Consider the following 114,241-nt stretch of genomic DNA (forward strand, 5'->3'; position numbering starts at 1 on the left):
CTGTCTTCGCTCGTCCAGGAAGTCGTCAACCGTCCGGGGTGGGCACCGAACAACGACCTCGGGTTCACGATCACCGGCACAGGGCGGCGCGTCGCCGAGTCCTACAACGGCTCCCAGAGCGGCGCACCCCTCCTCCACGTCAAATACAGCACAGACACCGAACCGCCTCCTCCGCCACCGCCGGTCGGCACGGTGACGTTCGCGGTGATCGGCGACTTCGGGCAGGTCCGGGCGAGCACGGCGACGGTCGCTTCGACCGTGGCCCAGCTCGACCCTGATTTCGTGGTGACGGTCGGCGACAACAACTACACCTCGAGCAGCGATCTCGACAACGTGATCGGCCGGTACTACTCCGCCTACATCGGCGACTACCAGGGCTCTTTCGGACCCGGGTCCCCGACGAATCGATTCTTCCCTTCCCTGGGCAACCACGACTACTCGGACGGCGGGGGCTTGCCGGCCTACGAGGCCTACTTCACCCTGCCCGGCACGGGAGTGGTCACGAGCGGCACGTCCGGCAACGAGCGCTACTACGACTTCACGATGGGGCCGGTGCAGTTCTTCGTGGTCAACAGCAACAGCCAGGAGCCCGACGGCAACAATTCGACGTCCGATCAGGCGGATTGGCTGCAGGCGGGGTTGGCGGCGTCGACGGCTCCGTGGCAGATCGTCCTCTTCCACCACGCCCCGTACTCGTCTGGTGAGCACCACGGCTCGGACACCACCATGCAGTGGCCGTTCGCGGCGTGGGGAGCCGATGCGGTGCTCGCCGGCCACGAGCACATCTACGAGCGGCTGGCGGTCGACGGGATCCCGTACTTCATCAACGGCGTCGGCGGCGCCGACCTCCACGCCGCGAGTCCGCCGATCCCGGAAAGCCGCTTCGTCTACGACGACGACTTCGGAACGATGCTCGTCGAGGTGTGCGAGGGACGGCTGGCTTTTACCTTCCACTCCATCAGCGAGGGAGTCGTCGACGCCTTGGCGGTGGGCGCGGCGTCGTGCGCCGTCGGCTGACGCTCACTCTCCCACGAGGACGAGCGGGCAATGGCGGTACGGATGGTCGATGACGCGCATCGACTGGCCGTACACGGCCCGGAGCGTCTCGGAATCGAGCACCTGTGAGGGGGTGCCCGTGGCCACGGACCGTCCGTTCGACAGGAGGAGGAGCCTGTCCGAGTAGTACGCCGCCGCGTTGAGATCGTGCATGACTGCCACGACGAGCCTCCCCTCGGAGGCGAGCCGCCGCGCCTCGGTCAGCATCCGCTCCTGGCCTGCCATGTCGAGGGCGCCGGTCGGCTCGTCGAGCATCACGACGGGGGCTTGCTGCGCGATGACTCTCGCCAAAGCCACCCTGGCCCTCTCACCCCGCGAGAGCGTGGCGAACACCCGATCCGCCAGATCGAGAGTGTCGGTGCGGAGCATCGCCTCACGCACGGCTGTGGCGTCGGCCTCTCCGCTGTTCTCCGGCCGGCGTCGGTGCGGGTACCTGCCCATCTCGACGACGGCCCCGGCGCGGAAGGCGATGGCGTCGGGCTCCCGGTCCGCCAGGAATGACCGCACCACCGCCAACTCGGCCACGGACAAGCTGTCGACCGGTGCGCCGGCCAGGTGCACGCTCCCGGCAGTCGCCCGCATGTCGCCGGCCAACAGGCGGAGCAGAGTCGACTTTCCAGCACCGTTCGGTCCGATGATCGCCACGACCTCGCCCGCCTCCCCGGAGAGGTCGACCCCGTCGACGAGGGTGCCGGCTCCGATCCGGTACGTGACGCCGGCTGCTTCGAGGAGCGGCTCAGACATCTCGGGTCCTCGAGATCAGCCAGAGAAAGAGCGGGCCGCCGAGCGCCGACGTCACGAGGCCGACAGGGATCTCGACGGGCTCGAGCGTCAGCCGGGCCACCAGGTCGGACAGTACGAGCAGGACGGCTCCTCCGAGGGCCGACACGCCCATGAGCCTCCGATGCGCAGGGCCTACGAGCCGGCGGATCCAGTACGGAACCAGGAGCCCGACGAAGGCCACGACGCCGACGGCCCCGACGGTGGCGCCGACGACGATTCCCACCGCGATCAGCACGATCGTGGCGACGAGGTCGGTGTCCACGCCGAGGTGACGCGCCTCGGAGTGCCCGAGCGACATGAGGTCGAGCGATCGTGAAGTGCCGAGGAGCACGAGGGCGCCTGCCCCGATCATGACGGCTGCCGTCCCGAACGATCGCCACGTCGAGCCGGACAGGCTCCCGAGGAGCCAGAACTCGATGGGCGGGACCCTGCTGCGGTCTGCGGCGAATACCAAGAAGCCAACCCAGGCGCTCAGCGCCGCCCCGAGGGCGACCCCGGAGAGGATCAGCCTCGTCCTGTCGATCGTCACCCGACTGCCGAGCCGGCGCACGACGAAGCCGGTCACCACACCTGAGACGATCCCCCCGGCGATGGCGCCCTGGACCCCCCCTGCCGCCGACCCGATCACTGCCCCGATCCCTGCCCCCGGCCCTATGCCGAGCAGCTGGGGGTCTGCCATCTCGTTGCGCAACATGCCTTGGAGGACGGCGCCGGTCGCCGCCAGCCCTGCTCCGACCGTGCATGCGGTCAGCAGCCTCGGCATCCTGATCCCCCACACGACGGCTTCCGCCTGGCGGCCCGGCTCACCGAGTGCGCCGAGACCGGCCTTGCGCGCAACCACGGCGAGCGCCTCCAGCGGTGGCACGGCAACTGCGCCCGTCGTCAACGTCGCGATCGCGGCCGCGCCGAACAGGGCGGCGAGCACACCCGTCACCCACCCTCGCCTGCCCTGCTGCACGTCAGCCCGTGAGGCTGTAGAGGTCGCCGATGAACTCTGCGAGCGCCTGACCGACGCGTGGGCCGAGGTTGAAGAAATACGCCTCGTCGTAGACGAGGAACTCCTCGTTGGCGGCGGCCGGCGTGTCCGAGACACCTGGTATCGCCAGCAGAGCGTCGAGCCCACCGAGAGCCTGGAGTCCCAGCTCGGGCAGGACGATCACGTCGGGGGCTGCCGCGATCAAGGCTTCCGGCGTCAGCGGCGCCAACCCGCCCACTCCGGATCCGGCCCCCGCGTCGACCGCGCCCGCCCCCTCGATCATGGCTTGGGTCTGTGTGCCGGCACCGAACAGGAAGATCGTCTCCGGGCCCCTCACGTACACGTATGCAACGGAGGGCGACTCCGCCTCCTCCGGGATGAGCGCCCGAGCCGCCTCGACCTCGGCCGCCACGCGGCCGGCGAGCTCCGCCCCTTCATCCGGCACACCGAGGATCTCGGCGATCTGGCCGATCTTGGTGGCGGCACCGTCGAGCGTCACCTGGGTCTCGATGATGACGACGGGCACCCCGGCGTCGCGCAGCTGGTCGATCACCTCCTGCGGGGCGACCTGCTGGTCGCCGATCACGAGAGTCGGGTCGAATCGGAGCACCGCCTCAGGGGCGAGTTGCATGCTCAGTCCAACGGTGTCCCCCCGATCGATCAGCGCGGCTGCCTCTTCGGGATAGGTCGTCGTCACGTCGACGGCGACCACGCTCTCACCCAAGCCGAGCTCGTAGATCACCTCGGTGATGTCGCCGTTGAGCGAGACGATGCGTGAAGTGTCGTCGACGGCGGTCTCGACACCGTCGATGCCTGTGAACGTGCGGGCCGCCACCGTTGTCTCGACGACCGTCGTGGACGGCGCCCCTGTCGCTGTGGCGACAGGCGTCGTCGTGGCGACAGACGTCGTCGTGCCTTCCGTCGTTGTCGAAGCCGTGTCGCCGCCACACGCCGCGGCGACAACGACGAGCGCCGCAAGTGCGGGCAGGAGTCTCGCTCTTCTCATGTGATCATCTCCGGTGTCATCCCCGTCGTCTCTCTCTGTGCTCGATGGACCGATTCGCCCCGGTCGCCGACGATCAGCCTGTAGCCGGCCCAGATCAACGAGAGCCCGACGAGCTCCGTCACGTAGAGCACCCGCACCATGCCGAACCGCGCGAATCCGCCGCCGATCCCCGGCAAGATCGCGCCCGTCGCGATGACGGCGTTCCCCCAGACGCGCCACCGCGCCCCGGGCTGGCTGCGGTATCTCCAAGCGGACCAGATCGCTCCTCCCACGAGGAACGTCACCGCATACAGGTTGATCACCGGCGAGAGGAGCCGCACCCACTGCCACCCGAGGACGTCGCCGCTCAGGTGATGCTCCTCGACCGCTTCCCGCACGATCGGAGAGGCGACGACGAGGGAGGTCGCCATGGCAACGTAGGTGAAGAGCCAGACGGCGAGGCGGTCGGCCTTGCGACGCGGCAGCAGGAGGTAGACGGTGCCTTGGGCGAGAGGCGCCCCACCGAGCAGTGCGCCTGAGACGTACCAGGCGCGAAAGACGATCTCGTTCCATCCGAAGAGCGTCGTGAGCGCCTCGGTGGAGGTACCGACCCCGTAGAGGGCGACGCCGATCATCCACCACAACAGGTATCGGGCGTCCGGCTTGCTCCGCCAGTGGCGCCACAGCACCACCGTGAAGCTCGCGGCGACCACCGTCGAGGCGAGCGGCAAGTAGTCGATGGGGTTGGTGCTCACGGACCTCTCGCATTCGGGCCGGAGTGGAACCCAATCCGATCCGACAGCCGACAGCAAGTCGGGAGTGCGAGTCGGCCTACGCTGATCGGATGGCGTGGTACGACGTTCTCATCGTCGGAGGCGGCTTCGGAGGCGCCTTCTGCGCCCGCGAGCTCGAGCGGCGATTGGGAGGTCGCAGCGAGCGCGTCCTGCTCGTGGCGCCGGACAACTTCATGCTGTTCTCGCCGTTGCTGCCCGAGGCGGCCTCCGGGACGTTGGAGCCACGCCATGCGGTCATCCCGCTGCGAGAGCTCCTCTCGGAGACGGAGCTCCTCATCGGCACGGTCTCCGGCCTCGACGTCGCTGCGAGGCGCGCAACCGTCGAGGACATCAATGGCGGCATCCACGAGATCGAGTTTCGAGTGGCGGTCCTCTCGCCCGGATCGATCCCCACCGTCCTGCCGATCCCCGGCCTCCGCCAACACGCCGTCGGCTTCAAGACCCTTGCCGACGCCATCTGGCTCCGCAACAGGGTGCTGTACCAGCTCGATGCCGCTGAAGCAGCAAGGACGGTGGAGGAACGCCGCAAGCTGCTGACGTTCACCTTCATAGGTGGCGGATACGCCGGCGTCGAAGCGATCGCCGAACTGGAGTCGCTCGCCCGCGACGCCCTGAAGCGTTATCCGGGCCTCACCCGAACCGACATGCGGTGGGTGCTCGTCGAGGCACAGGGCTCGCTCCTCCCCGGGCTCCACGAGCGGCTCGCCCGGTTCACCGAACGGGTGCTTCGCAGGAGGGGCATCGAGGTGTACCTCGACACTCGACTCGAGTCGTGCGAGGGAAAGCTCGTGGTGCTGAGCGGCGACCGCACGACGCCGTTCCCCTCCGAGACGATCGTCTGGACTGCCGGGCAGCGTCCGAATCCCGTCGCCGGGACGTGGGACTTGGAGACGGATGAGCGGGGCTTCGTTCCCGTCGACGACCACATGCGGGTGGGCAACCGTCCCGACCTGTTCGCAGTCGGCGACCTCGCCGCCGTGCCCGACCCCGACGGGGGGATCAGCCCGAACACGGCACAGCATGCGCTTCGGGAGGCGAAGGTGGCGGCCGCCAACGCCGCAGCCTTCTTCGGAGCGGGCGACGCCGTCCCGTTCACCTATCGCAATCGTGGGCTCGCCGTCACCCTCGGCAAGTGGCAGGGGGCGGCGCAGGTGAAGCGCTGGACGTTCACCGGTCCGCTTGCGTGGTGGATGGGCCGCTCATACCACCTGCTGATGATGCCCGGCCTCGCCAGGAAGAGCAGGATCGTCGGCGACTGGACGTTCGCGTTGCTGTTCCCGCGCGACGTGTCCCAGCTCGGTCGGCTCGGCGAGCCGTCGCCGCTCGCCTGACGGGTACCCTCCGGCGCCATGTCGTTCGTCACCCACCTCGCGTCCGCCATCGACGGGACCGCCCTCGATCCGAATCGACTCCAAACGGTGCACGACGGCCGGCCCTTGTGGGTGAGGTACGACCTCGATGCCGTCGGTGCCGCGGTATCACGCGACGACATCGCCTCCCGGGCGCCGACGATGTGGCGCTATCGAGAGTTGCTGCCCGTCGACCGTGACGAGAACGTGGTCTCCCTCGGCGAGGGAATGACGCCGCTGCTTCGGTGCGAACGACTCGGGGCGTCGCTCGGGCTCGACGACCTGTGGATGAAGGACGATTCCCAGCTCCCGACAGGCTCGTTCAAGAGCCGCGGCCTCGCCATGGCCGTCAGCCGGGCGAAGGAGCTCGGCGCGACCAGGCTGGCGATCCCCACAGCCGGTAACGCAGGCGGGGCCCTCGCCGCATATTCGGCCCGAGCCGGCATCGAGGCGTGGGTCTTCATGCCGGCCGACACGCCGGAGGTCAACAAGGCGGAGGCCGTCAACCACGGCGCCCGAGCGTTCCTCGTCGACGGGCTGATCACCGACTGCGGCGCCATCGTGCGGGAAGGGACGGATCACATGGGCTGGTTCGACGTCTCGACCCTCAAGGAGCCATATCGGATCGAGGGCAAGAAGACGATGGGTCTCGAGCTCGCCGAGCAGCTCGATTGGATCCTTCCGGACGTCATCCTCTACCCGACGGGCGGCGGCACCGGCCTCATAGGGATGTGGAAGGCGTTCGACGAGCTTGCCTCGCTCGGGTGGCTCGACTCCCCCGATCGACCGCGGATGATCTCGTGCCAGGCGGCAGGATGCGCCCCGATAGCCACGGCGTGGGCGGCCGGAGAGCGGTTCGCCACGCCCTTCCCCGATCCCCGAACCGCGGCGAGCGGCCTGCGGGTCCCGACTGCGATCGGCGATTTCATGATCCTCGACGCGGTGCGAGAGTCGCATGGCGCCGCCCTCGCCGCCACCGAGGAGCGCCTCCTCGCGTGGGCGAGGCGGGCCGCCGAGCTCGAGGGAATCTCCGTGTGCCCCGAGGCGGGCGCGTGCCTCGCCGTCCTCGAGGACCTGGTGGCCGGGGGCGACATCGAGCGGTCCGAGAAGGTCGTCGTCTACAACACGGGGGCTGCTCAGAAGTACATCGAGTTGATCAGGGCCGACGTGCCTCTCGTGACCCCGCCGGTCGACTGGGAAGCCCTCACCGCCTGACGCGGCGTCGCAGAGGCGCCGCGGCGTCGCACGGCCGCCGACCGTTCCGCGAAGATGCACCGGATGGACGTCGCAGCCGGAGTCGTGCCGCAGGTCGCCGCCACTTGGTTGGTCGCCCCGTGACGGGGCCGCCGCGACGTCGCCCCCCTCTGAAAGCCCCGTGGCCGTTGCTCGCCCTGGCGATCATCGGCACCGCCCTCTTCGTCCTTCCCCTCGTCGGGCTGCTGGCGAGAACCCCGTGGAGCGGGCTCGGCTCCATACTCTCCCAACAGGTGGTGCTCGATGCGCTGCGACTCTCGATGATCACCTCGACGGCCGCCGCCGTGCTCGCCGTCCTGCTCGGTGTTCCCATCGCCTGGGTCTTGGCGCGTCTCGAGTTTCGGGGCAGATCGTTGCTCCGCGGGCTCGTCGTGCTCCCGATGGTGCTCCCTCCCGTCGTCGGCGGCGCCGCCCTACTGTTCGCCTTCGGGCGTCGCGGCTTCTTCGGGGAGGCCCTCTTCGAGGCGACGGGCATCCTCCTCCCATTCTCGATCGGAGGGGCCGTACTCGCGGCGACCTTCGTGGCGACCCCTTTCCTGGTCCTCACCGTCGAAGGAGCGCTGCGGTCCCTCGATCCGCGTTTCGAGGCGGCCGCCGCGACCCTCGGCGCCTCGAGGTGGACCGTGTTCCGCCGCGTGACCCTCCCGTTGCTCGGCCCGTCGCTGGCGGTCGGGGTCGTCATCGCATGGGCGAGGGCCCTCGGAGAGTTCGGAGCGACGATCACCTTCGCAGGCAACCTCCAGGGCAGGACCCAGACTATGCCGCTGGCGGTCTTCGTGGCCCTCGAGAGTGAGCGAGACACCGCCATCGCCCTCAGCCTGGTGCTCGTCGCCGTCTCGCTGGCGATCCTGCTGGTCCTGCGCGACCGCTGGTGGCCGGCACGGTGAGCGGGCTCGATGCGCGGCTCAAGCTCTCGAGGGGGGCGTTCGATCTCGACGTCTCTCTCGTGGTGGCCGCCGGCGAGACGCTCGCTCTGCTCGGGCCGAACGGGTCCGGGAAGACGAGCACCGTGCTGGCGCTCGCAGGCTTGGCTGCGATCGACGAGGGACACATCGAGCTCGAAGGGAACATCCTCGACGACCCCGGTCTCGGGGTGTTCGTGCCGCCGGACCGTCGCCGCATCGGTGTCGTCTTCCAGGACTACGCCCTGTTCCCACACCTGACCGTTGCCGCAAACGTGGGATTCGCCATCACCAGCGGGAACCGCCGGGCACCGGACGCGGCGGAGCGAACGGCGGCGTGGCTGCAGCGGCTCAGGCTCGAGGATCTCGCCGACCGCAAGCCCGGCCGGCTGTCCGGCGGTGAGTCGCAGCGCGTCGCACTCGCCAGGGCGCTGGCGAGCGAACCCTCGCTCCTCCTCCTCGACGAGCCATTGGCGGCGCTCGACGTCGCCATCAAGGCCGCACTGCGGCGAGAGCTCGCCGACCATCTCGCCGGGTTCGCAGGCCCCCGGATCTTGATCACCCACGATCCGACGGATGCCTTCCTGCTCGCAGACACGATCGCCATCATCGAAGCAGGAGGCGTCGTCCAGGTGGGACGGGCCGACGACCTGCGCCGTCATCCACGCTCGGCGTACGCCGCCGACTTGGCCGGGGTGAACCTGCTGGCAGGGACCGCCACACGCGGCGACGTGGTGATGGAGTCCGGACCGCCGATGCAGATCGCCGAGACGGGCGTGGGCGGGCGCGTTCTGCTGACGATCCACCCGAGGGCCATCTCGTTGCACGTCGAGCCCCCTTCCGGAAGTCCCAGGAACGCATGGCAGACGTCGATCGTGTGGATCGAGCCGATCGGAGACCGGGTCCGGGTCCAGCTCGGCACGCCTCACCCTCTCACTGCCGAGATCACTGAGGGCTCGATGACCCGCATGGGCCTCACGGTCGGGTCTGCGGTGTGGGTCGCCATCAAGGCGACCGAGATCGGAGTGCAGCCGGCCTGAGTTGTGGCCGATCAGCCGTTGGCGACCCTCACGGTGAGGCGCGCCCTGGCGGCAAGGTCGAGCCAGCACCCAGCCGAGCCGGCGTGAAGACCGGCGAGGCCCTCCCAACGTCGGGCGGCGTCCTCGTAGAGGCGAGCGACGAGCGGACCATCCCCTGCCAGGGCGGCATGAGGATCGGCCGAGCCGCCGGCGAGCTCGGCCGCTTCGCTCGCCGGGATCACCAGCCCTCCCCACAGCGAGCGGAGCCGGCTCACCAGATCACCGGGTTGCCCAGTGGGCCCATAGCCGTCGTCGCCGGCGACCCCCCAAGCTCCGAGGGCCGGGGCGACACGCAGCCGATCTCCGATGGCGAGCAGGGCGGCTTTGTCCGCATCGATCCGGGGGTCGGCCGACGACCGGGCGGCGGCATCGAGCCACGGCACGGCCCATGGGACGATCCTGTCCGCCGCGAGGAAGCGGCGGTCCGAGTAAGCCTTGGTCGCCGTCGGCCCGTCCCCCTCCGCCCAGGCGACCGCCTCGGCCGCGGCGAGGCCCGCCGCGAATCGACACAGGTCGGCGAGCCCCGCGTCGGCGATCAGGTACGACCACTGGCGGGCGCGTCTCGACAGATCGGCCAGCGGATCGACCTCGGGGATCACCTCCTGCTCGGTCGGGTCGGCTGCCTGACCACCGAGGGGGCCGGCTACCCGGTTGCGGGCGATCGCCATCCAGCGGTCGGCCTCGAGCCGCGCCGCCTCCTCAGACTCGGTAGGCATCGGGCGTCGGCCTCACGGGTCTCGCCAGCCACTCGGGTCTGCGCATACCTCCCGGCCCCGGACCAGGTCTGGTCATGGCGAGCCACTCCCGGTAGACGTCACGCGACCTGGCGGTGTCCACGAAGATGTCGCCGTAGCGGTCCTCGGGAGCGGCGGGGCCGAGGCGGACTCGTTGATGCCAGGCGTGCATGCCGGAGACCGGGTCTGGATGGACCGGGAAAGCGAGGTTCTGGTGGACCCCGGCGTCGCGCCACCACACCCGCTCCGTGTCCGGGTCGTCCGACTTCCACGGCTCGATCCCCGACTTCTGCCTGAGCATCCATCCGTCCTCCTTGCGCTCGATGTCGACGAGCGCCGTCGACCACCGTTCCCCGCCGCGCTCCTCGTCGAGGCGCCAGCGTCCCATGTGGTGCGATGCGGCGACCACGCCCGGTCGGATCCCCTCCGTGCGCCACACCCGCATGACGAAGTAGCCGATGTCCGTCGTGATGCGGACGAGGTCGGCCGTTTCGAGGCCGAGCTCGTCACCGTCGTATGGGTTGACCCAGAGCGGGTGGCCGTGCGAGATCTCGTACAGATACTTGGCGTTGCCCGATCGGGTGTGGATCAGCGTCGGCAGCCGGAAGATGGGCAGCAGGATCCGCTCGTTGCCCGCCAGGTCGAGGTGGCGCCGGTCGACGTGGCTTGGCAGGTAGGTGGGGATCGCCTCCTCGTCCCACCCCCAGGCGGCCATCGTTTCCGAGTACCACTCGAGCTTCCCGGATGGTGTCCCGAAGCCTTTGCGCCTCACGCCGTCCACGCTCACCCCGGACTCGTCGGGCCGTTCGTTCACCAGATACACGTCGGATGACACCTCGAAGGCGCCGTACTTGCGCATGAACCCGAGCGGCGTCAGCCCTTCGGACCCTGCGCGTTCCGGGAGCCCGGGGACGGAGTGCTCGAACATCCAGCCGTAGTACTCGTCCACGGAGACGGGTCGGCTCGGATCGCGCGGCGACTCGAACCACTTGCGGATGCCGAGGGCGCCGTCCTCGTCGATCTTCCAGGAGAGGTCGATCCAGAATTCGGTCTCCTCCCATACCTCTCCAGGGTTCGCTTCGTAGGTGCGCTCGATGCGCCTCCCTGCTCGCTCAGCGGCGACTCGCAAGACCGGCTGGCGGAACCCGATCCATTGGCCGGCGTGCGTCTCATAGCTGTGCGTGTCGTGGCGCTCGGATCCGAACCCCATCGGCAGCACGTAGTCGGCGAACCATGCCGTCTCCGACCAGGTGGGGGTGAGCGCGACGTGGAGCCCCACCTTGGTCTCGTCCGTGAGCATCTCGAGCCACGAGAACCCGTCCGGGTTCGTCCAGACCGGGTTGTACACCCTCGTGAAGTACACGTCGAGGCGGCCGCGCCCCTCGGCGAGGAAGTGCGGGAGGAGCATCGACAGCTCATGGTGGGCGAGCGGATACTCGGCAGGCCACAGCAGCTCGTTCCACCTGGAGTGCGGCGGGGGCATGTTCCAATGGGCCGGGCTCAGCTTGTCCCACGTATTTGGCGAGACTCCCCCCGGCGTGCCGACCGACCCCGTGAGCACGTGGAGGAAGAACAAGCAGCGAGCCACCTGCCAGCCCCCGAGGTTGCCGGACCCGGCGGCTCTCCAGGTGTGCGAAGAGAACCGTGGGCCGGCGTCGGCGATACCGCGGGCGATCGCCTCGATCCGGGAGGCAGGCACGCCCGCCTCTTCGGCTGCGAACTCGAGGGTGTAGGCGGCGTATGTCTCCGCCAGCAGCCCGACGAACGCCTCGTAGGTGCGCGGTCCCTCCGGGGCGAGGCTCTCGAGGGCTCCCTCCCAGTCGACCCAGCGCCGCATGAACTCGTGGTCGACAGCATCCCACTCGAGTAGCCGGCCGGCGATGGCCAGCAAGATCGCCGCCTCGGTGCCCGGCCACGGCGACAGCCAGTAGTCGGACATGGCAGCGGTGTTCGACAGCCGCGGGTCGATCGTGGCGAGCTGCGCTCCCGCCTGCTTTCCCTCCATGATGCGTTGGGCGTGCGGGTTGAAGTAGTGGCCGGTCTCGAGGTGGGCGGACAGCAGGAGGATGAAGCGGGCGTTGGCGAAATCGGCGGACGGGCGATCGCTGCCCATCCACATCGCGTAGCCGACCCGGGCGCTCGAGGAGCAGATGTTCGTGTGCGAGTTGTGGCCGTCGACGCCCCAAGCCTTCAGAGTGCGCTCCATGAACCCGTCCTCGCCCGGCCGGCCGACGTGGTACATGATCTCGTCGTGCCGTCCCTCCTCGATGGCGGCCCGGATCCTCGACGCGATGTCGTCGAGCGCCTCGTCCCACGACACCCTTTCCCAGCCGCCGGCTCCCCTGGCGCCGACGCGGCGCATCGGGTGCAGGATCCGCTCGGGGTCGTACATCTGGTTGAGGGTTGCCGGGCCCTTGGCACAGTTGCGGCCCCGCGACCCCGGGTGGGCGGGATTGCCCTCGAATCGGCGAACCTCGCCCGTCTCCTTGTCGACGTAGGCCAGGAGCCCGCAGGCAGACTCGCAGTTGAAACAGGTCGTCGGCACGAGCCGGAATCGGTTCTTCTTGCGTTCCGGCCAGGCTTGCGCGTCGTACTCCTCCCAGTCGTCCCACAGCTCGGGCGGCGGATAGCTGGTGAGCCCCGTTCCCGGGACGAGGCGCGGGATGTCGTCTCGGGTGCTCACGACAGCGGAACGCTCTGGCCGGCCCTCACGAAGGCGTCGTCGGCGCACCACACGCCGGCGGCGGCTGCGGCGCCACCGATCGCACCGTAGACGGCTGACCCCCCTGCGAGCGTGACGATCCCGAGCACGATCGGGACGGCGGCGCCGAGCACCATCCAGCCGAGCCACCACTCCAAGGCGTACCTCCCCTCCATGAGATGATGCGCCGCCTCGGCGGCGTTCCTCGTCGGATGCCGGGCCGCCAGGTCCGTGAGGGCAACCACGCCAACGGCCCCGCAACCGGCGACGAGGCACAGGGCGAACGGGCCCTCGAAGCCCTCGGCGTCGAATCCGAGCGTCGCCACGAGCCCGGCACCGCCTCCGACGGCCACTGCGGCCGCCACCATGTGCCACAGCAGCCTCGGACTCTGCCACAGGTCGCGCCCCTCGGCCTGCCCGAAGAGGAAGGCGGTGTACCCGGCGACCGCCAGGCCGATCACCGCTGCCAACCAGGCGACGACGGCCACGCCGACCTCGGATCCGACGACACCGAGAACCAGCCACACGACGAGGAGCAGCCCGTATCCGGCGAGGATCCACGCTCCCTTCACGAGCCACGATCCCCATCGCCCCTTGGTGAGGAGGTATACGAACCGCTCCGGCCGTTTCAAATCGGCGACGAGGAGGGCCCCCGTGGCAGCGAGGAAGACCGCCGCGACGGCCGGGATGCCGTGGCGCGCCAGTGAGGAAGACGTGCCTGCCCCGCCCAGCAGGGCGACGGCAGTTGCGATGGCGAGGCCGGCGGCGATGCCCTTGGTGAGGAAGTACGAAGAGACCCGCCAGCCCCAGGGCATCGGGTGATCGGTCGTGTACACGACCCGGGCGAGACCGCCGTGCTCGTAGACGACTCCCGGCCCGGCTGCGGCGGCGTCCGGGGACAGATCGACGCCGAGGTAGGACGGCTCCGGATCGCGCCACAGTCCTCCGTCCCCCGGATCGACGGCGCCGAGCGGATCGAGGTTGGATGCCTCGGCGCCCAGGTACCACAGGTTGGGACGCGTCCCCTGCTCGACGGAGCGCTGGGAGGTCTGCCGGGTCGCCACGATGCCGGCGATGCGGCTCGCAGGGTCGTCGAGGTCGCCTGCGATGATCGCCTGCTCAGGGCATACGACGACGCATGCGGGCTCGAGCCCGACCTCGACTCGATGCACGCAGTAGTTGCACTTCTGAGCCGTTTGGTCTCCGGGGTCGATGTAGAGGGCGTCGTACGGACAGGCTTGCAGGCAACTCTTGCACCCGATGCACCTTGAGGTGTCGAAGTCGACGATCCCGTCGGGTCGCCGGAACAGGGCCGTCGTCGGACATATGTCGACACACGGCGCGTCCGTGCAGTGGTTGCACCGCATGACCGAGAAGAAGCGCTTCGTGTCGGGCCAGGTGCCCTTCTCGACGTACTTCACCCAGGTCCGGTTCACCCCGAGGGCCACGCCGTGCTCCGTCTTGCAGGCGACCGTGCATGCGTGGCACCCGATGCACGTCGTCTGGTCGATGACAAACCCGTACCGGGTCAAGCGTGGTCTCCTCCCGATCGTGGCGAACCTAGTCGGGTCGCACCGCGGCGAGGAGGTTCCCGTCCTCGACGATCTCGCGAAAGGCGCCCCTCAGGTCGTCGGTGGTTCCGGGCCGCCACACCGCGCAGATCTCCCTCTCGCCGATGGCGTCGCTGCGGCGCTCGAGCGGGGTCGGCCCGGACTCGGCGATCGACTCGGGGAGGACCGACCACCCCATGCCGAGATGGACGAACTGCCTGAGCACGAGTGGATTCGAGCTCTCACCGACGACCGTGGGCACGATCCCCGCCGCGGCGAGGGCGGCGTCGACGGCCCCCCTCGTATGGGAGCCCTCCGGGTAGAGCACCCACTCGAGACCATCCAAAGAACCGGGGAGCGGCGGCCCGTAGACGTACAAGTCCTCGACGGCGACGACCTCGTGCTCCCCTGCCTTCACCGGCGCCACCACGTACACGAGGTCGTGATCGAACCCGAGGAGCTGGCGCGTCAGGCTCTCCGAGTCGTCGACGGAGATGCGCAGATCGACGGACGCCCTGCTGTCGCGAAATCGGGCGATCCCGGACTCGAGCAGGTAGAGAAACGCCGCGTCGATCATGCCCACCCGCAACGTCCCACCCAGACCCTCGCGACGCGCCCGCACGCCTGCCGCCAGCGCCCGGGTCTGGCCGAGGACGGAGGCGGCGTATCGGGCGACCTCGTGTCCCACCTCGGTGAGGCGTCTCCGCCTGCCGTCCGCCTCGAACAGCGGTGCCCCGACGATGTCCTCCAGCCGCGCCAGTCCCTGCGAGAGGGCGGGTTGCGATACACCCAGCAGGTCGGCGGCCTCGCCGAACGTTCCCGCACCGGCGACGGCATCGATGTACGTGAGCTGGCGAAGGTGGACGGCCTCGAGATCAAACATCCAGATATCCTATCAAATCATTTCATTCATTTGATTTGATCGATTGAAGGTCAAAGGGATACCGTTGACGCATCGCCCCCTCGGAGGAGGTCCGAACAACATGCCAGCCGAACTCGGCATCCTCACACCAGGCCTCGGCGCCGTGAGCACGACCCTGATCGCAGGTGTCGAGCTGGCCAAGCAAGGCGCCCCCGCCGTCGGATCGCTCTCTCAGCTCGGCCAGATCGACGGGAGACCGGTCAAGGACTTGGTACCCGTGCCGGCGCTCGCCGACGTCGCATTCGGCGCTTGGGACCCGTATCGAGACAACGGCTACGAAGCGGCGACGAAGGCTGAGGTCTTGAGCCCGGCCCACCTCGAAGCGGCTCGCGCCGCTCTCGAGTCGGTCGTGCCGATGACGGCGGTGTTCGACAGGGAGTGGGTGCGCAACCTCGAAGGCACCAACAACGCCAAGAGCGAGGCCACGAAGATGGAGCTCGCCGATGCGATCGCTGACGACATCGCCGCCTTCCAGGCGAAGCGCAAGGTGATGGTCTGGTGCGGAAGCACCGAGGTCTACCGCCCGGCCGGAGAGGTCCACGCCTCGCTCGCCGACTTCGAGCGGGGTCTCAAGGAGTCGCATCCCGACATCGCCCCCAGCCAGATCTATGCGTATGCCGCCCTGCGCAGCGGGGTGCCCTACGTGAACGGCGCACCGAATGTCACGGTCGACACCCCGGCGCTCCTCGAGCTCGCCCACCAGACCGGGACGCCTGTCGCCGGCAAGGACTACAAGACCGGCCAGACGCTCATGAAGACGATCATCGCCCCCGGCATCCGCGATCGGGTGCTCGGGCTGCGCGGCTGGTTCTCGAGCAACATCCTCGGCAACCGCGATGGCCTGGTGCTCGACGATCCGGAGAGCTTCCGCTCGAAGGAGGTGTCGAAGCTCGGCGTGCTCGATCAACTCCTCAAGCCAGACAGCCAGCCCGAGCTCTACGGCGACATCACGCACCAAGTGCGCATCAACTACTACCCGCCGGCGGGAGACGCCAAGGAGGGTTGGGACAACATCGACCTGTTCGGCTGGCTCGGTTACCCGATGCAGATCAAGGTCGACTTCTTGTGCCGCGACTCGATCCTGGCTGCGCCGCTCGCCCTCGATCTGGCGCTGTTCATGGATCTGGCTGCCAGAGCAGGCAAGAGCGGGGCACAGGAGTGGCTGAGCTTCTACTTCAAGAGCCCGCAAACCGAAGGCTCCGAGCCGATTCACGATCTCTTCGAGCAACGCCGCATGCTGGACGCCGCCTTGCTGGAGATCGCCGCAACTCTTTGACTCCGGAGGCGCGCAGCGGACGGGCTTCGCCCTCTGCTCGACCGTCTCCAGGAAGAGTGCAGCCGGACTGCGGACGCCCGGTGCGACCGTACTCCTCGGTGGCGTAACCTCGAGCCGGTGGATGCAGAACCGACCGGACTGGTGACAACCATCATGCACGACACGACGGACCTCGATGAGGCCGTCGGGTTCTGGACGCGCATCCTCGGCATGGATGTCGTGCACCGCGATGCGACGTACGCCTATCTGTCACGCTTCGACGAGGCCGGTCCTCGCCTGGCGTTCCAGCTGGTCCCCGAGTCGAAGGTCGGCAAGAACCGGCTCCACCTCGATGTCAAGGTCCCCGACCGCAAGGGCTTCGAGGGACTCGTCGTCGACCTCGGGGGGTCGGTCGTCCACGAGCAGGATGTTCCCGGCTATCCGACGTGGACGGTGATGCGCGACCCCCAGGGCAACGAGTTCTGCATCTACGAGGCCACGGAGATGCCATAGGCGGGTCGCCGCGCACCCGTCGTCATGTCAGTGCCGTGATCGCAACCCGCGAGCCGAGCCCTTCGTCTCCGACGACGATCCGGTAGCGCTCGCCGGCGTACGTGCCGGTGAACTCCCACCCTTCCTCGACGCGCTGCGGGACGTCGAACAGCGCGGTGTACGCGTCGACGAGGTCGTCGAGCTCTCCCAGCGAGCGCACCACCAGGCCGTTCGGCGTCGCCTGGTCGAACGTCGCCAGGTCGGGGAGGAGGACGCCCGGAAAGCGCGCCGCCTCTGGAACGTCGCCGATGTCCCGGCTGTCCGGATCGCAGTAGGCCGCCAGGAGCTCGTCGATCGGCACCACGGCGGGCCCGGTGAGGGCGACCCACCTGGGATCGTCGAGGTCGACGTCGTCGACGACGTAGTCGGCTTCAGTGATGAGGTCGAGGCCGGCGATCCTCGCCTGCGCCCACAGATCCATGGCGTCGACGAGCGGATCGGGCGCCAGCGAGCGGGCCTCCTCGACGAGGTCTCGGCTCGCCGCGACGACCGCCGAGACCCTGTCCTGGTTTCCTCCCGTGTCGAGGAGCAGCAACTTCTCGACCGTGGGGCACAGCCTGCGGCGCGACGCGTCGGCGACGCCTGCGACCGGAGCGACCGTGGTGCTCGCCGACGTGACGGTTCCGTCGACAGGGCCATAGGTGGGCAGCGTCTCACGCGGCTGGCCGGCGCACCCCGTGGCGGCCACGAGGAGCAGAAAGGCGGGGAACGCGGCTCGTCGCATCCACACGGTTGCACCAAGATAGCGAGCACTCCAGCCGAGGCTCTCTACGCTCGGCGCGATGCGCCTGGTCACCCCCAGCGTGATCGTCCTCGTCGGCCCGTCGGGTGCAGGCAAGTCGACATGGGCGCGTGCTCACTTCGAGCCGAACGAAGTCGTCTCGTCGGACGACCTGCGCGCCACGGTCGGGATCGACCGCGACGACCAGAGGGCCGGAACGGACGCCTTCTTCCTCCTCGACGAGATCGTCCGCCGACGGGTCGCCCGCAAGCTCACCACCGTGATCGACTCGACGGGCCTCGACGCCGACCGCCGCGCCGAGGTGATCGGGCTGGGGCGAGCCGGCGGGCTGCCCGTGTTCGCCGTCGGGTTCGACACCCCGCCGGACACCTGTCGTGCCCGCAACGCCGAACGACCCCGGCCGATACCGAAAGCCGTGCTGTCGCGCCAGCTGAGCGCTTGGAAGCGCACCCGCCCATTGCTCGACGACGAGGGGTTCGACGCAGTCGAGATCGTCACGGACACATCCGTCGCCACCGCCCACGTCGTGCCGCCTTCGATGGCCGAGGCGCCCCTGGCGGCAAGGGCCCAGCGGGAGGAGCCGGTCGCCATGCGATTCGGGCTCCAGCTGTCGTCATTCCCTTCGGACGCCCCGTTGCGCCGGCACGTCGCCTCCGTGGCCGAGGCAGCCGAATCAGCGGGATTCGACAGCATCTGGGTGATGGACCACTTCCGGCAGATCCCGCAGATCGGGCGGGAGTGGGAGCCGATGCCCGAGAGCTACACGACGTTGGCGTTCATGGCGGCGGTCACGAAGCGCGTCAAGCTCGGAACGCTCGTGACGGGCGTCGGATACCGCAACATCGCCCATCTCGGCAAGATCGTGGCGACGCTCGACGTGCTCAGCGCAGGCCGCGCCATCTGCGGCCTCGGCATCGGCTGGTTCGAGCGGGAAGCCAAGGCCTACGGGCTCGACTTCCCCCGAACGCCGAGGAGGTACGACCTGCTGGAGGACGCTCTGCGCCTCTTGCCCTTGCTGTGGGGCCCGGGCTCGCCGTTCTTCGAGGGCAAGGTGGTCAGCGTGCCGGAAGCCATGTGCTATCCACGTCCGATCCAGGACCGGATACCCATCCTGGTGGGCGGGGCCGGCGAGAGGCGCACCTTGCCGCTCGTGGCGCGCCACGCCCAGCTGTGCAACTTCTTCGGCGACGCCGACTCGGTCAGGCGCAAGAGCGAGGTCCTCGCCGGGCTCTGCGAGGAGATCGACCGCGATCCGGCCGAGATCACGGTTTCGCACCTCGGACCGGTTCTCGTCGGCGCCGATCAGCGGCAAGTCGCCGACGAGACGAAGCGCCTGCGGCCACGGGCGCAGAGCCCCGCGGAGTTTGCGGCCTCGGTCAACGCCGGATCGGTCGAAGACCACATCGGCCGGTTCCGCGGGCTCGCCGACGCCGGCGTGGGGCTCGCCATCGTCGCTCCTGCCGGAGGAGCGACCGTCGAGTCGGTGGAGGCGATGGCGCCGGTCATCGCTGCGTTCGGCTGAGTGGCGCGTCGGCACAACACGAAGGGCCGGCAGAACCGGCCCCCGTGTCCCACCGTTCCTGGCGGGATCTACAGCGTCTCACCATACTTCAGGCGGTGCTGCTCTGCCGCTCCCCCGATCCAGTCGTCGCGCTCGATGCGGTCGGGGAACGACTCCAGAGCGGCGGCAACCACCGCGATCTCGGCGGCATCGAGGCCGGCGATCTGCCGATAGCTGGTGATCCCCATGCCCTTGAGGCGGACCTCGATCTTGGGACCGATGCCTCGGATGAGCTTGAGGTCGTCTTCGGCATCCGGCCCCAGGCCCCTCGTGCGCTCGGCGATCGCCGCCATGGCGGCGACGGCGTCCTCTCTGCTCGGCTCGTCGGGAAAGAGTGAGGCGAGGCCGCTCGGAGCCCGATCGGGATCGTCATCCTCCCCCTCGGACGGCCCTCCCGTCGCCTCGCCCAGCACGCCCGCCCGCTCGCCACGTGCTCCAGACGCAGGCTCCGGCGCCGGGCCGTCGGCGATCCTCGATGAGAGACCTCCCGGCTGGTCGCGGGACGCCGCCTGAGACGACTCGAGCTCGGCGACACGGCCGCGCAGCCGTGTCACGGTGGCCACGTTCTCGGCGTCGCCGGAGTCCGCCCGCTCCCTCGCCGCCTTGAGCTCTGAGAGGAGTGCGGTCACTTCCGCGTCGCGGTCGGCAAGGGCGGTCTGGAAGCGCGCCGTGTTGGCCCTCTCTCCGGCGAGCCTCGTCTCGAACTCGCGCCGCAGCGTGTCGCGAAGGAACCAACGGCGCATCATCCAGCCGATCAGAAAGCCGATGAGGAGGGAAGCGAGGCACCACCAGATGATCTCGCCGATCGCATACGCCGTGCCTCGGAACACCTAACCGTCTCCTTCGTTCACCACGAACTCGATTCGCCGATTCTGGGCTCGTCCCTCTTCGGTCCCATTGTCGGCGATCGGATCCGTCTCTCCGAGCCCGATGGCGCTGAGCCTGCTCGCCTCCACCCCGCCCGCCACGAAGTAGTCGACGACGACCTGGGCGCGCGCCTCGCTCAGCGCCAGGTTGGCGGCATCGTCACCGACGTCATCCGTGTGGCCTGCGACGAGCAGCGTCGTCGAGGGGTTGGCGAGGAGGATGGCGATGGCCTGATCGAGAAGCGTGGTCGCCTCGGGCGCCAGGTCGGCGCTGCCAACCTGGAACGTCGTCGAGCCGCGCAGGAGCTCGGTGAGCTCCGCAGCCACCGACTCCGAGTCGATCTCCAGCTTGGTGACGACGTTGAGCGACGTCGTCTCGCCGATGGCGCCGAAGGCTGTCGACGCCGACCCGAGCGTCCCATCGTCGGGCCCGCGACCCTCCAGGGTCAGCACGTTGTTGGCGACATCGACGCTCCACGGATCGAGCCCGACCGTCGCCGGGAAGATCCCGGGCAGCGCCTCCAGCCAATCCGGTGATGCGACGTTGCCGACCGACACCGTGCTGACGACGCTGTCCTCCCCGTAGATCTCGACGGCTCGCCCGACGATGCGATCGACAGCCTCCTGGTCCGGCAGGGCGCCCGAGAGCGTGACGACTCCGTCGTCCGACTTGACCGCCCTGAAGACGACGGAGTCGAGCGGGACGACGTCGAGCCGGTTGTCGACGGGAAGTCCGGTGAGGTCGACGACCTGGCGACCGACGGCCTCTTTGGCTTCTTCCGACGGGACCGTGCCCGCAACCGACGCCCCCGTTTCCCTGAGGGCGATGATCCCTTCGGCGAGCTCGACCTCGGTGAGCAGGGTCGGGACCGCGACCAGCCAGTCGGGTGACGTCGACTGGGCGACGACGAGGGCATTCACGACGTTGGTCACGCCGAACCGCTCGACAGCGGCGGCGACGATCTGGTCGGCTGCCGCCTGGCTCGGCACGACGCCCGCGATCTCGATCGTCCCGTCGCGCAGCGCCATCGTCACCTCGGGTGGCCTACCGTCGGCCGGTCCGGGGGCGGACGGTGTCGCGGTGGTGCGCTGGATACGGTCGTCGACCACCCTGACACCCCTGATCGCCCGAACCAGAACGGCCACCCGGTCCGCCGAGACGGCATCCGTGCTGCCGATGAGAACGGCATCCCTGCCCTCGAGGCGCACTGTGATCCCGGAGTCCGCGGCGGCGGCTGCCGCCCGGAGCTCGAGGTCGCGCTCTTCCGTGGGGACACCCCACACCACGGCCAGCAACGTGAGCGCCACGAAGAGCGCCAGCAGCCACCAGACGGCGACAGGGATCCGCTCCTTCTTCATGGGGCTCCGCGGGGGTGGCGAGTGAGGGCCAGATGATGTCACGTCGACGGCTGCTCCGCACGTTCGGCCCGGTCGGAGCGTCTGCCGGCCGATTCATGTCAGGAATATGATAACGGTCGACTCAAGTTATACTGTCGCACTACACTAAGCGTTCACGACCTCTCACACCACAAGGAGCACTCATGGGAAGAGCCGTAGGGATCGACCTCGGCACCACGAATTCGGTGGTCGCCATCCTCGAGGGTAACGAACCCCGTGTCATCGCAAACGCAGAAGGCCACCGGACGACGCCATCCGTCGTCGCCTTCGCCAAGAACGGCGAGGTCCTCGTGGGCGACCAGGCGAAGCGCCAGGCCATCACGAACCCCGACAGGACCATCCGCTCCGTCAAGCGCCACATGGGCACCGATTGGTCCGTGGAGGTCGACGGCAAGAAGTACACCGCCCAGGAGATCTCGGCGCGCATCTTGATGAAGCTGAAGCGTGACGCCGAGGCGTTCCTCGGCGAGGAGGTCACCGAGGCGGTCATCACCGTTCCGGCGTACTTCGGGGACGCCCAGCGGCAGGCGACCAAGGAAGCCGGCCAGATCGCCGGCCTCGAGGTTCTCCGCATCGTCAACGAGCCGACGGCTGCATCCCTGGCATACGGCCTCGACAAGAAGAGCGATCACCAGATCCTCGTGTACGACCTCGGCGGCGGCACATTCGACGTCTCGGTGCTCGAGATCGGCGAGGGGGTCTTCGAGGTCAAGGCGACCAGTGGCGACACCGGCCTGGGAGGCGACGACTGGGACGAGCGGGTCATCGAGTGGCTCGTCAAGGAGTTCAAGAACGCCCACGGAGTCGACCTGTCGAAGGACCCGATGGCCCTCACCCGGCTCAAGGAAGCGGCCGAGAAGGCCAAGATCGAGCTCTCCTCGGTCTCGGAGACCGAGATCAACCTGCCGTTCATCACCGCGACCAATGAGGGCCCGATCCACCTTTTGGAGACGCTCACCCGATCCGAGTTCCAGCGCATGACCGAGGACCTCGTCGCCAGGACGCGTCACCCCTTCGAGCAGGCGCTCAAGGATGCGGGCACCGGCGTCGGCGACATCGAAGACGTCATCCTCGTCGGCGGCTCGACGAGGATGCCTTCGATCCAGGACCTCGTTCGCGACCTGGCAGGCAAGCAGCCTCATCAAGGCGTCAACCCGGACGAGGTGGTGGCGCTCGGGGCCGCCATCCAGGCCGGGGTCCTCAAGGGCGACGTCTCGGGCATCCTGCTGCTCGACGTGACGCCGCTCACCCTCGGCGTCGAGACAGAGGGCGGCGTGTTCACGAAGATGATCGAGCGCAACACGACCATCCCGACGCGACGGAGCGAGAAGTTCACCACCGCGGCCGACAACCAGCCGGAGGTCGAGATCCACGTTCTCCAAGGCGAGAGGGCGATGGCCGCCGACAACAAGTCCCTCGGCCGCTTCAAGCTGCCAGGCATCCCGCCGGCGCCGCGCGGCATCCCGCAGATCGAGGTGACCTTCGACATCGACGCCAACGGGATCGTGTCCGTCTCCGCCAAGGACCTGGGCACCGGCAAGTCGCAGCAGGTGACCATCACGGGCGGCACCGCCCTTTCACAGGACGACATCGATCGCATGGTGCGTGACGCCGAGACCCACGCCAACGACGACGAGGAGCGCCGCACCCATGCGGAGGCTCGCAACCACGCCGATCACACGGCCCACCAGATCGAGAGGCAGCTCGCCGAGCACGGCGACAAGCTCGCCGAGGACGAGAAGTCGGCGATCGAGGACAAGATCACCGCGGTGCGCAAGCTCCTGACGGAGGATCCGTCGACCGCTGAGCTCCAGAAGGCGACCGAGGAGCTGCTCACCTCGAGCCAGGTTCTCGGCCAGCGGATCTACGAGGCTTCCCAGGCGGCGTCCACCGAGACCGAGAGCGGCGCACCGGGTGACGGGGAAGGCGATGTCGTCGAGGCCGAGATAGTCGAGGATGAGACGGATGAGTCCTGATCGGTTCGACCAACCTGAGATCGTCGACGACCACGAGGACGCCGGGACTTCGGCGGATGACTTCGCCGCAGTCGACGGCGAGGTCATCGAGGCGACGCACATCGACCCGGCCTCGCTCGGGCTCGATCTGTCGGCAGACCCCGAAGCGGCGCGCCAGGAGCTCTTGGGCGCCCTCATCGAGGCTCGTCTCGAGGCAGCCGAGTACCTCGAGACGCTGCAGCGGGTAGCCGCCGACTTCGACAACTACCGCAAACGCGTCGAGCGAGACCAAGCCGACGTCGTGCACAGGGCGACCCGTCACCTCGTCGAGCGGCTGCTTCCCAGCCTCGAGAGCCTCGACGCAGCCCTGTCGTACGAGACACAGACCCCGACGGAGGAGAAGATCCTCGATGGGGTGCGCGGCACGCACACCCAGCTCATGGACATGCTCGCCAAGGAGGGGCTCCAGCCGATCGAGGCGGTGGGCACGACGTTCGACCCTGCGCTGCACGAGGCGGTCTCGGGGACGGCGGGTGATGGCGACCTCACCGTCACCCAAGAGCTGCGTCGTGGGTACACGCTCGGAGGCCGGGTCATCCGGCCGTCACTCGTCGTCGTGGAGAGCTCGGGGCAATGAGGCAGGAGTGGGTCGAGACCGACTACTACGCCGTTCTCGGCGTCCCCAAGGACGCCTCCGACAAGGACGTCAAGAAGGCGTACAGGAAGCTCGCCCAGCAGTACCACCCCGACGCCAATCGCGACGATCCGTCCGCCGAGGCTCGATTCAAGGAGATCAGCGAGGCGTACGACGTCCTCGGTGACGTCGAGACCCGTAAGGAATACGACAGCGTCAGGCAGATGGGGTACTTCGTCGGCGGCCCCGGCGGCGGCCAGCAGTACGTGCGTGTCGAGGACCTCTTCGGCCAGGGAGGCTCGGGTGGTTCGCCGTTCGACTTGTTCGGTGGGCTCGGTGACTTCTTCTCGGGCAGGACGGCATCGCGGCCCCGCCCAGGTCGCGACGTCGCCGCCGAGCTCACGCTCGGATTCGACGACGCCGTCTCGGGTGCGACGAAGCAGGTTTCGATCGACGGCCAGACCTTCAAGGTGAAGATCCCGAAGGGCGTAAGAGACGGCGCCAGGATCCGGCTCAGAGGCAAGGGCGCCCCGGGCGCCCTCGGCGGGCCGAGCGGGGACCTGTACGTCACCATCCACGTCGTCCCCCATCCGATATTGGAGCGCACCGACGACGACCTGAGGGTGGAGGTGCCCATCACGTTCACCGAGGCGGCGCTCGGCGCCGACATCGACGTCCCGACGCTCGACGGCAAGGTGAGGTTGCGCATCCCGCCGGGCACCCCGAGCGGCAAGACGTTCCGCGTCCGCGGCCGAGGGATCGAGACCGCCAAGGGCACCAAGGGTGACCTTCTCGTCACGGTGTCCGTGGTCGTCCCCGAGGAGTTGACGGACGAGCAGCGGGCGCTGCTCGAGAAGCTCAGGGACAACGGCCCGAGCGAGAATCCCCGTGCCCACCTGGGAGTGTGAGAAGTGACGAGGCGTGAATCGGCCGTGTACATCATCTCGGTAGCCGCCGAATTGGCAGGCGTCCACCCACAGACCCTTCGGATCTACGAGCGCAAGGGACTGATCGAGCCGTACCGAACCCCGGGCGGGACGAGGCGCTACTCCGACGAGGATCTGGAGCGCCTCGGGCTCATCCAGGAGCTGACGTCGGCGGGGGTCAACCTCGAGGGTGTTCGCAAGGTCCTCGAGCTCCAGGAGGAGAACAGGCGGCTCCGTTCCCAAGTCGACAGGCTGCGTCGCCTGCTCGGCGAAGCCGAGACCAGGTACGCCGGATCGCCGCCGGGTGAGGGCACTCGGGTGGGCCCGGGCGGCGAGGTGGGGCGCAATCTGCCCGATCTGCGGCGACCCGACCCCCTCCGATGATTCGCCGGGCCGCGTAAGCTCGACGGCATGGAGGCGCTCCGCAACCGGTGGATCCGGTTGCCCTTCCTGTTCGGCCTCGGACTCATCGTCGCGGCTCTGGCGGGCCGCTGGGCGAGCCCGCGCTGGGTCGACTACTGCACCCGGGTGAAGGACACCGGCGTCCGGTGCGAGCCGATCGACATCTGGACGATGACCGGCTACATCACGATCGGCCTCGGCATCGTCGTCATGATCATCGGGCCCATCGTCGCCTCCCTCATCCACCTGTTCGCCCACGGATACAACTGGGAGACATCGCGGGTCGAGACGCTCGTGTCGAACCTGCCGATCGCCGCCGGAATCGCATACTTCGTGCTCGGCTTCGTGATCGCCGCAGCGGCATGACGCGGGACGGCCGACCCAGCATCGACCACGGCGCTCCGCCGTAAGATCGCGCCCGTGATCCCGCTGCGACTCGTCGAGACCGAGCGCGAAGGCTTCGAAGAGCCCGTGGTCGAGCTGTGGCGCGACGACGAGTTCGTCGGCTTCGTCTTCTGGGACGAGGGTTCCATCGTGCAGATCTTCCACGACCGGGACGACGATGTGTTCGACCTCGACCTGCACGATCTGCTGCGGGTCCTGGATCTCGCCGACCGGATGGTGGCACCCGGGTTCGGGGACTTCGCCGTCCTGCAGGATGCCATCCGCAGCGGTGAAGCGGCCTACGAGGCCTCAGACGGCGAGGCCGAGGACGAGGACTGGGAAGACGAGGACCCTGCGGTGGTCGCTCTCGCCGAGGAGTTCGACGAGCAGGCGGCGCACCGCAATGACGACTCCGAGGGCTATTTCGACACCGCGACGGCCAGAAGGCTCATCGACGCCTGCGATCGTCTCGATCTCGCCATCGTCGAGATGGACGGATTCGACCTCGAAGGAGCCGCCCTCATCCCGAGGCCCAACCTCACCCTCGAGGTCGCCGACGGCGGGGGTGCCGAGTGGAGCGATTACCGCAGGCTGAGCAACGACGCCGCTCGGGGGACCCTGGTGGGCTGGCCGGGCCGGCCGTCGCTGGTGGTCGCCTTCGTGATCAAGCGCCACGACGGAGAGCGCATCGTCATGTGACGCCAGCCGCCGGGGCGCGCATGGTCGGCCGCATCGCTCGGCGCACCCAGCGGGGCGCCGGCTCGTCGCGATGTACCAGGGGCCGCGGCGCCCGTGCCAGCTCAGGCGAGCGGCCGCAGCCGAGGAGCCGTGACAAGGCTGAGCTCTGCGCTCCATCCATCCGGCCCTGCGAGGACGGATGCACCCGACACGCCGCTGACGATGACGCGCTGGGCAGGAACCTCGCCGATCGGAAGCCCGGCTGCCGAGCCCTGCACGCCGCCCTCCTCGAGTCGATCGACGACGAAGTAGGACCACACGAGCAGCTCGGAGGTGCTCCAGGCGACGAGCTCGGACACCCAGTTGGCGAGCAGGTCGTCGAGGGTGTCCCCGGGCGCCACGATCGGCCGCGAATACGTCGGAGGGACGTTGGACAGGTCGTAGCTGAGGTCGAAGACGGCGAACCCGGCGTTCTCCAGCAGCTCGGGCGCCGTTGTCCCGAACACCCTGACGCGGAGCTCACCTCTCGCCGGCTCGAGTCGCAGGTATCGCACGTGTGCCCAGGAAGGTACTCGCCGTGCGGCTTTCCCGGGCGGCGTACGAAGGTAGGGACAACCGTGATCTTGATATTGCCATTATCAAGTTTCTTGGCATAATGGACTCACGATCCGTGTTGGAGGACCCGTGGACATCAACGCATTCACGCAGAAGTCGCAGCAGGCCGTCCTGGCGGCGCGCACGTCGGCCGCCAGCAGGCAGCACCAGGTCGTCTCGCCACTGCACCTCCTCGAATCGCTTCTCTCGCTCCCCGACAGCATCGTCTACCCGCTTCTCGCCAAGCTCTCCGTGAACCCCGCCGAGCTCAAGGCGGCGACCGAGCGCGAGCTGGCACGTATCCCGTCCGTGTACGGCGATGCGGGAGAGGTCGGATTCTCGACCGAGGCGATCGCAGTGCTCGAGGCCGCCCAAGCGGAGATGGCCGCCATGAAGGACACATACGTGTCCATCGAGCACGTCCTGCTCGCCCTGGCTGCGTCTGCGGACGTCGCCGGCGAGCTGCTCCGATCGGCCGGCGTCACGAAGGACTCCACACTGACGGCTCTCGCCGAGGTGCGCGGTGCGCAGCGGGTGACGAGTCAGACGCCGGAGGACACCCTCGCCCCGCTCGACAAGTTCGGGCGCGACCTCGTGCAGCTCGCCCAGCAGGGCAAGCTCGATCCGGTGATCGGCCGCGACGACGAGATCCGCCGAGTCATCCAGGTGTTGAGCCGCAAGACCAAGAACAACCCGGTGCTCATCGGCGAGCCGGGTGTCGGCAAGACCGCCATCGCCGAGGGCCTCGCCCAGCGCATCGCCGATGGCGACGTGCCGGAGGGCCTCAAGAACAAGCGCCTCGTCGCCCTCGACCTCGGAGCGATGGTGGCCGGAGCCAAGTACCGGGGCGAGTTCGAGGAGCGCCTCAAGGCGACCCTCGACGAGATCAAGGCGGCCGAGGGCCGGATCATCACGTTCATCGACGAGATGCACACCATCGTCGGTGCCGGCGCCGCCGAAGGCTCGATGGACGCATCGAACATGCTCAAGCCGATGCTGGCCCGAGGCGAGCTGCGCATGATCGGAGCGACGACGCTCGACGAGTACCGCAAGTACGTCGAGAAGGACGCCGCCCTCGAGCGCCGATTCGCGCCAGTGTTCGTCGATGCCCCATCCGTCGAGGACACCATCGGCATCCTGCGCGGCCTCAAGGAGCGCTACGAGGTCCACCACGGTGTCCGCATCACCGACGGCGCCCTCATCGCCGCTGCCGTGCTCTCCGACCGCTACATCACGGGCAGGCACCTCCCCGACAAGGCGATCGACCTCATCGACGAGTCTGCGTCGCGCCTGCGCATCGAGATCGACTCGATGCCCGAGGAGATCGACGAGCTGGAGCGTCGCAAGCGCCAGCTCGAGATCGAGCAGAGCGCCCTCGTGAAGGAGAAGGACGAGGCGTCCAAGGGCAGGCGGGCCGTCATCGAGGAGGAGCTCGCCAACATCGGGGAAGAGCTCGACGCCTTGCACGCCCACTGGCGCCTCGAGAAGGAGCGGATCGACGAGATCCGCGGCGTGAAGCAGCAGATCGAGTCGGTCAGAGCCGACGCCGATCGGGCCGAGAAGGCGGGCGACCTGCAGCGGGCCGCCGAGCTGCGCTACGGCACGCTGCCGGAGCTCCAGAAGCGGCTGGCCGAGGAGCAGGACGAGCTCGCCAAGCTCCAGTCGACGCTCACGATGCTCAAGGAGGAGGTCGACGAAGAAGACGTCGCCGAGGTGGTCAGCCGCTGGACCGGCGTACCGGTCTCGCGCCTCATGGAAGGCGAGATGCAGAAGCTCGTTCGGCTGGAGGATCACCTCCACGAGCGGGTGGTCGGCCAGGACGAGCCGGTCTCGGCTGTCGCCAATGCCATCAGGCGAAGCCGGGCAGGGCTCTCGGATCCGAACCGGCCGATCGGATCGTTCGTGTTCCTCGGTCCGACCGGTGTCGGCAAGACCGAGCTGGCGCGAGCCCTCGCTCAGTTCCTCTTCGACGACGAGCGGGCGATGGTGCGCATCGACATGTCGGAGTACATGGAGAAGCACTCGGTGAGCAGGCTCATCGGCGCCCCTCCCGGGTACGTGGGCTACGACGAGGGAGGCCAGCTCACGGAAGCGGTGCGCCGCCGGCCGTACTCGGTGGTGCTCCTCGACGAGGTCGAGAAGGCGCACCCCGACGTGTTCAACGTCCTGCTGCAGCTCCTCGACGACGGTCGGCTGACGGACGGACAGGGTCGCACCGTCGACTTCACGAACGCCGTGCTCATCATGACGTCGAACCTCGGCTCGGAGTTCATCGAGGCGGACCTGCCGGAGGAAGTGGTCGAGTCGCGCGTCATGGAGATCGTGCGCAGCCACTTCCGGCCCGAGTTCCTCAACAGGGTCGACGACATCATCGTGTTCCACCGGTTGACGAGGGACGACCTGCGAACGATCGTCGCCATCCAGTTCGAACTCCTCCGCAGGCGCTTGGTGGAGCGGGGCCTCGACATCCGCATGTCGGAGGCGGCAGCCGATTGGCTCACCGAGCACGGCTACGACCCGATCTACGGGGCCCGACCCCTCAAGCGGCTCATCCAGCGCGAGATCGCAGACCCGCTCGCCCTGCAGATCCTCGACGGCCGGTTCGGAGAGGACGAAGCGATCGAGGTCGTCGCCGAGGGTGAGGCGCTCGGGTTCAGGGTCGCCTGAGCCCGGAGCCGGCCACCCGCGAGGGCTCGGCCCGCTTGGCGAATTGCGGGGGACAGCGGTACGGCGAGAAGGCTCAGTCGAAAGCGCCGTCGGCGTGATCGCCCGGGTCGTCGTCCGCCGCGCCGGCCGTGTCCGCCCTCCTGACCCACACGGTCCGCTGCGGGAAGGGGATCTCGATGCCCTCTCGATCGAAGGCGTCCTTGAGGCGCCGCCTGATCTCTCTGGCGACGGCGAACTGCTCCGCCGGCTCGACCTTCATGATCAGCCGGAACGAGATGGCGTCCGGGCCGAAGCTCTCCACGCCCATCACCTCCGGCTCCTCGAGCACCGTGGCGTGGGCCACGTCTTCGCCCCACAGACCGTCTGCCACTTCCTTGATGACCGCGGTCGCCTTGTCGAGGTCGGTGTCATAGGCGACGTCGATGTCGATCACGGCGCGGGCCCACGTCTGCGACTTGTTGCCGACCCGCCTGATCTCGCCGTTCGGGACGTGCCACAGGGTCCCGTTCAGATCGCGGATCCGCGTCGTGCGCAGGTTGACCGCCTCCACCACGCCGGTCGCCTCGCCCACGTCCACGATGTCGCCGACGCCGAACTGGTCCTCGATGAGCATGAAGATGCCGGACAGGAAGTCCTGGACGAGCTTCTGCGCCCCGAAGCCGATGGCGATCCCAGCGATGCCCGCGCTGGCGATCAACGGACCGAGGTTGAGGTCGAACTCGCTGAGCGACATCATGATCGCGGTGCCGTAGATGACGAGACCGGCGCCACTGCGGAGGACGGCTCCGAGGGTGTTCGCCCTCTGCTGGCCGCGTGCGACCTGGATGGCCGAGTGGTCGGTCAGGCCACGTCCCAGGTCGAGGAAGCGGGGCCGGCTCCTCGCCTCGGGCTGATCTTCCGAGACATCGGCATCCGACTGTTCGATGACGGCGTCGCGGCGATCCTGGAGGACGGCAGCGTGCTTCGCTTCCTGCCTCAGCACGATGCCGTCGACGATCCGGTTGACCGCTCTCACGACGACCCGGTGGACGACGAATGCCACCAGCAGGATGAGCACGACCTTGATCGGCCGTACCAGCAGGTTGGCGAAGGCGGCCAGATTCTCGCTACCCGTGTTGTCGTAGACGAGACGGCACAACAGGTTCGGCGTTGCACCGCACGCCGACAGAAGGTCGGCGAACACGAACGTGGGCTCCATCAGGCTTCGATCACCTCGCCTGCGACCTTAGAACAAGACACCGGTGGCCCTGCGGCAAGACCCCGGTTTCACGATCGCAGTGGATTGGCGTGAGCCTCACCCGGCAGCTCTCTGACGGCCGAGTTCCAGAGGCCACCGCGACACGCCGCATCGTTTGATGGATCCGCGTTCGAACCCTTCAGAAGCTGTCCTGACGCCGGAGAGCGCCATGTCGAAGATCATCGCCATCTGCTCAGACGGGACGAGCAACACGTTTGGGATGCCGAGCGATGAGCACGCCACGAACGTGACGCAATTGGTGCCCCATGAGCAAGCTCGATGCCGACGATCGCACCCGGATCCTCGACCAAGACATCAAGGAGGTCTGGTTCTGTGGATACCATTCCGATGTCGGTTCGGGCCGGATCCCGCTCCGGTGGGTCCTGGCCGAGGCTGTTGCCGTAACGCCCACCTTGCGGCTCTCCGAGGCCGGGGCAGCACTCCTCGATGACGACGATCCACACCCGAACGTTGGCGGCGATTCGACAGGGGCTTGGTGGCGGCTCGCTGAGTGGATACCTCGCTTGGAGATCCTCAACGACCGGAAGTATGCCCGGCGAGTGCTCAGATGGCCGAGCCGCGGTGATCGTGATCCCGCAGGCAAGACCCGAAAGGGACGTGTTCACATCCATGAGTGTTCCCGCCGGTGTGCGCCTTTCCCTCAGCTCGAAGTGTGGTCGACGCCATCGACCAGGCATTGATCATCGCCGTCCATGGGTGGCGGCAGTCCGCCGATCATGATGATCCCTTCAGCTGGCAGGGAGGACCGTCTCGACAGGTCGAAGCCGGCCGAAGAGATGTCATCGGATCGGTTGCCACTTCGCGCTCTCACGGCCGGCCGTCTCGAGAACTCGTGGCCCGGGGACGGGCGTTCGGATAGCCTCGGATCGAAGCACGCTCTGGGAGGCACGGTAATGACGACGGCGTTGGCGATTGGCACTCTGAAGGGGGCGTGGATCGCCCGCTCCGACGACGGCGGCGAATGGGATCTCGAGGGGCCGTTCCTCAAGGGATGGCAGGTCAACACGTTCGGGACGGCTCCCGGCGGGGCCCGCCTCCTCACGACGGGAAGCCAGTGGTATGGGGCCGCGGTGCATCGCAGCAAGGACCTCGCCGACTGGGAGCAGATCGTGGACGGCCCGGCGTACCCGGAAGAGTCGGGTCACAAGCTCGAGCAGATCTGGACGCTCACCACTACCGGCGGCGACCTGTACGCCGGGGTCGCAGAGGCCGGCCTCTTCAAGAGCTCCGACGACGGGTCGACGTGGAGCCCGGTGGCGGCCCTGAACGAGCACGAGACCCGCGCGGCATGGATGCCCGGCTTCGGCGGGTTGGCGGCACACCGGATCCTCGTCGACTCCGCCGACCCTGCCCGGATGTGGGTGGGAATCTCGGCGGTCGGGGTCTTCGCAACCGAGGACGCCGGAGCGAGCTGGGAGCTGCGCAACACGGGCGTGGTGGCTACCGGACCCGACGATGACTTCGACATCGGCTACTGCGTCCACGGCCTGGTCGCCGATCCCGATGACGCCGACACGATCTGGCGCCAGGACCACAAGGGTGTCTATCGCACCACGGACGGCGGCCGCTCATGGGAGCGCATCCAGAACGGGGTCCCGGGCGCCGGTTTCGGCTTCCCAATCGGCAGGGACGATGCCACCGGGAGCCTCTTCATCGTCCCCCTGGAGGCCGACGAGTTCCGCGCCCCCGTGGACGGCAGGTTCGCCGTGTATCGCTCCAAGGACGGCGGAGACTCGTGGGCGCCGTCGGGCGACTGGCCCGACGATCCGACATTCGACACGGTGCTGCGGGACTCGATGGCAACCGACGGCGACGGCGGCGTCTACGTGGGCACGTCCGGCGGCAGCGTCATCTCCACGGGAGACGCCGGGGACTCTTGGACCAAGCTCCCATGGACGTTCCCGCGCATCATCAGCGTCCACGCCTTCAACGAGTGATGCCACTCGTCGACGTCACCATCCCGAAGATGCTCGCCTCGCTCGTGAGGAGCGAGCGCCATCTCGCATTCGAGGCGTCGACCGTCGCCGGAGCCCTCGAAGCGCTCTGCTCCGCCCATCCCGAGCTGAGGGTCCACATCTTCGACGAAGCCGGCGCCGTCAGGCCACACGTCTCGTGCTTCCACAACGCCACCAGCGTCGCGGACACCGCGACGCCCCTGTCCGAAGGCGACGCAATCGTCGTTCTTCAGGCCGTGAGCGGCGGCTGACAAGAGACACGATCCGAGGAGCTTTGAGTACTCCTGCATTCCATGCTACTGTTCTAGGCAAGGTAGCTGACACAACAAGCTATCCTGCCAGGCAAGAGACAGGACAGGCCCGGGAGGGCCCCCGAGGACGGAGCACCGTGGAACACAGCTCCCAGCTACTCAAGGGCGTGCTCGACATGTGCCTGCTGGCGTTGATCTCGGAGGAGCCGAGCTATGGATACGAGATGGTGGACAAGCTCCAGCGGCGCGGCCTCGAGTTGGTCTCGGAGGGCAGCATCTACCCGCTCCTCAGTCGCCTCCAGAAGAAGGGCCTCATCGACGGCTACTTCGTCGAGTCCACCGGCGGGCCGCCCCGCAAGTACTACCGCATCGAAGAAGCGGGACGTGAGCAGTTGCGACACTGGATCGTCGAATGGGACAAGCTCAACACCGGAGTCCAGGAGGTGCTGAATGGAGGCGGTAGTGAGTGATTCGCGCTTCGATCGACTCGTCTCCGACTGTGAGTCCTACTGGAGACAGACCGGGGTTCCGCGCCATGCCGTTGCGGAGATGACCGCCGAGCTGCGTTCCCACCTCGCAGAGGCGACCGCAGCCGGCAAGTCCGTCGAGACGGTCATCGGCGGCTCGCTTCCCGCCTTCGCCGAGTCGTGGGCGGCGGAGCGCCGCTCACCCCGGATACCGTCTGCGGCAGTGGCGCGGAACACGAGGCCGAGGGACATCGGCTTGGCCGTGCTCGGGGTGGCGGTCGTGGTGGTGGCATTGATCTACGGAAGAAAGGAGGACACCGTGGACATCGAGGTCTGGCGTTGGATCTTCCTGGGCGCGGCGTTCCTGTTCACAGCAGGAGAGATGGTGACGGCGGGGTTCTTCCTGCTTCCGTTCGCCATCGGCGCGGGCGTGGCGACGGTGCTCGCCTTCGCCGGCGTCGACGTGCCCGTGCTCCTCGTCGTGTTCCTCGTCGTGTCGCTCGTGTCCCTGGTGGGACTGCAGCGATACGCCAGGACCGAGGACGATCAGGCTCACCCGGTCGGGGCCAAGAGATACGTCGGCAGGCAGGTCGTCGTCATCGAGCCGGTCAGCCGGATCGACGGAACCGGGAGGGTGAGGATGGACACCGAGGAGTGGCGAGCAACCACCGACCTGCCATTCACGATCGAAGTCGGCACGGAGTCGGTCGTCACGGAGGTCAGGGGCACCCGCCTCGTCATCGAGCCCGAGCTGGCCGCCGAGAGCTGAGTTCCAATGAGATCGAGCAACCAGAAAGGAGCATGAAATGGGCATCTGGCTAGCAGCCTTCCTGGCTGTCGTCGTCCTCATCTTCATCTACTTCGCCATGGCGGTGAAGATCGTGCAGCAGCACGAGCAGGGCCTCGTCGAGCGATTCGGACGGTATCGGAAGACGCTCGACCCGGGGTTGCACCTCATCGTGCCGCTCGTGGACGCCATCCGGAGGGTCGACATGCGAGAGCAGGTGGTCGACGTCCCGCCGCAGGAGGTCATCACGAAGGACAACGTGGTGGTCACCGTGGATGCCGTCGTCTACTACCAGGCGACCGACCCGGTCAAGCTCAAGTACAACGTCGCCAACTTCATCGTGGCGGCGACGAAGCTGGCCCAGACGAACCTCCGTAACGTCGTCGGCGACATGGACCTGGACGATGCCCTCACCTCGAGGGACACCATCAACGCCCAGCTCCGTGCGATCCTCGACGAGGCGACGGACGTCTGGGGAACCCGGGTCGTGCGCGTCGAGATCCAGCGGATCGATCCGCCGGCAGACGTCACGGACGCCATGCACCGCCAGATGAAGGCGGAACGGGACCGGCGCGCCCTGGTCACGGAGGCCGAGGGCGAGAAGCGCTCGCAGATCCTCAGGGCAGAGGGCATCAAGGAGTCGCGCATCCTCGAAGCCGAGGGCCAGGCGGAGGCGATCAAGCAGGTGGCCGAGGCCGAGAAGTTCCAGAAGCTCACCGTCGCCGAGGGCGAAGGCCAGGCCATCGAGCGAGTCTTCGCGGCGATCCACAACGGAGACCCGACGGCCGACCTCATCGCCATCCGCTACCTGACGGCGCTCACCGACGTGGCCAACGGGCAGGCGACGAAGATCTTCCTCCCGATGGAGTTGAGCGGGATCCTCGGATCCGTGGGCGCCATCGGCGAGATCTTCAACGGCGAGCGCGGGGACGCACAGCGCGGCTGAGCGCGGGAACGCGCGGTGCGGCTGAGCGCGCTCAGCCGCGCCCGCAGGGTTGACCACGGATGAGGGGGCGGCGACCGGCTGCCCCCTCGCCCGACGTTCGCCGGCGACAGGCCGGGTCGACTGCAGGCCGAGCAGGAGCCGAGGCTCAGTCGACCTCGTCGTCGAAGTCATCGTCGAGGTCGTCCCACGAGTCATCGGTGGCGGGAACCGGCACCGGGGCGGGCCGGAGGGCTTGGTAGGCGGCGTCCTGCTCGGGGCTCACGACTGGAGAGCGGGCGCGGTGCCATACGAAAAGTCCGACCCCGAGGAGCGCCGCCAGCAATGCACCCCATTGACTGCCGGTGAACGGTCCCATCACCGAGTCCGCCGTCGTCCCGGCCTCGGCGGCTTGCAGCCGAGTGAAGTCGATCAGGAAACGCTGCGTCCCGTACCAGATCACCCAGAGGGAGAACATGTGGCCGTAGTGGGGAGCCTTCCAGTTGCGCCGCAGCCACACGATGACGCCGAGCAGCACGGCCGCCCCGATCATGTCGTACAAGGCGGTGTGGTGGTAGGTGCCGCATATGCCGTCGATGGCGGCCTCGACGGTGCACTCGAGGGCGTCGTGCTGCGGTGAGATGTCGTAGCCGGCCTTGACCGTGTACCCGAGGAAGAAGGTCGTCGGGCTGCCGAGGTGCTCGACGATTGCGAGGTCGCCGATCCGGCCGATGACCGCTCCGACGGCGAGACCGGCTGCCGCGGTGTCGAGCAGCGGCCACACCGGCTGGCGCAGCATCCTCATGCGGAACACCCCGCCGAGGACCCCGCCGGCGTAGCCCCCGAGGATCGAATAGTCCCCTGCGATGGAGATGGCCGACCCGAGGTCGTAGCCGGGATCGCCCAGGTGGGCGGGGATCGTGAAGAAACGAGCCCCGAGGATCGAGGTGACGAGCGCCCACGTGAGCACCGACGACACCGCCTCGGCGTCGTAGCCCCTGCGCCGCACCTCACGGATCATGAGGAACGCACCCACGACGAAGCCGACTCCGGCGAACAGCCCGTGGAGGCTGAGGCTGATCGGACCAACGTCGAAGATGGGGATCGGCGGGTATGAGATCGACGCGAGCATCCTGGAGTCGAGGATACCGGCGCCCCGCGGCTGTCGTTTCGTCGCGGTTAGCCTTCCCGTCCTCCGATCGGCGAGGAGGACCTTTGGACGCCAAGCAGGCTGCCGCGCAGGCATTCGAGGCCGTGGAGGGAGACCTGAGGCAGATCTCCCGGTGGCTCTACGAGAACCCGGAGGTGGCGTACGAGGAGCACGAGTCCTCGCACCGCCTCGTCGAATTCATGACCGCCAACGGATTCGAGGTCGAGTACCCGGCTTACGGTCTGGCCACGTCCTTCGCCGCCAGGGCAGGCAGCGACGGCCCCGAGGTGATCATCTGCGCCGAGTACGACGCGCTGCCCGAGGTCGGGCATGCCTGCGGGCACAACATCATCGCAACGGCGGCGTGCGGTGCCGGGGTGGCACTGCGCGACGCTGCGGACCAGCTCGGGTTCCGGGTGACGGTGCTCGGCACGCCGGCCGAGGAGGCCTACGGCGGCAAGGTCGACCTGATCGAGGCGGGCGCCTTCTCGGGAGCGGCCGCGGCGATGATGGTGCACCCCTCCGTCCGTGACGAGGTCGATCCCGGAGTGCTCGCCGTCGCCCACGTCGACGTCGAGTTCCACGGAAAGGAGTCCCACGCCGCCTTCGCTCCCGAGAAAGGCATCAACGCCCTCGACGCGGCGGTGCAGGCGTACGTCAACGTCTCGACGCTGCGACAGACCCTGCTGGCGACGGACCGGGTTCACGGAGTCATCACGTACGGAGGAGGGGCGCCGAACGTCGTTCCCCCATTCACGTCGATGGCTTGGTACGTCCGCTCTGCGACCCGCAGCCGGCTCGACGAGCTCTATCCGAGGGTGCTGAGTTGCTTCGAAGCGGCGGCGATCGCCACCGGATGCAAGCACGAGGTGCACCAGCGAGGCCACCTCTACACCGACATGGTCTCCGACTCCCTGCTCGCCGACCTCTACGCGGCGAACTCGGAGGCGATGGGGAGACCGATGCACCGGCGGGGATCGGACCCGCCCCTCGGGGGCTCGACCGACATGGGCAACGTCAGCCACGAGGTGCCGACGATCCACCCGATGCTCGACATCCAATCCCTCCCCGCCGTCAACCATCAGCGTGAGTTCGCGGCGCACACGATCACCCCGGCCGGCGAGCGGGCCATCCGCGATGGAGCGCTCGGCATGGCGTACACGGTCATCGACGTGGCCGGGCCGGGGCGCTGGGACGAGCTGGGGTCCCCGGTCGCGGTGGGATGAGGAAGGCGAATGCGGTTCGCCTGCTCGATGCGGCAGGCGTCACGTACACCCTCCACGAGTACGACATCTCGATGGAGGAGTTCTCCGCAGAAGCCGTCGCCGACCTCATCGGGCTCCCGCGGGCTCACGTGTTCAAGACGCTGGTCGCCACAGGCCGGGACACGGGGCCCTGCTTCGCCGTCGTCCCGGCAGGCACCGGCGTCGACCTCGGAGCGCTCGCCACGGCTCGACGTGACAAGCGGATGGAGATGGTTCCACTGCGAGACGTCGAGCCACTCACCGGGTACCTGCGGGGAGGCGTGACGGCCCTCGGAGCGAGGAAGCGCTTCGCCGTCGTCCTCGACGCCTCGGCGGCCGACCTGGACGCGATCGCGGTCTCGGCGGGCGTCAAGGGGCTCCAGGTGAGCCTGGCGACCTCTGCATACGTGCAGATGACCGGGGCGACGCTCAGCCCGATCGCCGCTGAGCCGGCCGCAGCAGCCGGCGAATCGGGTCAGGGACTCACAGGATCTGGCTGAGGAACAGCTTCGTCCTGTCGTGCTGCGGGTTCGTGAAGAAGTGCTCGGGGGTGCCCTCCTCGACGATGTCGCCGTAGTCGAAGAACAGAACCCTGTCTGCGACCTCCTTGGCGAAGCCCATCTCGTGGGTCACCACGAGCATCGTCATGCCGGATAGCGCCAGCTCCTTCATCACGTCGAGCACTTCCTTGATCATCTCGGGGTCGAGGGCGGACGTCGGTTCGTCGAACAGCATGATCCTCGGTTCCATCGCCAGCGAGCGGGCGATGGCGACCCGCTGCTGCTGCCCGCCGGAGAGCTGGCCGGGGTACTTGTTCGCCTGCTCCGGGATGCCGACCCGCACGAGGAGGGACATGGCGAGGGCCTCCGCCTCCGCCTTGGGCCGCTTGCGCACCCAGATCGGAGCCAAAGTGATGTTGTCGAGGACCGTGAGGTGGGGGAACAGGTTGAATTGCTGGAACACCATCCCGACCTCGGAGCGGATCTTCTCGATGTTCTTCAGGTCGTTCGTGAGCTCGACCCCGTCGACGATGATCGAGCCCTCCTGGTGCGCCTCGAGGCGGTTGATGCACCGAATGAACGTCGATTTTCCGGAGCCGGACGGCCCGATGATGACGACGACCTCGCGCTCCTTCACCGTCGTGGTGATCCCGGTGAGCGCCTGGAAGTCGCCGTACCACTTCTTGACGCCTTCGCAGATGATCATGTTGCCGTTGTCGGACATGGTGCCTCCTATCGCTCGCCGACGCCGAGTTTGCGCTCGATGCGCTGGCTGATGCGCGAGAACGTGAACGTGAAGATCCAATAGAGCAGCGCCGCCGCCACCAGGTCCTCCTTGAGCGAACCCAAGAAGTTGAAAGGCTGCGACTGGTTGGGAATGACGTTGCGAGCGATCCTGAGGAGGTCGAAGAGGCCGACGATGGCGACCAGCGAGGTGTCCTTGAAGATGGCGATGACCTGGCCTACGAGGGCCGGGATCACGGCCCGCAGGGCCTGCGGGAGCGTGATGAACACGGTGCGCTGCAGCGTCGTCATCCCGAGGGCGTTGGCAGCCTCGGTCTGTCCGTTCGGAATCGCCTGGAGCCCCCCGCGGACGTTCTCGGCCAGGTAAGCGGCCGAGAAGAACGTGATGAAGGCGATCACCTCGATCACGTTGGGGAAGTTCGTGTCGAGCGGGAAGAAGATCGGGAAGACCACGACGCTGATCAGCAGCCACGTGATGAGCGGGACGCCGCGCACCAACTCGATGTAGACCGTCGAGATGAGCCTGAAGATCGGCATCGTCGAGGTCCTTCCGAGCGCCAGCAGGACGCCGAGCGGAAACGCCAGGCCGATCCCTGCGATAGCGAGGATCCAGGTGAGCAGGAAGCCCCCGAACGGGGTCTCGTTCGGAGTGTCGACCGCAGTGACGGCGACCGCCAGCAGCATCAGGTAGGTGATGACCCCGGCGGCGGCGACCCAGATGACGAGATACCTCGTCGTCACCTTGCCCCGACCCCCTCCGAACGTCGGCGCTGCGAGAGCGAACAGTGCCAGCGCCAGCAGCATGAGGCGCACGAGGATCAGCGCCGAGAGCGCCCACGAGGCCACCGCCAGGACGAGCACGAGACCGGCGACGCCCCTCCCGAGCTCACCGACGTCGCCGGCCAGGAACCACAACAGCGCGGCACCGGCGATGGCGAATCCGAGACCGATGGTCAGGTAGGAGCCGACCTCCTGGAACTGGGCGCTCCTCGTCAGGTGGAGCACGATGAAGGGGAACGAGGCCGTCCACGAGAGGGCGAGGGTCCGCTTGGCCACCGCTTCCGGCAGTCGGTCGCGAACGACCCGGCCGACGAGCCACGACACCACGAGCACGACGAAGAGGATGCTCCACGGCACGGTTGTCGTGCCGGCGATCCCCTCGAACCTCGAGACCCTGATCCCGGCTTCCGGGTCGGGCACGGGGACCTCGATCACCCACACCGAGGCGACGATGACGCCCAGTGCGACGAAGGCGACGACGACCGAGTCGAGGCTGCGGCTTTTTGATCGCCCGCCCAGGCCACGCTCGATGCCGGTGGCGACCGCGACCAGGAGGAGGCCGGCCACCGTCCACGACACGAACATGCTGGCGGAGAAGGGCTCGAGGGCGTCGAACGGCGCATCGCCCCCCGTTACGGCATCGATGATCCACGACACCACGTCGAAGGCGGCGCCTGCGATGAGGGTCGCGAACAGGAGGAAGGCGCCGATGCCGGCGACGACCCTGAGCAACCGGCGTGGAGCGACGCGCCCTCCCACCCTCCAGACGGCCAGCGACAGCCCGAGGAGCACCACGACGATCCCGATGGAAGCCCAGGTGCGCCACATGTGCTCCGGCGGGTACGCCTGCACCATGAGCAGACGCAGGTTGGTCGTGACGGCCTCCCACTGCCGTTCGGGCCCGAACACGAATCCCACGAGCCCGCGCACCACGAGAACCGCCAGCGCACCGCCGATGAAGGTGAGCACGGCGCTCATCGGCGTGCTGAACAGGTTGACCCGCATCCAGACGACCGGGCCGTGCGGCGGCGGCTCCGGCGCCCGCTGAGCCTCGGGCGTGTCGGGGAGCACGATGCTGTCCGCCATCAGCGTTCCACCAGTCTCAGCCTGCGGTTGTAGTAGTTCACGATGGAGGACAGGACCAAGCTCCCCGCCAGGTAGAACCCCATCCAGATGAGCACGATCGGGATGGTCTGGCCCGTCTGGTTGTAGAGCGTCTGTCCGGCGGTGACGATCTCGGGATAGGCGACGGCGATGCCCAGAGACGTGTTCTTGAAGAGGTTGAGGTACTGGTTGCCCATCGGGGGCAGGATGATCCTGAACGCCTGCGGCAGGATCACGAACCGCAGCAGCTGCGACCGCTTCAACCCCAGGGCCGCCCCTGCTTCGCTCTGCCCCTTGGCGACGGCCAGGATGCCGCCGCGAACGATCTCGGCGATGAACGAAGCCGTGTAGAGCGTGACTCCGAGCCACAACGCGGTGAAACCCGGAGTGAGCACGAGGCTCGACTGGGAGAGCTGCACAAACCCTGCGCCCGTCAGCTCGACTGCGGGCATCGCCCCGACGAGCGGCGCTCCGGTTCGCGCCGTGTCGTACTTCGACGACAACAGGTTGAAGAACGCCTCACCGGCGTTCACGAGCGACGATCCCACTCCCGACAGGACGATGAACAGGCCGGCGAACGCAACGCCGGCCAACGCCGCGAAGACGATGCGGAACCAGTCGTCGTCCGTCAGCTTGGCGAGACCGGCTGCGGAGCGCTTCGAAGCGAGGAACCTCCGGATCCACCACCCGGCGCCGGCGACGGATGCGACGGCCAAGATCGCCTGGATCAACCAACTGGGGATCGCCCCGATGACGTCCGCAAGTCCGCCCCAAACCGCGCCGAGCCACACCATGCTCGGGTGGGCGAACCACCCGACGACGGCGAACAGGACGAATACGGCGATGGCCCACGAGACGGCGTAGGTCTCCGCGCCCCGTTCCTCCTTGAGCCGCATCCGTCGCCGGTAGACGATGTAGGCGACGATCAAGCCGGCCACCAGGATCGCCAGCCACTGGTAGAAACCGTCGCCGGGGAACACCCACGGGATCGCCAGGCCGCGAGCCGAGCTGATGAAGAGCGCCGACCCGACGTCGTCTTCGGTGAGGACGTGCAGGCCCTGGACGATCGCAAGCCAGAAGATGATCTGGACCAACAGGGGAATGTTGCGGATCGTCTCGACGTACACCGTCGCCAGCCTCTTCACGATCCAGTTCGACGAGAGCCTGGCGACGCCGATGATCGTGCCGAGGACCGTCGTCGCCAATATCCCCGAGATGGCGACACGCAGAGTGTTGACCAGGCCGGCGTACAGCACCCGCCTCCCGGTGTCGGGCGTCGTGTCGATGCCCTCGCCGAGCTGGAAGCCGGGCGGATCGCTGAGGAACTTCGTGCTGAACGTGAGGTTCCTGTCGTCGATGTTCGACCCGGCCTGGGTGGCCAGCGCCCCGATGAACACGACGAGGAAGGCGACTGCGATGAGTTGGGCGGCCCACTTCAACACCGTGGAGTTGCGCCACAGGGGCGCCCGCTCGTGCTTCCTCACCTGGACCGCCACGCCCGGTTGCCTCCCTTCGCCTGCTCTGCCCCTGGCAACAAGCCAGACGAGGCTAGTGAACAGCCGACGACCGCTGCCACTGAGCCGAGCACAACGCCCCACGATCACCCGGGAACCGCGAAGACGGCCGGCCGCCGGCGCCCCTGGGTGCCGGCGAAGAAGAGGCGCCCCCCAGTCGCTCGGGGGCGCCTCTTCCCTCTCTGCTCAGATCACCGCGCCGGCGGTGAGTAGATGAGTCCACCGTTCAGGTAGCTGGCGTTCGGCGAGCCGTCCCTGAAGAGGCCGACGGGGTTCAGGTTGCGTGTGAAGATCTCGTCGTAGTTGCCGACTTGTGAGATCACCTGCAAGAAGGCGTCCGCCGGCAGGCCCATGGCGGTCTGGAACTCGCCTTCGCCTCCGAACAGCCGGACGGCCTCAGGATCGGCTTCCCATGCGTTGTCGCCGACGTTGGCGGACGTGATGCCCTTCTCGTCGGCGATGATCGTGGCGTAGACGACCCAGTTGATCACGTCGGCCCACTCGGAGTCGCCTTCACGGTAAGCGGGGCCGAGCGGCTCCTTGGAGAGCGGTGCCGGTGGGAAGATCACCCACGTGTCAGCCCCGGCGGTGCCGGCTGCCACCTCGGCTGCCTTGTTGCCTGCCAGCCCCGACCCATCGGTCGTCACTGCGTCGCACGACCCGCTCTTGAAGGCTTCCATCACAGCCGGGAAGTCCTCGAACGTGGTCACGGTGATCGACGCCCCGCCGAGCTGGGCCCACTCTGAGATGTTCTTCTCGGTCGTCGTGCCGGCGTTGGTGCACACCGTGGCGCCGTCGAGATCCGGCGCCGTGGAGGCCTCGCTGAACGTGTCGGAGGGCCCCATCACCTGCTGGCCGTCGTAGTAGGTCGTCGGACCGAAGTCGATGGAGACGGTGCCCGCATCGCGGTCCTGGGTGAACGTCGTGTTGCGGATGAGCACGTCGATGTCGCCCGACTTCAACACGTCGAAGCGCTCTGCGGCCGTGAGCGCCCTGAACTGGACTGCCTCGGGATCGCCGAGCACCGCGGCGGCAACCGCCCGGCAGTAGTCGGCATCGAAACCGGTCGCCGAGCCGTCGGGCTGGGTCTCCGAGAAGGCGACGGCGGCTCCACTCACGCCGCAGTTGAGCTCACCGCGGGCGATCACCGCTGCCAGCGTCCCCTCCCCCGTCTGCCCGGCGTCCCCGTCGGCGACCGTCGTCGTGGTCTCCCCGTCGGCGACGGTTGTAGTCGTCTCCTCGTCCTCGGCACTACCTCCGCAGGCTGCCACGACGAGGGTGAGCACCGCTACCAGTGCTAGAAGTCTCTTGACCATCCTCGCTACCTCACTTCTCTGCTTCTCCTCCAGCGCGCAGAAAGGCGCGCAGCACGTAGCGCGAACCTAGTCAACTGGGTCACCCGACCGCCAACCGTTCAAGAGAAGGCCCAGGTCAGACGCCTTGAGCGTGGATGAAGACCCTGCGTTCCCTCGCCTGGTCGAGCTCCACGAAGAGAACCCGCTGCCACTGGCCGATGAGCACCTCTCCGTCGACGACCGGGATCGTCACGGAGGGCTGGCCAACGATGAGCTGCCTGCAATGGGCATGCCCGTTGATGAACTCGTCTTCCTGGAGGTTCTCGGTTCGCCGCGAGTGGTCGTCGTGCTCGTAGTACACGGCCTCCGGTACCACCCGCTCGATGAGGCTTCGGAAGTCGTTGAGGAAGCCGGTCTCGGACTCGTTGATGACGACCGACGTGGTGGTGTGCGGTGAGTACACCGTGACCTGCCCGTGGCGCACCCCGGAGCGGCCGACGACGTCGCGAACCATGTCGGTGAGATCCCAGAACTCGTTCGACCCGCTCGTCGCGAAGTGGATGGCCTCCGTCCTGATCGGGGGCGCCGTCGACTCCGACAGGACGGTGAGTGCCCCTTCGGGGGGCCGCGTCGCCCTACGTATCATCGAACGGTCTTCCAAGTCGGTCTCCTGGCGATGCTCTGAGCGACCGCACCATACTCGGCCGCACGGGATATTCGGAGCGACGAGGCCCCAGGACGGTCTCGAAATGTGCCCCCGGGTTGCTCACGAGAAATGCATCACCTGGAGCAGATTCGAGTAGTCGTCCGTCCACAGGGGCCCTTCCCCTCCATTGAGTGCGACCCAACCCCGATCGGCCAGGAGCTCGGCGACGCTTGCCCGATCGGCCGAGATCACGACCCAGGTCGACTCCCACTTGCCGTCCTCGACCTGCTCGGGGGTCGTGCCGTCCGCCTTGCCGACGATGGTGAGCCCCAGCTCGTCGGCCTGGCGAGCCAGGACCGGAGCCAGGTCGAGGTATCGGTTCGAGACGTGATAGGCGATCAGCCCGCCATCTGCGAGGTGGCGCTCGTAGGCGTCCATCGCCTCCAGCGTGAGCAGGTGAACCGGGATGGCGTCCGACGTGAAGGCGTCGAGCACGACGAGGTCGTACCGCTCGTCGGCCGCCTCGAGGAGGAGCCTGCCGTCCCCGAGCCGGATCTCGGTGCTCGCCTCCGACTCGGACAGGAACGTGAAGTACCGGGGATCCGAGGCGACCTCGGCCACCAGGGGATCGATCTCGAGGTACACCTGCGTGTCTCCCGGCCTCCCATAGGCGGCGACCGCGCCGGCGCCGAGCCCGATCACGGCGGTGGAGTGCGCCGAATCGTCTCGCAGTGAGAAGACGTCGCCGATCGGACCGCTCCTGTGGTAATAGGTGCGCGGCTCACCCGCGAGGGCGGGATCCAGGGCCTGGGCTCCGTGCACCGTCGAGCCGCTGACGATCTGGCGCTCCGATCCTGTGTCCTCGACCCGGAGGGTGCCGAAGAAGCTCCGATCGAACAGCTCGGCGCTCGCAAGCGGGATGACCGTCGCCAGCACCAGGGCGACTCCGATGGCGGCGGCGTAGTGCCAGGGCCGGCGCGCCAGCACATAGCCGGCAACCCCTACCGCGGTGAGCAGGACGAGCGAGCCGGAGGCTTCGTCCGATGCCCGGAGCGCAACGATCACCCCGACGAGCACGACGGAGCCGAGGACGATGACGATGCCGAGCGACTGCCTGTGGCCGGGGGTGCTCCCGAAGAGCGCCGCCGGAAGGAACACGAGAGCCGCTGCGAGGGCGAGCGGGTACTCGAGCACCACCGGGAACACGACGGGCGCGACCAGTGCGACGAGCATGCCACCCACTGCACCGCCCACCGAGACGAGCATGTAGAACTCGGTCAGCCGGGCCGTGTGGGGCCGGGAGGCAGCCAGCTCGCCGTGGGCGACGAGCGCCGCCGCCGTGAACACCACCAGGCTCAGTGCGACGTCGAAGACGAGGGGTACGAATGCGACCAGGCTCACCGCCAGCGGGACGACGAGCAGCTTGAGGACCCGCGCCGAGAGGTCACGCAGCCAGGACGGGTTCGGACCGAAGGCCACCACGAACGTGGCGAGGTAGAGGGTGAGCGGGATCACCCACAAGAGCGGGATGGCGGCGATGTCCGTGGAGAGGAAGTGGGTGACCCCGAGCAGCAAGGCCGATGGAACGGCGGCCAGCGCGATCCAGCGCAACCTGAGGCGAGGCGCGATGGGAGGCACGTCGGCGTCCTCGGCTGCGCCGGCTCCGGAGTCCGATGCGCGCCTCCTGGCGACGGCGGTGACTCCGCACAGTGCGACGAGGCAGACGAGCACGATGAAGGCGCCGGTCCACACCGTGGCTTGCTCGTCGAGCGTCAGGGTGGGCTCGACGACGAGTGGATAGCCGAGCAGGCCGATGAGACTGCCGACGTTGCTCGCCGCGTACAGGAAGTAGGGGTCGTCTGCCTTGCGCTGATCCGTCTTCGAGTACCACCGCTGCAGGATTGGGCTCGCCGTCGAGAGGGCGAAGAACGGCAGTCCGACGGCGACGCCGAGCGCCACGAGAGCCCAGCGCACGGGGGCGGTCGTCGACGGCACCCACATCTCGGGTATGCCGACGGGCAGGAGGGCGGCCGCCACGATGAACAGCCCGACCTGGGCGACGACCAGCCGGCGCAGACCGAGCCTGGTCGAGGTGAGGTGCGCCCAGGCGTACCCGGCGAGCAGGAGGATCTGGAAGAACACGAGGGCGGTGTTCCACACCGCCGGCACGCCGCCGAGCCGAGGCAGCAGCATCTTGGCAACCATCGGCTCGACGAGGAAGAGCATCGCCGAGCCGAGGAGGATCGTCCCTCCGAAGACTGCCGTGACCCACCGGCGCGAGCGGGAGGGCTCATGCGTGGCGAAGGCCACCTCCCGCGGCACAGTCTGCGTCATCGGCTCTCCTCAGGACGGCACGTCATGGTGGTCCATCGGCGCCGCCGAGGTCGCATTTGAGCAAACCTGTGCGGGCGTTGGGAGGCGAAGGCCGTCGGGCGAACCCCTCCTACACTCGAACGTCCGGAGTCGCGGAGGAGCGCATGCCCGCCACAGTCATCGTCGGATCGCAGTGGGGCGACGAGGGGAAGGGCAAGATCACCGACCAGATGTCGGAGTTCGCCGATGTGGTCGTCCGGTACCAGGGCGGCAACAACGCCGGGCACACGATCGTCGTCGGCGACGAGCGGTTCGCCCTCACCCTCATCCCCAGCGGGGTTCTCTACCCCCAGGTCACACCGGTCATCGGGAACGGTTGCGTCGTCGATCCGGCCGTGCTCCTCGAGGAGATGGAGACGCTGCGCAATCGGGGCATCGACCCGGGCAAGCTGCGCCTCTCCGCCAACGCCCACCTCATCATGCCGTATCACCGCAAGCTGGATGCCGTGATGGAGCGCTACCTCGGCAGTCAGAACATCGGGACGACGAAGCGCGGGATCGGTCCGGCGTACATGGACAAGTACGCCAGGTCGGGTATCCGGGTCCAGGACCTCTTCGACCCGAAGATCTTCAGACAGAAGCTCGACGCCGCCCTCACCCACAAGAACAAGATCCTCACGAAGGTCTACAACCAGCTCCCCATGGACGACGAGCCGATCGCCGAGGAGTACCTACGGTACGCCGACCGTCTCCAGGAGCACGTGACGGATACCTCGCTCCTCGTTTGGGAGGCGATCCACGAAGGCAAGAACGTGCTCTTCGAGGGCGCCCAGGGAACCCTGCTCGACATCGATCACGGGACGTACCCCTTCGTCACGTCGTCGAACCCGACTGCGGGAGGCGCCCCGGTCGGCGCAGGGGTGGGCCCCCGCGACATCGATCGGGTCGTCGGGGTGGCCAAGGCGTACATCTCCCGGGTCGGCACCGGGCCGTTCCCGACCGAGCTCGAGGACGAGATCGGCGAGAAGATGGTCGAGATCGGCGGCGAGTACGGGACCGTGACCGGCAGGAGGAGGCGGTGTGGCTGGCTCGACGCCGTGGCGCTGCGCTACTCGGTTCGGGTCAACGGGATCAGCGAGATCGCCCTGACGAAGCTCGACGTGCTCTCGCACTTCGAGTCGCTGAAGATCGCCGTCGCCTACGACTCGCTCGACCAGCGATACAGCGAGTTCCCTCGCCAGCAACGCGTGCTCTACAACTGCCATCCGGTGTACGAGGACATGGAGGGCTGGAGCTCCGACATCTCGTCCGTCACGTCCTTCGAGCAGCTTCCGGCTCCCGCCCGCGCCTACGTCGAGCACGTCGAGGAGCTGGCAGGAGTGCCGATCACCACCGTGTCCGTCGGCCCGAGTCGGGCGGCGACCATCCGGCGCGCATGAAGGTCCTCCTCCTCGGCGGCGGGGGCCGCGAGCACGCCCTCGGGTGGAAGCTCGCTCAGAGCCCGGTGCTCACCGCGCTCGTGAGCGCCCCTGGGAACCCCGGCCTGGCGGAGCTCGGTCGGTGCATCACCTCGATCGACATCACCGATGCGGCCGCCGTGACCGACCTTGCTGCGACCGAGGCTGCCGACCTGGTGGTGATCGGGCCCGAGGCCCCACTGGCGGCCGGCGTCGCCGATGCGCTCGGCGCGGCGGGAGTGCCGGTGTTCGGCCCGGGGGCGGCCGCCGCCCGCCTCGAGTCGTCGAAGGCGTTCGCCAAAGAGGTCATGCGAACGGCAGGTGTGGCGACCGCGGCGGCGGAGGTGTTCACCGATCCGGCAGGCGCAGCCGCCCACCTCGCAGGCCGAAGCGGGCCGTACGTGGTGAAGGCGGACGGTCTGGCCGCCGGCAAGGGGGTTCTCGTAACCGAGGACTTGGAGGCCGCCACGGCGTGGGCCGCCGCATGCCTGACGGGGAGGTTCGGCGAGGCGGGCTCTGCGGTCGTCATCGAGGACCACCTCGACGGCGACGAGGTCTCGGTTCTCGCCGTCTGTCACGGCGAAACCGCCCTGACGCTCGAGGCGGCCCGCGACTACAAGCGCATCGGAGACGGCGACACGGGACCGAACACGGGCGGGATGGGCTGCTACAGCCCGCCGCGCCACCTGCCGGAGGGCCTCGTGGCGGCGACGAGGGACGACGTGATCCAGCCGGTGCTGCGTGAGTTGAGCAGGCGGGGCATCCCGTACACCGGATTCCTGTACGCCGGTCTCGTCCTCACGGCCGACGGACCGCGTGTGCTCGAGTTCAACTGCCGCCTCGGCGACCCGGAGACCCAGGTACTCATGCCGCGCCTGGCGAGCGACCTGCTCACCGTCTTGGCGGCGGCGGCTGCCGGCGAGCCGATCGACTCCCCGCTCGAGTGGCATGAGGACGCCGCAGTCGACGTCGTGCTGGCGTCTCCCGGTTACCCGGTCGGTTCGGTGTCGGGGCTGCCGATCTCCGGCGACCTGTCGGCAGGCGGCGACGTGCTGGTCTTCCATGCCGGCACGCGATACGGGGACGGCGGGCTCGAGACGAGCGGCGGCCGGGTGCTCAACGTCGTCGGGGTCGGCCCCGACGTGGCGACGGCCCGGAAGCGGGCGTACGAGCGGGCCGGCCAGATCGACTTCGAAGGCAAGCAGATGAGGAGCGACATTGGGAACTGAGAGCGCCAAGGTGGCCATCCTCATGGGATCCGGCAAGGACGCAGACAAGATGGAGCCTGCCCGCGAGGTGCTCGACGGCCTCGGGATCGCCAGTGAGGTACACGTCATGTCGGCACACCGGACCCCGGACACGGTCGCGGCGTTCGCCGCCGCCGCCCGCGAGAACGGCTACGCCGCCATCATCTGCGGCGCAGGCAAGGCTGCCCACCTGGCGGGCGCCGTCGCCGCCCACACGACGCTGCCCGTGATCGGTGTCCCCATCGCAGCAGGCAGCCTCGGTGGCCTCGACGCCTTGCTGGCGACCGTGCAGATGCCGACGGGCATCCCGGTTGCGACCGTTGCGGTCGACGGGGCGGCCAACGCCGCCTACCTGGCGGCCGCCATGATCTCCGTCACGGACGATGGCGTCGCCGCCGCCCTCGAGAAGTACCGGGAGTCGCTCCGGTCGTGATCCCCCGCTACTCCCTCCCCGAGATGTCGGCCATCTGGAGCGAGGCCCGCAAGCTCGCCGTCTGGAAGGAGGTCGAGACTCTGGTCGTCGAGGCCTGGGTGGCGGCCGGGGTGGCGCCTGCCGACGCTGCGCTTGCGCTGCGGGCCGCCCCCGAGGTGGACCCGATGGCGTGGAAGGACCGAGAGGAGGTCACCAACCACGATCTGGCGGCGTTCGTCGACGTGCTCTCGGCGACGGTCGCTGACGGAGGCGAGTGGGTTCATTACGGCCTGACGTCGTCCGACGTGCTCGACACCGCCCAGGGGGCCATCTTGAAGGAGGCGGGTGATCTGCTGACCGGCCGGGTGGAGGCGCTGCTCGGCGTGGTGCGGGCGCGGGCCGGCGAGCATCGCGACACCTTCATGGTCGGCAGGACCCATGGGATCTGGGCCGAGCCGACGACGTTCGGGTTGAAGCTGGCGACCTGGGCATTCGAGCTGAGCCGCGACCTCGATCGAATGCGCCGGGCCACCGCCGCGGTGGCTGTCGGCAAGATCTCCGGCGCAGTCGGCACGTACGCCCACACGCCGCACTCGATCGAGGCGTACGTGTGCGGCAGGCTCGGGGTCGGGATCGAGCCAGCCTCGTCACAGGTGACCCATCGCGACCGTCACGCCGAGTTCTTGTCTGCGATCGCGCTCGTGGGATCGTCGCTGGAGCGCTTCGCGACGGAGCTGCGGCAGCTGCAGCGCAGCGAGGTCGGCGAGGTGCGTGAGGCGTTCCGGTCGGCGCAGAAGGGCTCGTCCTCGATGCCCCACAAGCGCAACCCGATCACAGCCGAGAACATCACGGGGATCTCCCGCCTGCTCCGCGGTTATGCGGGCGCCGGCCTCGAGGACGTGGCGCTGTGGCACGAGCGCGACATCTCCCACTCGTCGGTGGAGCGGGTGGCGTTGCCCGACGCCTGCCTGCTGCTCGACTTCGCTCTCGTCAGGATGACGAAGCTCGTGGCCGAGCTCGTGGTCGACGCCGAGCGCATGGCCGCCAACCTGGAGGGCACGAGGGGGCTCGTCTACTCGCAGGCGGTCCTGCTGCGCCTCGTCGAGACGGGGACGGGGCGCGACGAGGCGTATCGCATCGTGCAGCGCAACGCCATGGCGGCTTGGGAAGGTGGCGGGCAGCTCCGGGATCTCCTGGCGGCCGACCCCGAGGTCGCCCTGAGTGACGCCGACCTCGCCGAGTGCTTCTCCCCGGAGCGCTTCCTCCGCAACGCCGGCGTCGTCTTCGATCGCCTCGATGCGCTCGAGGTCTGACACACGGACGTTCCCCTTCCGTTCTGGCGTCCCCGCATCGCACATGTGCGATGCGGGGACGCCAGAACGCAGAGAGCGGCGGGACCTCGGCTCGTCCCGGCTAGCTTGCGGCGATGGTCATCGGGTGTGCAACCGCGTCGCGCCTCGCGGGGTTCTCCTCAGCATGACCTCGACGACGACAACGGCAACCATCCGCGACGACAGGGCCCCGTTCTCAAGCATCGATTGGGCGCTCTTCGCAACAGTCGGTCTCATCTGGGGTGCGTCGTTCCTGCTCATCAAGGTTGGCCTGGAGGCCTTCCACCCCGCCCTCATCACGTGGGGCAGGGTGGCGCTCGGCGCAGCAACGCTCGCCGTCATGCCCCGGCCTCCTGTCGAGATCGCCAGAGAGGACCGCAAGACGATCCTGCTCCTCTCGTTCACATGGGTGGCGATCCCGTTCACCTTGTTCCCCCTCGCCGAGGAGCACATCAACTCGGCGGTGACCGGGATCCTCAACGGGGCGACGCCGATCTTCGCCGGGATCCTCGGCGCCGTCTTGTTCGACCGCGCTCCCCGCGGACCGCAACGGGTCGGCATTGCAGTCGGATTCGCGGGAGTCGTCCTCATGAGCGCAGGCTCGAGTGCGGAAGGTGGCACGGCGATCGTGGGCGTGCTCATGGTACTGGCTGCAACCGTCTTCTACGGGTTGTCGATCAATCTCGCCGGCAGGGTGCAACAGCGCTACGGCTCGATAGCCGTGATGTCGCGCATGCTGGCGCTCGCCACCGTCTGGACGGCGCCCTTCGGTCTGTGGGGCCTGCCTCGATCGACGTTCGCCATCGACGCGGCCGCCGCAGTCGCAGTGCTCGGGATCGCAGGCTCCGGGATCGCCTTCGTGTTCATGGCGACCCTGGCGGGGCGGGTTGGGGGGCCGCGCGCATCGCTGGCCACATACATGATCCCCGCCGTGTCGCTCGTGCTCGGCGTCGTGTTCCTCTCGGAGACGGTCGCTTTGGCAGCGCTCGCCGGCATCGTGCTCGTCATCGGCGGTGCCGTGCTCGCGTCGCGGAGGGAGCGGTGAACACCTGACGCTTGCCGAGGCCGCAGCCATCGGGCTCGCCGGATTTGCGGCGGGAGCAGTCAACGGCGCCGCCGGAGGCGGCTCGATCGTCTCGTTCCCCGTTCTCTTGTGGACGGGGTTCCCGGCAGTCACCGCCAACGTGACGTCGACCGTCGGCATCTGGGCCGGATACCTGGGAGGCGTCGCCGGCTACCGACGGGAAGTGCGTGCCCAGCGCGATCGGATACGTCGATTCGCGCCGGCCGCCGTCACCGGAGCGGTCGCCGGCGTGGTCGTCCTGCTGACGACCCCGGAGCGGCTGTTTCGATCGATGGCGCCGTGGCTCATCCTGGCGGCGTCCGTCCTCTTCCTCGTCCAACCGATCGTGGCGAGGGCGGTGGCGGCCACCTCGATCGGCGGCGAGAAGGCTCCCCTGCTGCACGCCGGGGTGTTCCTCGCCTCGGTCTACGGTGCGTACTTCGGCGCAGGCTTCGGCGTGATCCTGCTCGCCCTCCTCGGGGTGTTCCTCGCCGACGACCTGCAACGCCTCAACGGCCTGCGCGGGGTGATCGCGCTCACGGTGAACTGCGTGGCACTGATCCTCTTCGCCGTGACGGCGCCCGTGGCGTGGGACGCCGTAGCCCTGATGGCACCGGCAAGTTTCGTAGGAGGGTTCATGGGCGCGGTGCTCGCCAGACGGTTGCGGCCGGTGTGGTTTCGCGCCGTCGTGATCGGCTTCGGCGTCGTCGCCGGGACGCGCCTGCTCATCGTTTGAGCAGTCAGGCTCCCGACGATACGTCGAACAGCAGGACGAAGCGCGCCGTCAGCGTGTCGCCCTCGACGACGGTCGAGCCGCCGATGCCTCTCACCGCTTGGAACGGGGCGCCTTGCCGCACAACGGCGGGATCGTCGAGCAGGAAGGCATCCACCGCCGCCTCGACGTCGACGTACAGGTCCACCCCGTCGCCGGGGAGAAGGGCATCGAGGTCCCGGTAGAGGGCGCTCGTCGTCAGTCCCTCGCCTCCTCCTGACAGCACGGGACCGAGCGTGGCGGCGCTCGTGCCGATGGCGAGCGCCTCCTCGGTGATCGAGAACGCCAGCACCTCGGCGCCGTCGGCGAAGACCCGCATCATCTCGCCATCCTCGACGACTTCGACACCGTCTACCGCGAAGCTTGGGATGACTCCCTCGAGGAACCCCCGCATGCCGGCGGGGTCGTCGATACCGATCCCGCCGACGATGCCGACATCGGCGCCCAGCATGGACGAGATCAGGCCGCTGTCTGCGGGAACGACGGCGAGCGTGAACCGCCCGTCGAGGTACCCGAGGACGTCGCCGTATGGTCCGAGCGGCACCCCGGCGCTCTCCAGCGAAGCACGCAGCGCGTCCATCGCATCGGCGAAGGTCTCCTCGGCGGCTGCGACGCCGAGGTAGAAGTACGTCCCCGCCGGCAGCCCCGACACGAGCGGCGGCTCTTCCGAGCCGATCAAGGCAGGGGCGTCGCCGTCGTAGAGGAGCTTGGTCTCGGCCCAGAAGCCATCGTCGACGAGGCCGGCTGCGCCTGCGACAGCCACGAGGTTCTCATACAGCGACGAGTCGATCTCAGGGACCGCGCCTGCCCCGGCGACGCCCTCGATTGAACGGATGAGGTCCGGGATCGTGTTGCGCATGTAGAAGCTCACTCCACGGTCGGGGTCGAGGGCCGCCATCGCTCTCTGGAAGGCCGGCGTGTCGGCAATTGCGCTGCCGGACTCTGCGTCGAAGGCGCTGCGCAGGGTGGCGTCGTCGGAGGCGACGAGGAAGGTGTCTTCAGTCAGCGAGTAGTAGCCAAGGCCCGAATCGGCAACGTAGACGGTGTGTCCGTCCACGACCTCCGTACCGATCGAGCCGCCATGGTCTTCGACGGTCGACACGAGCTTCGTGACGAATTGCTCCGCCGTGGCGTGATCGCGCACGTCGATCGCGACGAGCAACCCGCTCGGGAGGCGTGAGGCGGCAGTCTGGGAGACGCCCGCCAGGTCGACCACCGCCAGCGCGGCTGAACGGCCGACCCACGGCACGACGTCCTCGGTGAGGGAGATGCCCGTCTCGCCGAGCACCTCGTCGCTGAGCGCCTCGACGATGCTGGCGAGGTCGCCTCTCTCGATCGTGCCGACGTCGAGCATCGGCCGGGTGACGGCGTCGATGATCGTGTCGAGCCGGCCGTCCTGTGTGAAGTGCAGGAAGTCGACGGTGACGACCAAGTCGGCGTCCTGCGGGATCGAATCGGCTGCGCCGAGCGGAGATCCCATCTCGTTGCGCAGCCAGGCGGCACCTGCAACCCCGGCGACGACCAGGGCACCGGCGACTCCGGTAGCGACCACCATGCTACGGCGCGATCGTTTCCGGGGCCTCGGCGCGGTCCCGCCTTCGGGCGCGTACGGGTCGAGCGGGCGCACGCCCGGCTGATCGGCAGTCGGCTGCTCGTCGCCTGAGTCCATCATCTTCCTTTCGGCTTGCCACGACTATCGGAAACACAACGAAGGCCCTTGAATCACGCCCTGCCCGCCTCGATGTCCGCCACGAGGGCGTCACCTTCCTCGCCGCAGACGACACGCAGCTCCGGGGGTCCGGCGGCCAGCCGGGCGACAACCGCCTTCCGCAGGGTGCCGTCCTCGATCGTCGAGTACAAGCTCGAGCCGGGGCATGTGGTCGCGGCGTGGTCGCGGTGGCCGGTGATCGCGTCGGCGCCGACGCCGAAACGGGCCGCAGCCCACGCCAGCACGTCGACGAGCGCACCGAGCTGCGCCTCCGGGACGCTCTGGTCGTCGAAGTTGCCCTCACAGCAGACGAGGAAGTGGCCGGCAGGGTCGTAGCGGGTTGCGGTGTCGCCCGCCTTCGTGGTGTCACGGCCTTCGTAGGCGTACCCCTTGGCGTCGATGATGTAGTGGTAGGCCAGGTCCGGCCACCCGCGGTCGTCGATGTGGAAGCGCTGGTGGCCCCGCACCATCGCCGGCGCCCGCCCGTTGTCTCCCAGGAAGGCGGCGGTGTGGTGCACGGTGAGCCGCTCGATCGTGTGGTCCTGCATCCCGTCCTCGGCGGCTCTGGCACCCCAGGACTCGCGGCAGATCACCGTCACGACGCCGTCCCCGCCAGGCGGCGAGGTGGGAGGAGGCTCGGTGGTCTCGGGGGCCGCATTCGACGTCGTCGTCTCCGGGGGCGGTTCTGTCGTCGTGGAGGCCGTCGTCGACGTGGGGGGTTCGGTGGTCGTGGGGGCGGCGCTCGTCGTCGCAGATGGGACCGTCGACGTCTCCCGGACCGTGCCGGCGGTCGTCGTCGGGCCGGCACCCCGGATCGCATCGGCGGGCGCGGCGCCGGCGGGCTCCGCGGCGCTCTCTCCCGACCGGGCGAGTCGCACACCGAACGCCGATATGCCTGCCACGCCGAGGGCGCCGCCGAGCCAGGTGAGGAACCTGCGGCGAGCGGGATCTCGTTCCGTCATGACGGGCACCGTAGGCCATGGCGAATGCAACGGGAAGCAACACCCTCGAGGCCATCCGCTGGGGCGGAACGACGCATGGCTACCATCGCCGGCGATGCTGGCGCTGAAGCATCTCGGATCGGGCAAGGTCAGGGAGATCTACGAGATCGACGAAGAGCGGCTGCTCATCGTCGCCACCGACAGGATCTCGGCTTTCGACGTCGTGCTCGAGCCGGAGATACCCGACAAGGGCAGGGTGCTCACCGGGCTCTCGAAGCACTGGTTCGACATCCTCGCCGTCCCGTGCCATCTCCTGTCGACCGACGTGACGACGCTTCCGGGGCTCGACGGTGAGTCCGCCGCCTACCTGCAGGGCCGTTCGATGGTAGTGAGACGCGCCAACGTGATCCCTATGGAGTGCGTCGTCCGCGGCTACCTGTACGGATCTTCGTGGAACGAGTATTCCAGGGGAGGCGGACCGACCACCGAGCACCTCGGCGCGGGCCTGCGGATGGCAGACCGGCTCGAGGAGCCGATCTTCACCCCGGCGACGAAGGCCGAGTCCGGCCACGACGAGAACCTCGAGGAGTCCGAGGCGCGGGCCCTCGTCGGGAGCGACGTCTACGAAGAGCTGCGCCATCGGTCGGTCGCCGTCTATCTGGAGGCGGCCGCGCTGGCGGCGGCACGCGGGATCCTGCTCGCAGACACCAAGTTCGAGTACGGGTTCGTCGACGGCGAGATCATCCTCATCGACGAGGTCCTCACGCCGGACAGCTCGCGCTACTGGCCGGAGGACGAGTGGCGGCCGGGGCATATCATGCCGTCGTTCGACAAGCAGCCGGTACGAGATTGGCTCGAGGCGCAAGGCTGGGACAAGGTCCCTCCGGCGCCCCGGCTGCCGGAGGGCGTCGTCTTCGACACGCGCACTCGCTACATCGACGTGTACGAGCGCCTCACCGGCAGCCGATTCGTGCGATGACGAAGTACCGGATCGACATCCGCCGCAAGCATGGCCTCGCCGACCCCGAAGGGGCGACGACGGCGAGAGCGCTCCACGACCTCGGGTACTCCGGGGTGGTCGACGTCAGCTTCGGACGGGTGATCTTCGTCGACACGGACGACGGCGACGCCTCCGACGTGGCTGCGATGTGCGAGCAGCTGCTCGCCAACCCTGTGATCGAGGAATACGCCATCGAGGTGGTCGAATGAAGGCAGCCGTCGTCGTGTTCCCCGGCAGCAATTGTGAACGAGACGTCGTCCATGCTCTCTCGACGCTCGGAGTCGACGCTCGCACGGTCTGGCATCGCGAGACGTCCCTCGAGGGCTTCGACGGCGTCGTGATCCCCGGCGGCTTCGCCCACGGCGACTACCTGCGCACCGGGGCCATCGCCCGTTTCTCTCCCGTGATGCGCGAAGTGGAGCGATTCGCAGACGAGGGTCGACCGGTAGTCGGGATATGCAACGGGTTCCAGGTGCTCTGCGAAGCGCGACTCCTGCCGGGCGCCCTGGTTGCCAACCGCGACCTGCGCTTCATCTGCCGTCCGGTCGACATGCGGGTCGAGAGCACAGGTTCCGTGCTCACCGGCGAAGCGTCGGTGGGAGACGTCCTGCGGCTCCCACTCAACTCGTACGAGGGGAACTTCGTGGCGCCGGCCGCCGAGCTCGAGCGGATCGAGGCGCACGGCCAGGTGCTGCTGAGGTACTGCGATCCCGACGGTGACGTCACCGACGAGGCCAACCCGAACGGTTCGTCGAACTCGATCGCCGGGATCCGCAACGAGAGCGGCAACGTCGCAGGGCTCATGCCGCATCCCGAGCGGGCGAGCGACCCGGTACTCGGTTCGACCGGAGGCGTCCCGCTCCTCGCCTCGTTGGCGACCGCACTCGTGCCCGCCTCCGCATGACGCTGGCAGAGCCGACGCACCGGACGCTGGGCATGACGGATGCCGAATACGGCTCGGTCGTCGAGATCCTCGGCAGGGAGCCCCGCCCGGCGGAGCTCGCCATGTACTCGGTGATGTGGTCGGAGCACTGTTCGTACAAGTCGTCGCGCCTCCACCTGACGCGCTTTCCGACGGAGGCGCCATGGGTGGTCGTCGGGCCAGGCGAGAACGCCGGGGTGGTCGACGTCGGCGACGGCTGGCTGGTGGCGCTCCGCATCGAGAGCCACAACCACCCCTCGTTCGTCGAGCCGTATCAGGGAGCTGCGACCGGCGTGGGTGGCATCTTGCGCGACATCTTCACGATGGGAGCGCGCCCCATCGCGGTGCTGGATCCGCTGCGGTTCGGCCGGTTGCACGACCCCCGGAGCCGCTACCTGCTCGCGGGCGTCGTCGCCGGCATCGCCGGGTACGGCAACGCCGTCGGTGTCCCCACCCTCGGTGGCGAGCTCGAGCTCGCCGACGAGTACGCCGCGAACCCGCTCGTCAACGTGATGGCGCTCGGACTGCTCCGCCGCGAGCAGCTCGTCACGCGGGCGGCCTCCGGGGTGGGCAACGTGGCCGTCCTCCTCGGTGCGGCGACGGGGCGAGACGGCATCGGGGGAGCATCGATCCTGGCGTCCGCAGCCTTCGACGAGGCGTCCGGCGCCAAACGGCCGTCCGTCCAGATCGGCGACCCGTTCGAGGAGAAGAAGCTCATCGAGGCGTGCCTCGAGCTCTACGAGGCCTCCCTCGTGGTCGGCATCCAGGACCTCGGTGCCGCCGGCATCTCGTGCGCCACGTCGGAGTGCGCAGCCGCCGGCGGCATGGGGATGGACGTCGACCTCGACGCCGTGCCGCTCAGGGAGGCGGACATGACGGCAGGGGAGATCCTCATGTCGGAGTCCCAGGAGAGGATGCTCGCCATCGTCGAGCCGTCCCGCCTGTCCGAGGTGCTCGCCGTCGCCGGCAAGTGGGAGATCAATGCCACCGAGATCGGCGTCGTGACGGCGGGAGGCATGCTGCGGGTCGTCCACGACGGCGAGCTCGTCGCCGAAGTCCCCGCCTCCTCACTGTCCGACGACGCCCCCCGCTACGAGCGGCCTGCTCTACGCCCCGACTGGCAGGACCGCCTCGCCGCCGACCGACCCGAGCTCCCCGCCGCGGTCGACGCCGGTGAGGCGCTGCTCGCCATGCTCGACGATCCCGCCCTCGGGGATCCGTCATGGATATACGAGCAGTACGACCACCTGCTCTTCCTCAACACGGTCGTGGCGCCCGGGAACGACGCAGCTCTACTGCGAATCAAGGGGACGGGCAAAGGTCTGGCCGTCTCGACAGACGGAAACGGACGCCTCTGCTACCTCGACCCGCGTGTCGGCGCGGCTCGAATCGTCTGGGAGGCCGCCCTCAACGTTGCCGTCACGGGCGCCCGACCGTACGCGGTCGTCGACAACCTCAACTTCGGAAACCCGGAGCGGCCCGAGGTGATGTGGCAGTTCGTCGAGACGGTCGCCGGCATGAGCGAGGCATGTGAGCAGCTCGGCGTGCCCGTCGTCGGGGGCAACGTGTCGTTCTACAACCAGACCGATGGCCGCGACATCTACCCGACTCCGGTGGTCGGGATGCTCGGCCTCGCCGATCCCATGCCTGCCCAGGCGCCACGCCTCGACGCAGCATCTCCCGGCATGGAGGTGTGGCTGGTCGGGCCGGCCGGCCGGAGCGACTTCGCGGCGAGCGCCTACGCCAGGGTCATCCTCGATCACCTCGGAGGGGAGCCGGCTGCGCCCGACCCAGAAGCAGGCCCGGCCGTCGTGGGGCGCGCCGTCGAGCTCGCCCACTCCTCACCGGTCCTCCACGACGTCTCGGCCGGCGGCCTCGCCGTCGCCGTGGCCGAGGTCGCCTTCCGTTCGGGCGTCGGCATCACCATCGACGTCGCAGACTGGCGCGAGCTTTTCGACGAGAGCCCCCACCGGTTCGTGGCGATCGCCCCGCCGGGGGGCGTCGCCGCAACGGAGGCCGTTCGAGCGGTTCGTCTCGGGGTCGTGACGGGCGACGATCGCATCGAGTTCGGTCGGCACGGCTCCGTCACCGCCTCCGTGGCCCGGCGGGTGTGGCGTGAGGCGCTGCCCCGGCGGCTCGGCTGAGGACGCCTTCCCTGCCCGCAATCGGTTGCCGCCCATGACGTTGCTACCGTGACCGACATGCAGCCAGACCCGCCGGTCATCGCGATCCTCGGGGCCCGGTGGCCCGATCTGGCCGTCGAAGAGCTCGTGCTCGACGGGTACCAGCTTCGCCGCTCGGACGGGTCGACATACGACGAGATCCTCGAAGCCGCCGCCGACGCCGTGGCGATCATCGCCGGGCCGAGGCCTCCTCTCGACGCCGCCGCATTGCAGGCGCTCCCCGCCAAGGCGATCGTGCGCTACGGCGTCGGAGTGGACAACGTCGACCTGGTGGCCGCCTCCGATCTCGGAAAGTGGGTCGCCAACGTGCCCGACTACGGGACGGAGGCGGTGGCGCTCCATGCGGTGGCGATGGCGCTGGCAGCCGTCCGCCGCCTGGCGCAGGCGGATCGGGCGCTGCGAACCGGCGACTGGGGCTTCAACAGCCTGCGACCCCTCCACTTGCCGTCTGCGATGACCGCCGGTGTGGTCGGTTTCGGCCGCATCGGGCGGACGGTGGCAACCCACTTCGGGGCGCTCGGGTTCTCGAAGGTATACGCCACCGACGCGCTGGCACCGATCGATCCGGACGTGGCCGAATCGGTCGTCCTCATGCGATTGCTCTCGAGCTCGACGGTCGTCAGCCTCCATGCTCCGGGAGCCGCCGACGGCACACCTCTGATCGGCCGCCCCGAGCTGGCCATGATGCGGCCGGGGAGCATCCTGGTGAACACGGCACGCGGGTCGCTCGTCGACACCGAGGCGCTCGTGGCCGGACTCGCCCGCGGCCGCCCCGCCTTCGCCGCCCTCGACGTGTTCGAGCGCGAGCCACCCGATCTGTCGGTGTTCGCCGACCTCGAAGATCGGGTCCTGCTGACACCACACATGGCGTGGTACACCGAGCAGAGCGAGCGCGACCTGCGTCGCAAAGCGGCAGAGGAGGCCCTCCGCATCCTGCGCGGTGAGCGCCCTCGATATCCGGTAGCAGAGCCGGGAGGAGCCGGATGACGAAGTCGATCTACCACATGACAAGCGGAGAGGTCGCCGCGGCACTGGCAGGCAACCAGACGGTCGTCGTCCCATTCGGCTCCGTCGAGCAGCACGGACCCCACCTGCCTTGCGGCACGGACACCATCGCCGCCAAGCTCGTCGCCGAGGAGGTGGCGGCACGCCTCGACGCGGTCGTGGTTCCGTTCGGTCCGTACGGAGTTACGCCCATCCACGCCGGCCACCCCGGCACGGTCAGCCTGCGCCGCACGACATTCGAGAGCCTGCTGGGTGACATCTGCGACGAGATGGTTGCGATGGGCGCCACGCGATTTGTCTTCGTGAACTGGCACGAGGGCAACATCGCCTCGATGGATGCCGTCGCCACCGAGCTGCAGGCGCGGCACGAAGGCGTCTACATCGCCGTGGCGCATGCCTGCTACACCGCCCAGCGCGTCTACGCCGCCGAGGGAGGCGAGCTCACCCACGGCGGCGGGATCGAGACGCTGGCGGTGATCGCCCACGATCCGTCGCTCGCCGCCGTCGAGGCCGCCGGCGAGGCGACCCGAAGCGAACACGCCGCCGCCATGGACGAGATGCGCCGCGACCGCGAAGTCCACGGCTACATCACGGACGTGACGGAGATCGACGACGACGGTTGGTACGGCAACCCGCGGTGGGCCACTGCCGAGGCGGCGGTCGGTTTTGCAGGCCGCATGGCCGACGAGATCGTGCCGGCCGTCGAGCGGATCTTTGCCTTGCGGGGTGGCGGGTGAACGTCGTCAAGGGCGCCGCCATGCGATTCGAGCAACTGCCCGGGCGCGCCTCGGCAGACCCGCTGGCAGGCATCGCCTCCGAGTCGAGCATGCGGATCGTCCGGCTGGTCGGCGGCATCGCACGCCGCGCACATCTCCATCCCCTCAGCGAGGAGGTCGTGGTCGTCGCCGCCGGCAACGGGGTCGTCTGGATCGAGGGTGAGCGGACCCCGGTTGCGCCCGGTGACGTGGTGCGCATCCCGCCCGGGGCCCGTCATGCGACGCTGCCGGCGCCGGGCACCGAGATGACGCTCCACTGCTTCTTCCCCCATCCCGACTTGGCGCACAACATCGAAGAGACGGACATCGCGTTGCACAGCGACGAGACGGACAGTGCGTTGCACGGCAAGGAGGAGGCGTGACGAGCGAGAAGGTACGGCTGGCACCGATCGGGCTCGGCAGGTGGGCGCGGGTCCTCGCCCGCGGGGCGCAGCGCGGCGACGTCATCGACCTCCACAGCTGCTTCAGTCGATCCGAGGAGAAGCGATCCGCCTTCCAAGAGGAGTTCGGCATCCCGAGGTCGGCCGAGACCCTCGAGGAGCTGCTGGCCGACGACGAGGTCGAAGGTGTCATCGTCACCACCCCGAACGACACCCACAAGCACGTGATCGTCCAGGCACTCGAGTCCGGCAAGGCGGTGTACACGGACAAGCCGATCGCCCACACGCTCGAGGACGCCCTCGCCATCAAACGTGTCGTCGAGGACACCGGAAACATCTTCGCCGTGGGCCACTCGGCGCGGCGCCTCTCCGGATGCCGAGTGATGAGACGTTGGATCGACGAGGGCAGGATGGGCCACATCTCGCTCGCCGAGGCGAACTTCTCCAACGAGCGGGGACTCGAGCTCACAACGGACACGTGGCGTTGGTATGCCGACAAGAGCCCCGGCGGGACGTTCATCCAGCTCGGGGTGCACCACGCAGACAACCTGCAGTACCTGCTCGGCCCGGTGGCGCAGGTGTCGGCCCACGCCCGGCGCCTGTACACGGCCTCCGAGGTGCCGGACGCCGTCATGGCGATCCTCGAGTTCGAGTCGGGCGCCCTCGGTTACATCGGATGCGGGTGGGCGTCGCCCGGCGTGTACCAGATCCGCCTGCAGGGAACCGAGGCGAACCTCATGTACGACCTCGACTTCACCCACTGGGACGAGTCCCACGAGGCGGACCGGTGGAGCACGCTCACCTCGCAGGCGTATCGCGACATGGTGCGACCCGCAGTAGAGCTCCCGCCGACAGACATGTTCCGCGAGCAACTCGACGAGTTCGCCCTGGCGATCCGCGGTGAGGCGACGGTCGAGGTCGGCGCAGACGAGGCGATCAGGGCCCTGGCGATCGTGCGAGCCGCCCTCGAGTCCTCGGATCGCAACGGGGAAGCCGTCGAGATTCGACCGATGCTCGAGTCGGTCGGCGCCGCCGTGTGAGAACTCAGTCCTTCGGTTCGAGCACGAACCACTCGATGAACCGCCGGCACCGGCCGGAGTCGTCGAATTCCAGCTCCCACAGGTTCCAGTAGACGTTCCCGTTCGAGTAGCTCGTCTTGCCGGTCGTGATCACCCGGTCGTCCGTGACGAGGTGCGGGTGGTACTCGGCCTCCCACGATCCGGGCTCGTCCTGGTTCGCCAGCCAGTCGTCGGCGATCGCCTGGGCACCGAAGATCGGCTCGTCGTAGGGGTGATAGCGGTGCGAGGCGTCCTCGGTGAACAGGGCCACGATGGCGTCGCGGTCGTAGGTGTGCCACGCCTCGACGTAGCGATCGAGCCAGGCCTGGATGTCGTCGGATGTCATCTCACTCCGTTCGTCCTCGAGGCGAAGACGCTACCCCCGGCCGCAGCTCGGTTCACCCTGTGAGCTTGTCGCGCAGCCATGCGAACGAGGCGGGAGCCCACTCCTGGTAGTGCTTGAAGGCGCAGTGACCGGCATCGGCGTAGACCCGGGCCTCCTTGCCGGTCACCGGGCCCGTCTCGAGCATGTAGTAGATGTTCCCGATCGGGGCGAGGTGGTCGTGCTTGCCGTTGATCATGAGCACCGGCATGGTGATCCGGTCGACCAGACCGAGCTCTGACAACGCCCATCGCGAGAAGCTCTCCAGCTCCTTCTCGGCGGTCGTCGGCGGGAACGACGGCGGCCCGTCGGGTTCGCCGTACCGGAACTCGGAGCGGCGGTTGCGTGCCTCGACGAACTCGGCGAGCTCGCCGTCGCTCATCCGGTACCCGAACGGATGGCCGGCGATGGCGACCACCGCCTTGACCATCTCGGGGTGCGTCCCTGCCAGCTGCATGACCGAGTACCCGCCCCTGCTGATCCCCAAGGCGCCGATCCGATCTGCGTCGACCTCGGGGCGGCCGGCGAGATGCTCGATGGCGGCGATCCACGCCTTGACAGACTCCGGCTCGTATGGGAACGGCGTCTCGCCGGTGCCCGGGCCGTCCATGACGAGCGTGGCAAGGCCCTCGGCCATTGCCATCTCACCCGCCCAACCACGGTCCTCCTTGAAGACGTCGGCACCGCACATGACGAGCACTGCGGCGACCGGGGCGTCGATGGAGCCGCGCGGGGCGCGGAAATGGGCGCGGATCGTCTTGCCCTCGCACGGGATCTCGACGACCTCGAGCGGGGGATCGAGGTACCGGGATGCCTTGCGGTACGCCCGGGCGCAGTCGTCCGAGATCGCCCGCTTCTCGGCGGTGATCTCGCCCGGAAAGCGACCGATGGCGTAGAACGTCTTCGCCTGGAGGTACTCGCGCCGGGCGTCGAGGTCCTCGCCCGCCTCTGCGAGGCGATCGCCCTCTGCCTCGTGGCGCCTGCCCGCCGCCGACCACACCGGGATCCACTTGTCCTGGGTGGTTCCCTCGAGTGAGGCGACGAGGGACCGCAGCTCGTCGACGTCTTCGATCATGGAGAGCCAGCGCCGGTAGAACCCGCCGTGCTTGACCACGAACGGGTCCTCGTCTGCGGTGAACTCCAGGGCCTGTGTCTCGGCGGTCATCGCTCGCCCTTCCTCGTCGGCTACCCACGTAGGGTACCGAGCCTCCCTGCAATCGTTTGGGGCCACCTCACCGCCCAATCCACCGGCGAGCCGGCAACCGGCTCCGCCGCCCGCTGAGCTCGACGACCTCGCCGAGATAGCCGTCTCTCGTCGGCTACGCCGCCGGGAGAGACATGCCGCCGTGCCGGTGACGTACCCTGCCGGGGATCAAGAGGTCTGGATGATCGATCGGGCGGAGCTGAGGGCGCGCTACGAGGAGTGGGTGGAGCGGATCGGGCGCGACCACGGCGCGGCGAACAACCGTGTCAACGGCCATGCTTGGTTCTCCCCCCTCGCCAAGCCGCTGGCGCAGTCGACGGTTGCTCTCGTGACGACCGCCGGAGCTCACCTGGACGACCAGGAGCCGTTCAACACGGCCACCTCGCATGGTGACCCCACCATTCGGACCATCCCAGCCGACGTCGACTCGGCGCGCTTGCGGTTTGCGCACACCCACTACGACACCGCCTCCGCCGAGGATGACCCGAACGTCGTGCTACCGATCGACCGGGTCCACGAGCTCGTCGCCGCCGGGCGCATCGGTGCCAGTGCCCCGTTTCACATCGGGATGATGGGGTTCAATCCCGACCCGTCGAGGGTCGCCGACGAGGCCGGGCCACTGGTGGCACGCCTGCTCATGGAGGCAGGCGTCGATGCCGTCGTCCTCGTTCCGGGCTGACCGATGTGCCACCGGTCGGTCGGGCTGGTCCAGGGCGAGATCGAGAGAGCAGGGATCCCGACGGTCAGCCTCACGATGCGCCCGGAGATCACCGCCAACATGAAGGTGTCGCGAGCGGCTTGGGTTCGCTTTCCACTCGGCAACCCACTCGGAGAGCCGCACCAGCCTGCCCAGCACCACCTCGTCCTCTCCGACTTGCTCCACTTGCTCGAGACCGCAACCGAGGCGGAGAGCCTCGTCGAGCTGCCGTACCGCTGGCGCCGCTGGGAGAGGTGGATTTGACCGAGCCGATCCACCAGCAGGTCAGGGGCGCCACCGAGCCGATGGAGGCGGCGGTCTATGCCCTGCTCGAGCGGCTCGACGGTTACCGATCGACGATGGAGAGGCTCATCGCCGAGCAGGAGGCGACCGGCGAGCCGAACGAGGCCCTGGTGCGAAGGCTCCGCCAGTTCATCGCCAAGGCGGAGAGGATGACTGCGATCGTCGAGGACGAGGTCATCACGGAGCTGCTCTTCTGCATCGACAGGCTCTTCTCGGTGAAGGACGCCGAGGAGGGCACCTTCATCTGACCTCCGAGACGGCGCCGGACGGCTGGGCCGTCCGGAGGATGGTCTCGGGCGTCGCCCCGGACGGCGCCGATCGGCCTACCACGCACTCGCTACGCTCGCTTCCAGTGTCAGGCCGTGCTTTGTCCGAGGCTCGTACGCTCACAGATCCCGTCGATGTCGGCATGGTCGGGAGCCGGCGGGATCGATGCGGCGATGGAGCCTGACGACGCCGGCGCTCCTCCGGTCGGATGCGGCGAGGCCGTGATCCACGAGCGGCTCGCCGACCTGCCGCGCCATCCGGACGACGCCACGGTCTACCCACGGCCGGTCGCGCTCGCCCGTGTCCATCAAGACGAGGCGACCGGCGCCGTGCACCACGTCATCCGCTATCCGGCCGGACTCGGGGCGTTGGCTCATACCCACCGCTCGGCGCACACCATCCCGGTTCTCGAGCGACGGCTCGTCGCCAACGGGGAGGTGATCGGCCGTGGGGGCTATGCACACTTTCCGGCCGGCCGGGTGATGCGGCACACAACTACCACCGAGGAGCCGTGCCTCTTCGTCACGATGTTCGACGGCCCCGTCACCACCGAGCTCGCCGAATGACGAAGGTCTTCATCGTCGACGCCTTCTCCGAGGGGCCCGGTACCGGCAATCCGGCAGCGGTCGTCCTTCTCGACCGGCGGCGGGACTCCGATTGGATGACCGCCGTGGCCGCCGAGCTGAACCAGCCGGCAACGGCGTTCGTCACGGATGCGGTCGACGAGCGGTACCCGCTGCGCTGGTTCTCCCCGGCCGTCGAGCTGCCACTGTGCGGCCACGGCACCCTGGCCGCGGCCCACGTGCTCCACCACGAACGAGGCGAGCGCTCCCCGCAGTTCGCCACGATGCGCGGGTCGATCTCGGCGTCGTCGTCGCCGCAAGGCGTCGAACTCGACTTTCCGGCGTCCTCGCCGCAGCCGTCCACGCCGCCACCCGGGCTGCTCGAGGCGCTCGGGCTCGGTGCAGCGAACATCGCCTCCTGCGACGACACGATGATCGTCGAGGTCGACTCGCCGGAGACGGTCGCCGCCTGCCGACCAGACCTCGAGGCGGAGGCCTTCGGCGTCCTGCGCAGCGTCGTCATCACCGCCGCGGGCGGGCACGACGTCGACATCACCTCGCGAGTGTTCGCTCCGAAGGCGGGCATCCCCGAAGACCATGCAACGGGCTCGGCTCATTGCCTGCTGACGTCGTTCTGGTCCGGTCGACTCGACAAGACCACCCTCGATGCCCGGCAGGCGTCACCGCGCGGCGGCAAGCTTCAGGTGGAGCTGCGCGGCGACCGGGTGGCGCTCCGCGGGAGAGCGCGGACCGTTCTCACAGGCCGGCTCCTCCTCTGACAGATATCGCTCGACGATGCAAGCCGCCGGGAGACGGCGGCGCCTCCGCGTCACCTCCCGGGAAAGGCGGGTGCCATCTCGCCAAGCAGTCTGGCGACATTGCCGCTCGTGATGAGCGCTCGCTGGTCGCTCGTCAGCCCGGCGACGCCATCGAGCGTGGCGAGCGGGTTCAGGTCACCTGCTTCGAACGGGTAATCGGTGCCGACGACGACGTGATCCGCCCCGACGAGGTCGATGAGGTAACGCAAGGGGGCTGGATCGTGCAGCACAGTGTCGAAGTAGAGCCGCCCGAGCGCCTCCTTCGGCGGGACGGCCGTGTCCTTCCCGACGAGATCGGGCCTCGTCTCCCATGCGTGCTGGATGCGCCCGATCTGGTACGGAAGGAAGCCGCCCCCGTGGACGAGGCAGATCCGCACGTCCGGGTGCCGATCGAGCACACCTGAGAGGACGAGCTTGGCGGTCGTGATCGTCGTCTCGGTTGGTCGTCCGACGCTGTTGTCGAGACCGTAGGAGCCGAGCTCGACGCCGGGGAGTGGATCCATGGGGTGGATCATCACGATGCAGCGCAGCTCGGCGGCGGTCTTCCAGAACGGTTCGAGATCGAAGGCGATGAGCTCTCGGCCGTCGATCGTCGTCGCGATCTCCACACCCACCATGCCGAGATCGCCGACACAGCGGCGCAACTCGTTTGCGGCAGCTTCGGGGGCCTGGAGAGGAGCGATGCCGAAGGCAAGGAGCCGGTCGGCGTGCCGGGCCGCCTCTGCGGCGAGGGCGTCGTTGACCCGCCCAGCCCACGTGACTCCGCGTTCCACGTCGAGGGCGTGCGCCGTCAGGTTCACCCAGCTCGAGATGATCTGCACGTCGATGCCGGCTCGATCCATCGCCTCGATGCGGGCGCTCATGTCCACCAGATCGCGACGGAGCGGGATCGTCCTGACCCGGTCGGCGATCACGATGCGCCGGTCCCCGTCGAACACGACGCCGAGCTCAGGCCCCTCCGACTCGATGAGGGTCACCACGGCCTCCGGCACCCCGTGGGCGTGAACGTCGTACGTCACCCAGCCGCCCCGTCCATCCGTGCCGCCAGGAGGACGTCCGGCTCGAGGATGTACGCACCCCCGTTGACCCGGTCCGTGGCGTAGACGAGCTTGTCGGCCGCCACCCACACGTCGTTGATCTGAGCCGCCTGCTGTCCCTCGGGACACTCCGGGATCCAATGGGCGATCTCGACGGGCGCGGCCGGGTCGGCGGTGTCGTACACACGCAGGCCGGCGTTGAAGTACGTGACGAACATCAGCTCCTCGCTGCGGTAGCTGCCCGGACGGTTCTCGTGGAGGGAATGGGCGCCGAAGCGAAGCCCCCTCTCGCAGAAGTCGCCCTCGGGGACGGGGCAGATCGAGAGCACCTGCGGATCCGTCTCATCCGACACGTCGACGATCCTCACCATGTGGCGCGGCCCGGTGCACCCATCCGTGATCGCCTCGTCGGTCACGACGACGAGGTCCCGTGACGGCAGCGGAAGAGCCGTGTGGGTATGGCCGCCCTCGTCCCAAGTGAGCCGCGACACCACCACCGGTCTCACCAACTCGGCGATGTCGAGGATCACCATTCCCGAGTCCCACAGGCCGAGGTAAGCCCTGTCTGCGTCGACCAGGCCGTGGTGCACGGACCGATCCTCGCCGTCGGGCCAATCGGGAACCTCGCCCTCGCCGGTCCGCATCCCCGGCCACCACCAGCGGCCCGCTTCCTGCGGCCGCTCCGGATCGGCGAGGTCGAGGATGCACCAGATCCGGCCGCCGTACCCATCCGGCGTGGCGGAGAGGTAGGCGTACCTGCCTCCCTCGTACACGATTCGGTGCACACCTGCGCCCGTCGAGTGCCAGAAGCCGATCTGTTTCGGGTCGAACGGGTCTTCGAGGTCGTACACCGCCAGCCCTGCCGACTCCCATGACTCGCTCCGGAACCGCTCGTGGTTCGTGAGGAGCAGCCCGTCAGCGACCTGCACCTTGTGGGTGTGGCCGCCCGCCGGAGCCGGCCACTGGCGTACGACGGTCGGGCTGGAAGGCTCGGAGACGTCGAGGATCGACGTGCCCATCCTGCTCGGCCCGAAATGGCCGACGTAGAGGGCGTCGCCCTGGCGCATGAGCTGCATCCCGTCGCCGTGTCCGTCGAGGTCGCTGTGACCGACGAGCGAGAACCCGGCCGCCGACCCCGGATGTCCCACGTCAGTCGCTCACCAGCGAGGGCATGGCGACCTCGGCTCCGCTCCCGGCGGCGTCGACTGCGGCCTGCAGCTGCCCTTGGCTCGTGCCGAGGGTGCGCAGCCACCGCTGACCGCCGAACGTGAAACCGATCCAGTAGCCGAGCTCGACGAGCTCGGGCTCGGTGAACTCCGCCAGCAGTTCGTCCCACATGACGTCGTCGGCGGTGGTCGGGTCCCACATGATGGCGTCGGCGTAGCGCATCGCCAGCTTCTGCCGCGGGGTGTAGTCGTCGGACGTCTGGTAGTGGAGGAGGGCATCGAGCTGCTCCCGGCGTCCCCTGATCTCCCTGGCGACCCCCTGATTCGAGCAGTAGGTGCACTCACCGGAGAGGGCGATGTATGCCCGCAGCAGTTCCTTCAGGCTGAACTCGACGACGCCATCGTGGTAGATCCACTCCCTGGTCTTCGTGAACGATCGCATCACGCCGGGTTGATGGGCTCTGATCGATTGGAACTCCGGCCCGGGCCTGCCGGCAGCCATCGCCTCTTGCAGCCAGCCCCGGCACTCCTCGTCCTCGATGTCGTCCGGCAGGTTGAACCCGATCCTCGCCATCTCGACCTCACCTCCCCGATCCGTTCTGGCGTCCCTCCGTCGCATTCTTGCGATGGGGGGACGCCAGAACGTCCACCGCAACCGATTGCGGTCGAGGGTAGTAGCGTGCCGGAGGTCACGCAGGAGGGAGGTTGCGATGGCGAAGGTGATGAAAGCGGCTGCGCTGCCTGCTCTGACGTCGACGAGAGACGGGCGCGACAGAGTCGATCTGGTCACCGAGGAGACGTTCGGGCTGACGGACCTGCGAGCCGACAGGATCACGTACCACCCCGGCGACACGGCCGCCGCCCACTACCACCGCGACGCCAAGCACTTCTTCTTCGTGCTCGAAGGACGAGGTCGACTCCATGCGGCAGGGGACCCGGTCGAGCTCGACGCCGGCGACGTCGCCCTCGTGGAGGAGGACGAGGTCCATTGGTTCGAGAACCCGACGAACGAGGTGTTCTCGTTCATCGAGCTGTGGGTGCCCGCCCCCTCGGAGACGGTCTGGGTGACGGACGACCGCTGCACCTGGGCGCCCTCACCGTCGGCAGCGGCGGTCTGAGACGATGCCTCGGATCCCGTACGCCGACGTCGACGGACTCGATCCGCACGACCGCGACATTCTCGAGCACGCCCGTTGGAACGGCACGCCCCGGCCGGAGAGCCAGGCAATCAGGGCGAACGTCCCGGCCGTCCTCCACGCCTTCACGAGGGCGTGGCGTGAGACCTTCATCGAGGGCGTCGTCGACCACTCGATCAAGGAGCTGTGTCGGGTCTTCGTGTCCCAATCGATCGCATGCCACTACTGAGGGGTGCAACGCTCCGTCCAGGCTGGACGGCAAGGCCTCACGGAAGCGGACTACGACGAGCTGCTCGACTTCGCGTCCTCGGATCGATTCACGGCGCGCCAGAAGGCGGCGCTCACGTATGCCCAGGCCATCGTGTGGGATGCGTCGTGGGCGGACGATGCAGCCTGGGAACGGCTCGGCGAGCACTTCACCGCGCCGGAGCTCGTCGAGCTCGGGTTCTTCATCGCGCTCACGCTCGGCCAGCAGAAGTGGATCAAGACGCTCCACATCGATCATCGCGAGGTGCTCGGCGACACGAGCGTCGGCCTGGCGGCACACGATCCCGAGAGCTGAGCGGCAGATGACGGCGGTGGCGTGACGGCTGCAGCGAGGTTGCAGCCGCGGCAGGCGAGGCTCGCCGTCGTCGGCATCGGGATCCTGGCCGTGACGGCGGCGGGCTTCGTACGCGCTCCCCTCCTGCCGGACATGGGGCGGGCCCTGGCATTGAGCGACACGGCTCTCGGAGCGATCGTCTCGTGTTTCGCCTTCGGGAGGATCCTCGCCGACATCCCGGCAGGCCGGCTCACCGACCGTGTTCCGTCCGGGCTGATGATGGCGACGGGTGCCGCCCTCGTCGGTGCCGGCAGCGTCGTGTCCGGCCTGGCGCCGGGACCGGCCGCCGCCTTTGCCGGTGCGTTCGTGCTCGGGATCGGCTCGGCCTGGACGAACACGACCGGTCTGGCGACGTTCGCGGCCGCTCCGCGCCACCGCCGAGGAGTGTCCATGTCGGGGTTCGCGGCATCCCTGATGGTCGGCCAGGCCTTCGGACCGACCCTGGGTGGAGCCGTCGCCTCCGTGTACGACTGGCGAGCGGGGTTCTTGTCCGGTGCGTTCGTGGCAGTGGCCGTCGCCCTCGTCTTCCTGGTGTTCTTCAGGCATTCGCCGCCGCGCCACCCCGCAACCGCGGCGCAGGACCCGCTCGGCGACGCCGGCGAGCCGAGACGCCTCGTGCTCGCCTCCCTCTACCTGCTCCCGGCCGCCCAGTTCGCCATCGGTGCATCTCTGCTGCAGACCCTCATTCCGATCGTCGGCGACGGCGAGCTCGACCTGACTCCGGGCGTGATCGGCCTGGCGATCGGTGGCGGAGGGCTCGCCCGCCTCGTCGGGGTGCTCGTGAGCGGAAAGATCTCCGACACCCACTCGAGACGCTGGGCCCTCATCCCGGGGCTGGCGATCCAGCTGGTGGGGCTGATCGTCTTCGCGCTGAACGGCTCGCTCGTGGGATGGATGATCACGATCCTGCTCACGTCGCTCGGCTCATCGGCGGTCAACGTCGGTGCGACCGTCCTCGCCGACCTCAGCGAGGGCAGCAAGCTCGGCCGCAGGCTCGGGCTCTTCCGGGTGACGGGCGACGTCGCGCTCCTCATCGCCCCGCTCGTCGCAGGTGCCCTCTACGACTCTGCCGGCAGGGCAGTCGCCATGGTCCCGCTCATCGTCTTCGTGGCCGTCATCCTCGGCTTCTCTATGCGGGTGGTCCCGGAGACCCTCCAGCGGGGACCGTCGCGGCCGACGTGAGCGGCACAATCGATTGCTGCCTACGATGCCGTCCCGAGAGGAGGAGCGCCACATGCCTCGGATCCCATACCCGGACCTCAGCTCGATCACGGACCCCGAGATCATCGCGGCTCTCGAGCGTGCCCGTGAGTTCGGGACGCCGCGGCCGGAGAGCCAGGCGATCAGAGCCCACGTCCCTGCCGTCCTCAAGTCCTTCACGCAGGCTTGGATGGACACGTTCGTCAACGGTGTCGTCGAGCACGAGCTCAAGGAGCTGTGCCGCGTCTACGTGACGAAGACCGTGCAATGCGGCTATTGCGCCGCGCAACGCTCGGTCGAAGCCGCCGTCGACGAGGACAAGTACGACGAGCTGCTCGAATACGCCAGGTCCGATCGTTACACGGAGAGGGAAAAGGCGGCGCTCGCCTACACGGACGCCATCGCCTGGGATGCCGACCTCGCCACAGACGAGGTCTGGGAGAGACTCCACCGCCACTTCACTGCTCCGGAACTGACCGAGCTCGGCTTCTTCGTGGCCCTCACGCTCGGCCAGCAGCGATGGTTGAAGACGCTCGACCTCGGTCACAGAGAGCTGCTCGCCGACACGGACGCTGGCTTGATGGCAACCCACGAGGCCTGACTCGTCGGCGCGTCGTCCCACTGCGGTCAATCGTTAGCCGGTCCACGCCCCCCGGCCGCGCTCACAGCTCGCAGTCGACGACGGTCGCACCGCTGACGCAGGTATCCGTCCCCGTCCCCCCGTCGAGGTCGTCCTCGCCGGAACCGCCGAGGAGCGTGTCGTCGCCCGCATTGCCTCTCAGCGCATCGTCGCCGCCGCGCCCGAGCAAGCGATCGTCGCCGCCCCGGCCGGCGAGCACGTTCGCCCCCGGCTCGCCGCCGATGGTGTCGTCGAATCGCGACCCGATGACGTTCTCGACGGAGAACAGCAGCGCACCCACCGATCCGGACGCCAGGCTCCCGCCGGAGCCGTTGTCCCTGAGATCGACGTCGACGGGCCCGGGCGATCCTGACGCGTCGACCGTGTCCCTTCCACCCCTGCCGAACACCTCGTGGTCGCCCACCAGGATGACGAACCGATCCGCACCCTTGCCCCCCACAGACCAGTTGAGGTTCTCCCTCGGCACGATGACATCGCGGCCCGCCCTGCCGTTGATGGCGTCGATGCCGCCGCCACCGATCAGCGAGTCGTCGCCCTTGCCGCCGTCGAGCTGGTTGTCTCCCCCGCCACCGCGGATCTCGTCGTTCCCGCCGCCTCCGCAGATGAGGTCGTCGCCGCCTCTGCCGTCGATGACGTCGTCGCCGGGGCCCCCCCAGATCACATCGGCACCGGCGGTGCCGATGAGGGCATCGCCTGTGCCGGTGCCTGCGATCGTCGCCACCTGGCCCATGCACTCGGGAGGGGCGCCCATGGCGCCCGCAGGCACTGCCAGCAGCGCCGCCGGGACCGTCGCGATGATGAGACGCATGCGCTTCATGACGACGTCACCAGTCGGCGGCGATGTACTTCGTCTCGAGGAACTCCATCATCCCCTCGTGGCCTCCTTCACGGCCGAGGCCGCTCTGCTTCACGCCGCCGAACGGGGCGGTCGGATCGGAGATCAGCCCGCGGTTGATGCCCACCATCCCGGTCTCGATGGCCTCGGCGGCCCGCATCGCTCGCGCCAGGTCCCCTGAGTAGACGTAACCTGCCAGTCCGAGGTCGGTGTCGTTCGCCAGCGCGATGGCCTCGTCGTCCGACTCGAACGTGACGATCGGGGCGACCGGGCCGAACACCTCCTCGGCCAGTATCGGGTCGCGCGACGTCACGTTGGTGAGGACGGTGGGCTCGAAGAAGAAGCCGGGACGGTCTGGAGCCCCTCCACCGGTGGCGACGGTCGCCCCGGCCCCGACCGAGGCGCCGACGAGCTCCCCCAGGTCCTTCTGGGCGGCGGCATTGATCACCGGTCCCAGCTCGACTCCGGGCTCCAACCCGGGACCGGTCTTCACGGCCGCCATGGCGGCGGCGAACCTCTCCGAGAAGTCGGCGGCGACGGCCGAATGCACGAAGAAGCGGTTGGCCGCGATACAGCTCTGGCCCCCGTTGCGCATCTTGGCGATCATGGCGCCTTCGACGGCGGCGCCGATGTCCGCGTCGTCGAAGATGACGAACGGGGCGTTACCGCCGAGCTCCATCGAGGCGTTGACGATGCGATCCGACGCCATGGCGAGCAGCTTGCGACCAACGGCCGTCGATCCGGTGAACGAGAGCTTCCGTACCCGCCGGTCGGCGAGCATCGCCGCGGCGACCTCTCCCGAGCGACGCGACGGGATCACGTTCACGACACCGGGCGGCACACCTGCCTCGGAGAGCAGCTCGGCGATCGCCAGCGCCGTGAGCGGCGTGTCGGATGCCGGCTTGAGGATCACGGTGCAGCCGGCCGCCAATGCCGGACCGATCTTTCTGGTAGCCATCGCCGCAGGGAAGTTCCACGGAGTGATCAGGAGCGACACGCCGACCGGCTGGTGGATCGAGATGATGCGCTTGTCCCCACCGGGCGCCAGTTGGATCTCGCCGACGTTGCGAATGGCCTCGCCCGAGTACCAGCGGAAGAACTCGGCCGAGTAGATCACCTCGGAACGAGCCTCCGGCAGCGCTTTGCCCATCTCGAGCACGATGAGCTCTGCGAGCTCGTCCGCCCGGGCGGTCATCATCTCGAAGGCGGTCCGCAGGGTCTCGCTGCGCCGGCGAGGCGACACCGCCGACCATGCCGGCAACGCCTCGTTGGCTGCGTCGACAGCGGCAATGGCGTCGTCCGTCGACGCCGACGCCACCGCGGCGATGGACTCGCCGGTGGAGGGGTCGAGGACGTCGATCTCCGCCCCGTCAGACGACGGCATCCACTTGCCGCCGATGTGGAGGCCTGTGTGGCCCGAGTCGATCAGTTCACGCAGCACGTGCGGCATCCTCTCCTCGTCGCTCGGTGCGGCCGTCCGAGCATCAGGACAGGCCGTCCGAGACCTCTCGATCTTCGGACTCAAGAGTACGCCCTGCGGCCGAGGCCTCCATCTCGAGAAGCGCCCCGAAGTCCTGGTCGCCGTATCCGCGCCCGATCCCCTCGATGATCATCTCGTGAACCAGGGCCGCCGTCGGGAGCGGCACGTCGAGCTCCCTGCCGGTCGCCAGACCGAGCTCGAAGTCCTTGCGAAGGAGGTGCCACGTGAACGTCGGTGTCCAGTCGAGGTTGACGAGAGCCGGTGACTTGTATCGGGTGAACGTCGAGCCCATGACGCTGTCGTTGAGGAAGTCCAAGAAGTCGTACCGCGAGACGCCGGCGGCCTCGGCGAGCATGGTGATCTCGGCGAGCGACTGGCTGACGACGCCGAGCATGAGGTTGTGGCACAGCTTGACGAGGCGGGCCTCGTCCGCCTCACCTACGTACGTGACCTTGCGGCCGAAAGCCTCGAGATAGGGCAGTGCCTCCTCGTAGGCGGCCGCCGGGCCGGAGACGACGGTCGTCAGCTTGCCGGCCCGCACCACCTTGGGGTTCCCGCTCACAGGAGCGGCGAGGACGCTCGTACCCAGCTTGACGCCCGACTCGCGCAACTCGGCCGCCGTCACCGGGTCGATCGTCGTCGCGTCCACCAGGATGCCGGGATGATCGTCGCCCGAGAGCACGCCTCCCGGGCCGAGGGTCACGTCGAGGACGTCCTGAGGACCGCCGACCATCGTGAAGACGATGTCCCGCCCGGCGAGGTCGGCGGGCGACCCGACCACGGTGGCGCCCAGCTCGGCGAGTGGCTCGGCCTTGGCCGCCGTCCTGTTGTAGACCCAGAGGTCATGGCCCGCTTCGAGGAGCCTCTCGCAGAGGGCCGAGCCCATGCGCCCGGTCCCGATCCAACCGAGGTCGTGTGCGGCATGATCCATAGAGAGGCCCTCCCTGATACTCCTGCAATCGATTGTAGTCACGGGCGATCGGAGCCTCGACCCGCGGTACACTCGCCACCCGTGACGGAGGCCACCCTGCGATGAGCCCAGAGACCGAGCGCACGCTGTACGACTACTCCACCAGGGAGACGAGACGGCCGGGCGAGCTGGCAGACGGCCTCGCCTTCGACATCGACAGGGACACGAGGCTCGAGCTCTACACCCGGCTCCAGGAGCTGCGACAGGTCGAGAAGAAGGCATACGACCTGTTCATGGAGAACCTCGTCAAGGGCACGAGCCACCTCTCGCTCGGGATGGAGGCGGTCTCCGCAGGCTTCGGTGCGGCGATGCGTGCCGACGACTACACGTTCGCCACGTACCGGGGGCACGCCCACACGCTGTCGAGGGGCGTCTCGTTCGAAGCAGTGCTCGCGGAGCTCCTCGGGAGGGCGAACGGCTTGCTCGGCGGCAAGGGGGGCTCGATGCACCTCACGGACGTCGGCAAGGGCATGATGGGCTCCTACGCCATCATCGGCGCCCACCTCACCATCGCCAACGGGGCGGCCTGGTCCGCCCAGATGCGTAACAGCGGGCAGGTGGCCGTGTGCTTCTTCGGTGACGGTACGACGAACATCGGGGCGTTCCACGAAGCCCTCAACCTGGCGGCGATCTGGGATCTCCCCGTCGTGTTCGTGTGCGAGAACAACCTCTACATGGAGTACACGCCGATCGACCTGATCACCGCCGTCGAGCACCCGGCCGCCGACAGAGCCGCGGCCTACGGGCTGGACCCGATCCTCATCGACGGCAACGACGTCGACGAGGTGTACACCACCGCCGTCGCGGTGCTCGACAGAGCGCGCCGAGGAGGGGGCCCATCGCTCGTCGAGGCCGTGACGTACCGCACAGGAGGCCACAGCAGGGCAGACCCGGGCAAGTACCGGCCGGCAGACGAGGTCGAGGCGTGGAAGCAACGCGACCCGGTCGTCGTGTACCACCAGCGCCTGCTTTCGATCGGGGTCGGTGAGGACGTGCTCGCATCGATCACCGCCGACGTCGCCGAACGTGTCGCCACCGCCACCGAGGCCGCCAAGGCCGGCCCGCTGCCGTCCGAGGACATCATCCACACCGAGGTGTGGGCCGACGGGGGTTCGGCGTGGCGGAACTGAGCTACCGCGAGGCCGTGGCGTACGGCATCGCCCAAGAGATGCGTCGCGACCCATCCCTCGTGATGCTCGGCGAGGACGTGGCAGCGGCCGGGGGCGTGTTCAAGACGACCGTCGGGCTGCTCGACGAGTTCGGCCCGAGCAGGATACGAGACACGCCCATCTCCGAGCAGGCCATCCTCGGCGCCGCCATGGGGGCCGCCATGACAGGCATCCCCGTGATCGCCGAGATCATGTTCAGCGACTTCCTGGCGGTTTGCTGGGACATCGTCGCCAACGAGATCGCCAAGACGCGCTACATGACAGACGGCCAGGTGACGCTGCCGATGGTGATCCGCACCCACAACGGAGGAGGATCACGATTCGGGGCCCAGCACTCCCAGAGCGTCGAGAACTGGTGCATGATGATCCCGGGGCTCAAGGTCGTCGCTCCGTCGACGGTGCACGATGTCGTCGGGTTGCTCGCCTCGTCTGTGAGGGATCCCGACCCGGTCGTCTTCTTCGAGCACAAGTCGCTGCTCGCCACGAAGGGCGAGATCCCGGACGGTGAGATCGTCGAAAACCTCGGGGTCGCCAAGGTGCTGCGGGCGGGCAGCGACCTCACGATCGCGGCACTGGCGCTCATGGTCCCGCGGGCCCTCGAGGCGGCGGAGCTCCTGGCGCTCGAAGGCATCTCCGCGGAAGTGGTCGACGTTCGCAGCCTCGTGCCGCTCGATACCAAGACGATCCTGGGCTCGGTCGAGAAGACCGGGAGGCTCGTGACCGTCGAGGAGAACCCGCGGCTCTGCGGCTGGGGCGCTGAGATCGCATCCTTGGCGGCCGATGAGGCGTTCTGGGCCCTCGACGCCCCGATCGTACGGATCACGACTCCCCACGTCCCGCTCCCGGCGGCCGACGTGCTCGAAGACGCCACGATCCCCTCGGTCGACCGGATCGTCGAGACCATCAGGAAGACATGGACCTGAGCGCCGGGGCCGCCGGGGATCCGGGCGGCCGCCCGAGCTCCTGTGGCGGCTGACGCATACTTCACGACCCGGGACGGCGTGTGGTTCGTGCCGAGCGACTTCGCCCGTGGGCCGTGGGACGCCGAGTCGTGCCACGCCGGGCCGCCGACCGCCCTCATCGTCAGGGCGCTGGAACGTCTCGTGTCCCACCAGGCGCTGGCGAGGCTGACGGTCGAGCTGAGGCGCCCGATCCCGATGAGCGGCTTCGCGATCGAGGCGGAGGTGCGGCGGACGGGCCGGTCGGCGACGTTCACCGCCGCCAGGTTGACGGACGATGACAGGGTTCTCGTCGAGGCGTCGGCCACGCACCTGCGGGCGCTCGAGCATCTCGACGTCGCCACGGCACCGTTCGACCTCCCCGATTTCTCGTCGGCCGTGCCGGGGCCCTTCCCGATAACGGACACGCGCCACGGGTTGCAGGCGTTCAGCTCGTCCATCGAGGTCCGTTACGACCCGTCGCAGTCGCAGGGCTCGGGAGGGCCGACGACGGTGTGGATGCGTACCATCCCGATCCTCGCGGACGAGGAGCCTTCACCCATACAGCGCCTCTGCCCGCTGGCGGACTCAGGCAACGGGATCAGCTACAACAACTACCTCGACAAGATCCTCTTCATGAACCCGGACCTCACGCTGGCGGTGCATCGGCAGCCGGCGAGCGAGTGGGTCGGGTCACGGGTGCGCTCTCACTGGCACACGGACGGGACGGGCCTCGCCGATGCCGAGCTGTTCGACACGATCGGTCCGGTCGGGCGCGCCACGCAGAGCCTCCTCCTCATGCCGGCGCCCTAACCGGTGGAAGCGGCGCCGCCGCCGGGGAACCTACAATCGATTGCAGTGTCTTCACCCGGCCGTTCGATGTTCGGAGCGCCACCATGAGTGGCGTCCTGTGGGCAGCCGGAGCCGGCATCGGCTTCGGCCTGTTCCAGGCTTTCCACCGGAGGGCGAATGCGTTGATCGACGCCTTCGGGGCGACATTCGTGCTGCTCGTCATCGCCTCGCTCACCGTGGGCACGGTCGCATCGCTGACCGAGGATGTCTCGATACTCGCATCGACGCCGGGTTGGGCATTCGGAGCGTTCGCCCTGGCAGGGCTGGTGCAGTTCTTCGGGGGATGGACGCTGCTCAGCCTCAGCCAGCGGCGTGATGGGGCAGCTCGCACGGGAGTCGCCATCGCAGCGACGCCGCTCATCGGGAGCGTCGCGGCGGCCATCTTCCTCGACGAGCCGCTCACTGCGATCGCCGCCGTCGGGGTGATCCTGGTCGTGGTCGGTGTCGTCCTCATCGCCAGGCGAGACGGCGTGACCGGCTCCGGGCTTTCCGCGGTGCCGTGGTACGGGCTCGGATCGGCGGCGTGCTGGGGTACGGCGCCGCTGTTCGTTCGCTGGGGCCTGCGCGGCCTCGACACGCCGCTCATCGGGGTGACGCTGGCCCTCGCCTCGGCGGCCGTCGTGTACGCGGTGGTCCTCCTGCTGCACGTCGGGGGCACCCGGCTGCGCGTCCCGCCCGCCGCATATCGCTGGATCCTCATCAGCTCCCTGCTGGCGGCGACGGCGATCACCGCCCAATGGCAGGCGTGGCACCTCATCGAGGTCACGGTGGCAATCACGCTGATGCAGCTCGCCACGCCGGTGGTCGTCGTGGTTGCGCCTCTGGTCGTCGGCGCCGACCTGGAGCGGCCGACCGCAACGCTCCTCACCGGCATGGCGGCCGTGCTCGGCGGGTCTCTGCTCGTACTGTGGGCGGCATGAGCGAGCACGACGTCGTCATCGCAGGAGCGGGGCACAACAGCCTCGTCACCGCGGCCTACCTCGCCAAGGCCGGATTCTCGGTCGTCGTCCTGGAAGCGCAGACCCACATCGGCGGCGACGCCGCCACCGCCGAGCTGACTCTGCCCGGCTACCTGCACGACTCGTGCTCGACGGCGCATACGCTGCTCCAAGGAAGCCCGCTCATCGCCAACGACGAGCTGCGGCTGGCCGACTACGGGCTCGAGTACATCCGGCCGGACCCGGTCGTGCACATCCCCTTCCCGGACGGTACGTCCATCACGATGTGGCGCGACATCGAGCGGACCATCTCCGAGTTCGCCGCCTTCTCGAGCTCGGACGCCGCCGCCTATCGAGCCATGATCGACGACTACGCATCCGTCGCCCCCGCCTTCGGAAAGTGGCGGAACACGCCGATCGGCCGAGGACCGTCCCTCGACGAGCACCTGGCGCTGATCGACGGCGGGCACCGCTGGCAGCGGATCCGCCAGTGGTCGGCCGCCGACATCGTCAACCGCCACTTCGAGCACCCGCACACCCGCGCCTTCATGATGTGGATGTCGCTCATGACGATGCAGCCGCCGCAGCGGGCGGGGACCGGCCAGCTGGCCTACTCGCTCGCCTTCGGCAGACAGCGCCACTCGTGGATCGTGCCAAGAGGCGGGTCCGGTCAGCTCCCGGCCGCCCTCGGCCGCATCATCGAAGAACACGGTGGAACGATCCTCACCGACCGCAAGATCTCATCCCTGATCATCGAGGGCGGCCGCTGTGTCGGCGTCGAGACCGAGAGCGGTGAGACGTTCCGCGGAGCCAAGGCGGTCATGTCGACCATCCACGTCAAGCACCTCGTCGACATGGCTCCGGCCGAGTTGTGGGGCGAGCAGTACAGCTACGGCGTCGCGACGTGGCGGGCCGGCATCTCGATGTGTGCCGCTCACTACGCCACCGAGGAGCCGCCCACGTTCGCGGACGGGCTGACGCCGCTCGCCTCCGGTACCCCGACAACGGCGGAGAACGTGCTGCGAATCGCCGGGCAGTTCGAGCGAGGAGAGGTCGTTCTCGAGGATCCTGTCCTGCTCGTGCTGTGCCCGACGGTGGTCGACGAGTCGCGAGCACCAGCCGGCAAGCACACGCTCAAGGTGGTCGGTGTGCAGCCGTACGAGCTGGCCGGCGGACCGGAGGCCTGGGACGACCTCATGCCGCGGGTCGCCGCCGCCAACCTCGACCACCTGAGGCGATATGCCCCCAACCTCACCGAGGAGAAGTTCCTGGCGACATGCCTCAAGAGCCCGCTCGACCTGGAGAGGATGAACCCGCACAACTGGCATGGCTCGTGCCACGGCGGCGACATGAGCGCCGACCAGTCCGGAACGCTGCGCCCTGCCGCCGGGTGGGCGGATCATCGCACGCCGATCCCCGGGCTCTACCAGACGGGCTCGACGACCCACCCCGGCGGGTCGGTGTCGGCGGGCCCGGGCCGCAACGCGGCGATGATCCTGCTGGAGGACCTCGGCTCGACGCTCGAGGCCGCGATCGGTTGACGCTCCATCGCGGCGGCGTGCCGCCTCGAGGCGGCACGCCGAACGCGAACCGGAGCCCGTACGGGCTCCGGTTCGAATCGCACCGCTCCCGACAGGAGCGAAGTGGTTTCGGCTAGAAGTTGTCGATCAGCTCCTGCCCGCTCGACAGGTCGGCAGCCGGGTTCGGGTCGAGGTCGAGCGCCTCCTGCGCCTGGTGCAGGTACGACACGTCCGTGTAGTCACGCCACGGGATGTCCTCCCTGACGTTGCCGAACGGTGCGACGAACCCCAGCCACTCGTCCATCTCGGCCGGGTCGAACCCGAGGTCCTGGCTGAGGATGGTGGCGTCCAGGTCGAACACCTCCCACGCGTTGTCGGGGAAGTCGATCTGGAACTCGTCGTTCAGGATGCTCCTGACCTCCTCCTTGTTGGCGAGGGTCTTCACGTACCTCTGTGCCTGCAGGTATGCATAGTTCCACGCCACCGGGAAGTTCGGGTCCTCGTCGATCTTGCTCTGGAGCATCCCGAAGCCGCCCTGTGGCGAGTTGAGGAAGTCCTGGTAGAGCGCCGATCCACCGACCTCCTCGGCGAGCGGAATGTGCCGCGGGAAGCCGATCGTGGCGTCGACTGCCCCTGAGAGCATGGTCGTGACCCAGTCATCCGATCCGCCCGTCAGGTTGCGGAAGTCGACGTCCGTCTCCCAGTTGTAGCCCATCTCCTGCAGCATGAACTTGGCGAGCGCCTCGTTCACCATCCCCTCGCGGCCGCCTCCGACGATCTTGCCTGCGAGGTTGTCGACGGTGATCCCTTCGTTGGCGACGAAGACGAGCGGCTGCGAGCCCAAGTTGATGCTGATCATCTTCAGCCCCTGCGGGTCGCCGCCCTGGACGGCTTTGTCCTCGAAGTCGTAGAGCACGTCCGAGTCGTACAGGGCCACGTGGTACGAGCCTGCCAAGGTGGGTGGGATCGGGTCGTCGGCGTCGTTGATCTCGACGCTCTCGATGCCGACGTCGGCGAAGAAGCCCTTCGTCTGCCCGACGTACAGCGGCGCCCGCAATACCCGGTTCGGGTTGTTGTAGCCGACCGTGATCGACGAGATCGACGTGCTCGGAACTGCGCCCGCCGCTCCCGTCGTACCCGTGCCGCCGGCCGTCGTCGTAGCTCCGTCTCCGTCCCCGCCGCAGGCCACCATGAGCAGTCCGCCGGCGACGCCGGAGCCGGCAACCGTGATGAACCTTCGCCTCGATAGCCCGTTGGGCACGCCGACACCTCTCTCTCTTGCAGTCATCAGCCCTTCCTTCTGTCTTGCCTCAGGTCTCGGTGACCTGCCTCCAGGGAGCGATCTTGGCCTCCATCGTCCTGGTCCCCTGGACGAGGACGAGAGCGAACACGGCCAAGCTGAACAGCGCGGCGTACGTGAGCGGCGAGTTGAAGGCGCTCGCCGACCTGAAGATCAGCCAGCCGAGCCCGCCGAGCGTGCTCGCTCCGGTGAGGAATTCGGCGAGCACGACCCCGATGAGTCCGCGGCTCAGGCTGAGTTGGACGCCCGAGACGACGAACGGCAATGTGTACGGGAGCACCACCTTGCGGTAGATCTGCGGGCGCGACGCCCCGAATACCCGGGCGGCGTTGATGAGCGACTGGTCGGTCGTCTTCACTCCTGCCCACGTGTTGATGATGACGGGGAAGATGGCGGTGAGGATGACGAGCACGTACTTGATCGAGCCGCTGATGCCCAGGAACATCACGAGGATCGGGTAGATGGCGATCCTCGGCAGCGACGACAGGGTCCACACGTAAGGGCTGAGGATGGCATCGAGCCACTTGCTCCCACCCATGACGAGCCCGATCGGGATCCCGACCCCGATGGCGATGAGCATGCTGATGCCGTACACCTTCAACGTCACGAGGAAGTTCTGGACGATCACGAAGTCCCGCAGCAGCTGCGTGTTGGTGCCTTCGATGGTCGAGCCCCCGAACCAGCCGATCCTCAAGGCCCGGAACATGTCGACGAACGACGGGAAGATGATCCGCGGGCCGATCAGCTCGGTCTGGGCGATGATCTCCCACAGGATGAAGAAGACGCTCAGGTTGATGGCGGTGATGATGGCGAAGCGGTGGCGCCGCCAGAGCCGCTCCGGAGTCTGGTCGGCGTCTCGCATCCTCGGCTGAGACACGATCGCCGTCGCGTCGACCTTCCTCGTCTTCTCCTGCGTCACGGCGTGCCACCCCCTGTGTCCATGTGAAGCGCTCCGGCGAAACCGCCGCCCTGGCCGGAGTTGTCGACCCGTTGTCCCTCCATCGCCTCGTCCTTGACGAGGCTCCAGAGGTGCTCCCGGAGCTCGCCGTACCTGGGATGCGACGTGATCTCACCTTCTGCGAGTCGCGGCCGCTCGATGTCGACGTCGACGATCTCGCGCACCGTGCCGGGCCGCTGTGAGATCACGACGATGCGATCGCCGAGTGAGATGGCTTCGTCGATCGAGTGGGTGATGAAGACGACGGTCTGCTTGGACTCCATCACGAGGGCCTCGAGTTGGCCCTGGAGCACTTCCCGGGTCATGGCGTCGAGGGCGCCGAACGGCTCGTCGGCGAGCAGGACCTTCGGGCTCGTGACGAGCGCCCTGGCGATGCCGACGCGCTGGCGCATGCCTCCCGAGAGCTCATGCGGGTACGACGACTCGAAGCCCGTGAGACCGACGGCGTCGATGACCCTCTGGACGCGCTCGCGCTGCTGGTCCCTCGTCACCCCGAACTCCCGGAACTCGAACGGCAGCCTCACGTTGTGCTCCACCGTGCGCCACGGCATGACCGCGTAGTCCTGGAACACCATGGCCCTGTCCTTGCCGGGACCCTCGATCGCCTTGCCGTTGAACGAGATGGTCCCCTGCCATGGCTTGAGGAGGCCGGCGATCACGTTTATGAAGGTCGTCTTGCCACAGCCGGACGGACCGACCAGGACGAGGAACTCGCCCTCGTTGACGGTCAGGTTGATGTTCGTGAGCGCAGTCAGGAGCTTCCGCTCACGCTCCAACTCGTATCCGCAGACGAGGTTCTCGGCGACGATGAGAGGACGTGCACCGTTCTGACCTGCCGTCATCGTTCTTCACCCGCAATCGATTGCGAATCGAGCCTAGGCGGACGGCTTACCCGATTCCAACGCATGCCGGGTGTCCGACCGCCGCACCCACAAGTATGGCGCGCCGCGTCACAACGCGAGGAGACGCCTGGCGTTCTCCAGCATGATCTTTTCGCGGACACCGGGTTTGATGTCCAGCTCTGCGAACTCCGTCAGCCAGCGCTCGACGGGGATGACGGGCCAGTCGGTGCCGAACAGCACCCGATCCTGGATGAGCGAGTTGGCGTAGTGAACGACCTCCTGGGGGAAGTATCGAGGAGCGAAGCCCGAGAGGTCGATCCAGTAGTTCGCCTTGTGCCAGCACGCAGCCAGGTTCTCGTGGTGGAAGGGCCAGCCGGGATGGGCGGAGATGACGTTCAGCTCCGGGAAGTCGGCGGCCATCGAGTCGAGGTGGATCGGCCTGACGTGGTCGAGCTTGTACCCCATCCCGCCCGGCCTACCCGCTCCGGCACCCGGGAAGCCCATGTGGAACATGACCACGAGGCCGAGCTCCTGACACGCCTCCCAGACCGGGTAGAGGCGCTCGTCGTTCGGGTAGAACTTCTGGCGCGCCGGGTTGAGCTCACCGATCCCTTTGATGCCGAAGTTCGCATGGCAGCGCCCGATCTCGTCGATGGCGGCGTCGCCCTTCCACGGATCGATCCCCGCGAACGGGATGAAGACATCCGGATGAGCCGCGGCGGCCGCCCCGATCAGGTCGTTCGGGGCCGGAGGCACCCCGGAGATCGTCTCATCGTCCGAGTTCGTGAGCACGGCCATCATCCGGTGCCCCCGGTAGTGATCGGCCTGCTCGTCGAAGGAGACCGGAGCCCGCTCGCTCCCGAAGTGCTCGCCCATCTGCTTGCGGCGCGCTCCCATGGCCGCCAGGAACTCCTCCGTTTGCGGATGGGTGTGGATGTCGATGGCGACGACGCCGTCCCTCATGGTCCGCCAGTCCCTGCGAGCTCGTCCCGGATCTCGACGTCGTGCTCGCCGAGCAACGGTGCCCTGCGGCTCACGGTGAGCGGCGTGTCTCCCAGCCGGACCGGCGGCCCGACCTGGCGCATGGGCCTGGCGCCCTCCCCCATGTCCGTCTCGACGACGATTCCGAGTTGCTGCACCTGTGGGTCGTCGAACACGGACTCGAACCCGTATATCGGCCCGTGGGGAACGTCGGCTGCCTCGAGTATTGCGAACCACTCCGCCCTGTCCTTCTCGGCGAAGGCCGCCTTGAGCTCGGTGTCGAGCTCGAGGTAGTTGTCGTGCCTGGCGTCGCGGTCGGAGAACCGCGGGTCGTCTCGCAGTTCTGGCCGCCCGACCGCCTCCGTGACCGCCACCCAGAACTTCTCCGGTACGGACATGTGGATCACGAACGGCAACCCGTCCCTCGAGACGACACCGTACGCCTGTGCTCTGCGCTGCCTCGTGTTCGGGACCGTGACCTCAGCCATGTCGAGCATGTTGGTGCCCGGCTCCACGAGGAAGCCGAGCACGGCGGCCAGCATGGCGGCGTCGACGTACTGGCCGCGCCCGGTTCTCTCCCTGGCGAACAGGGCGGCGAGGATCCCCTGGACGGCGAACGCCCCGGCGAGCAGGTCCGAGAAGGCTGGGCCGACCGGCTGAGGATGGACGGGGTCGAGGATCTGGCTGTACATGCCGCCCATCGCCGAGATCACGGTGTCGTACGCCGGACGATCGACGTAGGGACCGGACGATCCGAATCCGGTGATCGCGCAATACACGAGCCGGGGATTGCGCGCCGCCAGCGTGTCCCATCCAACCCCGAGCCGGTCCATCACCCCCGGCCGAAAATTCTCGAGCACGACGTCCGCCGTGTCGACGAGGCGCATGAAGAGGAGACGATCGGCGTCCATCTTGAGATCGAGGGTGATGCCGCGCTTCGTCCTGTTGTAGGCGGCGAACTGAGGGCTATACGGCCGATCGCCGGCCTGCCAGTAACGCATCGGGTCGCCCTTGCCGGGGTCCTCGATCTTGATGACATCCGCGCCCATCTCGCCGAGAGCCTTGCCCGCAACAGGCGCCGCGATGTAGCGCGAGAGCTCGAGAACCCTGACGCCCACCAGCGGACCCTCCGTCACCCGGAGCCCTCTCGAGCTGCGTCGTCGGGAACGGTGTCACGGATCACGGTGCCGTTGTGCATGATCCGCTCGTGGATCGGCACCGCCTTGGCCACGAGGTTGTACACCGGGCAGCGGGCGTTGGCCTCGTCGACCATGGCGAGCACCACGGATGCAGGAGACGGGCTCGTCACCGCCGCCTCGATGACGATCCATTGCGGGTTGGCGGGGATGCCGTCGATGAGGTGCTCGCCGCGCATGTCCATGTAGGTGACCACGTCGATGTCGAGCGCCGCCAACTCGCACCCGGCGAGTGCCGCCCCCTTCGAGTACCACACCTGCTGGCAGAAGGCGAGCCCGCTGAGAAAGTAGCGCAGGGGGCTCGGGTGCTCGGCTCGGCCGCCCCGGTCCTCGGACTCGTCGCACTCGAACACGAAGTCCTTGTCGTACTGGACGAAGCGAGAGACGGCGTGCACGTCTGAGACGAGGCTCGTCGAGACCCGCGGACGCACGTGCCCCGCGGCAGCATCGGCCCTGAGGCGCCGCTCGGTCTCGACGACGTTGGCGCGCAGCTTGTCGGCATCGGTCGGCATCGAGCAGGATGCTATCCCACGGCGCCGAGCCGCTCGCACCGGATCCGTTCTTGCGTCCCACCATCGCATCTGTGCGATGGTGGGACGCCAGAGCGAACCACCGACTCGTTGACAGGCACCGCAACCGTTTGCGATCGTGCTGCCCATCACCGATCGAGGGAGCACCCGATGCCAGATCCGCGACTCGAGGCCGCCATCGCCCACTGGGCTCCGAGATATGTCGAGGACGGGATCCCGATCGGGGACTTCGAGGAGGTCACCGCGTCGATCGACTCTTGGGACGACTGGTGCGCCGCATGGTCGGATCGCGGAGCCGCCCACGAGGAGCTCGGCGACGCCGCCCTCACGGCAGGCCACCGCAAGAGCGCCGGATACCACTTCGTCACCGCGGCGGCGTGTTACCACTTCGGCAAGTTCCTCTTCGTTCACGACCCCGCCCAGCTCAGGGCGACCCACGATCGGGCCATCGCCGCCCACCGCAAGGCACACCCTCTCCTCGAGCCTCCGATAGAGCGGTGTGAGGTCGCTTACGACGGGCACGTCCTCGTCGGCAACCTCCGCAAGCCGGCCGGGGAAGACCGCCCCCCGATCATGGTGATGATGCCCGGCCTCGACTCGACGAAGGAGGAGCTGGAGTTCTACGGCCGCTGGTTCCTCGAAAGAGGGGTGGCCACGTTCGCATTCGATGGACCCGGCCAGGGGGAGGCCGAGTTCGACCTGGCGATCGAGCCGGAGTACGAGCGCCCGATCGCAGCCGTGATCGACCACCTCGAGTCGCGCGGCGATGTCGACACGTCTCGCCTCGGGGCATGGGGCGTGAGCCTCGGCGGCTACTACGTCGTGCGCGCCGCCGCCTTCGAGGAGCGGATCAAGGCGGCCGTCTCGCTGTCCGGTCCGGTCCGCTTCGTCACGGAGTGGGACGTCATCCCGCCGATCTCACGACTGGCCTTCCAGGTCAGATCCCACAGTGCCAGCGAGGAAGAGGCCAGGGAGGTGGCCGCCAGGCTCGACCTGACGGGAGTGCTCGGCAAGGTGCGGTGCCCCCTCTACGTCATCGCGGGTGACAGGGACAGGCTCATACCCCCGGAGGCGGCGGCGGAGATCGCCGCCGGTGTCGGCGGTCCCGTCGTGCTCGACGTCGTGCGCGACGGCAACCACGTCGTCAACAACAAGGCGTACCGATACCGGCCCAAGACCGCCGACTGGATGGCGGGACAGCTCGAAGCCTCAGGAGGTTGATGTGGCAGTACAGCGGTGGAACCCGGAGACCGTGGCGGCACCTGCGAGCTCCTACTCGATGGTCGCCAGGGCGCCGCAGGGCGCCACGATCGTGCAACTGGCGGGCCAGGTGGGCATCACACCCGAAGGCGACCTCGAGGAAGGCGCCGAGGCCCAGGCGCTGGCTGCCTTCAGCAACATCGAGCGCCTGCTGGCCGCCGTCGGGGCGACACCGGCCGACCTGCTCCACCTGCGGACGTACGTCGTCGGCCGGGAGGCGCTCGCCGGGTTCCGGTCGGCGAGGGAAGCGACGTATGCGCGCTGGTTCGGCGTCGACCCGCCTCCGACCCACACCTTGCTGGTCGTGGCCGGGCTGTCGGGAGAGGACATGCTCGTCGAGGTGGAGGCCCTCGTCGCGACCCCGTGACCAGGTGCGCTTCGGCTACGGTGAGCGCACCTTGGCTGAGCTGGTCGGTGTGGTGGGGGTGCCTCACAACCCTCTGCTGTGGCGAACCATGCGGGACGACATGCCTGAAGATCTCGCCAGGACCGCCGAGAACTTCGCGCGGCTCCGCGACAGGCTCACCGCGTGGGAGCCGCAGGCCGTGGTCGTCGTCAGCTCGGACCACCTGAGGCGCTTCTTCCACGACAACTCACCCGCCTTCTGCATAGGCAAGGCGGATCGCTTCTCCTGCACGTACGAGAACGAGATGCGCACCTTCGGCCTCGAGCATTGGGAGATGACGGGGGCGACCGACCTCGCCGGGTGGCTGCTCGGCGACCAGGAACTGGCCGGCAGTCTCGACTTCGCGATGTCGAACGAATGGGTGCTCGACCACGCCTTCACGATCCCGATGGTCTACCTGTCGCCGGACCTGCAGATCCCGATCGTCCCGATCCACACCAACACGAACATCCCACCGATACCCCGGGCCGCCAGGTTCGTCGAGCTCGGCCGGTTCCTCGCCGCTGCGATCGCAGCCTTCCCAGAGCGGGCGAGGGTTGCCGTCATCGCCTCCGGCCATCTCGCCACCGAGATCGGAGGCCCACGACAGTTCCTCGGCGGTGGCTCGCCCGACCAGGAGTTCGACGACGCGGCAGTCGCCTGGATGGCCGAAGGCGACGTGGAAGGGGCGATCGCAGGGTGCTCGTTCGACCGGATCTCCAGGGCGGGCAACGTCACCCACCAGTTCCTGAACTTCCTCGTCGCCCTGGGAGCCGGAGGGGGCCCGGCCACGTTCGCCGAAGGCACGCCGTCTCGATACGCCAACGCGCCGTTCTTCCTGTGGGAGCCGGCGACGTGAGCCGTTACGAGATCGACAAGCTGATGCGACACATCGAGGAGTCGGACGGCGCCGTCCAGGCCTACGCCGCCGACCCCGCTGCATACGTCGCCGAGTGGGAGCGACGAGCGGCTGAGGCCCGGACGCCACCTCCCGACGGCGGCGTGCTCACCGATGAGGAACGGGCTGCCTTCGTCTCCAAGGACCCGATCGAGCTGTACCGACTCGGGGCGCATCCGTACCTCCTGTGGCACTTCGCCGAGGCGGTCTTCGTCTGGGCGGGCGACACGAAATGGCCGGATGCCAACCGGCTCTTCAGGGACGGCGTGGCGCAGCACGGCTATCCGGACTTCGGAACATAGAGAGCGAGGCGAGACGGCTCGGTGGGGACGTGGTCGTATGGCACCTGACCCGGTAGGTTGAGCCACCGTGATGGAGGACACCGGAACGAGCGTCTGCTACCGGCACCCGGACAGGGCGACCAGGCTGGCGTGCTCGAACTGCGGCCGCCCGATCTGTGCGGATTGCTCGCGGGACTCGGCCGTCGGCCAGAAGTGCCCGGAGTGCTCGAAACCCGAGGGCAGGCACAGGGTCGTCACCGCCAGGCAGGCGTTCGGCGGCCCGAGCTTCCAGACCACGCCCGTCACCTTCACGGTCATCGGCATCAGTGTCGTCGTGTTCCTCCTCAACGCCTCGATGAGCCCTCCGGAGCTGAACCGCTTCAGGGTCGATTGGGGTCTGATCGGGCTTGCGGTCGAGCAGGGCGAGTGGTGGCGAGTGGTGACCGCGGCCTTCCTCCACGGAGGGATCACCCATCTCCTCTTCAACATGTATGGGGTCTACCTGCTCGGCCCGAGGCTCGAGCGTGAGACCGGCTCGCTCGGGTTCGCCCTCTTGTATCTCGCCTGCGCCGTGGGGGGCAGCTACGTGTCGTTCCGATTCGGCGATCCGCGGGCTCTGTCGGTGGGCGCCTCGGGCGCCTTGTTCGGCATCTTCGGCGCCTGGCTCTTCGTCGCCTTCCGCCTGAGGAACACGGCCGGCGGACGGGCGCTCCTCAATCAGTTCCTCGTCCTGCTGGCGATCAACGCGGCACTGCCGCTGATCATCGAAGGCATCGACTGGCGCGCCCACCTCGGCGGCCTGGCCACCGGGATGCTCGTGGCGGCTGCTTGGTCCAGGTTCGCGGCAGGCAGGCCGGACGCCCGACGCAACCGGGCGCTCATCGCAGCCGTCGTGCTGGCAGCCGGCATGCTGCTGGTGCTCCTCGTCTGAGGTCGATGGGGGTGGCGAGACCCCCGGTTACACTCGGCCCGGCGTTGGCCAACCTCCTCTCTGAACGACCGGGCGAAGCGTGCGGCGTCTTCGGGATCCTCCTCCCGGGAGCCGACGCGGCCCGCCTCACGTACTTCGGCCTGTTCGCGCTGCAGCATCGCGGGCAAGAGAGCGCAGGCATCGCCGTGTCGGACGGTGAGACGATCACCGTGTACAAGGACCTCGGCCTCGTCGCCCAGGTCTTCGACGAAAGGACGCTGGCCGGACTCAGTGGCGACCTCGCCATCGGGCACACCCGGTACTCGACGACCGGCTCATCGGTGTGGGCGAACTCGCAACCCGTCTACCGCCAGCTCGGACGGAACGGGATCGCGCTCGCCCACAACGGCAACCTGACGAACACGTCACAGCTGGGCGACGAGCTCGGACCCGTCGCAGGGACGACGGACTCGGAGCTGATGACCGAGGTCATCGCCTCCGAGATGCAGGGCGACGTCGGGCTCGCCGACGCCATGGAGCGGGCGCTGGCGCGCTTCGAGGGTGCCTACACACTGGCCGTGATGGACCGCACGACGCTGGTCGGGGTTCGCGACCCACTCGGCTTCCGGCCGCTCTGTCTGGGGAGGCTCGGCGACGGTTGGGTGGTGGCATCGGAGACGGCGGCGCTCGACATCATCGGCGCAAAGTTCGTTCGCGAGGTCGAACCGGGCGAGATGGTCGTCTTCGACGGCGTCGAGCTGACATCGCGGCGCCCCTTCGCGGAGGCGAGGCCGAGGCTGTGCCTGTTCGAGTTCGTCTACTTCGCCAGGCCCGACTCCGTCCTCCACGCCCAGACGGTGCACGCTGCTCGCAGGAGGATGGGCGAGGCCCTCGCCGCCCAGGCGCCTGCCGAGGCGGACATCGTCGTCCCCGTGCCGGAGTCCGGGATCCCCGCAGCCCAGGGATACGCGGCCGCATCGGGCGTCCCGTACCGGGACGGCCTGGTCAAGAACCGATACGTCGGGAGGACCTTCATCGAGCCCGCCCAGTCGATGCGCGATCGCGACGTGCAGATGAAGCTGAACGCGATGCGCGGCGAGCTCGAAGGACGCAGGGTGGTCCTGGTCGACGACTCGATCGTGCGCGGCTCGACGACCAGGCAGCTCGTGCAGATCGTGCGGGACGCCGGCGCCCACGAAGTGCACTTGCGGATCTCGTCCCCGCCGTACCGGTGGCCGTGCTTCTACGGCATGGACACGGGCGACCGCTCGACGCTGCTCGCCGCAGACCGTGACGTCTCCGACATCGCCGCCTACCTCGCCGTCGACTCGCTGGCGTATCTCGACCTGGAGCGGCTCATCGCAGCGACGGGAGCACCTGCGGACTCGTTCTGCACCGCCTGCCTGTCCGGCGACTACCCGACGCCGCTGCCGGTGACGACGGACAAGTACCAACTGGAGCGATCGTGATGGCCACGTACAGCCAAGCAGGCGTCGACCTCGAGGCAGCCGACCAGCTCGTCGCAGCCATCGGCCCTGCCGTCACCGCCACCTGGCACGGCGGCATCGTCGGCGGCTTCGGGGGCTTTGCCGCCGGGCTCACGTTGCCTGCCGGGTATCGCAACCCGGTCCTGATGATGTCCACGGACGGCGTCGGGACGAAGGTGGACGTCGCTCGCCGGGCCGGAATGCTCGACGGTCTCGGGTTCGATCTCGTGGCGATGTGCGTCGACGACCTGGCGGCGGCAGGCGCCAGACCCATCGCGATGATGGACTACATCGCGGTCGGGCACCTCGATGTGGCGGCCGTGGCCGCCATCGTCCGCTCGGTGGCGGCGGCATGCGAGTCGGTGGGCGTGGCCCTGGTCGGAGGTGAGACTGCCGAGCATCCGGGCGTGATGGAAGAAGACGCTCTCGACATCGCAGGCACCGCCCTCGGCATCGTCGAGCTCGGAGCGGAGATCGACGGCTCGCGCATCGTCGCCGGCGACGTCCTCGTCGGGATCGACAGCCCGAACTTTCGCTCCAACGGATTCTCGCTGTTGCGGAGCGCCCTCGCCGGGCTCGAGCTCACATCAGAGCTGCCGGGCACCGGAAGGTCGGTGGCGTCCGTGCTCCTCGAGCCGTCCGTGGTCTACGCGCCGGTGGTACTCGACGTCATCGGTGCCGTCGACGCGCACGGCCTCGCCCACGTCACCGGCGGCGGGATCGCCGGGAACCTCGAGCGGGTACTCCCGTCGTCCGTCGACGCTTCGGTCGATACGGCGTCCTGGCAGCGCCCCGAGGCATTCGACGTCGTCGCCCGCCTCGGCGGCATCGACCACTCCGAGATGTTCAGGACGTTCAACATGGGGATCGGCTTCATCGCCGTGGTGCCGGCGGCCGAAGCCGCGACGGCCATCGACGTGATCAGTGCTGCCGGGCGGCGGGCGTGGCAGATCGGCGAGATCCGGGAAGGCACCGGGCGCGCCGTCCTCGGCTGATCACCAACGTCCCGATCTCCGCCTGGCCCTCTTGAAGCGCTTCGCCGAGGCGTCGCGAATCTTCTTGTCCTCCTCGGACTGACCGGGCGCTCCCGGCCCCGAGAGCTCGCCCAGCGTTCCCGTCCCGGTTCGCTTGCTGCTGTTCCCAGCGATCTTGGGGAACGTGAAGGCGGCCAGGATGATTGCGCCGAGGGCGACGAACATTATCCCGAGCCCGACCGGCACTCCGCCACCGTCCGTCTCCTCCTCCGCCGACTCCGCAACGGGCGCCCTGGCGCTCGCCGATCCGACCGCACCCACGAGGTCGGGCGGAATGACGAGGCCGTTCGGCCGGTAGATGCGGGTCGCCGTGCAAGCGTCGTCGGCGAAGGGAGGCCGATCGTTGGCGGGGAAGATCAGGTAGATCCCTCCCTGCTGGAAGGTGCGTGCGTTCGCCGCGGTGGCTCCCGTGTTCCCGTTCACGGTCACGTGAGGTGGGAGGTCATCTCCCTTCCAAACGGCCATGACCGCCATCTCGGCCGTCCTCCCGGCGTCGCTCGTCGACTCCACCCTGCCCATGAAGACCACGTCTGCCTGGGTGATCTCCGTCTCGAGATCGGTGCGGTCGCCGCACGCCTGCAGAGCGGTGGCGGGGGGGATCATGCTGAGCGCGGCGACACACACCAGCGCAGTGAGGGTGGCGAGTCGGCGCATGCCATACTCATCGGACGCCGGCACGCCTGCCTGGAGAGTTTGATGACCGCGGGCTACTCGGGGACGCCCCTCGCCAGAAAGCTCGGCATTGCGACGGGGATGACCGTCGCCGTGCTCGGCGACCCCGGTCACTTCGCCGACGTCGTCGCCCCGCTCCCGGCCGGCGTGACGTTGCGCCGCGATCTCAGAGCCCGTACCGACCTCGTCGTGTGCTTCACGAAGAGCTCGGCCGACCTGCGATCGCGCCTCGGTGCTCTCGGACGCGCCATCTTCCCCGACGGGACCCTGTGGGTCGCATGGCCGAAACGGGCGTCCGGTGTGCCGACGAACGTCACCGAAGACGTCGTACGCCAAGTCGTGCTGCCCGCCGGGATGGTCGACGTCAAGGTGGCGGCGATCGACGACGTCTGGTCCGGTCTCAAGGTCGTATACCGCAAGGAGCACCGCTGAACCCTGCCGTTTCCCCGCCGGCCCCCCGGCACCAACCATGCCCACCGTCGATCTGGGAGCCCACGACCCGGCGGTGTCACGCTCGAGCCTGCCCTCGCGCGGCAGTCGCGACTCAGCCGGCCAGCTCCGCCGGGTCTCCGGTGTACGGCTTCGGTTGCCATGCCCCCGGCTCGGTCACTCCTGCCGCCTCGAGGATCCTGTCGCGGGCTGCCTCGGCGAGCCTGCGCACGCGGCCCAGGTCGTGGTCGACGAGCTCGCCGTCTTGCTTGCGGACCTTCCCAGCGACGAGGACGGTGTCGACAAGGCGGGGATTCCCCGATTCGACGACGGCTCCGAGCGGGTAGTTGAGCGGCACCATCGGCCACGAGTCGAGCCGCACCATCGCCATGTCGGCCTGCTTACCCGGCGTGAGCGTCCCGACCTCGTCGTCCAGCCATGCAGCTCTGGCGCCCCCCCTCGTCGCGAACCCGAGCACGTCGGGGGCGAGCAGCGGGAGCGTTTCGACGACCGTCCCCGCATCGATGGCCTCCAGGTTCACCAGGTAGCGGCTCCCTGCGAGCACGGCGCGCATGGCAGAGAACATGTCGCCGCCGACCGAGGTGCACACGTCGATCGAGAGGGATACCGGGATCGAGCGGGCGACGGCACGCAGCGCGGCCAGCTCGCCGTGACCCATGTGCATCTCGAGCTCGGGAGCAACGGAGATGCACCCCCCGGACCGGGCGATGAGGTCGAACTCGGCGTCACCGATCGTGTTGCAGTGGACGTATGTCACGTCTTCGCCGAGGAGACCCATGGCCTCGAGCTGCTCGAGCGGCTTGTTCAGCCCCCAGAGTCCGTCCCCCACGTGCACGGTGATCGGCGTGCCCGCTTCCCGCGCCAGGTCGAAGTCGTGTCGCGTCACCTCGGGGGTCGTGAACTGCGGTCCGCGAAGCGACATCGCCAGCGTCACCAGCCCGCCCGCCGACGGGAAGTGCTCGTCCCGGATCCTCAGGACGTCCCGAGAGTGGGGAACGTCGCTCACCGGGATCCACTCGTCGTTCGAGTTGCCGTACGCGAACACGGCACGCATTCCCGTGTCTCGCAGCGCCTGGATGGCGGCATCGGCATGCTCGGGCGTGTTGTTGTTGTGGGACCAGTCGACGAGCGTCGTGATCCCGGAGTCGAGCGCCTCGAGCGCCCCCACGAGGTTGGCGGCGTACATGTCCTCGGGCGTGTAGCGGCGCCCGAGCACACCGCGCACCCCTGTGAAGTACTGCGGAAGGGTCCAGTCGGTCGACACGTGCCGGATGAGCGACTGCCACGTGTGGCGGTGGGTGTCGACGAATCCGGGCAACACGACCCTGTCTGTCGCGTCGATCTCGAAGGCGTCGACCTCGCCGAGGGAGGGCTCGACGGCTGCGATCCTCTCGCCCTCGACGAGAACGTCGCCGGTCGCCAGAGTCCCCTTGGTGGGATCCATCGTCACGACGATGCCCCCGCGGATGATGGTCCTGGTTGGCGTCATCTCACTCCTCCGATCTCGAGTTCTCTCACAGCTCCGCGGCTCCTGGGACGATCTGCTCGCCCATCATCACGACGGCGTCGATGTCGGTGTGCGAGAAGTGCTGCAGCCTGATACGCCCAACGCCGGCAGCCGCATACTCACCCATGCGCGCCAGTACGTGTCCGGGCGTCCCGATGAGCGAGCGCTCTCCATGGTCGGCCAGATAGGCGTCGGGATCGGATCCCCTCGGCTGTTGCTCGAGAAACCGGGCGATGGCCGCCCGGCCGGCGTCGTCACCGAGGAAGACCGGAATGACGAGCGATACGACGAGTGAGCCGGGGTCTCGCCCTGCGTCGGTGCAGGCGGCTCTCAGGGCATCGACGCGGCGTCGAGCCTCACCGGGAGTCACGCCGTAGAGGTTGTACTCGTCCGCCCACCTCGCCGCCAGGCGGGCGGCACGCCGCCCGGCGACTCCGCCGAGCAGGAGAGGAGGCCGGGGTCGCTGGACGGGCCTGGGAAGCAGAACTGCGTCGTTGAGCGCGTAGTGGGCGCCGGAGAAGCTGACAGGCTCCTCCTCGGACAGGAGCCTGTGGACGATCTCGAGCTGTTCCTCGAGGATGTCGAAGCGCTCCGCCGCGTCCGGAAAGCCGAAGCCGAACGACTCGTGCTCGGCTGCGAACCAGCCGGCCCCCATACCGAGCTCGATCCGCCCGCCGGAGATGTGATCGGCAGTGGCGACGAGGCGAGCGAGCTCGGCGGGATGACGGAAGAGGACCGGCGAGACGTTCGTACCGAGGCGGATGGTCTCCGTCACCGCCGCCAGCGCGGAGACGGTGGCCCATGCGTCCAGCGAACCGCGCCGGCCGGGATCGGTGAGAGACACGTGATGGTCGGATCGGAAGAGCGCACCGAAGGTCCCGGCTTCGGCTGCCCCGGCGATGGCGGTCCACTCGGACCACGTGACGCCTTCCTGGCCCTCGATCATCAGGTCGACGCGCATCGGATCCTCGGCCGCCCCGGACTCACCGGCTCTCCCTGCAAGAGTTTGCGGTGCCACCGCCGCCAAGCGCATCACCCCTCACGCCAAGCGGCGGTGCCGGCCGCTCCCGATGACCGGGGAAACCTCGGGAGCGGACGGCCGTCACCGCCGATCTCAAGCTGCTCTCACCGCCCGGGCGGTCGATGCAGCTCGCACGCACGGCGAGCAACGGCGATCGCACGCACGGCGAGCAACGGCGATCGCACCCTCAGTGGCCGTCGCTTCGTGCCTCATAGCCGGCCTCGTCGCGCGATGCGGCCCCCGCCCAACACCAGATGACGACTGCGTCGTCGGCGTCGGAGGTGTTGCGGAAGCCGTGCCAGCGATTGCGGGGAGTGAATACGACGTCACCCGCCACGACGGAGATCTCCTCGTCACCGTCGAGGACGGTGCCGTGGCCGGACTCGAGGTATTGGATCTCCTCGGCATTGGCGTGACGATGCCACTCGTGTCGTGAGCCTGGGGCGAAGACCGTCCGCCCGAACACGATCTTCTCGGCTCCTGCGTTCATCGCCGAGATGAGGAACTGGACCTTCATGTCGATCCAGCCCTCGTCGCGCTTCAGCCCGGGCGCGAACTCGAATTCGTGGATGCTCACCTTCGTTGCGGACTCGTCGGCCACGTGCTCCCATCCCTTCGCTCGATCAGGCCGTTGCAAACCTTTGCAATGATTTGCACGCAACTTAGTGCCCGACGCATCCTCCCGCAACACCTCGTTGCGCCGTGTGCCGTCTCGGCGGCCGTCAACCGAGAGACGCCAGCGAGACGGCGGGGACCTCTGCGGCGGCAGCCTGTTCGGCAGGGCCGGGCGGAACTTTCGATACACTCGGTTCGATGATCGGAGCCATCCTGGCGGGCGGCGACTCCAGCCGGATGGGCAGAGACAAGGCGCTCGTGACGCTGGGCGGCCGGCCGCTCATCGCACACGTCGCGGCCGCCCTCGGAGCCGCCGGCCTCGAGGTGATCGTCGTCGGCAGGGCTTCGTCGCCCCTGCATGTGGCGCACGTCCCAGACGCCCCCGCCGCTCGGGGCCCGGCCGCCGGGCTGATGGGTGCCCTCGAGTACGCCGCCGGGCGCGACGTGGTGCTCATCGGGGTCGACCAACCGTTCGCGGCCCCTGGCTCGATCGAGCGAGTCGCGGCTGTCGCAACCGAAGGCGCCGCCCTGCCTGTCGACGGAGGCTGGCCGCAGGTCACGTTCGCCCTCTATCGGGCGGGCTGCGCCGGCCCGCTCGGCGAGCTGCTCGCAGCCGATCCCGAGGCGTCATTGCGAGATCTCCTCCGCGCAGTTCCCGTCGTGCTCGTCGAGCCGTCGACGTGGACGGGTTGGGGCGAGGACGGCTCGTCGTGGTGGAGCATCGACACCCCGGAGGACCTCGCCGAGGCCGCCCGCCTCCTCTGACCTCGTAACTACCCTCAGCCCCGTTCAAGCCGCTCCGGAGCGGCTTGACACAGGAGAAGACGAGTGCCGGATACAACTGTCCTCACGGTCGAGAGGCGAGGGCCCGTCGCCGTCGTCTGGCTCGATCGACCGGAGGCCCGGAACGCCATGGCACACGAGCTGTGGGACGAGCTGCCGGTCGTCGCGGCGGCGCTCGGATCGGACGAGCAAGTGCGGGCCGTCGTGATCGCCGCCAAAGGCGAGGCGTTCACCGTCGGGCTCGACCTGAAGGCATTCGCGCCCGACCTGGCGCCCGGCGACCAGAGCGTCGTCGCCAGGCGCCGGACCCTGCACCTCGTGAAGGCGATGCAGCACACGTTCTCCAGCATCGCCGACCTCCCCCAACCCGTCATCGCCGCCGTCCATGGGTTCTGTCTCGGGGCCGGGATCGACCTGATCACGGCGTGTGACATCCGCCTCGCCGCCCAGGACGCGGTGTTCTCTGTCAGAGAGACCAGGATCGGGATGGTCGCCGACGTCGGGACGCTGCAGCGCCTTCCGCTGATCGTGGAGCCGGGACGGGTCGCAGAGCTCGTCTACACCGGCAGGGACTTCACCGCCGCCGAAGCACTGGCGATCGGCCTCGTCGGCGTGGTTCACGATGACGCGCCGGCCACCCAGCAGGCGGCCATCGAGATGGCGGAGACCATCGCCGCCAACTCGCCGCTCGCCGTCCAAGGCGCCAAGGCCGTGATGAGGGCCGGGCGGAACCGCTCCGTCGAGGAAGCCCTCGACTACGTGGCACTGTGGAACGCCGCATTCCTCCACTCGAACGACCTCGGCGAGGCGTTGCTGGCGTTTTCCGAGAAGCGCCCGCCGCGCTTCGAGGGCCGATAGCCCGAAGTCGACGGGTCGACGCCTGCGGGCTCAGGGATGGGCCTCTTGTGTCACAATGTCCGCATGCCGCACCGGCCGAAGACACCGCGGGACCGCCGCTCCCATCTCTTCGCAGCTCCGTAAGGCGCCGCCCCCTAGGTCCCCGCCCGTTCTTCCAGTTCCAGGAGGCTCCTCATGTCGGATCTCGTAAAGCGCCACAAGGACGTCATCGCACCGGTCATCGCCTTCGACACCGAGATCGAAGTCGTCGGGAGCGACGGCAGCTTCGTCGAGGGCGCAGACGGGAAGCGCTACCTCGACTTCACGTGCGGCATCGCGGTGTCGAACCTCGGCCACCAGCATCCCCACGTGAAGGCGGCGATCCTCCGCCAGCTCGACCAGATCTGGCACTCCGGCGCCGTATTCCGGTACGAGTCGATCGTCACGGCCGCCGAGCGACTCCGCCAGGTGACCCCCCGGGGGATCGACGCCTTCTTCTTCATGAACTCAGGGGCCGAGGCCGTCGAGGCGTCCGTGAAGCTCGCTCGCAAGACGAGCCGGCGCCAGGGCGTGATCGTGTTCCGGGGCGGCTTCCACGGCAGGACGATGGGCTCGGTCTCGTACACGACCTCGAAGGCGAAGTACCGGGAGGGCTACCACCCCCTCGTGGGAAGCGTGTTCGTCACGCCATTTCCTCACCCGTTCCGGTGGGGCGTGTCCCAGCAGGAGGCTGCCGAGCGGTGCCTGTTCGAGCTGAACGAGATGCTGAAACGCGAGATCACGCCGACCGAGGTCGCTTGTTTCCTCGTCGAGCCACTGCAAGGCGAGGGCGGGTACTACCCGGCGGGGCGCGAGCTGCTCGTCGAGCTGCGCAGGATGGCGGACGAGCACGGCATCCTCCTCATCCACGACGAGGTGCAGACCGGTTTCGGGCGCACAGGCGATTGGTTCACCAGCCAGGTGTACGAGGTCACGCCCGACATCCTCGTGATGGGCAAGGCGATCGCCAACGGTCTCCCTCTGTCCGCCGTCGGCGCGTCGAAGGAGCTGCTCAACAAATGGTCGCCCGGGTCCCACGGAACGACGTATGGCGGCAACCCGATCGCATGCGCATCCGCCGCGGCGACCATCGAAGCGCTCGCCGACGTCGTGCCGCAGGTGCCGAAGCTGTCCGACCACGCCCTCGATCGCTGGACCGAGCTGACGGCCGCCCACCGCACGATCGGCGACGTGCGGGGCCTCGGGCTGATGATCGGCGTAGAGCTCGTCGGCGAGGACGGTGAGCCGGCCCCTGATGCGTACACATTCGTGTCCAGGTTCGCCAGGGACGAGGGGATGTGCATCCTGAGTTGCGGCCCCGACGGCAACATCATCAGGTTCATCCCGCCCCTCAACGTCTCGATCGAGGAGCTCGACATGGGGATCGACATCCTCGCCAGGGCACTGGCTGCATACGAGGCGAGGTGAGGACCGACCGTCAGGCGCGGCGCGCCCGCCTCCCCTTGGGGCGTCCCTCGCCCGGTGCCGTCACTGCGGCGATGGCGGCGACGGCGGCGACCAGCAGGGCCCAATCGCCGTACCTGGTGTAGATCGTCGCCGCTCCGTCGCGAAACGCCATGCGCTCGACGATGACACTCGTCGTGAACAGGTCCGTGTCGTCGAGGATCACACCTGCTGGGGTGATGAACGCAGACCGGCCGGTGATCGCGGCGTGCACGAGGTACTGGCCGACGGCGGCTGCATTCACCCTCGTCATCGCGATGAGTTGATCGGAGGCGGCCCCACGGCCGAAGCTGGCTTCGTTCGTCGCCACCACCATCAGCTCGGCCCCGGCGCGCGCCTCCGACCGGATGAGACCGGCGTAGGCGCCCTCGTATGAGATGACCGAGCCGATCGTGCCCTGCTCGGCCCGGAAGGTGACCGGACCGTCGCCCCTGATCATGTCGCGGGGAACGCGGTCGAGCTGCGGGATGAAGTCGAGCAGCCCTCGCAGCGGCACGTACTCGCCGAACGGCACGGGATGCCGCTTCAGGTACTCGTCGACGACGTTGCCTGCCGGATCGAACATGATGTTGACGTTCTCGAACTCGGTGTCCCCGACCGATCTCGTCCCACTCACGAGGATGTACGCCCTGAGCCGCATCGCTTGCTCCGCGATCAGCGCTCGCACGTCGTCGTTGACCGTCGGGTCGAACGGCGGCCCTGTCGAGTTCTCGGGCCACACCACGAAATCGACCCCACCCGTCGGGAGCTCGGACGTGAGCGCCAGATGGGACTCGAATATGCGCTGATTCTCGTTGTCACACCGTGTGCCGGGACACGGGGAGTTCCCCTGGACTATTGCCGTGCGCAGCCCTCCGCCGCCGGCCTCTGGCGGAAACAGCCACCCTGCCAGGGCGACGACCGTGACGACGACGACGGGATCGACCAGGAAGCGCCAGTTGGCCCTGTCCTCGATCGCCAGCACGAGCCCCGCCGACACGGCGACGGCCAGCGCCATCCAGCCGAACGGCCCGATCCATTGCACGGCCCCTATCGCTCCGGGGTTCCCTGCCGCGGCATAGCCGATCGCCCCCCACGGGAACCCGCCGAGCGGGAAGGAGGCCCTGGCGATCTCCCAGAGCCCCCATGCGCCGACGGCGACGAGCCACCAGCGCGCCGCGGTCCACGACCGAAAGGCCCAGATCGCCACCGACAGGATCGCAGAGGTGATCCCCAGCCAGATCGTGAGAGGGAACCAGGCGACGGCGCCGAGCACGAAGATCCAGTTGAGCGTCGCCCCGAAGAAGGCTGCACCCCAAACGAACCCGACGGCGGCCGCAGCCATGCCGGAGTCGAGTCGCCGAAGACCCCACAACAGAGGGGCGGGGGCGACGAAAGCGAGGAGCCCGAAGCCGAGGGGAGGGAAGGAAGCCCACATCAAGAGCGCGCTCACGAGTGCGGCGACGAGTGGGGCCATGGTCCGTCGAGGTTAGACATGGGCGAACTGGCACCCCTGCCCGGGGAAGCCGCAGCGGGGTCGATCCTGGTCGTCGTGAGCAGCTCAAACGGGTATCGGAGCCCGGTTCGCTCGGCAGACTCGAACCGTAGGATGCCGTAGATGACAGACCTCGAGATCGCAGTCGAGGCAGCCCGGGAAGGCGCCGCCATCGTTCTCGAGCACTTCTCAGGAGGGCGCACTGCGGACCTCAAGGGGACGAACAACCCGGTCACCGAGGCGGACCGCCTATCGGAAGCCAGGATCGTGGAGGTCATCCTGTCGCACCGCCCCACGGACGGGATCCTCGCCGAGGAAGGTACGGGCTCGGCCTCGCACGGGCGCCGCTGGATCATCGACCCGCTGGACGGGACGGTGAACTTCGTGCACGGGATACCGCACATGGGAGTCGCCGTGGCTCTCTTCGAAGGGGACCGAGGCCTCGCAGGCGTCGTCGTCGACCCGTTTCGGGGAGAGGTGTTCGCCGCGGCGTCGGGGAGCGGGGCGACCCTCGGCGGCACGGCGATCGCCGTTTCGGCACGCCGCGACGTATCAGGGTGCGTCGTGGCGACGGGGTTTCCGTACGACCACGATGTGAGAGCCCGCCTGTATGCAGCCGTCGTCGAGGAGGCACTCCGCAGGGTGAACGGTATCCGCCGATTCGGCTCGGCGGCGCTCGACCTGTGCTGGGTGGCGTGTGGCAGGCTCGACGGCTACTGGGAGCTCGGTCTGGCGCCATGGGACATCGCGGCCGGGCTCGTGATCGCCCGTGAAGCGGGGGCCACCGTGACCGACCCCGACGGCATCCCGTCGACGACAGCCACGCCGTGGCTCGTCGCCAGCAACGGCCACATCCACTCCGAGCTGCGCGAAATCGTGACGACGGGGATCCGAAATGCTCAGGGATCGGCGCCACAGCAAGCAGGAGACCTCGAATGAGGGTCACCGCCGGTCCGTGGCGTTTCGGCGCAGGGAGAACGAAGGGCGGATGGATCGACTGATCACGGCGAGAGCGATCCGCACCGCAGACGGGATCGTCGGCGACTCGATCCTCGTCAAGCGCGGGGTGGTCGCCGCCGTCGGCGCCAGGAGCGATCTCGCCTCGCCGGCGCTCCCGGAGCACCGGTATGAGGACGCGGTGATCGTGCCGGGGCTGCGCGACGCCCACCTGCATCCGGTCGCGTACACCGCTCTGCTCACCGGCGTCTCATTGAAGTCGGCCGCCTCGTTCCCGGATTTGGCAGCCCGGCTGGCGGCCGCCGCCGCTGGATCGAGCCCCGGCGAGCCGATCGTCGCAATGCGCCTCGATGACGAGACGCTCGCCGAGCGCCGGCTCCCGCAGGCGAGCGATCTCGACGCTTGGATCGGCGACAGGCCGGCGCTGGTCCACCGATACTGCGGCCACATCGCGGTCGCCAGCAGCGCGGCACTCGCCCTCGCCGGTGTCACCTCGAGCACCGCCGATCCCCCCGGCGGGCTCATCGACCGCGGAGAGGACGGAGCGCCGACGGGGGTTCTCCGTGAAACGGCGATCGACCTGGTCTCGGCGGCGATCAGGGGCAGGGTGCGGGTCGATCCGGCCCGGGTGTCGGCGGCGATGCGAGGACTCGCAGGCCTGGGGATCACATCGATCGGCGCCATGGTGCGCTGCGGAGAGGGGGCGTGGGCATCGCTCGGGAACGAGGCTCTCATCGTCGCCGAGGCGGGCGCCGACATCCCGATCCGGATCGGCGCCTACGTGACCGCCGACGACCTCGGTCAACTCGGCGAGGCGGTGGCCGCACTCGAGGAGGCCGGGCCCAACACCACCTGGAGAGGCGTCAAGAGGTTCGGGGACGGCAGCCTCGGAGGGCACACGGCTGCGATGAATGAACCGTTCGCCGACCGGCAGGATGCACGCGGTCTGCTCCGGTTGTCGGACCTCGACGCCGAGATGGCCCGTGCCGCCCTCGCCGCCGGCCGCCAGGTGGCCATCCACGCAATCGGGGATCGGGCATGCTCCGCCGTCGTCGACCTGTTCGAGACGCTCGTGTCTGCCGGGGTTGCCGGAAATCACCTGCGACTCGAGCACGCCTCGGTCATGACGAGGCCCGACGTCGCTCGCCTCGCGGCGACAGGCGCCATCGCCTCCGTGCAGCCACCCTTTCTGACCTCCGAGACGTCTTGGCTGGAGAAGCGCCTCGGAGCCGATCGGCTCCCGCTGACGTACGCCTTCCGGTCCCTCGAGGAGGCGGGCGTCACGATCGCAGGCGGGTCCGACTGCCCGGTCGAGTCACCCGACCCGTGGGCCGGGATGGCCGCCGCCAGAGACAGGGCGGGCATCGTGCCCGCCGAAAGCCTGTCCGCAGAACGAGCTCTCGCCCTCTACACGACGGGTGGGGCTACCGCGCTCGGCGAGGCGGAGCCGCTCGCAGCAGGCAGTCCGGCCGACTTCGTCGTCGTCGACAGGGACCCGGTTCTGGCGTCGCCCGCCGAGCTGAGGGCCACGGTGGTCATCGACACGTACGTCGGCGGCGAGGCTGTGGAGGTCGACACATCACGTTCCGTGTGGGTCGGGTGAGCCCAGGGCTCAGCTGGTGACGAGCGGCACCCAGCAAGCAGGACACAGGTAGGCGTCGGCACGGAACCGCATGTCGTCAATGTCGACCGCGCCGCACGTCGAGCAGCGCCGCTCTCTGAAGTCCTCGGCGACACGGTCGAACGGACCGTCCCTCGCCAGGAGGTCGTCGACGAGGACCGCGGTGCTCGTACCGTTCTTCACGACGGCGCGCAGGTTATACACCGCCAATTCCGAATCCGGTCATTACGGGCTACCGAGGAGCTCCCTGAGCCGCGGGGCGACGTCCGGCTCGTACTCGGCGTGACGACCGGTCGCCTTCTTCGAGTACACGAGCTCGTCTCCGACCGTCACCTCGAAAACACCGCCCCTGCTCGGTATGAGCGCGACGTCGTCGACGTGGTGCTCGAACTCGGTGAGGATCAGCCCGACCATGCTCACGGCACGGTCCGTATAGCCTCAAGCGGCGCAGTACTCGATGGAGAGGTGCATCGAGCGGGAGTGTATACGACGGGTTGCCTCCCGTTGGCGCGGCGGTCGCCAGACGTCGGCGGCTGCCCCTCACTCGTCGGTGACGCACCCCTCGGAGGCCGACTTGACGGTCCGCACGTAACGTCCCAGCGTGCCTCTGGTCGCCTTGAGCGGCGGCGGCGTCCAGCGGGACCGCCGAGCCTCGAGCTCGACGACGTCCACATCGAGGTCGATCGTCCGCGCCTCCGAGTCGATCGAGATGACGTCACCCGCTTCCACGAGCGCGATCGGGCCCCCCTCCTGGGCCTCGGGGGTCACGTGGCCGATGATGAAGCCGTGCGAGCCGCCCGAGAAGCGCCCGTCTGTGAGGAGGGCCACCTCACCCCCCAGGCCTGCCCCGACCAGTGCCGACGTGGGCGTCAGCATCTCAGGCATCCCGGGCCCGCCTTTCGGCCCTTCCTGTCGGATCACGACCACGTCCCCGGGCGCTATCTCGCCTCGCTCGAGGGCATGGAGCATCTCCTCCTCGCCTTCGAACGGGCGCGCCGGGCCCCGAAAACGCAGGCCCTCCTTCCCGGTGATCTTGGCCACCGCCCCGTCGGGGGCCAGGCTGCCTCTGAGGATCAGGATGTGGCCCGTCGCCTTGATCGGGTCATCCCATGGGTGGATCACATCCTGGCCGTCGGCGAGGCCCGGGAGGTTGGCGACGTTCTCTTCGATGGACTTGCCCGTCACGGTGACGCACGAGCCGTCGATGGCGTCGTGCTCGAGGAGCATCCTCATCACCGCAGGCGTCCCCCCGGCGGTGTGGACGTCCTCCATCACGTAACGGCCGCTCGGCTTGAGGTCGGCCAGGTATGGCGTCCTGTCGCTCACGGCTTGGAAGTCGTCGAGCCCCAGCTCGACTCCGACAGACCTCGCCATCGCGATGAGGTGCAGCACCGCGTTGGTCGACCCTCCGAGCACGGTGACCACGACCATGGCGTTCTCGAATGCAGCCCGCGTCATGATGTCGCGGGGCAGCAGATCGAGCTCGAGCAGGTTGCGGATCGCCGATCCGGCCGCCGAGCACTCCTCGAGCTTGCCGGGATCGGTGGCCGGAGTCGAGGACGAGTACGGCAGGCTCATGCCGAGCGCTTCGATGGCAGACGCCATCGTGTTGGCGGTGTACATCCCGCCGCAGGCTCCGGGTCCCGGGCAGGCGTGGCGCACGATGTCCATCCGCTGTGTCTCGTCGATCTTGTCGGCGATGAGCTCGCCATAGGACTGGAAGGCGGAAACGATGTCGATGGTCGCCCCGGCAGCCGTGTGCCCAGGGCGAATCGTCCCTCCGTAGATCATCAGCGACGGCCGGTTCAGCCTGCCCATCGCCATGACGCACCCTGGCATGTTCTTGTCGCACCCCGGTATCGAGATGTTGGCGTCGTACCACTGCGCCTGCATCACCGTTTCGATCGAGTCTGCGATGAGGTCGCGCGACTGCAGCGAGTAGCTCATCCCCGCGGTCCCCATCGAGATCCCGTCGGACACGCCGATGGTGTTGAAGCGCATTCCGACGAGGCCGGCGGCCACGACGCCCTCCTTGACCCTGGCGGCGAGCCCGTCGAGGTGCATGTTGCACGAGTTGCCCTCGTACCACATCGACGCGATGCCAACCTGGGGCTTGGCCATGTCGTCGCTGGTCAGGCCGGTGGCGTAGAGCATCGCCTGCGAGCCGCCCTGGGAGGCACGCTGTGTGATCCTGCTGCTGTATCTGTTCAGCTCGGTCATCGACTCCTCCAGCTGTTCGGGTCACGATGGTATCCGGGGAGATCCTGCGACGGCGCGGCCGAGGTTGCCCGGCCACCTTGGCCGCGCCGAGGTGGCCGGCCGCCACCTTGCCCGCGGCGGCCGGAGGATGGGAACCACCTCGGCTCCGCGTCCGTCAGACACCGGCCCATCCCCGACAGACACGTGTTAGCCGCCCACCGCCGATACAATCGGCGGACGCCTTCGCGGCTGCTCCCTCCACCCTCACAGGAAGCTCGATGACCACCACTGAAATCCCAACCGTCACACCTTCGCCCCTTCCCCCTCCGCCGCGCAGGCGGAGCCGGGTCAAGGTGGCGATCATCGCCCTCCTCAGCCTCGCAGTTCTGATAGTCGCCGCTGCGATCGGCTTCATCCTCTACACGGGATCGAAGATCGAGCGGATTCCCGAGGCCGAAGTCGCCGCCCTCACCCCGGTTGCGTCAGACGCACCGAGAAACATCCTGGTCGTCGGCGTTGACACCCGGGCCAACCTGCCCGGCGACTTCGAGAACTTCGGCAACCCGGGCTCGTTCGCCGGGTCCCGGACGGACGTGATCATGGTGATGCACTTCGTACCGGGGCGAGGCGCCCAGCTGCTGAGCATTCCCCGCGATCTGCGAGTCGACATCCCCGGCAGCGGCACGGGCAAGATCAACGCCGCAACTACCGTCGGCGGCGCCGATGCACTCATTCGTGTCATCCAGAACGAGCTGGGCATCGAGGTCAACAACTACATGGAGATCGACTTCGCAGGGTTCGCCGAGATCGTCGACTCGCTCGGGGGCGTGACACTGACGTTCGAGAACCCCGCCCGCGACACGAAGTCCGGCTTCGCGGTCGATGCCGGAACCCAGGTCCTCGACGGGGAGCAGGCGCTGGCGTACGTTCGCTCTCGCAACCACCAGGAGCTCATCGGATCGTCGTGGGAGAGCACCAAAGGCACGGACATCGGCAGGACGCGGCGCCAGCAGGAGGTCCTCATCGCCCTCCTCGGCGAAGCCGGGTCCGCTTCCAACGCCTTCGATCTTCCCGGCTTCGTCACCACGCTCGCAGGCCAGATCAGGGCAGACGCCGGGCTCAACACGAACGTGATCGTCTCCCTCGGTCGCTCTGCCATGCAGCTACGCAGCGGAGACATCGACGCCCTCACGCTCCCGGTCGACATCACGACGATCGGCGGCGTTTCGTACGTCGTCCCCAACGCCAAGACGCAGCCGGCTCTCGATGCCTTCAACGCAGGGGACCTGTTCCCGAGGTGATCGGCTCCGGCGCAGGCTCCGCTCACCCGAGCCGGTAGAAGGCGTTGACCGGGTTCTCGATCGGGAGACGCTCGAAACGCGTGAACCCGGCCGCCCGAGCGAGCTCCTCGGCTCGCCGCGGCCCCCACGCCGTGCCAAGGGCGTCGTCACCCGACGACCGCGAGAGCGGCAAGCACAGCAGCGCCGACAAGCCGTAGAGAAAGGCGCCCCTCTCGTCGAGGTTCGCCTCCAGGCTCGGCCCTGCGTCGGGCTCGACCATGAAGAAGGTGCCATTCTCGGCGAGCGACCTGTGCACGCGTCGCAGCGCCTCGAACGCCTCGCCGATGTCGTGGATCGTGTCGAACGCCACCACGAGGTCGTATGCCCCCTCGGCGTCGAGGTCGAGCACGTTGGCGACCCGGAAGGTCACGTTCGGCGCACCCAGCTCACTCGCCCCACGCCGGGCGGCGGCGATCGCCTCCGCGTCGATGTCGATGCCCTCCACCGTGGCCGCCGGGTGTGCGGCCGCGATCGCCAGGGAGGCCGCCCCGATGCCACACCCGACGTCGAGCACGCGCCCGCCGGCTGTGAGCGCCTCTACGACGTCCGGCATGGCGGCGAGCCACTTGCGGACGAGGAGAACCCTGATCGATGGCGCGTTCACCCTCCCGGCGCCCGCAACCGAGTCGCCCGGATACTCCGACCGCGCAACGCCGCGGCCGCTGGCAACCGCTTCGGTGAGCACGGGAAGGGCGGCGAGCACCGACGGAATGTCTCTCGTGAGACCCCCGACGAAGTACGGCGACGCCTCGTCCCCGAAGACGGCGATGCTCTCCTCGTCGACCGCGAAGCGCCCTCCGTCGTACGAAACGACTCCGCCCGCTGCGAGGGCCGAGAGCATCTCGAGCACGTACCGCTCGTCGAGGGATCCGGATGCGGCCACCTCGGCGGCAGTCGACGGGCCATGGGCGGCCAGCACTCTGAGCACACCCGTGCGGTCTGCCAGATCGAGCACCCCGACCATGACGGCCCCGCGAATCCACTGGTTGGCGAGGTCGAAGCGATTTCGAACCGCCTCTCGGTCCATGCTCATCGTGCCTCCTCCCCGGTGACGGGCTCGACCGCCGCGGTACCCTGCCGCCGTCATGCAACGCGAGTCCCTACCGACGCGTCCCGCCGTCGTGCTCGCCTTGCTCGCAGCGGCATACGTCGCAGCCCAGATCCTCGCAGACGTGTCGAGTCTGAAGCTCGCCAATGTGTTCGACAACGCCATCGATGGCGGCACGCTCATCTACCCGATCACGTTCACGCTGCGTGACCTCGTCCACAAGGTGGCGGGCAAGCAGGTGGCACGGGCGCTGATCGTCGCCGCGGCCCTCATCAACGTCTTCATGGCAGGCCTCTTCTGGATCGTCGACGCCCTCCCGCTCGTACCCGACAGCGGTCAGCAGTCCGAGCTCTTCGGCGCAGTGCTCGGCCCGGTCTGGCGGATCGTGTTCGCCTCGATCGTGGCCGAGGTGATCTCGGAGCTGGTCGACACCGAGGTGTACTCGGCCTGGGTGAGGCGCTTCGGGAACCGCAGCCAGTGGGGCAGGGTGCTCGCCTCGAACGCTGTCGCGGTACCGCTCGACTCGCTGGTGTTCGCCGTGCTCGCCTTCGGGGGGCTCGTCGACCCGGCCATCGTCCGCCAGATCGTCCTCACCAACGTCGTCGTCAAGCTCCTCGTCACGCTGGTGTCGCTCCCCCTCATCTACACGGTCGGCTCACAGCCCGAGGTCGCACCGCCACGCTGAGCCGGCTTGCGTGCGGGGAGGAGGTTCCAGCCGGGCTCACCCCTTACACTCGCACGCGACGAGACAGGAGCACATCGCATGCGGATCGGGATCCTCACCGGCGGCGGAGACGTCCCCGGCCTGAATCCCTGCATCAAGGCCGTCGTCAATCGCGTCAGCGAGGGCGGACACGAGGTGGTCGGGATCAAGCGCGGGTGGAGCGGCCTCCTCAACATCCGACTCGACGACGAGACGAGCCGTCGAGACAACACCATCGACCTCGATCCGGCCGTCGTCAGGACCATCGACCGCACGGGTGGCACGTTTCTCCACACGTCGCGGACGAATCCGTCGAACGTCGCCAAATCCGCCGTCCCCGACTTCCTCCTCGACGCCGCCACCGGCGACGGCCCGCTCGACTTCACGCCGCACGTGCTGCGGATCGTCGATCAGCTCGGTCTGGACGTGCTGATCCCGATCGGAGGCGACGACACGCTCTCGTACGGGCTGAGGATGCACGACGAAGGCGTCCCGGTGATCGCCATCCCGAAGACGATGGACAACGACGTCCACGGCACCGACTACTGCATCGGCTTCTCGACTGCCGTCTCCCGCGGCGTCGAGTTCATCCACAACCTGAGGACCTCCACGGGATCCCACGAGCGGATCGCCGTGATCGAGCTCTTCGGGAGGTACAGCGGGGAGACCTCGCTCATCACGGCATACCTCGCCGGGGTCGACAGGGCGATCATCTCTGAGGTGCCGTTCGACGCCAAGAAGCTCGGCGAGCTCCTGATGGAAGACAGATCCGCCAACCCGTCGAACTACGCCATGGTGACCATCTCGGAAGGTGCCGTCATGGAGGGAGGCGAGATGGCCCTCTCCGGCGAGGAGGACGCATACGGCCACCGCAAGCTCGGTGGGATCGGTGACCAGCTCGGTGTGCTGCTCAAGGAGGTCACCGGTGTCGGCATCATCAACCAGCAGGTCGCCTACCTGATGCGCTCGGGACGTCCCGACTCGCTCGACCTCATGGTCGCCACCAACTACGCAGTCATGGCGGCGGACCTCGCTCTCGAGGGAGCTTCCGGGCGCATGGTGGCGCTGCGCGGCGGCACGTATACCAATGTGCCGATCTCGGCGACCCGCGAGGGCGTGAAACGGGTCGACGTGGACGAGCTGTACGACGTCAACACCTACAGACCGAAGGTGCGGCACGTGGGCGGCAAGCCCATGTTCCTCTACTAGGGGTGCGACGAGTCCGCATGCTCCCTCCGATCTGCTCAGGCGATCGAGCGGGCGAGGGGTCGAACCTCCGCCAGCGAGAGGGTCGGGCTCATGCAGACGCCGCCACGCGGTCGATCTCGAACCACACCGTCTTGCCGTCCCCGGCGGGCACCACCCCCCAGCGGTCCGCCATGGACTCCACGATCCGCAGGCCCCTCCCGGCCGGCTGAGTGTCGGCATACGACCGCGTGACCGGCTGGTCGCTGCTCCGATCCGTCACCGAGATCCTGATTGCGTCGTTCCTGGGGAGGATCCTGACCCTGAAAGGAGTCCGGGCGTGGAGGATGGCGTTGGTCGCCAGCTCGGACACGAGTGTCGCCAGCCGGGTGTTGACGTCGCGGTCCTCGCTCCAGCCGGCTGCGAGCACGAACCTTCTCGCCGCTCGCACGGATTCGGGGCTCGGCAGGAAATCCATCTCGACCGGGCCATCACCACCACGTCGCGAGTCGCCGCTCACCCCTGAAACCACCTCATCTGAGATCCTATGAAGCATCGTAGGGTCGAAGTGCCACCAAACCGGGTTGCCCGGCGCGCCCCCACAGGAGCGTGATGTCGACCTGCGCCCACTCACCGGGATCGACCACCTCAGCGCCCGACCACGTCACCCACGACCATGGCGAGGCGCCTCATCGCCTCTCGGAGCACCGACCCGCTACCCGGCGACTCCGCCACGTGCAAACGATCGCACCCCCTGGGCATGCACACCGGGTCCCGCTGCCGCCCTGGGGCGGAGCCCGGCGTGACTGTATAGGATCGTTCGTGGTGACCGAGCCGCGCGGTCCCCCAGCCGGAGGCGAAGCGATGACTCGTGCGTTCCCCGCGCGCGGTGCGTTGGCGCTGGTGGTGGCCGTGATCGGCGCCGCATGCAGCGCAGGTTCTGGCGCGGGGTCCACCCCAACCCAGGACGTCACGTCGGAGCCGGCAGCGACATCCTCGCCCCGAGCCACCACGGCGGCCCCGGGCCAGACCACGACATCGCTCGTATTCCGCGACGTCAACCAGTCCGTCCTCCAGCCGCGCCAGGGCTTCTGGGACTCGCTGTTCGTCGACCCCGGTGCGGTGATCTACCACGGTGGGCTCTTCTACATGTTCTACAACGGGATCGCCGCCTATCCCTCGCAGGCGGGAGTCGGATTCGCGACCTCGACCGACGGGGTGACGTGGGTCAGAGAGACCGATGAACCCCTCTTCACCGGGGAGTCCCTCGACTACCTGCAGGTGAGCCTGTTCGTGAGCTCGGGCATGGTCAGCGACGACGGGACCTGGGTCCTCTACTTCTACACGCAGGGTCGCGACGACGTGACCCGTTCGGGGGTCATCGGGATGGCGACGGCGCCGGAGCCGCGCGGACCGTGGACGCTCTCGGAGCACCCGGTCCTCGACGTCGGTCCCGAAGGGTCGTGGGACTCCTTCGCGGTGCTCAACCCGAGCGTCGTAGAGACCGCCGACGGTTACCTCATGTACTACGACGGAAGTCGCGGTGACCTCAACTCGGAGAGGGACCGCATGATCGGCCTCGCCACCTCCGAGGACGGTGCCACCTGGACGAAACACGACGACCCGGCCACCACGAAGCCACCGTACGCGCGGAGCGACCCCTTGCTCGTGGCCGGGCGAGCCGGGGATTGGGACGAGCTGCGAGCCTACGACCCGAACATCGTCCGGGTCGGCGATCGCTTCGAGATGAGCTACATGAGCTACAAGCCGGACGGGTCACGCCCGGTCGTCAACTACCAGCTCGGCGTCGCGACGAGCGAGGACGGGGTCAGGTGGTCGAAGGACGAAACGGACAGTCCCATCCTCGAGAGCGGCGAGACAGGCTGGCAGGGCATCTTCCTATCGAGCCTCATCGAGGTGAACGGGGCCCTCTACCTGTACTTCGATGTCCAGCGCGGCATTCAAGGGACCACGGAGGTGTGGCTCCTCTCGGAGACAGATCCATGAGCGTCGGGCGCTCCGGCGATGGACGGCCGATCTAACGTTCTCCACTCCACACGACGGGAAGCAGATGGCAGCCGGAGGACACGGCACTCGAGCGATCATCGCGGCGTTCTTCGCCAACCTCGGCATCGCGATCGCCAAGTTCGTCGCCTTCGTGTTCACCGGTTCGTCTTCGATGCTCGCCGAGTCGATCCACTCGGTCGCGGACACCGGTAACCAGGGCCTGCTCCTGCTCGGGGGGCGCCTGGCGCGGCGGACGGCGAACGAGGAGTTCCAGTTCGGGTTCGGGAGGGAGCGCTACTTCTGGGCGTTCGTCGTGTCGCTCGTCCTGTTCACGCTCGGGTCGCTCTTCGCACTGTACGAGGGCGTCGAGAAGATCACCCATGCCGGGCACGAGATCGAGGCGGTCGGCTGGGCGTTCGGGGTGCTTGGGGTGGCCGTCGTCCTCGAAGGGTTCTCGTTCCGCACCGCCATCGAAGAGTCGCGTCCGCTGCTACAGGGAAGGAGCTGGTGGCGGTTCATAAGGACATCGAAGCAGCCGGAGCTGCCCGTGGTCCTGCTGGAGGACCTCGGGGCACTCGTCGGCTTGCTGCTGGCCCTCGCCGCCCTGACGGTCGCCGTGGTGACCGGAGACGCGGTGTGGGACGGGATCGGCACGAT

At 68.3% G+C, this 114,241-nt stretch carries 114 protein-coding genes and 1 pseudogene (1 of these 115 cut by a window edge); 69 read left to right on the forward strand and 46 right to left on the reverse strand.

The window, feature by feature from the left end:
• Positions 1–1,017: metallophosphoesterase (locus tag VGC47_02405; protein ID HEX9854142.1), on the forward strand; the 1,017-nt coding region annotated here is incomplete at its 5' end.
• A 3-nt stretch (positions 1,018–1,020) separates the two neighbouring features.
• Here VGC47_02405 and VGC47_02410 read toward each other — a convergent pair.
• Genes VGC47_02410 through VGC47_02425 form a run of 4 tightly spaced genes read right to left on the reverse strand, consistent with a single transcriptional unit; the run spans position 1,021 to position 4,555 of the window.
• Positions 1,021–1,800: a heme ABC transporter ATP-binding protein gene (locus VGC47_02410; protein ID HEX9854143.1), complete on the reverse strand. Its 780-nt coding sequence runs from the start codon at positions 1,798–1,800 to the stop codon at positions 1,021–1,023.
• Complete coding sequence (locus tag VGC47_02415; GenBank protein HEX9854144.1) at positions 1,793–2,773, reverse strand: iron ABC transporter permease; 981 nt, start codon at positions 2,771–2,773, stop codon at positions 1,793–1,795. Before VGC47_02415 ends, VGC47_02410 begins: the two co-directional genes overlap by 8 nt.
• 25 nt (positions 2,774–2,798) lie before the next feature.
• Entirely contained in the window at positions 2,799–3,821 is a 1,023-nt protein-coding gene (locus VGC47_02420; GenBank protein HEX9854145.1) for an ABC transporter substrate-binding protein, read from the reverse strand.
• The gene (locus VGC47_02425) at positions 3,818–4,555 is read right to left on the reverse strand and encodes a hypothetical protein (GenBank protein HEX9854146.1); all 738 of its coding nucleotides are present in this window, start codon (positions 4,553–4,555) and stop codon (positions 3,818–3,820) included. The genes VGC47_02420 and VGC47_02425 overlap by 4 nt, the downstream gene beginning before the upstream one ends.
• An 89-nt stretch (positions 4,556–4,644) precedes the next feature.
• Between VGC47_02425 and VGC47_02430 the strand changes: the two genes are divergently transcribed.
• The 4 genes from VGC47_02430 (at position 4,645) to VGC47_02445 (ending at position 9,139) form a co-directional block, all read left to right on the forward strand.
• Positions 4,645–5,925, forward strand: coding sequence for an FAD-dependent oxidoreductase (locus VGC47_02430; GenBank protein ID HEX9854147.1), 1,281 nt, complete (start codon positions 4,645–4,647; stop codon positions 5,923–5,925).
• A gap of 18 nt (positions 5,926–5,943) precedes the next feature.
• Entirely contained in the window at positions 5,944–7,158 is a 1,215-nt protein-coding gene (locus VGC47_02435; protein HEX9854148.1) for a threonine synthase, read from the forward strand.
• 149 nt (positions 7,159–7,307) lie between these two features.
• Entirely contained in the window at positions 7,308–8,084 is a 777-nt protein-coding gene (locus VGC47_02440; protein ID HEX9854149.1) for an ABC transporter permease, read from the forward strand.
• Positions 8,081–9,139: an ABC transporter ATP-binding protein gene (locus tag VGC47_02445; protein ID HEX9854150.1), complete on the forward strand. Its 1,059-nt coding sequence runs from the start codon at positions 8,081–8,083 to the stop codon at positions 9,137–9,139. The genes VGC47_02440 and VGC47_02445 overlap by 4 nt, the downstream gene beginning before the upstream one ends.
• Positions 9,140–9,150: 11 nt before the next feature.
• On the opposite strand, the gene VGC47_02450 is transcribed toward VGC47_02445, so the two are convergent.
• From VGC47_02450 to VGC47_02465, 4 genes are read right to left on the reverse strand one after another with little or no spacing between them, the layout of a single operon-like run.
• Positions 9,151–9,894 carry a hypothetical protein gene (locus VGC47_02450; GenBank protein ID HEX9854151.1) on the reverse strand — a complete coding sequence of 248 codons (744 nt, stop codon included), beginning with the start codon at positions 9,892–9,894 and terminating at the stop codon, positions 9,151–9,153.
• Complete coding sequence (locus VGC47_02455; GenBank protein HEX9854152.1) at positions 9,878–12,595, reverse strand: molybdopterin-dependent oxidoreductase; 2,718 nt, start codon at positions 12,593–12,595, stop codon at positions 9,878–9,880. Before VGC47_02455 ends, VGC47_02450 begins: the two co-directional genes overlap by 17 nt.
• Entirely contained in the window at positions 12,592–14,145 is a 1,554-nt protein-coding gene (locus tag VGC47_02460; protein HEX9854153.1) for a 4Fe-4S dicluster domain-containing protein, read from the reverse strand. Before VGC47_02460 ends, VGC47_02455 begins: the two co-directional genes overlap by 4 nt.
• A 28-nt stretch (positions 14,146–14,173) precedes the next feature.
• The gene (locus VGC47_02465) at positions 14,174–15,046 is read right to left on the reverse strand and encodes a LysR family transcriptional regulator (GenBank protein HEX9854154.1); all 873 of its coding nucleotides are present in this window, start codon (positions 15,044–15,046) and stop codon (positions 14,174–14,176) included.
• Between the two features lie 100 nt (positions 15,047–15,146).
• Here VGC47_02465 and VGC47_02470 point away from each other — a divergent pair, with 100 nt between their 5' ends.
• Together VGC47_02470 and VGC47_02475 are read left to right on the forward strand one after the other, a co-directional pair.
• Complete coding sequence (locus tag VGC47_02470; GenBank protein ID HEX9854155.1) at positions 15,147–16,361, forward strand: inositol-3-phosphate synthase; 1,215 nt, start codon at positions 15,147–15,149, stop codon at positions 16,359–16,361.
• A 117-nt stretch (positions 16,362–16,478) separates the two neighbouring features.
• Complete coding sequence (locus VGC47_02475; protein HEX9854156.1) at positions 16,479–16,853, forward strand: VOC family protein; 375 nt, start codon at positions 16,479–16,481, stop codon at positions 16,851–16,853.
• Between the two features lie 22 nt (positions 16,854–16,875).
• On the opposite strand, the gene VGC47_02480 is transcribed toward VGC47_02475, so the two are convergent.
• A complete protein-coding gene (locus tag VGC47_02480) occupies positions 16,876–17,616 on the reverse strand; it encodes a hypothetical protein (GenBank protein HEX9854157.1) in 741 nt (246 codons plus the stop codon).
• 58 nt (positions 17,617–17,674) lie between these two features.
• Between VGC47_02480 and VGC47_02485 the strand changes: the two genes are divergently transcribed.
• A complete protein-coding gene (locus VGC47_02485; protein ID HEX9854158.1) occupies positions 17,675–19,156 on the forward strand; it encodes a TIGR03560 family F420-dependent LLM class oxidoreductase in 1,482 nt (493 codons plus the stop codon).
• Positions 19,157–19,224: 68 nt separating this feature from the next.
• Here VGC47_02485 and VGC47_02490 read toward each other — a convergent pair whose 3' ends face one another.
• Entirely contained in the window at positions 19,225–20,025 is an 801-nt protein-coding gene (locus VGC47_02490) for a hypothetical protein (GenBank protein HEX9854159.1), read from the reverse strand.
• Positions 20,026–21,420 (reverse strand): OmpA family protein, encoded by a 1,395-nt coding sequence (locus tag VGC47_02495; protein ID HEX9854160.1) that lies wholly within the window; start codon positions 21,418–21,420, stop codon positions 20,026–20,028.
• A 182-nt stretch (positions 21,421–21,602) separates the two neighbouring features.
• On the opposite strand from VGC47_02495, the gene dnaK reads away from it, so the two are divergent.
• From dnaK to VGC47_02525, 6 genes are read left to right on the forward strand one after another with little or no spacing between them, the layout of a single operon-like run.
• The gene (gene dnaK, locus VGC47_02500) at positions 21,603–23,435 is read left to right on the forward strand and encodes a molecular chaperone DnaK (GenBank protein ID HEX9854161.1); all 1,833 of its coding nucleotides are present in this window, start codon (positions 21,603–21,605) and stop codon (positions 23,433–23,435) included.
• Positions 23,425–24,051 carry a nucleotide exchange factor GrpE gene (locus tag VGC47_02505; GenBank protein HEX9854162.1) on the forward strand — a complete coding sequence of 209 codons (627 nt, stop codon included), beginning with the start codon at positions 23,425–23,427 and terminating at the stop codon, positions 24,049–24,051. The genes dnaK and VGC47_02505 overlap by 11 nt, the downstream gene beginning before the upstream one ends.
• Positions 24,048–24,956 (forward strand): DnaJ C-terminal domain-containing protein, encoded by a 909-nt coding sequence (locus tag VGC47_02510; protein ID HEX9854163.1) that lies wholly within the window; start codon positions 24,048–24,050, stop codon positions 24,954–24,956. The genes VGC47_02505 and VGC47_02510 overlap by 4 nt, the downstream gene beginning before the upstream one ends.
• Positions 24,957–24,959: 3 nt before the next feature.
• On the forward strand, positions 24,960–25,358 hold the full coding sequence (locus tag VGC47_02515) for a helix-turn-helix transcriptional regulator (GenBank protein HEX9854164.1): 399 nt from the start codon (positions 24,960–24,962) through the stop codon (positions 25,356–25,358).
• Between the two features lie 27 nt (positions 25,359–25,385).
• Positions 25,386–25,742 carry a hypothetical protein gene (locus VGC47_02520; protein ID HEX9854165.1) on the forward strand — a complete coding sequence of 119 codons (357 nt, stop codon included), beginning with the start codon at positions 25,386–25,388 and terminating at the stop codon, positions 25,740–25,742.
• A gap of 54 nt (positions 25,743–25,796) precedes the next feature.
• The gene (locus VGC47_02525) at positions 25,797–26,459 is read left to right on the forward strand and encodes a hypothetical protein (protein HEX9854166.1); all 663 of its coding nucleotides are present in this window, start codon (positions 25,797–25,799) and stop codon (positions 26,457–26,459) included.
• A 101-nt stretch (positions 26,460–26,560) separates the two neighbouring features.
• On the opposite strand, the gene VGC47_02530 is transcribed toward VGC47_02525, so the two are convergent.
• Entirely contained in the window at positions 26,561–26,992 is a 432-nt protein-coding gene (locus tag VGC47_02530; protein ID HEX9854167.1) for an archease, read from the reverse strand.
• A gap of 130 nt (positions 26,993–27,122) precedes the next feature.
• Here VGC47_02530 and clpB point away from each other — a divergent pair, with 130 nt between their 5' ends.
• The gene (gene clpB, locus VGC47_02535) at positions 27,123–29,699 is read left to right on the forward strand and encodes an ATP-dependent chaperone ClpB (GenBank protein ID HEX9854168.1); all 2,577 of its coding nucleotides are present in this window, start codon (positions 27,123–27,125) and stop codon (positions 29,697–29,699) included.
• A 73-nt stretch (positions 29,700–29,772) separates the two neighbouring features.
• On the opposite strand, the gene VGC47_02540 is transcribed toward clpB, so the two are convergent.
• Positions 29,773–30,897 carry a mechanosensitive ion channel family protein gene (locus VGC47_02540; GenBank protein HEX9854169.1) on the reverse strand — a complete coding sequence of 375 codons (1,125 nt, stop codon included), beginning with the start codon at positions 30,895–30,897 and terminating at the stop codon, positions 29,773–29,775.
• Between the two features lie 965 nt (positions 30,898–31,862).
• On the opposite strand from VGC47_02540, the gene VGC47_02545 reads away from it, so the two are divergent.
• From VGC47_02545 to VGC47_02565, 5 genes are all read left to right on the forward strand, one after another.
• Positions 31,863–32,894 carry an exo-alpha-sialidase gene (locus tag VGC47_02545; protein ID HEX9854170.1) on the forward strand — a complete coding sequence of 344 codons (1,032 nt, stop codon included), beginning with the start codon at positions 31,863–31,865 and terminating at the stop codon, positions 32,892–32,894.
• Entirely contained in the window at positions 32,894–33,163 is a 270-nt protein-coding gene (locus VGC47_02550) for a MoaD/ThiS family protein (GenBank protein ID HEX9854171.1), read from the forward strand. Before VGC47_02545 ends, VGC47_02550 begins: the two co-directional genes overlap by 1 nt.
• 137 nt (positions 33,164–33,300) lie before the next feature.
• Positions 33,301–33,633, forward strand: coding sequence for a PadR family transcriptional regulator (locus VGC47_02555; protein HEX9854172.1), 333 nt, complete (start codon positions 33,301–33,303; stop codon positions 33,631–33,633).
• Positions 33,626–34,399 carry an NfeD family protein gene (locus VGC47_02560; protein HEX9854173.1) on the forward strand — a complete coding sequence of 258 codons (774 nt, stop codon included), beginning with the start codon at positions 33,626–33,628 and terminating at the stop codon, positions 34,397–34,399. The genes VGC47_02555 and VGC47_02560 overlap by 8 nt, the downstream gene beginning before the upstream one ends.
• A 37-nt stretch (positions 34,400–34,436) precedes the next feature.
• Positions 34,437–35,363: an SPFH domain-containing protein gene (locus tag VGC47_02565; protein HEX9854174.1), complete on the forward strand. Its 927-nt coding sequence runs from the start codon at positions 34,437–34,439 to the stop codon at positions 35,361–35,363.
• 145 nt (positions 35,364–35,508) lie between these two features.
• Here the strand turns inward: VGC47_02565 and VGC47_02570 are convergent, their stop codons facing one another.
• Positions 35,509–36,471, reverse strand: coding sequence for a prolipoprotein diacylglyceryl transferase family protein (locus VGC47_02570; protein ID HEX9854175.1), 963 nt, complete (start codon positions 36,469–36,471; stop codon positions 35,509–35,511).
• Positions 36,472–36,554: 83 nt separating this feature from the next.
• Here VGC47_02570 and VGC47_02575 point away from each other — a divergent pair, with 83 nt between their 5' ends.
• Both VGC47_02575 and VGC47_02580 read left to right on the forward strand, forming a co-directional pair.
• A complete protein-coding gene (locus VGC47_02575) occupies positions 36,555–37,715 on the forward strand; it encodes a M20 family metallopeptidase (protein ID HEX9854176.1) in 1,161 nt (386 codons plus the stop codon).
• The gene (locus VGC47_02580; GenBank protein ID HEX9854177.1) at positions 37,712–38,233 is read left to right on the forward strand and encodes an aminoacyl-tRNA deacylase; all 522 of its coding nucleotides are present in this window, start codon (positions 37,712–37,714) and stop codon (positions 38,231–38,233) included. Before VGC47_02575 ends, VGC47_02580 begins: the two co-directional genes overlap by 4 nt.
• On the opposite strand, the gene VGC47_02585 is transcribed toward VGC47_02580, so the two are convergent.
• The 6 genes from VGC47_02585 to VGC47_02610 form a co-directional block, all read right to left on the reverse strand.
• Positions 38,217–38,957: an amino acid ABC transporter ATP-binding protein gene (locus VGC47_02585; GenBank protein HEX9854178.1), complete on the reverse strand. Its 741-nt coding sequence runs from the start codon at positions 38,955–38,957 to the stop codon at positions 38,217–38,219. The two genes, VGC47_02580 and VGC47_02585, sit on opposite strands and share 17 nt — an antisense overlap.
• Before the next feature lie 8 nt (positions 38,958–38,965).
• Positions 38,966–40,843, reverse strand: coding sequence for an ABC transporter permease subunit (locus VGC47_02590; protein ID HEX9854179.1), 1,878 nt, complete (start codon positions 40,841–40,843; stop codon positions 38,966–38,968).
• Positions 40,843–42,357, reverse strand: a complete 1,515-nt coding sequence (locus VGC47_02595) for an ABC transporter permease subunit (protein HEX9854180.1) — start codon at positions 42,355–42,357, stop codon at positions 40,843–40,845. Before VGC47_02595 ends, VGC47_02590 begins: the two co-directional genes overlap by 1 nt.
• A gap of 209 nt (positions 42,358–42,566) precedes the next feature.
• On the reverse strand, positions 42,567–43,691 hold the full coding sequence (locus VGC47_02600) for an amino acid ABC transporter substrate-binding protein (protein HEX9854181.1): 1,125 nt from the start codon (positions 43,689–43,691) through the stop codon (positions 42,567–42,569).
• 115 nt (positions 43,692–43,806) lie between these two features.
• Positions 43,807–44,316, reverse strand: coding sequence for a secondary thiamine-phosphate synthase enzyme YjbQ (locus VGC47_02605; protein ID HEX9854182.1), 510 nt, complete (start codon positions 44,314–44,316; stop codon positions 43,807–43,809).
• Between the two features lie 120 nt (positions 44,317–44,436).
• Entirely contained in the window at positions 44,437–46,650 is a 2,214-nt protein-coding gene (locus tag VGC47_02610; GenBank protein ID HEX9854183.1) for a fused MFS/spermidine synthase, read from the reverse strand.
• A 143-nt stretch (positions 46,651–46,793) separates the two neighbouring features.
• Here VGC47_02610 and VGC47_02615 point away from each other — a divergent pair, with 143 nt between their 5' ends.
• From VGC47_02615 to VGC47_02640, 6 genes are all read left to right on the forward strand, one after another.
• A complete protein-coding gene (locus tag VGC47_02615) occupies positions 46,794–48,068 on the forward strand; it encodes an adenylosuccinate synthase (protein ID HEX9854184.1) in 1,275 nt (424 codons plus the stop codon).
• Positions 48,065–49,315 carry a phosphoribosylamine--glycine ligase gene (purD, locus tag VGC47_02620; protein HEX9854185.1) on the forward strand — a complete coding sequence of 417 codons (1,251 nt, stop codon included), beginning with the start codon at positions 48,065–48,067 and terminating at the stop codon, positions 49,313–49,315. The genes VGC47_02615 and purD overlap by 4 nt, the downstream gene beginning before the upstream one ends.
• Positions 49,305–49,766 (forward strand): 5-(carboxyamino)imidazole ribonucleotide mutase, encoded by a 462-nt coding sequence (purE, locus tag VGC47_02625; GenBank protein ID HEX9854186.1) that lies wholly within the window; start codon positions 49,305–49,307, stop codon positions 49,764–49,766. The genes purD and purE overlap by 11 nt, the downstream gene beginning before the upstream one ends.
• Complete coding sequence (gene purB / locus VGC47_02630) at positions 49,763–51,058, forward strand: adenylosuccinate lyase (protein HEX9854187.1); 1,296 nt, start codon at positions 49,763–49,765, stop codon at positions 51,056–51,058. Before purE ends, purB begins: the two co-directional genes overlap by 4 nt.
• A 163-nt stretch (positions 51,059–51,221) precedes the next feature.
• Complete coding sequence (locus tag VGC47_02635) at positions 51,222–52,121, forward strand: DMT family transporter (GenBank protein ID HEX9854188.1); 900 nt, start codon at positions 51,222–51,224, stop codon at positions 52,119–52,121.
• A complete protein-coding gene (locus tag VGC47_02640) occupies positions 52,090–52,875 on the forward strand; it encodes a sulfite exporter TauE/SafE family protein (GenBank protein HEX9854189.1) in 786 nt (261 codons plus the stop codon). Before VGC47_02635 ends, VGC47_02640 begins: the two co-directional genes overlap by 32 nt.
• Positions 52,876–52,879: 4 nt before the next feature.
• Here the strand turns inward: VGC47_02640 and VGC47_02645 are convergent, their stop codons facing one another.
• Both VGC47_02645 and VGC47_02650 read right to left on the reverse strand, forming a co-directional pair.
• The gene (locus tag VGC47_02645) at positions 52,880–54,466 is read right to left on the reverse strand and encodes a DUF3352 domain-containing protein (protein ID HEX9854190.1); all 1,587 of its coding nucleotides are present in this window, start codon (positions 54,464–54,466) and stop codon (positions 52,880–52,882) included.
• A 167-nt stretch (positions 54,467–54,633) separates the two neighbouring features.
• Complete coding sequence (locus VGC47_02650) at positions 54,634–55,581, reverse strand: peptidoglycan recognition family protein (protein ID HEX9854191.1); 948 nt, start codon at positions 55,579–55,581, stop codon at positions 54,634–54,636.
• A gap of 94 nt (positions 55,582–55,675) precedes the next feature.
• On the opposite strand from VGC47_02650, the gene VGC47_02655 reads away from it, so the two are divergent.
• The 8 genes from VGC47_02655 to VGC47_02690 are packed head-to-tail and all read left to right on the forward strand — an operon-like array spanning position 55,676 to position 62,866.
• A complete protein-coding gene (locus tag VGC47_02655; GenBank protein HEX9854192.1) occupies positions 55,676–56,539 on the forward strand; it encodes a phosphoribosylaminoimidazolesuccinocarboxamide synthase in 864 nt (287 codons plus the stop codon).
• Entirely contained in the window at positions 56,536–56,769 is a 234-nt protein-coding gene (purS, locus tag VGC47_02660) for a phosphoribosylformylglycinamidine synthase subunit PurS (GenBank protein HEX9854193.1), read from the forward strand. The genes VGC47_02655 and purS overlap by 4 nt, the downstream gene beginning before the upstream one ends.
• Positions 56,766–57,464 (forward strand): phosphoribosylformylglycinamidine synthase I, encoded by a 699-nt coding sequence (gene purQ, locus VGC47_02665; GenBank protein HEX9854194.1) that lies wholly within the window; start codon positions 56,766–56,768, stop codon positions 57,462–57,464. Before purS ends, purQ begins: the two co-directional genes overlap by 4 nt.
• Positions 57,461–59,626: a phosphoribosylformylglycinamidine synthase subunit PurL gene (purL, locus tag VGC47_02670; GenBank protein ID HEX9854195.1), complete on the forward strand. Its 2,166-nt coding sequence runs from the start codon at positions 57,461–57,463 to the stop codon at positions 59,624–59,626. Before purQ ends, purL begins: the two co-directional genes overlap by 4 nt.
• A 57-nt stretch (positions 59,627–59,683) precedes the next feature.
• On the forward strand, positions 59,684–60,652 hold the full coding sequence (locus VGC47_02675; GenBank protein HEX9854196.1) for a C-terminal binding protein: 969 nt from the start codon (positions 59,684–59,686) through the stop codon (positions 60,650–60,652).
• Positions 60,649–61,407 carry a creatininase family protein gene (locus VGC47_02680; protein HEX9854197.1) on the forward strand — a complete coding sequence of 253 codons (759 nt, stop codon included), beginning with the start codon at positions 60,649–60,651 and terminating at the stop codon, positions 61,405–61,407. The genes VGC47_02675 and VGC47_02680 overlap by 4 nt, the downstream gene beginning before the upstream one ends.
• The gene (locus VGC47_02685) at positions 61,404–61,808 is read left to right on the forward strand and encodes a cupin domain-containing protein (protein ID HEX9854198.1); all 405 of its coding nucleotides are present in this window, start codon (positions 61,404–61,406) and stop codon (positions 61,806–61,808) included. The genes VGC47_02680 and VGC47_02685 overlap by 4 nt, the downstream gene beginning before the upstream one ends.
• Positions 61,805–62,866: a Gfo/Idh/MocA family oxidoreductase gene (locus VGC47_02690; protein ID HEX9854199.1), complete on the forward strand. Its 1,062-nt coding sequence runs from the start codon at positions 61,805–61,807 to the stop codon at positions 62,864–62,866. The genes VGC47_02685 and VGC47_02690 overlap by 4 nt, the downstream gene beginning before the upstream one ends.
• 4 nt (positions 62,867–62,870) lie before the next feature.
• Here the strand turns inward: VGC47_02690 and VGC47_02695 are convergent, their stop codons facing one another.
• Together VGC47_02695 and VGC47_02700 are read right to left on the reverse strand one after the other, a co-directional pair.
• Complete coding sequence (locus VGC47_02695) at positions 62,871–63,230, reverse strand: nuclear transport factor 2 family protein (protein ID HEX9854200.1); 360 nt, start codon at positions 63,228–63,230, stop codon at positions 62,871–62,873.
• A gap of 52 nt (positions 63,231–63,282) precedes the next feature.
• Complete coding sequence (locus VGC47_02700; protein HEX9854201.1) at positions 63,283–64,431, reverse strand: alpha/beta hydrolase; 1,149 nt, start codon at positions 64,429–64,431, stop codon at positions 63,283–63,285.
• A gap of 220 nt (positions 64,432–64,651) precedes the next feature.
• Between VGC47_02700 and VGC47_02705 the strand changes: the two genes are divergently transcribed.
• The 5 genes from VGC47_02705 (at position 64,652) to VGC47_02725 (ending at position 67,079) form a co-directional block, all read left to right on the forward strand.
• Positions 64,652–65,149 (forward strand): glycine/sarcosine/betaine reductase selenoprotein B family protein, encoded by a 498-nt coding sequence (locus tag VGC47_02705; GenBank protein ID HEX9854202.1) that lies wholly within the window; start codon positions 64,652–64,654, stop codon positions 65,147–65,149.
• A 3-nt stretch (positions 65,150–65,152) separates the two neighbouring features.
• Positions 65,153–65,431 (forward strand): hypothetical protein, encoded by a 279-nt coding sequence (locus VGC47_02710; GenBank protein ID HEX9854203.1) that lies wholly within the window; start codon positions 65,153–65,155, stop codon positions 65,429–65,431.
• Positions 65,422–65,718 carry a hypothetical protein gene (locus VGC47_02715; protein HEX9854204.1) on the forward strand — a complete coding sequence of 99 codons (297 nt, stop codon included), beginning with the start codon at positions 65,422–65,424 and terminating at the stop codon, positions 65,716–65,718. The genes VGC47_02710 and VGC47_02715 overlap by 10 nt, the downstream gene beginning before the upstream one ends.
• A gap of 153 nt (positions 65,719–65,871) precedes the next feature.
• Positions 65,872–66,303: a hypothetical protein gene (locus tag VGC47_02720; protein HEX9854205.1), complete on the forward strand. Its 432-nt coding sequence runs from the start codon at positions 65,872–65,874 to the stop codon at positions 66,301–66,303.
• The gene (locus VGC47_02725) at positions 66,300–67,079 is read left to right on the forward strand and encodes a PhzF family phenazine biosynthesis protein (protein HEX9854206.1); all 780 of its coding nucleotides are present in this window, start codon (positions 66,300–66,302) and stop codon (positions 67,077–67,079) included. The genes VGC47_02720 and VGC47_02725 overlap by 4 nt, the downstream gene beginning before the upstream one ends.
• Before the next feature lie 50 nt (positions 67,080–67,129).
• Here the strand turns inward: VGC47_02725 and VGC47_02730 are convergent, their stop codons facing one another.
• From VGC47_02730 to VGC47_02740, 3 genes are read right to left on the reverse strand one after another with little or no spacing between them, the layout of a single operon-like run.
• A complete protein-coding gene (locus VGC47_02730) occupies positions 67,130–68,137 on the reverse strand; it encodes an amidohydrolase family protein (GenBank protein HEX9854207.1) in 1,008 nt (335 codons plus the stop codon).
• Complete coding sequence (locus VGC47_02735; protein HEX9854208.1) at positions 68,134–69,303, reverse strand: hypothetical protein; 1,170 nt, start codon at positions 69,301–69,303, stop codon at positions 68,134–68,136. The genes VGC47_02730 and VGC47_02735 overlap by 4 nt, the downstream gene beginning before the upstream one ends.
• Position 69,304: 1 nt before the next feature.
• Positions 69,305–69,895, reverse strand: coding sequence for a hypothetical protein (locus VGC47_02740; GenBank protein ID HEX9854209.1), 591 nt, complete (start codon positions 69,893–69,895; stop codon positions 69,305–69,307).
• Between the two features lie 136 nt (positions 69,896–70,031).
• Here VGC47_02740 and VGC47_02745 point away from each other — a divergent pair, with 136 nt between their 5' ends.
• Genes VGC47_02745 through VGC47_02765 form a run of 5 tightly spaced genes read left to right on the forward strand, consistent with a single transcriptional unit; the run spans position 70,032 to position 72,859 of the window.
• The gene (locus VGC47_02745) at positions 70,032–70,439 is read left to right on the forward strand and encodes a cupin domain-containing protein (protein HEX9854210.1); all 408 of its coding nucleotides are present in this window, start codon (positions 70,032–70,034) and stop codon (positions 70,437–70,439) included.
• Between the two features lie 4 nt (positions 70,440–70,443).
• Positions 70,444–70,686, forward strand: a complete 243-nt coding sequence (locus VGC47_02750) for a hypothetical protein (GenBank protein HEX9854211.1) — start codon at positions 70,444–70,446, stop codon at positions 70,684–70,686.
• A 3-nt stretch (positions 70,687–70,689) separates the two neighbouring features.
• Positions 70,690–71,019 (forward strand): hypothetical protein, encoded by a 330-nt coding sequence (locus VGC47_02755; protein HEX9854212.1) that lies wholly within the window; start codon positions 70,690–70,692, stop codon positions 71,017–71,019.
• Positions 71,020–71,040: 21 nt separating this feature from the next.
• Positions 71,041–72,240 carry an MFS transporter gene (locus VGC47_02760; protein ID HEX9854213.1) on the forward strand — a complete coding sequence of 400 codons (1,200 nt, stop codon included), beginning with the start codon at positions 71,041–71,043 and terminating at the stop codon, positions 72,238–72,240.
• Positions 72,241–72,292: 52 nt separating this feature from the next.
• Positions 72,293–72,859, forward strand: coding sequence for a carboxymuconolactone decarboxylase (locus VGC47_02765; protein ID HEX9854214.1), 567 nt, complete (start codon positions 72,293–72,295; stop codon positions 72,857–72,859).
• 61 nt (positions 72,860–72,920) lie between these two features.
• On the opposite strand, the gene VGC47_02770 is transcribed toward VGC47_02765, so the two are convergent.
• From VGC47_02770 to VGC47_02780, 3 genes are read right to left on the reverse strand one after another with little or no spacing between them, the layout of a single operon-like run.
• On the reverse strand, positions 72,921–73,715 hold the full coding sequence (locus VGC47_02770; GenBank protein ID HEX9854215.1) for a calcium-binding protein: 795 nt from the start codon (positions 73,713–73,715) through the stop codon (positions 72,921–72,923).
• 7 nt (positions 73,716–73,722) lie between these two features.
• Positions 73,723–75,174, reverse strand: a complete 1,452-nt coding sequence (locus VGC47_02775; protein HEX9854216.1) for an NAD-dependent succinate-semialdehyde dehydrogenase — start codon at positions 75,172–75,174, stop codon at positions 73,723–73,725.
• A 43-nt stretch (positions 75,175–75,217) separates the two neighbouring features.
• Positions 75,218–76,144 (reverse strand): NAD(P)-dependent oxidoreductase, encoded by a 927-nt coding sequence (locus tag VGC47_02780; GenBank protein HEX9854217.1) that lies wholly within the window; start codon positions 76,142–76,144, stop codon positions 75,218–75,220.
• A gap of 101 nt (positions 76,145–76,245) precedes the next feature.
• Between VGC47_02780 and VGC47_02785 the strand changes: the two genes are divergently transcribed.
• The 5 genes from VGC47_02785 to VGC47_02805 all read left to right on the forward strand — a co-directional run bounded on the left by VGC47_02785 (position 76,246) and on the right by VGC47_02805 (position 81,621).
• Positions 76,246–77,313, forward strand: coding sequence for a thiamine pyrophosphate-dependent dehydrogenase E1 component subunit alpha (locus VGC47_02785; GenBank protein ID HEX9854218.1), 1,068 nt, complete (start codon positions 76,246–76,248; stop codon positions 77,311–77,313).
• On the forward strand, positions 77,301–78,275 hold the full coding sequence (locus tag VGC47_02790) for an alpha-ketoacid dehydrogenase subunit beta (GenBank protein HEX9854219.1): 975 nt from the start codon (positions 77,301–77,303) through the stop codon (positions 78,273–78,275). Before VGC47_02785 ends, VGC47_02790 begins: the two co-directional genes overlap by 13 nt.
• Before the next feature lie 42 nt (positions 78,276–78,317).
• Complete coding sequence (locus tag VGC47_02795) at positions 78,318–79,103, forward strand: thioesterase family protein (protein ID HEX9854220.1); 786 nt, start codon at positions 78,318–78,320, stop codon at positions 79,101–79,103.
• A gap of 83 nt (positions 79,104–79,186) precedes the next feature.
• Positions 79,187–80,062: an EamA family transporter gene (locus VGC47_02800; GenBank protein ID HEX9854221.1), complete on the forward strand. Its 876-nt coding sequence runs from the start codon at positions 79,187–79,189 to the stop codon at positions 80,060–80,062.
• A complete protein-coding gene (locus VGC47_02805; protein ID HEX9854222.1) occupies positions 80,059–81,621 on the forward strand; it encodes an NAD(P)/FAD-dependent oxidoreductase in 1,563 nt (520 codons plus the stop codon). Before VGC47_02800 ends, VGC47_02805 begins: the two co-directional genes overlap by 4 nt.
• Positions 81,622–81,733: 112 nt before the next feature.
• On the opposite strand, the gene VGC47_02810 is transcribed toward VGC47_02805, so the two are convergent.
• From VGC47_02810 to VGC47_02835, 6 genes are all read right to left on the reverse strand, one after another.
• On the reverse strand, positions 81,734–82,888 hold the full coding sequence (locus VGC47_02810; protein ID HEX9854223.1) for an ABC transporter substrate-binding protein: 1,155 nt from the start codon (positions 82,886–82,888) through the stop codon (positions 81,734–81,736).
• A gap of 22 nt (positions 82,889–82,910) precedes the next feature.
• On the reverse strand, positions 82,911–83,819 hold the full coding sequence (locus VGC47_02815) for an ABC transporter permease (protein HEX9854224.1): 909 nt from the start codon (positions 83,817–83,819) through the stop codon (positions 82,911–82,913).
• Entirely contained in the window at positions 83,816–84,700 is an 885-nt protein-coding gene (locus VGC47_02820; GenBank protein ID HEX9854225.1) for an ABC transporter ATP-binding protein, read from the reverse strand. Before VGC47_02820 ends, VGC47_02815 begins: the two co-directional genes overlap by 4 nt.
• A 108-nt stretch (positions 84,701–84,808) precedes the next feature.
• Positions 84,809–85,663: an amidohydrolase family protein gene (locus VGC47_02825; GenBank protein HEX9854226.1), complete on the reverse strand. Its 855-nt coding sequence runs from the start codon at positions 85,661–85,663 to the stop codon at positions 84,809–84,811.
• Positions 85,660–86,799: a CaiB/BaiF CoA-transferase family protein gene (locus tag VGC47_02830; GenBank protein ID HEX9854227.1), complete on the reverse strand. Its 1,140-nt coding sequence runs from the start codon at positions 86,797–86,799 to the stop codon at positions 85,660–85,662. The genes VGC47_02825 and VGC47_02830 overlap by 4 nt, the downstream gene beginning before the upstream one ends.
• Before the next feature lie 14 nt (positions 86,800–86,813).
• Positions 86,814–87,389, reverse strand: coding sequence for an OsmC family protein (locus tag VGC47_02835; GenBank protein HEX9854228.1), 576 nt, complete (start codon positions 87,387–87,389; stop codon positions 86,814–86,816).
• A 168-nt stretch (positions 87,390–87,557) separates the two neighbouring features.
• Here VGC47_02835 and VGC47_02840 point away from each other — a divergent pair, with 168 nt between their 5' ends.
• From VGC47_02840 to purM, 7 genes are all read left to right on the forward strand, one after another.
• Positions 87,558–88,628: an alpha/beta hydrolase gene (locus VGC47_02840; protein HEX9854229.1), complete on the forward strand. Its 1,071-nt coding sequence runs from the start codon at positions 87,558–87,560 to the stop codon at positions 88,626–88,628.
• A 1-nt stretch (position 88,629) separates the two neighbouring features.
• Positions 88,630–89,034, forward strand: a complete 405-nt coding sequence (locus tag VGC47_02845) for a RidA family protein (protein ID HEX9854230.1) — start codon at positions 88,630–88,632, stop codon at positions 89,032–89,034.
• A gap of 31 nt (positions 89,035–89,065) precedes the next feature.
• Positions 89,066–89,911: an extradiol ring-cleavage dioxygenase gene (locus VGC47_02850; GenBank protein HEX9854231.1), complete on the forward strand. Its 846-nt coding sequence runs from the start codon at positions 89,066–89,068 to the stop codon at positions 89,909–89,911.
• Entirely contained in the window at positions 89,908–90,252 is a 345-nt protein-coding gene (locus VGC47_02855; GenBank protein ID HEX9854232.1) for a hypothetical protein, read from the forward strand. Before VGC47_02850 ends, VGC47_02855 begins: the two co-directional genes overlap by 4 nt.
• Before the next feature lie 70 nt (positions 90,253–90,322).
• A complete protein-coding gene (locus VGC47_02860; GenBank protein ID HEX9854233.1) occupies positions 90,323–91,162 on the forward strand; it encodes a rhomboid family intramembrane serine protease in 840 nt (279 codons plus the stop codon).
• A gap of 44 nt (positions 91,163–91,206) precedes the next feature.
• Positions 91,207–92,610: an amidophosphoribosyltransferase gene (gene purF / locus VGC47_02865; GenBank protein ID HEX9854234.1), complete on the forward strand. Its 1,404-nt coding sequence runs from the start codon at positions 91,207–91,209 to the stop codon at positions 92,608–92,610.
• Entirely contained in the window at positions 92,610–93,623 is a 1,014-nt protein-coding gene (gene purM, locus VGC47_02870) for a phosphoribosylformylglycinamidine cyclo-ligase (GenBank protein ID HEX9854235.1), read from the forward strand. Before purF ends, purM begins: the two co-directional genes overlap by 1 nt.
• Here the strand turns inward: purM and VGC47_02875 are convergent, their stop codons facing one another.
• The gene (locus tag VGC47_02875) at positions 93,624–94,316 is read right to left on the reverse strand and encodes a hypothetical protein (protein HEX9854236.1); all 693 of its coding nucleotides are present in this window, start codon (positions 94,314–94,316) and stop codon (positions 93,624–93,626) included.
• Positions 94,317–94,358: 42 nt separating this feature from the next.
• Here VGC47_02875 and VGC47_02880 point away from each other — a divergent pair, with 42 nt between their 5' ends.
• Positions 94,359–94,766, forward strand: a complete 408-nt coding sequence (locus VGC47_02880) for a DUF3052 domain-containing protein (GenBank protein HEX9854237.1) — start codon at positions 94,359–94,361, stop codon at positions 94,764–94,766.
• A 112-nt stretch (positions 94,767–94,878) separates the two neighbouring features.
• Here VGC47_02880 and VGC47_02885 read toward each other — a convergent pair whose 3' ends face one another.
• The 3 genes from VGC47_02885 to VGC47_02895 all read right to left on the reverse strand — a co-directional run bounded on the left by VGC47_02885 (position 94,879) and on the right by VGC47_02895 (position 97,913).
• Positions 94,879–96,273, reverse strand: a complete 1,395-nt coding sequence (locus tag VGC47_02885; protein HEX9854238.1) for an amidohydrolase family protein — start codon at positions 96,271–96,273, stop codon at positions 94,879–94,881.
• 25 nt (positions 96,274–96,298) lie between these two features.
• Positions 96,299–97,252: a TIGR03560 family F420-dependent LLM class oxidoreductase gene (locus VGC47_02890; GenBank protein ID HEX9854239.1), complete on the reverse strand. Its 954-nt coding sequence runs from the start codon at positions 97,250–97,252 to the stop codon at positions 96,299–96,301.
• Positions 97,253–97,499: 247 nt separating this feature from the next.
• Positions 97,500–97,913 carry a cupin domain-containing protein gene (locus tag VGC47_02895; protein HEX9854240.1) on the reverse strand — a complete coding sequence of 138 codons (414 nt, stop codon included), beginning with the start codon at positions 97,911–97,913 and terminating at the stop codon, positions 97,500–97,502.
• A gap of 212 nt (positions 97,914–98,125) precedes the next feature.
• Between VGC47_02895 and VGC47_02900 the strand changes: the two genes are divergently transcribed.
• The 3 genes from VGC47_02900 (at position 98,126) to VGC47_02910 (ending at position 101,014) form a co-directional block, all read left to right on the forward strand.
• Positions 98,126–98,692 carry a molybdenum cofactor guanylyltransferase gene (locus VGC47_02900; GenBank protein HEX9854241.1) on the forward strand — a complete coding sequence of 189 codons (567 nt, stop codon included), beginning with the start codon at positions 98,126–98,128 and terminating at the stop codon, positions 98,690–98,692.
• A 63-nt stretch (positions 98,693–98,755) separates the two neighbouring features.
• Positions 98,756–99,568: a crotonase/enoyl-CoA hydratase family protein gene (locus VGC47_02905; GenBank protein HEX9854242.1), complete on the forward strand. Its 813-nt coding sequence runs from the start codon at positions 98,756–98,758 to the stop codon at positions 99,566–99,568.
• A 174-nt stretch (positions 99,569–99,742) separates the two neighbouring features.
• Complete coding sequence (locus VGC47_02910) at positions 99,743–101,014, forward strand: aminotransferase class III-fold pyridoxal phosphate-dependent enzyme (protein HEX9854243.1); 1,272 nt, start codon at positions 99,743–99,745, stop codon at positions 101,012–101,014.
• A gap of 10 nt (positions 101,015–101,024) precedes the next feature.
• Here the strand turns inward: VGC47_02910 and lnt are convergent, their stop codons facing one another.
• On the reverse strand, positions 101,025–102,506 hold the full coding sequence (gene lnt / locus VGC47_02915) for an apolipoprotein N-acyltransferase (protein ID HEX9854244.1): 1,482 nt from the start codon (positions 102,504–102,506) through the stop codon (positions 101,025–101,027).
• Between the two features lie 141 nt (positions 102,507–102,647).
• Between lnt and VGC47_02920 the strand changes: the two genes are divergently transcribed.
• Positions 102,648–103,463, forward strand: coding sequence for an inositol monophosphatase family protein (locus tag VGC47_02920; protein ID HEX9854245.1), 816 nt, complete (start codon positions 102,648–102,650; stop codon positions 103,461–103,463).
• A gap of 49 nt (positions 103,464–103,512) precedes the next feature.
• Complete coding sequence (locus tag VGC47_02925; GenBank protein ID HEX9854246.1) at positions 103,513–105,084, forward strand: amidohydrolase family protein; 1,572 nt, start codon at positions 103,513–103,515, stop codon at positions 105,082–105,084.
• Positions 105,085–105,093: 9 nt separating this feature from the next.
• Here VGC47_02925 and VGC47_02930 read toward each other — a convergent pair whose 3' ends face one another.
• The 3 genes and pseudogenes from VGC47_02930 to ilvD form a co-directional block, all read right to left on the reverse strand.
• Positions 105,094–105,312 (reverse strand): hypothetical protein, encoded by a 219-nt coding sequence (locus VGC47_02930; GenBank protein ID HEX9854247.1) that lies wholly within the window; start codon positions 105,310–105,312, stop codon positions 105,094–105,096.
• Between the two features lie 15 nt (positions 105,313–105,327).
• A pseudogene (locus VGC47_02935) lies at positions 105,328–105,528 on the reverse strand (Rdx family protein).
• A 114-nt stretch (positions 105,529–105,642) separates the two neighbouring features.
• On the reverse strand, positions 105,643–107,322 hold the full coding sequence (gene ilvD / locus VGC47_02940; protein HEX9854248.1) for a dihydroxy-acid dehydratase: 1,680 nt from the start codon (positions 107,320–107,322) through the stop codon (positions 105,643–105,645).
• Positions 107,323–107,579: 257 nt separating this feature from the next.
• On the opposite strand from ilvD, the gene VGC47_02945 reads away from it, so the two are divergent.
• Positions 107,580–108,602 carry an LCP family protein gene (locus VGC47_02945; protein ID HEX9854249.1) on the forward strand — a complete coding sequence of 341 codons (1,023 nt, stop codon included), beginning with the start codon at positions 107,580–107,582 and terminating at the stop codon, positions 108,600–108,602.
• A 22-nt stretch (positions 108,603–108,624) separates the two neighbouring features.
• On the opposite strand, the gene VGC47_02950 is transcribed toward VGC47_02945, so the two are convergent.
• Entirely contained in the window at positions 108,625–109,674 is a 1,050-nt protein-coding gene (locus VGC47_02950; GenBank protein ID HEX9854250.1) for a class I SAM-dependent methyltransferase, read from the reverse strand.
• A 52-nt stretch (positions 109,675–109,726) separates the two neighbouring features.
• Between VGC47_02950 and VGC47_02955 the strand changes: the two genes are divergently transcribed.
• Together VGC47_02955 and VGC47_02960 are read left to right on the forward strand one after the other, a co-directional pair.
• Complete coding sequence (locus VGC47_02955) at positions 109,727–110,374, forward strand: queuosine precursor transporter (GenBank protein ID HEX9854251.1); 648 nt, start codon at positions 109,727–109,729, stop codon at positions 110,372–110,374.
• 78 nt (positions 110,375–110,452) lie between these two features.
• Positions 110,453–111,601 carry a 6-phosphofructokinase gene (locus VGC47_02960; GenBank protein ID HEX9854252.1) on the forward strand — a complete coding sequence of 383 codons (1,149 nt, stop codon included), beginning with the start codon at positions 110,453–110,455 and terminating at the stop codon, positions 111,599–111,601.
• 88 nt (positions 111,602–111,689) lie between these two features.
• Here the strand turns inward: VGC47_02960 and VGC47_02965 are convergent, their stop codons facing one another.
• Positions 111,690–112,097 (reverse strand): ATP-binding protein, encoded by a 408-nt coding sequence (locus VGC47_02965; GenBank protein HEX9854253.1) that lies wholly within the window; start codon positions 112,095–112,097, stop codon positions 111,690–111,692.
• A 305-nt stretch (positions 112,098–112,402) separates the two neighbouring features.
• On the opposite strand from VGC47_02965, the gene VGC47_02970 reads away from it, so the two are divergent.
• Both VGC47_02970 and VGC47_02975 read left to right on the forward strand, forming a co-directional pair.
• Positions 112,403–113,584, forward strand: coding sequence for a hypothetical protein (locus VGC47_02970; protein ID HEX9854254.1), 1,182 nt, complete (start codon positions 112,403–112,405; stop codon positions 113,582–113,584).
• Positions 113,585–113,648: 64 nt separating this feature from the next.
• Positions 113,649–114,241: the 5' portion of a cation diffusion facilitator family transporter gene (locus VGC47_02975; protein ID HEX9854255.1), read on the forward strand. 340 nt of this gene lie beyond the right edge of the window; the window shows 593 of its 933 coding nt (coding positions 1–593); the start codon lies at positions 113,649–113,651; its stop codon lies off the right edge, out of view.

This window comes from Acidimicrobiia bacterium, from assembly GCA_036396535.1.
Taxonomy (GTDB): domain Bacteria; phylum Actinomycetota; class Acidimicrobiia; order Spongiisociales; family UBA5794; genus DASWKR01.

Bases quoted from the DNA above. Each gene is read 5' to 3' on its own strand.
- VGC47_02745 (HEX9854210.1), top strand. From the start codon at position 70,032: ATGGCGAAGGTGATGAAAGCGGCTGCGCTGCCTGCTCTGACGTCGACG.
- VGC47_02885 (HEX9854238.1), bottom strand. From the start codon at position 96,273: ATGACGCCAACCAGGACCATCATCCGCGGGGGCATCGTCGTGACGATG.
- purD (HEX9854185.1), top strand. From the start codon at position 48,065: ATGAAGGTCCTCCTCCTCGGCGGCGGGGGCCGCGAGCACGCCCTCGGG.
- VGC47_02420 (HEX9854145.1), bottom strand. From the start codon at position 3,821: ATGAGAAGAGCGAGACTCCTGCCCGCACTTGCGGCGCTCGTCGTTGTC.
- purL (HEX9854195.1), top strand. From the start codon at position 57,461: ATGACGCTGGCAGAGCCGACGCACCGGACGCTGGGCATGACGGATGCC.
- VGC47_02945 (HEX9854249.1), top strand. From the start codon at position 107,580: ATGACCACCACTGAAATCCCAACCGTCACACCTTCGCCCCTTCCCCCT.
- VGC47_02810 (HEX9854223.1), bottom strand. From the start codon at position 82,888: ATGACTGCAAGAGAGAGAGGTGTCGGCGTGCCCAACGGGCTATCGAGG.
- purM (HEX9854235.1), top strand. From the start codon at position 92,610: ATGGCCACGTACAGCCAAGCAGGCGTCGACCTCGAGGCAGCCGACCAG.
- VGC47_02465 (HEX9854154.1), bottom strand. From the start codon at position 15,046: ATGTTTGATCTCGAGGCCGTCCACCTTCGCCAGCTCACGTACATCGAT.
- VGC47_02875 (HEX9854236.1), bottom strand. From the start codon at position 94,316: ATGCGCCGACTCGCCACCCTCACTGCGCTGGTGTGTGTCGCCGCGCTC.
- VGC47_02800 (HEX9854221.1), top strand. From the start codon at position 79,187: ATGAGTGGCGTCCTGTGGGCAGCCGGAGCCGGCATCGGCTTCGGCCTG.
- VGC47_02925 (HEX9854246.1), top strand. From the start codon at position 103,513: ATGGATCGACTGATCACGGCGAGAGCGATCCGCACCGCAGACGGGATC.
- VGC47_02550 (HEX9854171.1), top strand. From the start codon at position 32,894: ATGCCACTCGTCGACGTCACCATCCCGAAGATGCTCGCCTCGCTCGTG.
- VGC47_02910 (HEX9854243.1), top strand. From the start codon at position 99,743: ATGTCGGATCTCGTAAAGCGCCACAAGGACGTCATCGCACCGGTCATC.
- VGC47_02655 (HEX9854192.1), top strand. From the start codon at position 55,676: ATGCTGGCGCTGAAGCATCTCGGATCGGGCAAGGTCAGGGAGATCTAC.
- VGC47_02410 (HEX9854143.1), bottom strand. From the start codon at position 1,800: ATGTCTGAGCCGCTCCTCGAAGCAGCCGGCGTCACGTACCGGATCGGA.
- VGC47_02890 (HEX9854239.1), bottom strand. From the start codon at position 97,252: ATGCGCGTCGACCTGATGATCGAGGGCCAGGAAGGCGTCACGTGGTCC.
- VGC47_02770 (HEX9854215.1), bottom strand. From the start codon at position 73,715: ATGAAGCGCATGCGTCTCATCATCGCGACGGTCCCGGCGGCGCTGCTG.
- VGC47_02825 (HEX9854226.1), bottom strand. From the start codon at position 85,663: ATGAGGGACGGCGTCGTCGCCATCGACATCCACACCCATCCGCAAACG.
- VGC47_02900 (HEX9854241.1), top strand. From the start codon at position 98,126: ATGATCGGAGCCATCCTGGCGGGCGGCGACTCCAGCCGGATGGGCAGA.
- VGC47_02565 (HEX9854174.1), top strand. From the start codon at position 34,437: ATGGGCATCTGGCTAGCAGCCTTCCTGGCTGTCGTCGTCCTCATCTTC.
- VGC47_02955 (HEX9854251.1), top strand. From the start codon at position 109,727: ATGCAACGCGAGTCCCTACCGACGCGTCCCGCCGTCGTGCTCGCCTTG.
- ilvD (HEX9854248.1), bottom strand. From the start codon at position 107,322: ATGACCGAGCTGAACAGATACAGCAGCAGGATCACACAGCGTGCCTCC.
- VGC47_02585 (HEX9854178.1), bottom strand. From the start codon at position 38,957: ATGTCCGACAACGGCAACATGATCATCTGCGAAGGCGTCAAGAAGTGG.
- VGC47_02675 (HEX9854196.1), top strand. From the start codon at position 59,684: ATGCAGCCAGACCCGCCGGTCATCGCGATCCTCGGGGCCCGGTGGCCC.
- VGC47_02610 (HEX9854183.1), bottom strand. From the start codon at position 46,650: ATGACGCAGACTGTGCCGCGGGAGGTGGCCTTCGCCACGCATGAGCCC.
- VGC47_02765 (HEX9854214.1), top strand. From the start codon at position 72,293: ATGCCTCGGATCCCATACCCGGACCTCAGCTCGATCACGGACCCCGAG.
- VGC47_02750 (HEX9854211.1), top strand. From the start codon at position 70,444: ATGCCTCGGATCCCGTACGCCGACGTCGACGGACTCGATCCGCACGAC.
- VGC47_02840 (HEX9854229.1), top strand. From the start codon at position 87,558: ATGCCAGATCCGCGACTCGAGGCCGCCATCGCCCACTGGGCTCCGAGA.
- VGC47_02820 (HEX9854225.1), bottom strand. From the start codon at position 84,700: ATGACGGCAGGTCAGAACGGTGCACGTCCTCTCATCGTCGCCGAGAAC.
- VGC47_02600 (HEX9854181.1), bottom strand. From the start codon at position 43,691: ATGGTCAAGAGACTTCTAGCACTGGTAGCGGTGCTCACCCTCGTCGTG.
- VGC47_02705 (HEX9854202.1), top strand. From the start codon at position 64,652: ATGATCGATCGGGCGGAGCTGAGGGCGCGCTACGAGGAGTGGGTGGAG.
- VGC47_02740 (HEX9854209.1), bottom strand. From the start codon at position 69,895: ATGGCGAGGATCGGGTTCAACCTGCCGGACGACATCGAGGACGAGGAG.
- VGC47_02570 (HEX9854175.1), bottom strand. From the start codon at position 36,471: ATGCTCGCGTCGATCTCATACCCGCCGATCCCCATCTTCGACGTTGGT.
- VGC47_02540 (HEX9854169.1), bottom strand. From the start codon at position 30,897: ATGGAGCCCACGTTCGTGTTCGCCGACCTTCTGTCGGCGTGCGGTGCA.
- VGC47_02785 (HEX9854218.1), top strand. From the start codon at position 76,246: ATGAGCCCAGAGACCGAGCGCACGCTGTACGACTACTCCACCAGGGAG.
- VGC47_02480 (HEX9854157.1), bottom strand. From the start codon at position 17,616: ATGCGACGAGCCGCGTTCCCCGCCTTTCTGCTCCTCGTGGCCGCCACG.
- VGC47_02505 (HEX9854162.1), top strand. From the start codon at position 23,425: ATGAGTCCTGATCGGTTCGACCAACCTGAGATCGTCGACGACCACGAG.
- VGC47_02650 (HEX9854191.1), bottom strand. From the start codon at position 55,581: ATGACGGAACGAGATCCCGCTCGCCGCAGGTTCCTCACCTGGCTCGGC.
- VGC47_02880 (HEX9854237.1), top strand. From the start codon at position 94,359: ATGACCGCGGGCTACTCGGGGACGCCCCTCGCCAGAAAGCTCGGCATT.
- VGC47_02470 (HEX9854155.1), top strand. From the start codon at position 15,147: ATGCCAGCCGAACTCGGCATCCTCACACCAGGCCTCGGCGCCGTGAGC.
- purQ (HEX9854194.1), top strand. From the start codon at position 56,766: ATGAAGGCAGCCGTCGTCGTGTTCCCCGGCAGCAATTGTGAACGAGAC.
- VGC47_02725 (HEX9854206.1), top strand. From the start codon at position 66,300: ATGACGAAGGTCTTCATCGTCGACGCCTTCTCCGAGGGGCCCGGTACC.
- VGC47_02450 (HEX9854151.1), bottom strand. From the start codon at position 9,894: ATGCCTACCGAGTCTGAGGAGGCGGCGCGGCTCGAGGCCGACCGCTGG.
- VGC47_02590 (HEX9854179.1), bottom strand. From the start codon at position 40,843: ATGGCGGACAGCATCGTGCTCCCCGACACGCCCGAGGCTCAGCGGGCG.
- dnaK (HEX9854161.1), top strand. From the start codon at position 21,603: ATGGGAAGAGCCGTAGGGATCGACCTCGGCACCACGAATTCGGTGGTC.
- VGC47_02495 (HEX9854160.1), bottom strand. From the start codon at position 21,420: ATGAAGAAGGAGCGGATCCCTGTCGCCGTCTGGTGGCTGCTGGCGCTC.
- VGC47_02615 (HEX9854184.1), top strand. From the start codon at position 46,794: ATGCCCGCCACAGTCATCGTCGGATCGCAGTGGGGCGACGAGGGGAAG.
- VGC47_02435 (HEX9854148.1), top strand. From the start codon at position 5,944: ATGTCGTTCGTCACCCACCTCGCGTCCGCCATCGACGGGACCGCCCTC.
- VGC47_02520 (HEX9854165.1), top strand. From the start codon at position 25,386: ATGGAGGCGCTCCGCAACCGGTGGATCCGGTTGCCCTTCCTGTTCGGC.
- VGC47_02695 (HEX9854200.1), bottom strand. From the start codon at position 63,230: ATGACATCCGACGACATCCAGGCCTGGCTCGATCGCTACGTCGAGGCG.
- VGC47_02680 (HEX9854197.1), top strand. From the start codon at position 60,649: ATGACGAAGTCGATCTACCACATGACAAGCGGAGAGGTCGCCGCGGCA.
- VGC47_02860 (HEX9854233.1), top strand. From the start codon at position 90,323: ATGGAGGACACCGGAACGAGCGTCTGCTACCGGCACCCGGACAGGGCG.
- VGC47_02805 (HEX9854222.1), top strand. From the start codon at position 80,059: ATGAGCGAGCACGACGTCGTCATCGCAGGAGCGGGGCACAACAGCCTC.
- VGC47_02645 (HEX9854190.1), bottom strand. From the start codon at position 54,466: ATGGTGGTCGCTACCGGAGTCGCCGGTGCCCTGGTCGTCGCCGGGGTT.
- lnt (HEX9854244.1), bottom strand. From the start codon at position 102,506: ATGGCCCCACTCGTCGCCGCACTCGTGAGCGCGCTCTTGATGTGGGCT.
- VGC47_02580 (HEX9854177.1), top strand. From the start codon at position 37,712: ATGAGGAAGGCGAATGCGGTTCGCCTGCTCGATGCGGCAGGCGTCACG.
- VGC47_02950 (HEX9854250.1), bottom strand. From the start codon at position 109,674: ATGAGCATGGACCGAGAGGCGGTTCGAAATCGCTTCGACCTCGCCAAC.
- VGC47_02605 (HEX9854182.1), bottom strand. From the start codon at position 44,316: ATGATACGTAGGGCGACGCGGCCCCCCGAAGGGGCACTCACCGTCCTG.
- VGC47_02710 (HEX9854203.1), top strand. From the start codon at position 65,153: ATGTGCCACCGGTCGGTCGGGCTGGTCCAGGGCGAGATCGAGAGAGCA.
- VGC47_02920 (HEX9854245.1), top strand. From the start codon at position 102,648: ATGACAGACCTCGAGATCGCAGTCGAGGCAGCCCGGGAAGGCGCCGCC.
- VGC47_02780 (HEX9854217.1), bottom strand. From the start codon at position 76,144: ATGGATCATGCCGCACACGACCTCGGTTGGATCGGGACCGGGCGCATG.
- VGC47_02960 (HEX9854252.1), top strand. From the start codon at position 110,453: ATGCGGATCGGGATCCTCACCGGCGGCGGAGACGTCCCCGGCCTGAAT.
- VGC47_02430 (HEX9854147.1), top strand. From the start codon at position 4,645: ATGGCGTGGTACGACGTTCTCATCGTCGGAGGCGGCTTCGGAGGCGCC.
- VGC47_02835 (HEX9854228.1), bottom strand. From the start codon at position 87,389: ATGCCGACCGATGCCGACAAGCTGCGCGCCAACGTCGTCGAGACCGAG.
- VGC47_02720 (HEX9854205.1), top strand. From the start codon at position 65,872: ATGTCGGCATGGTCGGGAGCCGGCGGGATCGATGCGGCGATGGAGCCT.
- purS (HEX9854193.1), top strand. From the start codon at position 56,536: ATGACGAAGTACCGGATCGACATCCGCCGCAAGCATGGCCTCGCCGAC.
- VGC47_02485 (HEX9854158.1), top strand. From the start codon at position 17,675: ATGCGCCTGGTCACCCCCAGCGTGATCGTCCTCGTCGGCCCGTCGGGT.
- VGC47_02635 (HEX9854188.1), top strand. From the start codon at position 51,222: ATGACCTCGACGACGACAACGGCAACCATCCGCGACGACAGGGCCCCG.
- VGC47_02700 (HEX9854201.1), bottom strand. From the start codon at position 64,431: ATGACCGCCGAGACACAGGCCCTGGAGTTCACCGCAGACGAGGACCCG.
- VGC47_02510 (HEX9854163.1), top strand. From the start codon at position 24,048: ATGAGGCAGGAGTGGGTCGAGACCGACTACTACGCCGTTCTCGGCGTC.